This is a genomic window from Rathayibacter agropyri (assembly GCF_013249015.1).
Lineage (GTDB): Bacteria > Actinomycetota > Actinomycetes > Actinomycetales > Microbacteriaceae > Rathayibacter > Rathayibacter agropyri.
In genome coordinates this window covers 569049-656029 of record NZ_JABRPL010000002.1, presented here as the reverse complement: position 1 = coordinate 656029, position 86981 = coordinate 569049, and the positions used below count along the sequence as shown (strand labels likewise).

Below are 86981 nucleotides of genomic sequence, written 5' to 3'. Positions count from 1 at the left end.
GGAACTTCTATTCTCTCAAACGGGAAGCCGATGCCTCTGAGCGACACACCCGAATCAGACCTTATGAATAACGCTCTAAGGCACAAGAATGACTAGGGCGAGCCACAGCAACTTTTCCGATCGAGCACTTCGGGATCGGATTATAAGTACAATCGCTATTGTCGTCAAAGCGGTGTAGGCTGCATACCAGCCTGCGCTAGCGATGAGGAGTCCTGCGCCTGGTTCTATCTCGTCAGTAACGTCCGGCTTTTTTCCTCCTAAGATGAAGTCGCGTATCCGTGGTCTCTGCCGACGTTCAGCGCAACCCAAGCGTTCCAGCTACCCCATGGCGCGGAAACGTCGCTTTGGCCGCGGAGTACCGCCGGACCGCTAGTGCCCTCAGATAATTTTTTCACAGTGAAAGTGGGGCTGGTGCACTGGACGCCCCCGCATCTCTGCCAGGTCATGCCTGTTCCGATGATCTGGTCGTAACCGCCTTAAATAAGTGAGTAGCTTGCTACGAAGCCGAGCTGGACGACTCCTCCGCTCCAGGAGGCGGTGATGGAGCAGGAGTTGAAGTTGGAGTAACCAGATCCGGTCTGGACCCGACATCCGCCGCTTCCGCCATCGGAGTTATCTCGCCAGCGGGAAGATCGAGGACAGTGGCGGCATCTCCGCTACTGTATTCGCCGAACCATCTGGGAATGTCGAAACAGTTACTTCTTCCCCGTCTGATGCAAGCGGCCCATCTCCGATCTGCGTGAATGTGTAAGTCGAGACCGGTGCGCCGCCGAGGAAAGCGTCTACGGGCTGCCCGCTGTTCAGCTTCTCTACCAGGGCGTCGACCGTTCCTTCGGGGGTGCCGAGAGATGCATACCCCGCTCTCATCTCATCCCATTGCTCTTCCGCCGAAGCTGCTGCGGAAGTTGGCGCAATTGCGCCAACGCACAAAAGAAGCCCCCCGAAACAAGCTGCAATTTTGGACATCCTCATCCATACCCCCAGGGTGACGGCTTCGCGGAGCGAAGCACTGATCGTGTCCTTTCGAACCTACGACGGAACTGGAAATATGACAAAGGTTGTCCCTCCAACTGGGTTCCATCGGTGGTCGGGATACGGTGACCCCGCGGAGCCCGCGGTGCAGTGGGCAGCGACGGGCTCGCCGCGGCCGAGGGCATCGAGTTCAGTGCTTAAGCTCGCCGAGCGATGGGTGAGTACGTCGAACGCCACGGCGCTTGACGGCCCGAAGGGCGTGCCCTCCGCCGCGGTGACACGGCTTCAGTCGAGCTCACGCGTCTGAGCGAGGGGAGCGCCAACGTCACGGAAGTCTCCTCCGAGTGGCGATCGAGCCCCCGCTGGCCGCCGGCCCAGTACAGCGCCACAAGGTGACGCTGCTAGGCGTCGGTCGCTCGGTCGCTCGCCGCTACGGCTCCCGGTCTTCCGAATCGGCGGCAAGCGTTTGCACGGTGTCGAGGACGGCCGCGAGGGCTGCGTCGTTGATGGAGAAGTAGCGCTTGCGGACGTCGGTCTCCGAGCGCGGCGGGTGGACGTCGACGATCCCCAGTTGCTCGAGCGCGAGGAGATTCCGGCGAACGAGCGCGCGATTCAGGCGGAGCTGCTCGGCGAGCCGGATCGGCGTTGACGGACCGTGCTTGCGGAGCTCGAGCAGGATGGCGACGCGGACCTTCGTATTCAGCACGTCCATAGCGCGATCGAACTCGTCTGGAAAGCCAAAAGGGTCAGCACGTTCGCCCATGTCCCCCAGTGTCGGGGCTATGAAGAACGGCAGGCATTGGGGAGACGGGAGGTCTCCCAAAACATGCCACGACCCCAAGGAGTGCCCATGCTGCTGACGATGATGACCGGTCGGGTGGTCGGAGCTCCCGAGCCGTTGGATGTGAGCACGGATGCCGGCCGTGTGGTGTTCTCCTGCCTGATCGAGCAGCCCGACGTCGCGGATGCCGTCGTTTACGCGATGTGCGGCGGCAGCGTGGTGATGACGACACTCGCGACCGTGCGGGTCGGGGATCTGGTGAGCATCTTCGGGACCGCGCGACTCCTCCCTGCGCCGGGGAGCGAAGATGAGCCGTGTGTGACGGTCGACATCGAGGTGGCCGAGACGACCGTCCTCGCCTCGCGGCCCGCTGCCGCGTAGCTCTACTCGCAGAGACGCACCCGGGAGACGTTGACGGTGAATGAGACGTGAGACACTCCCGGCTTTGTCGCTCAGCGAGTTTCCCGTGACGTCGATGCCCTCGTCCAGCCCACGGGCGCTATGCGCCGGATCGCGGCCGACATGAGTGCGGCGCACGGGCTGGAGCCGGATTGGTTGAATGACGCGGTCAAGTTGAATGACGCGATTACTCGAGCTAGGCAGAAGGAAGAACGGCCGCGCGAGGCGGACCAGCCGGTCGAGCACGCGTTCGCGGTCGCCCTCGGCGAGGCCCGGGCCGTCGTCGTCCATAGTGATCGAGACGGAGCCGGCCCTGGCCTCGACGGACACGTCGATCCGGGAGCGGGCGAAGCGGGCGCCGTTCTCGAGCAGGTCCCCCAGCACCTGGCCGAGCCGATCGGCATCGCGGCCTCCGGGACGACCGCCGGATCCAGCGGCTGAGACTCCAGGGCCAGGCCCGCCCCTCGACTCAGGGAACCCCGTCGAGGGAGCCATCACCAACGGGCTCCCTGGACGGGGTTCCCCGGGTCGGGACCCGTCAGCGCACGAGCCCCGCCGCGGCCGAGCCCCAGGAGGCGAGCGCCGCCTGCACGCGGCCGTCGCGCGCCAGGCCCAGCGCCTCGGCGTAGCCGTCCTCTAGCACGTCGTCCAGCTGAACCCGCGCGCCCGTCTCGGAGGAGCGGACCGCCGCCTCCACCATCGCGAGGCTCCGCACGTTCGAGTGCACCTCGCCCGAGGGCACCGCCCCCGTGCCCAGCACCCGCACGAACTCGGCGAGCGAACCGGCGATCTCCTCCGGCGTCGGCTCGAGCGACGCGACCTGCACCGACTCCGACTCGCGCGACTGCCACTCCGGGGCCGCGTCCCCGTCCCAGTGCGCGGTGCCGCCTGCGCCGTTCACGTGCCAGTCGCCGTTCCACGACGTCTCGAGTCCGTCGGCGCACCAACTGCCCGTGTAGCTGAAGCGCACCCCGCCGGCGAACTCGAACACCGCGGTCGCCGCGGCTCCGTCGGCGTACCAGCTCCAGCCTGGGTTGTACTCCTCGCAGTAGACCGCGACGGGGTCGCTGTCGAGCAGGTACCGCGCCGCGTCGAAGGCGTGGATCGCCATGTCGACCAGCAGCACGTGGTCCATCTCGTCCCGGAAGCCGCCGAAGCGCGGCGCCTTCGCGAAATGCACGGACGCGGTCCCCAGCTGTCCGAGTCCGGCGATCTGCTCGCGGAAGGCGGCGATCGCCGCGTAGTAGCGCCGCGACTGGCTGGTCATCAGCAGCTGGCCGGATGCTTCGGCCGTCGCCGCGAGCACGAGCGCCTCGGCGATGGTCGGCGCGATCGGCTTCTCCGAGAGCACGGGCAGCCCGGCGAACAGCGCCTCCGTGCTCACCGGCAGGTGCGCGCGCGGCACGGTCACGTTGACCACGGCCTCGGCTCCGGAGCGAGCGGCGACCTCGGCGACGGAGGTGCCGACCGCGACCGGCGCGACCCCCTCCTCCTCCGCGGCGCGCGCAGCGAGATCGACGTCGAGATCGACGAGCCCGACCAGCTCGACATCGGGGGAGTCACGGAGGGTGCGGATCCACGCGCGCCCCATCGCGCCGGCCCCGACCTGGACGATGCGCAGCGTCATCGGACCAGCGTCCCCTCGTAGTCCTCGCCGTTGTGGAAGTCCTCGGTGCGGTAGCGCTGGAGCACCGGTAGGCGGCGCTCGGGACGCGAGGACCTGGCCCACTCGACACCGTTCGCGATCACGCGGCGCACCTCCTCCTGGTGGTAGACGGGGTAGTCCTGGTCGCCGGGCGAGAAGAAGAAGATGCGTCCGTGGCCGCGCTTCCACGTCATCCCGGAGCGGAATACCTCGCCGCCCGAGAAGGTCGAGAGGAAGACCAGCTCGTCGGGGGCTGGCACATCGAAGAATTCGCCGTACATCTCCTGCTGCGGGATGACGAATGGGTGCGGCACGCCCTGCGCGATCGGATGCGTCGGATCGACGGTCCAGACCAGCTCGCGGTCCTGCTCCGAGCGCCAGCGCAGCGTGCAGGTGGTGCCCATCAGCTTGCCGAAAATCTTCGACCAGTGGCCGGAGTGCAGCACCACGAGGCCCATGCCCGAGAGGACGTGGCGCTGGACGCGCTCGACGATCTCGTCGGCGACGTCGCCGTGCGCCATGTGGCCCCACCAGACGAGCACGTCGGTGGCGTCGAGGACCTCCTCGGTGAGTCCGTGCTCGGGCTCGTCGAGCGTGGTGGTCAAAACTCTGGCGTTCTCGCCGAGGTTTGCGCGGATGCCCTCGGCGATGGTCGCGTGCATGCCGTCGGGGTAGATCACGCGGACCTTCTCCTCGATCTGCTCGTGGCGGTTCTCGCCCCAGACGAGGACGCGGACGGGGGAGGAGGGTGTGGTCACGGGGAGTCCTTCTTCGGCGGTGGAGAGGGGGGCGGCAGTGGAGAGATCGAAGCGTGGTTAACCGCTTTACCATTCGCGTCTCCTAGGATGCGGGAGACGTCCGCCCCGCGTCAACCGCGGGCTGGCACCCGATCCGGAGGAGGCCGCGTGGCCACGATGAGGGACGTCGCGCGCCTCGCGGGCGTGTCGATCGCCACGGTCTCGTTCGTCGTGAACGACTCCAAGCCCGTCTCGCCCGAGACCCGCGAGCGGGTGCAGGCGGCCATGCGCGAGCTCGGCTTCCGCCCGCACGCCCTGGCCCGCGCCCTTGCGCGTCGCCGCTCCGGGATCATCGCGGTCGTCTATCCGCTCGTGTCGAGCCGGCCGCTGAACACCGCGACCTCTTTCCTCCTCGGGGCCGCGGAGGCTGCCGCGGAGCAGGGTCACTCGATCGTCCTGTGGCCGACGGTCGGCGGATCCGAGCGGCTTGCCGACCTGCGCGCCGATGGGCTGATCGACGGCGTCGTGCTGATGCAGGTGACCAGCGAGGACGAGCGTGTGCCGGTCCTGCGTGACTCCGGAACTCCCTTCGCCCTGATCGGACGCACCCGCGATCCGTCGGCGCTCGACTGGGTCGACATTGACTTCGAGGGGATGGTCGAGGAGGCGCTCGGACGCCTTGCCGGGTTGGGGCATGAGCGGGTGGCGCTGGTGCTCGGCCCCGAGAGGGAGGGAGCGGCCGACTTCGGGCCGTACGCGCGCACGCAGGAGACGTTCGAGCGCGTGTGCGCGGTTCGCGGTGTCTCGGGCGTGCTGCTGCGCTGCGAGGAGTCACCCGCCGGTGGCCGCGGGCTGGCCCGTTCGCTCGAGACCGACTCCGTCACGGCGGTCGTCATCATCAACGGAGGCGCCGCCGTCGGCTTCGCGCACGAGCTGCGGCACCGTGGGCTGCGCGTCCCCGACGACCTCTCGATCGTGCTCCTCGCCTCCGACCCGGATGTCGCCGACCTGGCCGACCCGACTCTGGAGCTGCTGGTGGCGCCGGGCCGCGAGCTGGGCCGCCGCGGGGTGGAGGCACTGCTCGCGCGCCTCGCCGACCCGGCCGCGCCGCTCCTCCAGGAGCGTCTCGCCGGCCCGTGGCGCTCGGGCGGCTCCCTCGGCCCGCCGCGGTAGCGCGCCTTCGGCTGAGGGAACCCCGGCGGCGGGGGTCACCCCGAGTGGTGCCGGCCGATCGGCAGCACCAGCGGTGTCCGAGACACCGGGTCCTCGATCACGCGCGACTCCATCCCGAACACGGCGCGCACGGTGTCCGCGGTGACTACCTCGGCAGGGGTCCCGGAGGCGTACAGCGCGCCCGAGCGGACGGCGAATAGGTGGTCGGCGTAGCGAGCCGCCAGGTTCAGGTCGTGCAGGACGATCACGATCGTGGTGCCTCGCGAGCGGTTCAGGTCGGTGAGCAGATCCAGCACTTCTACCTGGTGCGACACATCGAGGTAGGTCGTCGGCTCATCCAGCAGGAGCACGTCGGTGCGCTGCGCCAGCGCCATCGCGATCCACACCCGCTGCCGCTGCCCACCCGAAAGCTCATCCACGGCACGATCGGCGAGCTCGAGCGTGCCCGTGTCGCGCAGGGCATCCTCGACGATCGCGTCGTCATCGCCTCCCGAGCCGCGCCCGAACAGCCCCCGGTGCGGGTAGCGCCCGCGTGCGACGAGGTCCGAGACGGCGATTCCCTCCGGCGCGATCGGCGTCTGCGGCAACAGCCCCACTTGCTGCGCGACCTGCCGCGTGGGAAGCCGGTGGATCGCCTGCCCATCGAGCAGCACGCTGCCGGAACGCGGAGTGATGAGCCTGGCCATCGCCCGCAGGAGCGTCGACTTTCCGCAGGCGTTCGCGCCGACGATGACGCTGATCGCGCTGGTCGGCACGGTGAGCGAGAGCCCGTCAATGACCACGCGCTCGTCGTACGCGAGGGTCACCGCGTCGGCGCTGAGGGTGTGCGGTGCGGTCACAGGGAGCCTCCGGTGCGGGTGCGGCGGGCGAGGAGCCAGAGCAGGAATGGGGCGCCGAGCACGCCGGTGACGACTCCGACCGGGAAGCGGGCGCCCGAGAACAGCGCGCCCACCACGTGCTGCGCGAGCAGGTCGGCGGCAAGCACGACGACCACGCCGACGAGGGCGGAGGGGAGGAGGAGTGTGCGCGCGCTCGGCAGCAGGCGCCGCGCGATCGGCCCGGAGACGAAGGCTACGAAAGCGATCGGACCCGTGGCGGCCGTCGCGACGGCGACGAGCCCCACGCCGACCGCGAGCAACGCCAGGCGGCTGCGGCGCACGTCGAGTCCGAGTGCCGTCGCCGACTCATCGCCCAGTTGCAGCACCGACAGCCGGCCCGCGAGCAGCAGCGCGAGCGGCACCAGCACGAGCATCGCGAGCGCGAGCGGAGGCACGGCCGGCCACGCGGTGGAATTGAGACTGCCGGTGAGCCAGCGCAGCGACTCCTGCACGTCCTCAACCTCGGCGCGCGTCTGCACGTAGGCGATGACGCTCTGGAACATCGCCGCGACGCCGATGCCGATCAGGATGAGCCGTGCCCCCATCACTCCAGAGCCCTCGGCGAGAGCCGCGATGAGCAGCGCGGTAGCGAGCCCGGCGGCGACGGCAATCGCCGAGACCGCGCCTCCCGAGAGCCCGAAGAAGGCGATGGCGACGACGGCCGCTGCGCTCGCCCCCGACGTGACGCCGATGATGTCGGGGCTGGCGAGAGCGTTGCGCAGCATCGTCTGGAAGATCACGCCGCCCATCCCGAATCCTGCGCCGACCAGCACGGCGGTGATCGTGCGCGGCAACCGCAGTGTGCCGACCGTGAACGAGGCGCCGGGTACCGTCTCGCCGAGGATCACGCGGACGACCTGCGGCACCGAATACACCGTGCTACCGACTGTGAGCGACACGACGACGAGTGCGAGCGCCAGGGCGGCGAGCACACCGCAGCCGATCAGCGTGCGGCGTTGGCGGCGACGGCGTCCCGTCACGGTGCCTGCGCTGACGACTCCGACTGCGACTCCCGCGCTCACAGCGCTCGCACCTTCGAGCGCCGCACGATTGCGATCAAGACGGGCGCGCCGATCAGCGCCGTGACGATCCCGACCTCCACGTCGCTCGGCCGGGCGACGACGCGCCCGACCACGTCGGCGACGAGCAGCAGCAGCGCGCCGAGTAGAGCGGAGGAGGGGAGCAGCCAGGCGTGCGCGGGCCCGGTGACGCGGCGAGCGAGGTGCGGCACCACCAGCCCAATGAAGCCGATCGGCCCGGCGATCGCGGTCGCGGCTCCACAGAGCAGCACCGCGGCGACGCCCGCGACCAGGCGGATGCGCCCGACGCGACGGCCGAGACCCGTCGCCAGGTCATCGCCCAGGGCCAGGGCGTCCAGTCCGCGGGCGCTCGAGAACGCGAGTACCGCGCCGACCGCGAAGAAGGGCAGGACCTGCACGATGCTCGCCGTCTCGGCCCCGCCCACTCCGCCGACCTGCCAGAACCGGAAGCGATTGAGCGTCGTCTCCTGAGTGAGGAGGACGGCGCTGATGAGCGAGGTGAGCGCCGCGGCGGTGGCGGCTCCGGCGAGGGCGAGGGTGAGTGGAGTCGCGCCCTCGCGCCCGAGCGAGGCCACGGCATAGACGAAGGCTCCCGCGGCTGCCGCGCCGAGGAATGCGAGCCAAATGAACTGCGGCAGGCTCGTCGCGCCGACGCCCGCGATGCCGAGCACCACGGCGAGCGAGGCTCCGGAGTTGAGGCCCAGGATGCCCGGGTCGGCCAGCGGATTGCGGGTCAGCCCCTGCATCACCGCGCCCGCGAGCCCGAGTGCGGCGCCGACGAGAATGGCGAGGATCGTCCGCGGCACCCGGCCCTGCACTGCCGCGTCGACAATCGAGGCGGAATCTGGGGCGGTCAGCGCCGGCCATATCTCGGCGAGCGGGATCTCGCGGGAGCCATACACGAGGGAAAGCACGGACGCGACGGCGAGGAGCGCCGCGGCCAGCGCGAGCATCCGGAGCCGGGCACGCCCGGAAGCGCCCCGGCCGCGAGAACTGTCGCGTCCGGGGCGCCCGAGGGAAGCGGCGGATCCGGTGCTCACGACACCTTGTCGGCGGCCGCGGCGAGGCCCGCGGTGTACTCGTCGAGCACCCACGGGATGCTCAGCAGGTTGGGTGACGAGGTCGCCATCGCGGCGGAGGAGCCGTCCTTCAGCACGTAGACCGAGCCGCGCGCGACGGCTGGGATCTTGGAGAGCAGCGGATCGGCCTGCAGGGCGGCGAGGGTCGTGTCGTCGCCGTACACAATGAGCACCGCGGCGTCGAGCTGGTCGGCGTTCTCGGCGCTGACGGTGCCGCTGAAGGCCTCGGAGTCGCCCGAGAGCTTGGTGATGCTGGGAGCGACGTCGAGGCCGAGGTCCTCGACGAACTTCACCCGCGCGTCGTTCGGCGTGTAGTACGTGAAGGTGCTCGCGTCGGTCGGGTTGTACCAGCCGTACATGAAGGTCGTGCCCGCGAGCTGCGGGTGGGAGGCGAGGGTCTGGGTGATCGTGCTCTCGACCTCGCCGACTTTGGCGACGGCCTCCTTCTCGCGCCCGAGCGCGGCTCCGTCGAGCTTCGCCGAGTCCTGCCAGGTGGTGGCCCAGGGCAGGCCCGGGTACGCGACGGTGGGCGCGATCTGGCTGAGCGTGTCGTAGTCCTGCCGGGTGATGCCGGAGTAGGCCGAGAGGATCACGTCGGGGGCGAGGTCCGAGATCGACTCGAAGGGCACGCCGTCGGTCTCGTCGAAAAGGCTCGGAGTCGTGGCTCTAGCGGCATCGAGGGCCTCCTTGGTCCAGGCCAGCAGACCATCGCCGTCCTCGTCGCCGTAGGACGCGCGGGTGAAGCCGACGGGAGTGACGCCCAGCGCGAGCGCGACGTCCTGGTTCGTCCAGCTTGTCGCGACGACACGGTCCGCCGACTGGACCGTGGTGCTGCCGAAGGCGTGGTCGACGGTCACGGGGAAACCCTCGCTCGCGGAGGCGGCGGTGCTCTCGGAGGTACCGTCGGCGCCGGCGTCGGCCGAGCAGGCGGTGAGCAGCATCGCGGCGAGGCCGAGCGAGGCGACGGCGGTCAGGCGGAGGGGAGTGCGGGTGGCGGGCACGGCGATCCTTCACAGGGCTGTCGGGTGGGGGTACAGGGCTGTCGGGTGGGGGTACAGGGCAGTCGGGTGGGGGTACAGGGTTCTCAGGACTAACGAAGGTTACCCTAACCTAACTGCCCGCGCGGGGCCACCGCAGATGCCCGCCGATACCCCTCCTCTCCCTCCCCTCCCGCTGAGGTGCCCGAAAATGCAGCGAATTCGCTCGAATCGCAGCACTCTCGGGCACCTCAGCGCGCAACTCAGGAGGTGCGAGCGCGCGTGACGAGGCGGCGCAGGTGCTCGCGGGGCGCGAGGGCGCAGTGCACGGAGGTCCCGAGCACGAGGGTCTCGCGGGCGCTGCCGTACTCGGGCCAGTCGCCGCCGGGGTCGCCGGTTGCGGCGAAGGCCGCCCAGCGCGCGCCGATCTCGTCGCTCAGACTCCACGGCGCAGCGGGTCCCAGCGTGGCGCGAGCGGCGGCGGAGTCGTCCAGGTGGCGAAAGAGGAACGGTAGTTCGAGCGAGTGCGTGGCGCCGCGGGAATCGTCCAGCCGCCACGTGAAGAGCGCCGCGCGGGTCGACCCGGGAGCCGAGGCTCGCGCGTCGAGTAGCCGCTGGCTCGGCTGCCGGTAAATCTCGTCGGTAACGCAGGCCTCCAGCGCCTCCGCATCGGTGGCCTCCCGGCCGAGTTCCGCCGCCAGCGCCTCCCGGTACGCAGACTCCCGCGACCCGGCCCACTCCGGCAGGAGCACGTCGAGGTGCCGCTCCAGCATCGCCCGCAGCGCCGGGCTGTCGGGCGCCGTCAGATCCACTGCGCCCGACGTTTCGTTCACATTCGTCGTCACGATCAGATCGACGGTGCCAGAGGCTCCGGCCGCAAGCGCCGAGACCGGGTCGCGAATCAGCAGCCGCCCGTCGAGGTTCGGCCGGAAAACGGCCTCCGTGTTCGGCCCCGCGGCGGACCGGCGGGCGAGCAGCCTGTGCTGTGCCTCGATAAGGCGCTGCCAGGGCAGATCCAGGAGTTGTTCGGGCGCCGCGTCCAGCAACTCCAGCAGCTCGCTCGTCACCGCCTCGCCGTTCTCGCGTGAGCCGATCCGCTCGGGGTTTGCACTTTGCAGCACCGCCCGCCCGAACAGCCCCTCCGCCGCCGGCGCCGCCAGGAGCATCGCCACCGCCGTCGCACCCGCCGACTGCCCGGCGACCGTCACCCGGTCAGGGTCGCCTCCGAACGCCGCAATCTCCTCCCGCACCCAGGCGAGGGCGGCGATCACGTCGTGCAGCCCGAGGTTTGCGGAGTCGCGGACGTCATCGCCGAGGACGTGGTCGAGGGTGAGGAAGCCGAGGGCGCCGAGCCGGTAGTTCACCGCGACGATGACGGTGCCGGTGCGAGCGGCGAGACGCGCGCCGTCACAGAACCGTTCGGCGTTGGATCCGGCGACGTGCAGCCCGCCGTGGACCCAGACCAGGACGGGACGTCCCTCCGCCCCAGCCGGAGCCCACACATTCACGGTGAGGCAACCCTGCTCGCTACCGCCGGCCGTCTGCGGAGCGCTCGGCCCGGACTCACCCGCGTCGCGCACCCCAGCCCAGCACTCGACGGGGAGCGCCGTGTGGAACCGCGGCGCCTCCCCCGCATACGGCACGCCCAGGAAAGCGAGCGCGTCACCGTCTGGCGTGCTCACCCACCGGCCGCGCAACCGCCCGGCGACGGTCGCGACCTCAGGCACTGCGCTCACCCGCCCCGCCGCCGTCTCCTCGACCCGCGGGACCCGCGAACTCTGCCGCCACCTCAACCACCGTGCCCTTCGCCTCTGCCCACCGCCCAGGAGAGTACCCGCTCCCGCTCCCGCTCACCCCACCCGTCCTCCTCCGCGAGATGCCTCTTGAGTACGCTCCCTTCGGCGTGTCGCGTACCCCCAGCTGGCATCTCGCGGCGGGGGAGGGGTTGCCGCAAGGCGGGTGGAGGGATTGGCTGGCATGAGGAAAGAGAGGTGTCATCTATGACGCAGACCTTCCCCGCGTGGTTGCGGGATCAGCAGAAGAGGGACGACGAGGTTGGCGTGTTCGCGCAGACCTACGGTGGCCGTGATGATCTGCCGGAGCATGGCGGCCGGGCGATCTACGACGGCTACTTCGCCAGCGAGCCGGAGGCGGCGCAGGCCGATCTGGAGCGGGCGTGGATGGAGTTCGAGGCGCACCCCGAGCCGTCCGCCACATCCGACGAGCCGGAGGGGCTGCGATGACTGACCAGACCCCGAGTCCCGTCGAGGACCCAGACGACCAGGCCGACAAGCCGTCGCAGGCCGAGGGCGAGGATGAGCGCGAGACTCCGCACGAGGTCCTGCCCGCCGAGGGCAAGCCGTCGCAGGCGGAGGGCTGAGCGCGAGTTCGTGAGAGGAAGGGGCGGCGCCGCCCTGGCCCGCCCCTCCTCTCCTCGCGTGAAGCGCGCACTCGACAGCACACCGTCAGCCGGTCACTAGAGTTCCGCCCACATCGGCCGAGACCGTGTAGATATCGGAGAAGAGAACGGCCCATCCGCAGTCGACAGCAGCGTCGTCTTTATCTTCTTTCGATCGGACGGAAGTGGTGAGAGGTGAAAGCGGGCCGCGCGAGGAACAGTGAGGCTCCGAGCTGCATCACGGAGGACCAGAGTGGATTGTCGGAGATATAGTCGTGCCCGCCGAGAAGCGGACCCCATCCGGCGAACGTCGAAACGACGCCGAGGGTTTGCAACAGTGCGAGGAAGACGAGTGCGAGGCGTGCCCCCACAGGAAGAGCGGGCAGGGCGATCACGGAGAAGGCTGCGACCCACGCGATGGCCGGAGCCGCGAAGAATGTGACCAGGAAGAGCAGTCCCAGATCCCCGATCGGGTATGCGTTCGGCTGCGGCCTCGACACCGCGAAGACGAATTGGGTCGCGCCGGCGAGGAGAAGGGCAGTCCGCCGGAAAGCCAGCGCAGTGCGCGCGCGAATCCCGAAGGCCAAGACCCCGTAGGCCATGAGTGCGAGTGTGGCGGCGGCGAGGAACTCCGGAAGGAAGGGCCGAGAGAACTCGTTGATGGAGTGAAGACGCCGGAGCGCCGGCGCGGCGAGGAGGAAGGCGATGTTCGCGATCCCAGCCAGGAGGAAAAGCCAGAACGCACTTCTCAGTACGCGAGAACCGAGCACAGGAGCGGCGGAAACTTCCCCAAAAGTGGAGACCACGTCCTCGACCTCCCCCTTCGCCATGACTGATTCTCAGTGGCAGCGAGAGTACCTTCAACTCGACCACCACGGCACAGCAGTGGCGCATCCTGCGCCATAGTCAGGCAAAGAACTGAGGCGACGTCGGAGCGGGGCCGTGACTCGAGTTGATGAGGGACTGACGTTCCGCGCCCCTCCTCTCCAGAACGCCTCAGCGGCTCGCCGCCTCCAGTAGCTCCTGCGCCTCGGCGCTGCACGGATACCGCGAGAGCACCCGCTCGAGGTCGCGGCGGGCCGGCGCGCACCGTCCTTCGGCCAGATGGGTGCTCGCCCGCTCCAGAAGCGCCTCCGCCCGCAGTTCGAGCGGACGCGTGCTGGTGACGGCGGGGCGCACCACCCGGCCGAACGCGTCGAGCGCGCCGTCGATCAGTCCCAGTTCCCGCAGTGCGATCCCCCGGCGGATGAGTACGGCGGCGGAGGCAGCGTCGAGGTTCTCGACCGGAGCCGAAAACCGCGCAACATCGTGCCAGCGGCGCCGAGCACAGTAGAGCGCGGCCAGCGTCGACGCGGCGAGTGTTGACGGCTCGAGCGTCTCGACCGCGGCGATCGCGCCGCCCGGGTCCAGCGTCGAGGCGAGTTCGGCGAAGACCAGCCGTAGCGCTGTGCCGTCGAGGGGTACCTCGACGTCGAGCCCCCCGCTCAGGGGCAACCGCACGGTGAGCACTATCCCGTACCGGCGAAGGAACGAATCGGTGCTCGGGTCGTAGCGGAGGCGGACGAGCCAGCAGGCGAGCCGCATCGCACGGTCGTCCTCGGGGGAGCGGAGGGCGTCGCGAACCAGCTCGACGGCGACCGCCACTCGCGAACCCTCGGGAAAGGAGGCGGTCGCCTCATGCAGGTCAGCGGCGGGTGCGCCAGCCCGGATCAGCCGGATCAGCGGCGCTTCCCACGGCGGCGCGAGGGCCGAGGGGCGCACGAGACCTGGGCCGCTGGGCATCGTCAGGGTGCCCGACAGGCGGCATCGGTTGTCGCCACGGGTCAGCGGATCGCCCGCCGGCTCCAGGCGCGGACGCGTCAATATTCGGAGTTCCCCACTCCGTCGGAACCCGACCCCCACGGCCATCTCCTCCGCTCGCGACGGTCGCTCACAGCCGTCGACCCGCCGAGTGTACGGGGTCTAGAAAGTCCGGCCCCTCAAACGGGGCGGCTCGCACGAGCGACAACCGCCGCAAATCCGGTCGTGCGCTCCCCGGTTATCCCCCACTCGGGAGGTACGGCGCCGCGCACAACGACGTGCGCCGGCATCCCGCCAGCACGCCCCGCCCCGCCGCCAGGGAAACCCTCGACGGTTCGCGGTTCCCTGAGCTGGATCCCGTACGTGCGGATGAATCTGAACTCAGGAGATTTTGTCGAATCTCACGCACTTCGCCGTTAAGACTGACAGGTATTCACAACTCACGGGAGTATGCAGACATGACTCAACAGCGAAATCGCGCGGCCGCATCGTGGTCGCCGTGGGGCTTCCTCGCGGTCGCATTCGTTGGGACGATGGCCGGCAACGGCGTCTCGGCCGTGCTCGGGGCAGTTGATCCGTGGAAGCCGGTGATCATCGCGATCACCCAGGCGGTCGTCCTGCTGATCGGGTGGGCAGTGCTGAACCACTTCCACCGTCGGCGCTCCTCCAACCAATCAGGCACAGGGTGAGATCCCTCCACCGGGGAACCCCGTCGAGACCGCCCGTCATAACGGCCTCCCTCGACGGTCCGGGGTTCCCTCAGCCGGCGAGGGAGGCCGCGACGCGCAGCGGCATCACGTCGGGCTTCTCGGCGGTGCTGGCGATCGGGATGACCGCCTTCTCGGAGTTCGAGCGGAGCACGGCATCCATGATCTCGAGCACGTGCAGCGCGACGCGGCCGGAGGCGCGGTGCGGGCGATCCTCCGCGATTGCCTCCGCGAGGTCAGCCAGTCCCACTCCGCGCCCGGTGCCGATCACGCCGGCGGAGTCGGGCACGACCTGCCAGTCCTCGTCGCGGACGGCGACCTCGACCGGGTCCGAGAACATGTTCGGGTCGGGCACTGAGATGGTCCCCTCGGTACCGTAGACCTCGAACTTCGGCGCCCGGCTGCGCCAGATCTCGAAGCTCACGGTGACCGTCGTCGCGACTCCATTCGCGTGCTCAAGCAGCGCGGTGATGTGCGTGTCGATCGACACAGGGATCGGCGTGCCCGCCTTCGGCCCCGTCTCGATCGTGCGCGGCCGGTCGGAGCGTGTCGCCAGCCCGGTCACCCGCACGACAGGCCCGAAAAAGTGCACGAGCGCCGTCAGGTAATACGGACCCATGTCGAGCAGCGGCCCTCCGCCGGGCTGGTAGTAGAACTCGGGCGCCGGGTGCCAGCGCTCGTGCCCGGGCGCGGCCCAGTGCACCTGCGCGGCGATCGGCGTGCCGATCACTCCGGAGTCGAGCGTGCGGCGAGCGGTCTGAACCCCCGTCCCGAGCACCGTGTCGGGAGCGCTCGCGAAGCGCAGACCCAGCTCGTCGGCGAGGTCGAGCATCGGCGCGGCCTCGGCCGGAGTGAGCCCGAGCGGCTTCTCGGCGAAGACGTGCTTGCCCGCCTTCAGCGCGCGGGTGCCGATCTCGACGTGCGCTGCCGGGATGGTGAGGTTGAGCACCGCGTCGATCTCGGGGTCCTCGATCAGCGCATCGACGGTGAGGGCGCGGACGCCCTGCTCGTCGGCGATCTGCTGCGCGCGCTCCTGATTCAGATCGGCGACCGCGACCAGGCGGAGGCTGGGGAAGGTCGGGAAGTTGGCGAGGTACTGCTCGCTGATCTTCCCGACTCCGATGATGCCAACGCTCAGCGGGACGCCCACAGCATTCCCCTCTCGATGATCGTGCGGACGTTCTCGTCCTGGAGGATCTCGACGCGGTGGCCCGGCGTCGAGACGAAGATGCGGCCCTCGCCCCACAGGCGGGTCCAGATCGCGGGGGAGGTGATCGGACGCTTCCACGGATCCCACGGGCGGACCGCCTGCGTCGTGGTGGCGAGCACGTCGTTGTAGTCGTCGTGCAGCACCCAGTACTGCTCGGTGACCAGCTCGAAGTCCGAGATGCCCTGCGTGATCGGGTGGTCCACCGCGAGGGCGGTCATCTCGATCGTGTGCGGCACGTAGTTGTCTGACTGCTCGCCGGTGCGCTCGTCGGGGTGTTTGCCCGGGTGCGAGGCGAACTGCCCGCCGATCAGCTGGAGGTAGTCGGAGTTGTCGCGGTAGGAGTCGGCGATCCCGCCGTGCCAGCCGGCGAGGCCCGTGCCGCGTTCGACGGCTGCGCGCAGGCCCAGGAACTCCTCCCACTGGATCGACGTCATCGTGTTCGACTGCACGATCAGGTCGACCGTGGTCATGAAGGTCTCGTCGGCGTACACGGCCGTCGACTCCTCGACGCGCACGTCGTAGCCGTTCTCGCGCAGGAAGGGCAGGAACAGCTCGGTCGCTTCGACCGGTTGGTGGCCGTCCCAGCCCCCTCGGACGACGAGCGCCGTCTTGCCGGAAGTGGTCGGGGGGAGGTCAGTCATCGTCGTCCTCAGGGGCCGGGCGGAGTACTCCGCGGTTCGTCGTTGAACAGGACTTGCGCAACTTCCGCGCCGCTGTCCCGGGCGTCGGCCCATTCTGCACCGCTCCGCACCGGGGAGCAACCCGAGCGAGCGGGGCGGTCGAGCGGTTCTACTTGCGAAAGTCTCGGTGGGCTACGGTGGGGTCATGCGCGATCCCGCCGACGATGAGGCCGCCACCGGAACGGCCCGCCGCCCCACAATGGCCGGCATCGCCGAGCGCGCCAGGACGAGCGTCCCGACCGTCTCAAAGGTGCTCAACGGTGGCACCGACGTGTCCGAGGCGACCCGCCTGCGGGTGATGGAGGCGGCGCACGAGCTCGGTTACCGCCGCCGTCCGCGCCTGCGGCCGCCGGTCGAGGACCCGCACGTCGCGCAGATCGTCGATGTCGTCGTCGGCCACATCAGCGGCACGTGGATCGGCCCAGTGCTCGCGGGCATCGAGGCGGAGGCATCGGCCGCGAACGTAGATCTGGTGCTCACACGCGCTCGCGACGACGGCGCCTGGATCAGTCGCCTCCTTCGCCGACCCTCGCTCGGCGCGATCGTGGTGCTGGTGAACGTCTCGGCCGCGCAACTGCACCTGCTCACCACCGCCGAGTTGCCCGTCGTCGTCGTGGACCCGAGCACCCGTCCGCCCGCCGATGTCTCGAGCGTCGGAGCGACGAACTGGGACGGCGGGCGCATGGCCGCCGAGCACCTCCTCGGCCTCGGCCACACCCGGCTCGGAGTCGTCGGCGGAACCCGCGACCAGCTCTACAGCAGCGCGCGGATCGACGGCTTCTCCTCGGCGCTGCGGGCAGCGGGAGTCGATCCGCCCCGCATCGCCTACTGCGACTGGGACCGCGAGCTCGCCCGGGAGGCCGTCGGCGCGATCTTCGCCGAGCCCGAACCTCCGACCGCCTTCTTCGCCTGTTCGGACGTGATGGCCCTCGGCATCTACGAGGCGGCTGACGACGCCGGTCTGCGCATCCCGCGCGACCTCAGCGTGGTCGGCTTCGACGATGTCGAGGAGTCGGCGTGGGCGACCCCGCCGATGACCACGATTCAGCAGCCCATCGGTGAGATGGGTGCTGTCGCCTTCCGGATGCTGCACCAGGCGCACCGGTCGGCGACTCCGCTCGCCTCGGGCACCCGCATGGAACTCGAGACGCGCCTGATCCGCCGTGCGTCGGTCGCGGGAGTGCGAGAGTAGATCGCCTCCTCCCTCACCCGGCCTCGACTGGACGCAGACCTCAGCGCCGCTCAGCCGCGCCGTACAGCCGTCGGATGAGCAGCGGACCGCCGATTCCGTGCAGGAGCAGGCTGCCGCCGACGACGAAGCCCGTCGCGGCCAGCACATCGAAGCCGTCCTCCGAGGGGAGCGCGTTGAAAGCGATCAGGCCGAACACGATCGAGGCCGCTCCCCGCGGGCCGAGCAGGGCGATGACGAGTCGGTCCTTCCTGGTCGTCTTCGTGCCGAGCAGGGCCAGGAGGACGGGGCCGATGCGGCCGACCGTCAGGGCGAAGAGCGCGAGGAACAGGGCCGGCCACCAGTCCACCGACCCGGTGATCAGAATGATCCCGATCAGGCCGAAAGCGAACCAGAGCAGAAGCGTCAAGAAGGAGGTCACGTCCTCGACCAGGGGCGTCTCCAAGCGGTCGTCCCAGCCGCGACCGCGGGCGAGACGGAACGCGATCCCGCAGACGAACGCCGCGACGAAGCCGTTGCCACTCACCGAGACGGCCACGGCGAAGGTGAGTACGGGTAGGGCGAGAAGACCGATCCGGATGCTTTGGCCGTCCGCCCAGCCTGCGGCGCGGGCCCACCGGAACAGGCGTCCTGCGCCCACACCGAGGGCTGCGCCGACGACGAGAGCGATGAGACCCGCCGGTGCTGCCGCGAGGAACGTGGTCAGGGCGTTCTGCTCCGGTCGCGCCGACTCGGCGGCGAGAGCGAGGGCGCCGAGGAGCACCGGTGTGACGAGACCGTCGTTGTAGCCGCTCTCGATGCTCAGCCAGCGCCGCACGCGTGCGGGAATCCGGGCGTCGCGAATGATCGACGTTTCGGGGGAGAAGTCGACCGGCGTCGCGATGCACGTCACGGCGATGATGACCGGGAGCGAGAGGCCGAGCGGCAGGGCGAGCCCGACCGCGAGGATGCACGCTGCCGAGAGAGGGAGGGCGATGAGCAGGAGCCGCAGCGGGACGGCGCTGAGGGCCGCGCCGGGCGGACCCTTCACATCGATCGCGTCCACGAAGAGCAGCAGCGCGAGAACCACCTCCGCGACCAGCAGCGCTGCCTTGGAGTCGAAGAACAGCGTGCTCTCGTCCGCCACGAACCAGCCGGCGATGGCCCCCAGTACGGCCATGAGGAGGGGCCCGCTGACCGCGATTGCCCGGAGTTTGCGGTGCGTGAGCGCCCAGATGACGGTGGCTCCGGTCACGAGCAGCAGGGCGGTCACCTCGTGACGGTAGCTGGTCGTCGTCGCCGCGGTGGCCGGGAGGCGCACTCGTGACGCGTTCGCCGTCGGGCGGGCGAGATCATCGACCGAGCGCTCCGGCGACATCGCCCGGTAGGGACACCCCGCGTTCGCTCCGCATCGTGAGGATGTCAGGTGGTGTGGTTGTGGCCGGCCGACGCGATCCCGGCTTGCACGATCTCTCTGACGGCCCTGGCCCGCCGAGTTGAGATGCAGGCAATCCGTGCCCTCTCGGAGGCGGTGACCCACGCCGCGCGCACATTCGCGGCGGCTGGCTGAAGCAATGATCCTCCGGAGCCAGCGCGTGCCGAGTTTCCTCCTGAGCACGGAAAAACGAAAAATATGCTCGAGATTACGAAGTCATCTCCTTGTGAGCCGCCAGTCCCGCGGCCTGTCGCGCAGGATCGAGCCGTACGAAAGAACAACTAGGAGGAACAAATTGACTCAGCAATTCGAATCGACGCGAAAGATTCATGTGGGCGGCGAGTGGGTCATTCCCGCTGATGGCGGCTTTGATCGGCGCACACTGGTAGAGGGCGCGGCGTGGAGCATTCCCGTCGTCGCGGTCGCGCTTGCCACACCGGCCGCGGCAGCGTCCACAGCATTCGTCTGCCCTAGTGTTCCGGCCTCCTCTGGATGGACGGGTGCGCAGGGCATCACGGGGGATTCGAGCGGACCGGGTAAATACTACTGGAATCAAGAGCAGTGGGACAACGGAAAGGACGCGACCCAATCGGGCTCCCTAGAGTACTACATTGAATTCTCATTCAAGGGTGTCGCCGGCCACACCTACAACTTTAGCTGGTCCGCTTACGCGAACGGCGCTGATGCTGCTGCTTCCTACGTCGCTTATGATACCGTGATCGACGGGAAGACTGTATACACAGCCTCCAGTGATTCCACCTACGGGGGAGGGGCTGGGTTCCTCGACCCGAACACCTCGGCGCCGGTCGCGGCGTCTGCGACGTTCACTCCGACGGTTGACGGCACCTACACGTTCCGGTATAAAATCCGACTCTCCCAATTGAAGACGAGTCAGCATTCAAACCACAACATCCTGATCAAGATGCCAGCGCTAACCTGCTCCTGATCGACAGAAGGGTGTGTCTCGGTGCTTGCACCGAGACACACCCTTCTAACAGTCCCGCAGCCTAGATTGACATCTCGCCGCTCCTATGCAAGAGTGCGGCCTCGCTTCGGTCTGAAACGCGTTGGACGAAATGTGGCGAAAGTGTAGCACTGGTTGAGTAATCAACAGAATACGACGAATCGCAAATACCCACCGGTGTCCTTACCGCGTTCCGTCCTATACAGATGGTCGTGGGGTTGCGAGGAAGTTGAGGCTGGAGAAGATGCTGCGTGCTGATAGGACGGCATGGTCGAAAGGTGTTTCGCTCTCGGGCGAACCGGCTGCGGCGTGGCTAGAGACACTAAGCCGGTCTCCCGATCACCGAGATGACCTCCGACTCTTCGCCGACATCTATCGAGCGCAGGACATCGGTCTGGCAAGGATGTGGACGAGCGCTGGCGTGCTCACCAATGCCGACTCACGTGCTCCTGGAATCTCCATTACCGTACTTACCGAAGGTGAGATGCTGTTACGCGCTGGTGGTGAGGACCACTTGCTCGAGAAGGGAGATGCTGTTCTGTATAGGGCGGCGAGCCTGATCTCGACCGCGAGCGAGCTTCCCGTTGCGGTCCTCGAAATCGAATTGGGAACGGGATCGGGCGAGCGCTTGAACTCAGGGCTCATCAATGATTCCTATTTCGTCCCGCGGACTGTTCGAGCCGTGCGCCTGCTGTCCGTCCTCATCAACGAGATTCTCGCGAGTTCTGATGAGACGGACCAGCGCATCAGTCGGCGCTGCCTTATCGCCGTCGAAGCGATCGCCGCCGATCTCGTAGAGGAGACGGATTACGACCTGCCGAGCGGACTCAGCCCGTCGGATCGGCGCCTCGTCTCCGAGGCTCGCCGGATCATCAGATCGCAGCTTGACGACCATGCACTCTCGATCGCTACGCTCGCGAGCGAGATGTCTGTCACGGAGAGGCGCGTGCAGATGGCCTTCGCCGCTCTCGGTACCACTCCCACGAGGGAGATCCGAATGCGCAGGGCCGATGCCGCGGAGGCCCTTCTCCTGACGTACTCTCGCGTGTCGAGCATCGAACTGGAGCGAGTGGCGCACCAGGTCGGCCTCAGGAGCGCCCGGGCGGTCCGTGACCTGCTGGTGGCGTTCGATCGGACGATTCCTGCAGGCTGAGCGGGCCGAGAGTCTCCTCGCGCGGTTCTGTCGCACGGCGGGAAAGCCGGTCAGCCCCAGCTGGCGTCTGGCAGTAGCGTCGGGCATTCGCCGCCCGGTGTCGTGGCGAGTTCGAAGTGCCAGATCTCGTTCGCGTAGATCTGGCAGAGCCCGTAGTCGGCGCCGTGCCGCTTGAGCCAGTTGTCCGCGTCGGTGTGGCCGATGTCGATGGCGTCGCCCGAGACATGCCGGGACGTGGTGACGGGTGCGACCAGACGGCTCGCCGCCTCCTCGCTGCCGTAGGTGCGGACGGCGTCGTCAAACAGTGCCTGCTGGTAGCGCTCGCTGCGCCAGCCGTTCGTGACGACGAAGGAGACGTCATCGGCTTGCGCGTCGGTCGCGGCGGCCTGCATCGCGGTGCGGAGAGCCGGGCGGAGCCGCGCTATCGCAGGCAGGTCGTCGTCGAACGGGGAGATCGGTGCGGCGTCGTCGATGAATCCGTCCGTCTCTCCCGGCTGATCGGCAGGGATCAGCGCGGCCAGCGCCGGGTCGAGCCGCTGCGTCGTCGCGGCGACCCATCCGGCTCCGACCATGGCAACGAGGAGCACGACCGCCAGCACGAGTGCGGCAGCGAGAGTGCGGCGACGTCGGGCGGGGGACGCGGTGGTGGTGGACGTCGAGTACATGCTTCGAGCACACCAGGGCGGCTGTTGCAGGAGCGTCGGCCGATTTCGCGACGCTCACCATATCTCCGCCGATCAGGGCCGGGCCCTGCGAGCGTCAGCCGCGCGGCCCGCGGGCCAGGAGCGCGTGCAGCAGCGGCAGTACCGAGACACCCATCAGCAGCGCGCCGAGCACACCGTCGTCCGGGCGCACGACGGATCCAGCGATCAACAGGCCCGCGAACAGCACCGCCGAGACGACGCGACGGATCGTGCTCTCGATTCGGGTCAGGCGGCGCTCGATCGTCGGCACCGTGACCGCGAGCGTGCCGTCCTCGAGCCGGTCGGTCAGCTCATCGAGCTTGCGCGGCAGGCGCCAGAGCAGGCCGAGCGTGTCGACCGCCTGCCGACCGACGTCCGTGGCGACGGAACCGCGCTCCTCCCGAATGAGCTGTTGCGCGTAGGGCTCGACCGAGTCCCAGAGGTTGAAGGCCGGGTCGAGCGCGCTGCACACGCCCGAGGTCAGCGACATTGCGCGGATCATGAGGAGGAAGTTCTCGGGCAACTGGAACGGGAGTGAGCGCACGACGTCGCCGAACTGCACGGCGAAGTCGCGGAATTCGCGCGGATCCACCTCCCGCAGTTCCGCGAAGCCCATCCCGCCGAACCGCGCGAACAGCTGCGTCATCGCCCGTTCCAGTTCGCGGGAGTCGGCGGAGGGGAGGAGGACGCCGACCGCGCGCGCCGCATCGACGAGCCCCTTGCCGTCGCGGGAGGCAGCGGCGATCAGCAGCCGACGCAGGCCAGCCCTGGTGCTCGGCGGCACCTCGCCCATCATCCCGAAGTCGATGAAGGTGAGCCGCCACGGCAGTTCGGCACCGGGGGTCGGAGTGACGAACACGTTGCCGGGGTGCGGATCGGCATGGAAGTAGCCGTTCGTGAACAGTTGGTCGAACATCACCGCCGCGAAGACCGGAGCGACGTCGCGCGGGTCGATGCCGGCCGCTCGCAGCGCGTCGTGGTCGGTGATCTTGATCGCCGTGACGTCCTGGAGAGTCAGCACCTTGCGGGTCGAGCGCTCCCAGACCACGGCGGGAACCGCGACCCGGGCGTCGCCTGCGAAGTCGGTGGCGAAGCGCACGGAGTTGGCCGCCTCCTGGAGGTAGTCGATTTCCTCCAGGCTGGTCACCGCGAACTCCTCGACCAGCGCGGGCGCATCGACGCGGTCGGAGACGAGACGCACGTGGCTGAGCCAACCGCCGACCCGGCGCAGTGCGGCGAGATCGACCTCGACGACCGCGTCGATCCCGGGCCGTTGAACCTTGATGATCGCGGTCGCGTGCCCGGTATCGGCGGCGTCGGAGGGGGAGAGGAGCGCGCGGTGCGCCTGGCCGAGCGAGGCGGCGGCGACCGGTAACTCCTCGACGCCGGCGTAGGCGCGCTCGAGCGGCATTCCGAGCTCGGTTTCGGCCAGCGCGCGGATGCGCGGGAACGGGACGGGCGGCACCTCGTCCTGGAGGCCCTCGAGTTCGCGAGTGATCTCGGGCGGAAGGACGTCGAGGCGCGACGACATGAACTGGCCAACTTTAATCATCAGACCGCCCAGCTCGACCGCCAGCACGTGGAAGCTGCGGGCGAACCGTGTCATCCGGCCGGGGCGGGTGCGCACGGCGACGCGGGACAGGCCGAGGCGCGGCAGGAGCAGGTCGAAGAGCCAGGTCACCGCGAGATGCCATGCGGCGAAGCGGAGGATCCGGCGGTAGCGCCGCCGGTCCTCGCGTGCCCGGCCGCCCGCAGCGTTCGGGCTGACCGAGGTCACCCGGCTCAGTCCTGCGCGAGGATCGCGTACAGGCGGCGACGCACATCCTCGAGTTCGGCCACGGCCTTGCGGATCTGCTCGGGGGAGCCCGAGCGTCCAACCTGCGCCGCGGCCTGGGCGAGTTCGATGCCTGCCTTGGGCAGCGCCCCGAAGTCGACGTGGTCCGAGTCGTTCCAGGGCGTCGAGGTGCCGGAGTCGGCGACCTGTGCGCGGCCGGCGTCGGTCAACGAGTAGGTCTTGCGGCCGTTCTGCTCGTCGGCCGCGATCAGGCCCTCGTCGGCGAGCAGTTGCAGCGTCGGGTAGACGGAGCCGGGACTCGGCTTCCAGTCGCCTCCGCTGCGCTGCTCGATCTCGTGGATGATCTGGTAGCCGTGCATCGGCTGCTCGGCGAGGAGCGCGAGCACCGCCGCGCGCACGTCGCCGCGGCCGACGCGGGAGCCGACGCGCTTCTCCAGGCGAGAGCGGGCCTGCTCCATTGCGCGCCAGATGCTCTCGATGGGGGTGCCGGCGCCGAACGCACCGGTGGACGAACCGTTCATGATGACCTCCTATTTCTCCCGAACGATACTCAGCGATATGGGCGCCGACTGTGAACGACTGCTCTTCCTCGATGGCGGACAGATGAACGGTCGCCCGCTGCTGATAGAGGACCCAGGTGCGACGGACACACCGTCGATCATCCCTCGTGCGCCACTTTTTGGACGGACTCCGCCAAGAGCAGAGCCCTGTCAGGTGACCGAGTACTGTGACGACCCGCACTCACCTTGAGGAGTTTTTATGAGTAGTGGTTCGCAACCTGTTGTCGGCACAGCCAACCCGAGAGATACACGGATGGTCCCTCGAGACCGGTGGCGACTTACCGTCCTCATGGGCGTGACGTTCATGCTTGCGGTCGACTTCTCGGTACTGAACGTCGCACTTCCTGACATCGGCGTTGATCTTCGGATCCCACTGAACGACCTTCAGTGGGTCGTTACTGCATTTACCCTGCCCGCCGCCGGCCTCGGCCTGTTCTTCGGGCGTCTCGGTGATCTCGCCGGACGCAGAGGCGTGCTCCTCGCGGCGATGCTGCTCCTTGCTGCCGGTTCTGTCGTCGGAGCGGTTGCGACAGACGCGTGGATCCTCATTCTCGCTCGCGTCCTGCAGGGACTCGCAACGGCTGCCGCGGCTCCGACTGCCCTCGCTCTTCTCACCACGACTTTCAAGGAAGGCCCCGTGCGCGACCGCGCTCTGGGTCTCAACGGCGCACTCCTCTCTGCTGGTTTCGCTACCGGGGCGCTACTCGGTGGTGCGCTCACCTCGTCCCTCTCGTGGAGGGCCGCGTTCTGGATCAATGTGCCGGTCGCTGTTTTCGTCCTCGTGTTCGCTCCGTTCCTTTTTCCAGAATCGCGTCCGGCCGTCACGACAAGGCTCGACTTTGCAGGAGCGCTCTCGATTACTCTCAGCCTGTCCTGTTTCGTGCTCGGGGTGTCCAGTGCTGCGATCGGCGGGTTCGGTGATCCAGGTGCTCTGACGTTATTCGCTGCCGCGCTCATTCTCGTCGTCCTGTTTGCGCTCATTGAACTGCGCGGCTCTCACCCCCTTGTCCCTCTTGCTGTTCTCAAGCGCAAGAATGTGCGGTGGGGGAACCTCGCTGGGCTGACAACGTTCGGGATGATGTCGTCGTTCACCTATCTGACGACGCTGTTCCTGCAGCTCGTTCTCGGCCTCGATCCCGTGACGACGGGTGCTGTCATCGCCATCATTGGCATCGTCGCCGTCGTCGGTGCGCTCTTCGTACCGAGATTGATCGGCGCCGTCGGGCAGGTTCGGGTCTTGGTCGGAGCTCTCGTCCTTCAGGGCGTGGGAACGGCCATCGTTGCCTTCGCAGGCGATCATCCAGGTTCGATCCTCATTATTTGCCTCGGTCTGGCTGTCGCGACGCTGGGCCACATCGCGAGCATCATCGCTTACACCGTCACGGCCACCTCGGGTCTTCCGGATGGCGAGCAGGGCCTCGCGACCGGATTGACGTCGACCAGCCAGCAGGTCGCGATCGCGCTGGGGACACCCGTGCTCGCGGCGGTGGTCACCGTCATCGCCTCGGCAGAGGGACTAGGCTCGGCGGCGACCTCGGGGACCGCTCTCAGCGGCGCGATGCTTCTCAACGCGGCCGTCTGCATCGCGATCGCTGTCCTCGTGCTCATCGGCTTCCTTCGGACCGGGAAGTCGCAGGCGTGACGACCGGAGGTCTTCGCCATCGCCGTCGCACTCACTGGGTGTCCGCGGCGCACTCCTTGTCGACCCGAGGAGTGAGGGCCATCTGGCGTGAAATGGGATTCGTCGCCGTCTGGGGCAGGTCCGGCGCAGACGCTGAATCGCGCTCGACGGCCTTAGCCCTGGCAGGGCTTTTGCCCGTTGCCACAAGCGGTCGGCTCTCCCTCGCGCGGCTGGCCACGGGAGCACCGGTGGTCAGGGGCACGAGCGCCCTCACTATCAGCTTCAGTCGCGCCCCGGGCATGTGGGCCTTCGCAATTGGACGTCAGCCAATCGGCGTGGACATCGAACGAGAGCGACAACGACCGATGGAGTCAGCGACTCACGGTGGAGTTTTCTGTAGCAGAGAGGAAATTGCCGCCGTCGAGACTTTGCGTCCGCACATGCGCGGTACCGCACTTCTCAGTATCTGGGCGCTGAAAGAAGCGGCTGCAAAGGCCCGCGGACACGGACTATCTTCTGAATTCCCGACGTGGACGGCATGGCCCACAGAACAGGCCACCATCCCTCGAATCGACCGCTCATGTGTGCGGGACCTCACGCCATCCGCCGTCATCGCCGTCGCTGTCGGCACAGACGAGTAGCTATTCAAGATGAAAGGACGACATGTCATGTCACACATCGATCACAACGACATCTCTCGCCGCCGCATAGGGTTGGGCTGCATGGGCCTGAGCTGGGCGTATGAGGACAGAACTCTTCAGCGTTCTCAGAAAATAAATTTCTTGCGCGAAGCTGTTGACCTCGGCGTCTCATTCTTCGATACGTCGGACCAATACGGCCCATTCACGAACGAGACCTTGATTGGAGATGCGTTGAGCCCATACCGAGACCAGGTGCGAATCGCGACAAAGGGTGGTCTCGTCGTCACTGAGAAGGGCGAGACGCGACGGAACGGTACGCCGAAGCATCTTGTCGATGCGTTCCATTCCAGCCTCACTCGACTTCGCACGTCGTACATCGACCTGTATCAACTTCACAGAGTCGACCCGGACGTTTCACTCGAACACAGTTGGGAAGCGCTTGCTGGGCTAGCGGCGGACGGGCAGGCCCTCTCGCTGGGCCTCTCCGAAGTAGGCGTCGATGAGATCGAGCGGGCCGCACGTATTCATCCAGTCTCCTCGGTTCAGTCCGAACTGTCCCTGTGGAGTCGCGGAGCCCTGGATGAAGTAGTTCCCTACTGCAAGGAGAAGGGGATCGAGTTCATCGCCTTCTCCCCGCTCGGACGAGGTTATTTGACCGGTGCAGTCGTGTCGCCGGACGACTTGGCGACCCACGATTGGAGAAGGAACCACCCCCGATTCCAAAAAAGCTCAATGGATTCTAACGCCGGCATCGTCGAGACCATTCGCGCCTGCGCAGAATCTCTCGGATACACCGCAGCACAGGTCGCTCTGGCGTGGGTACTCGCTCAAGGAGACCACATAACCATCATCCCCGGAAGCCAGCGCAAAGCGCATTTAGAGGAAAATCTTCTTGCAGAAGAGGTCGATCTCGGGGACCAGTGGAGCGGCGTACTCGATGCTCTTCCTCCGGCATCGGGAGCACGGAATTGACTCTGGCACAGGAGACGACACTGTCCGGGACAGATCCCTCCGATCGTAGCGTCTCCGCACAGTTCGCCCATCGACACACCATCGGTGAGATATTCCTCGTGGGCCAGGTCATCAAGCAGGGTGATCTCTTTCTCTCAACCGGTCAGGTTCCTCGAAGCAATCTCTATTTCAATGACCATCTGGGCCGCGAATCAGGTGCCGATCCGCTGGTGTTGATCGAGATGGTTCGCCAGACCGCGTCCTGCATCGCTCATGAATACCTCAGCGTGCCGCTCGATTACAAATTTGTGCTCAATCGGCTCGATTTTGACATCGATGAAATGAGTGCCGATCAGCTGGGAGAGAGACGTACCGTCACCTTGGTGTCGCGCCCATCTATCGAACGTCATCGGCGTGGCATCCCCCTCGCCGTGAGCACGGATGTCGATCTCGTCCACAACGGGATAACCATTGGTCGAGTTTCTCACAATACCACCTTCCTCCCACCTTCTGTGTATTCCGCCCTAAGAAGGAGTTCTGTGACCCGCGGCGGCGCTAACGAGCCCGCTGTGGAACTTACTGAAGTGAATCAGATCCTTGCGCGGTCGGTCGGACGCCTCAACCCCGTGAACATCGTCATCAGTGACCCGGTGATCACCGGTGCAGACACCCTCGAGTGTGTGGTCGAGCCGCACTTCTCCAACCCGAGCATGTTCGAGCACGGACAGGACCACGTGCCGGGAATGGTCGTTCTCGAGGCTGCGCGCCAGGCTGCGGCGCTCCAGGTAGGAGTATCGCCGCGTCTGCTGTCGGGGACCCTCGTCTTCCACCGGTTCATCGAGACAGACGTGGTTGCCAGGCTGCGTTCGCTGCTCTCTCACAAGGACGAAGACCGTCGTTCCTTTCACGGAGATGTTCGCGACTCTGACGGGGAGATTCTCACGGAATACAGGATCGCGGTGCGAGAAGAAGGGGAGGTCAGCCAGTGGCGACCACAGTCCCTCCGATGACTATTGCGGCGCTGGCCATGTATCTACCCACGTCGGTAGAACTCGCCAAAGATGCAGAGGCGAGGGGAGCGCTTTCGAGCAAGAATCGGAGCGCCTGTGGCGTCTCTCAAGTACCGGTTGAGCACGACCTGAGTGCGCCGGACATGGCTATTTGGGCGTGCAGTGATGCCCTCACTGGCGCGAGAGTCCGTGCGGAAGATGTCTCGGCCATCTTCTACGCGTCAACCTTCTTCCAGGGGGCGAGCTTCTGGTCGCCGGCCCACTACATCGCACAGAGTATTGGCGCGACGAATGCAATACCGATCGGTATTTCCGCGATGTGTAATGGTAGTGGCACCGCTCTTGATCTTGCGCAGCGATATCTTGCAACATCAGCTCCAGATGCAATGGTCATGGTCTGCACTGCTGACCGCTTTCCTGATGCGTCCTTCGATCGATGGGGCGGGGACTACGGCGTCGTATATGGGGATGGCGCGACAGCTGGCCTTTTCGGTGGTCCGGCACGCCGACCTCCGTTCATGCGGGTTCTGGCGTCGCAGACAATCGCACTGTCAGAGTTGGAAAGCATGCATCGACCTGCGGATGGGTTGTACGGCTCGGCGAGTGATGAGCCGGTGCCACATCTCGTTCGGCCACATAAGCGGGCGTTCCTTGCTCGTCACGGAAAGGAATCACTCACACAGCATTTCGCTTCCGCTCTTCGATCGCTTATTCCGAAGATTCACGCCCAGATCGGCCTGCCCGTCGGCGACCCGGCGGTCTCGCACGTTTATGTACCGCGGGTTGGGGTCGACACAATAGATAGTGCTTATCGTCCGGTGCTAGAGGAAGAGTTCGGTCTCGCCATACGTCATCTGGCCGCTCAGACCGGCCATCTAGGAGCGGGGGACACGATCGCCAACCTTTCGGAATCCGAAAAGGAGGAGGACAACGATTCGGTGAGGCTCTTTTTAAGTGTCGGCGCCGGGTTTACTCTGACGCTTATCGCAGCCGAGTCTGTCCAGTGAGGGCGGCGCGAAGGCAAGTGGTCGTCGTCGGGGCTGGTCCGGTGGGTTTGGCGATATCGATTGATCTCGCTTTGCGCGGTGTGGAGGTCACGTTGCTCGACCGACGAGAAGGCGGTGGTGTGCAGAGCAAAGCTACCACGATCTGGCCGAGGCAGCTCGAATTGCTTGATCGACTAGGCGTCGCGGGCGCGATCCTGGAAGCAGGCCATCGATTGTCGCGAATCACTCTCAACACCTCCCGCCGCTCTTTTGCGATGTTCGATTTCGGTCGGATCGATACAACGTCATATCCCTTCGGGATCGGTCTTGCTCAACCCATTACTGAGCGGATTCTGCAGAGTCGAGCCATCGAGGTCGGTGTGCAGGTTCTCAGGCAGGTTGAGGTCGTCGATGTCAGTCAGGACGTACACGGTGTCTCGCTCCGATGTCTTCACAAGGGTCACGTCGTAAGAGAGATGACTGCCGACTGGCTCGTGGCCGCTGATGGCGCTCATAGTCATCTGCGGGATCGCAGTGGCATCCGCCTGATGAACTCCGGCGGTGCGATCCGGTTCGCAATCACGGATGTCCCCATAGACGCTAGCCTGAACGAAGCTGATGTTGCCTACTACTACGGGCGCGACGGCGCCCTCGCTCTCGTCCCTTTCGGCGCCTCGCGGTTCAGAATTGCTGTGGGCGTTCCTCCCGAGACTCGGATCGCGCCGGGAAGAGAGGACTTCGTTCGTCTCCTCCGGGCGAGGGCAGGCGTCCGGACCGATCTGCGCGATTTTGCTCACTCTTCGGTATTCGACGTGCGTTTTGGGCATGCCGAGCACTTCCGGAAGCGACGCGTGTTTCTCGCCGGTGATGCGGCCCACACGCTGAGTCCCGCTGGCGGACAAGGAATGAACACGGGCTTGCAGGATGCCGCGAATCTCGCCTGGAAGCTCGCTGAAGTGATCTCCGGATCGGCGCCGGACGGCTTACTGGACAGTTACGAACGAGAGCGAATGCACGATTATCGGGAAAGTGCGCGGCGAAGCGCCTACTTGACGCAACTCGGGCTTGTCGACCGGCGCGTCCGGCGAATGTCGCTCCGAGTCTTATACTCGGTCGGCTCTCGACTACCGTGCGTCGCCGACCGCATCGCCGCTGGATTCGGGCAACTGGATACATCCTATCCGACATCTGCGCGCGGCTCGCTTTCTGGTCGGAGGTTTCCTACGCGGTTCCCCCTGGCCGATGACGGTTCGCCGACGACATACGTCGTGGATCCGCTACGAGGTGGGGTCGTTGATTGGCGAGGTCGGTTCAGCCGGTCTGTGAACCCGCTGCAGGAGGACGGAAGTGTCCTGTACGGAGCTGATGCATCACTCGGAGTTCGTCGCCGTCTCGGCGTGCTTCCCCGATTTTTGACGGTTCGCCCCGACGGTCACGTCGAGCGTATTACCACTCGGAGGAAGAGAAATAATTCATGTATGCACTCCTGACCGGAATCGGACAAGCGCTTCCTGAGAATATTGTGACTAACGATGATCTAGCGCGGACGTTTGATACGTCTGATGAGTGGATTGTCCAGCGTACTGGTATTTCTCAACGTCGCCACAGTAGGTCGGAGTCAACAAGCGACCTGGCCGTGCGAGCTGGGCGGGCGGCGCTTCACAAGGCTGATCGCGATCGTGTCGATGTGGTCATTCTCGCGACGACGACTCCAGACTATCCGTGCCCAGGTACGGCTCCTGCTGTAGCGACAGGGCTAGGAATGACGAACGTCCCCGCGTTCGACATCTCGGCGGTCTGTAGCGGTTTTGTGTATGCCCTTTCCGTCGGCTCCTCGCTCATCGAGTCAGGGAGGTTTGCGTCTGTTCTCGTCATCGGAGCGGAAATTTTCAGTACGATTCTTGATCCCACGGATCGCACGACAGCTGCAATCTTTGGAGACGGAGCGGGGGCGGTAGTCCTCGAGCGGACTCATGAGTTGCAACCGGGGGTCGTCGGGAAGAGCATACTGGGAAGCGACGGCAGCAAGGCGGACCTGATTCGGATTCCGGGCGGCGGTTCGGCAGCAGCACTATCGGGCGTGCCAGCGAGTCCGTTCTTTCAGATGCAAGGAACGGCCGTCTTCTTGGATGCCGTCACTCGGATGGAAGAGGCGGTGCGCGCCGTGGTGTCCGCGCAAGGGTGGGCTTTGGGAGATCTTGACGCGCTCGTTCCGCACCAGGCGAATGCTCGAATTATTGCGGCGCTGGCCAAGAAACTTGGGCTCGACTCAGCGGTTGCGGTGACGAATATTGCTGAGGTCGGAAATACGTCGGCTGCCTCTATACCTCTCGCCCTGGCGCAGGCTGAGCGCGAGGAGCGATTGCGAGCGGGGGACCGTATGGTTCTCGCTGCATACGGTGGAGGAACTACCTGGGGTGCCGTCGCGCTGACCTGGCCACAATTGTCCACAGAAGAACCAGAAAGTACAAATAATGACTGATGTGCTGCTCGCCCTCAAGAAAATCATTTCAACCTATTCCGATCTGCCTAGTGAACGAGTGGGCGAAGACTCGACATTGGCGGAGTTGGAAGTGGATTCCATCTTCGCCGTGGAGCTCATTCTCGAGATTGAGCAACTCTTCGGCGTGCGTCTCTCGCTGGATGAGATAGTCGCCGACGAAACGCTGGGGATGCTGGCCGATCGAATCATCAATCGCTCATGAGTGCAGTTCGAGCAGATTGGTCGCATCGTCAGGCGGCGTTCTTTGACGTCGATGAGACAGTCGTTTCTGTGAAAAGCATGCGTGAATTTCTCAATTACTTTCATGACACGCATGGCGACGTTCCTCTGTGGGATGAGTTCGTTGGTTCCTTGCCATTGAATGCGCCGAGAGAGTTGGTTAATGCGTCGTATTACTCTCTGTGGAAGGGTCTGTCTCGTCGGGAGGTGCGAGTCGCGGGACAGGAGTGGTTCGCGACAGCCTCGCGGGGTGAGGGATTCTACATCGAGCCCGTTGTGGCGGAGATCGACGAACTTCGTGCCAAAGGATTCGAGATCGTGCTGGTTTCGGGTTCGTTCGATGTGGTGCTTGATCCCTTAGCGAAGGAACTCCACGCTGACCGTGTTCTGTGTTCCGTCATGACATTCGTCGGTGATACGTACTCGGGTACCGTAGCGCGAACGATGATTGGTCCGGCGAAGTCGGATGCCGTCCTCGCGTACTGTGCTGAACGCCGAATAGATCCGGCCGAGTGCATTGCCTTCGGCGATCATCCGACCGATCTGGCGATGCTCGAGAGTGTGGGGACAGGCGTGTGGGTGCGTGAAGGCGGGCGCACAGAGTTTCATCGAAGTTCGTCGAGGATTGTGTGAGCACCGAATTCTTGTCACAGAGTTTCGGAGCGGGGTTCGACACGAACGCATACGTGCTCTTCGCGTCGGAGAGTCGCGACGCGGTGATCGTGGATCCAGGCAAAGGTAGCCGAGAGTGGTGTATGGCGATGAGCCGCGGCCTGGGGCTGACTGTGCATGCCGTGGTGCTGACACACGGTCACATGGATCATTCGTGGGATGCGCAACCGATCGCCGACCTGATGGAGGTGCCGGTGTTCGTCGGCGACAAGGACCAGCAGATGCTGGTAGAGCCGGAGGCTGGTCTTCCTGTCGATTTCCCGCCAAGCGTGCTTCGCGGATACCCCCGGGTGATGCCGAGCGTTGTGCGCGACGCGATGAGTTCGCGCGTGACAGCAGGCGAGCTTCGCGTGGAGTCCGTTGCTGCGCCTGGTCACACTGCTGGCTCGCAGGTGTTCTTATTCGGCGAGAGAAGCGAACTGATGTGCACGGGCGACGCGTATCTCGGGTCGGCGCCTGCGCGGGCTATTCAGCCGACAGGAGACTCCCGCGTTCTGGCGCGGTCGATCCGGCTCGTGCGCCGCTTGGTCGACCACGCGGACGTCGTGCTTCCTGGTCACGGGCCGGCGACGTGGCTCCGTGGAACACCTCAGCCAGAAGACCCGCTCCTGACGGGGTGACGGCCGAGCGTCGGGTGCTGTTTCTCGACGGCGTGCGGGTCAGAGTGCCGCGAGCAGGCTTTCGCACGCCTGCTCGCAGCGGCGGCAGGCCACAGCGCAGATCCGGCAGTGCTCGTGCATGCTCGCGTGCTGCTCGCACTGTCGGGCACAGGCGCGGCACGCGAGCAGGCACGCCTCGACCAGCGCGCGAACGGCGGCCGATCCGGGGGCGCCGCGGCGCGAGAGCACTGCCCCGGTGACTCCGCAGACATCTGCACAGTCGAGGTCGGAGCGGATGCATGCCACCAGGTGAGCCACCGATTCTTCGCTGAGGCAGGCGTCGGCGCACGCCGTGCAGACCTGCGCGCACTCGAAACACGCGTCGATGCAGGCGGTGAGGATGTCCGGATCGACGCCGGTCCGCTCCTCGGGGTGTGTCCTGATTATGTCGCTGGTGCTGGTCATCGCCCGTTCCTCTCGTCGTGGTGTCCAGTGGTCGATCCGGGTGTCCAGTGGTCGATCCGGCCAGGGCGACGCTACTGAGCCTCCGCTACCGCCGGGAGGCCTGGCGACGAGGGCGGTCGAGTGGTACTCCGCGGCATCTTGGAGGTCAGCCGACCGGGTGGAGCAGCACCCACGTGCCCGTCGTCTGGCCGACCTCGATTCGCGAGAGAACTGCGGCCGCCTCTGCGAGGGGCGCCGTGCCCTCGATGGAGCAGAGTGGAGCGCAGGACTCTGTTATTCGCCGTGGCGCAACCTCACGCTTTCGTGCGCAGATGATCGATCGCGCGCTGGAGTAACTGCCGCAGTTGCGCCTGTTCGGACGGCGTGAACTGGCCTGCGAGTTCCTCCTCGACGGCCTTCGCTGCCGCATCCGCCTCGGTCACGAGACTCGTTCCCGCTGCCGTGATCCGAGTGACGAGCACGCGGCGGTGCAGGGGTGACGGTTCGCGGCGAATGAGTTGCTTCGACTCGAGATTGCCGATGATCGTCGCCATCGTCTGCGGAGCGACCATCGCCGACCGAGCAAGCTGGGCGGCGGACTGATCCGGCGTGATATGCACGGCGAGCAGTGTGGCGTACTGCGGCACCGTCAATCCGAAAGGGCGCAGGGCGCGACTCTTCGCGGCTATGAGGACCTGTTCCGCGGCCTTGACGGAGGAGCCGAGCCGATTGGAGACGGACTGTGCGCTCGTCGCCTGAGGGGGAGGTGGCATGGAGGCTCCTTGGGTGAGTGACCGACTCCCGCACTGTACTGCCGTGATCTGTACTGGTGTCATCAGAACTGGTGTCATCAGAAGTGGCGGCATCAGAACTGGTGCCACCAGAAGTGCGGTGATCTGTACTGCCGTCATCCAGCGACGGGCGCCGCGCAGCGTGCCTGCGACGCCCACCCCGAGAGAGGGACGCCTGGCCCTTCTCGTCGCGGGCGTTCGGCGCGGACGCTACGGTCGTCGCAGTGACGCGCCAGGACGGGCGTTGCGACGGGGTGAAGGAGACGCGGGGATGGCCGTTGCCGCTACGCCGCGGTGGGGGGAGAATCCGCCCGCCAGCCCCGCCCTCCCGACCTCTCCGAGAAGGACGCCGCATGACGATCACGACCGAGACGATCGAGCCGGGCATCGCCGTTCTGAACGGCGGGGATCGTCTTACCGCCTCCTCCGCGCCGGAGCTGCGTGCCGCCGTCTGCCGCGCGATCGACGCGGGTAATCTGCGCATCGTCGTCGAGCTCAGCAAGGTGAAGGTCATGGATTCGTCGGGCCTCGGTGCCCTGGTCTGTGCACTAAAGATTGCGCGCCAGGCCGGCGGGGACCTGCGGCTCGCGTCGCCCAGTGAGCAGGTCGCGATGGTTCTCGAGCTCTCGAACCTCAACCGAATGCTCGCCAGCTTCGACTCCGCTGCGGCTGCGTACCGCGAGTGAGCGCACCCTGGCGGCGGTGTCGTCACCTGATCCGCAGTCAGTGGATCGTGTGCGCGACGATGACCGCCGCCGCCCGCGCTAAATCCTCGGCGACGACGCCCAGGCTCGGCGACGCCTCCAGAACCTGGGCACTGACCTCGTTGTAGCGCTCGTCGACCCGTGCGAGCAGGAGCGTGCCGGAGTGGGTGAGGCGCAGGAGCACGCTGCGGCGGTCCTGCGGATTGGCGACACGGTCGACGTATCCGGCGGTCGCGAGACGATCGAGCAGGGCGGTGACGGCTCCCGTGGAGAGCGAGAGCTCGACTCCGAGCCACTTTGGCGTGAGGTCGGAGGACTCGCCGAGGACCTCGAGCGCGGTGAGTTCTGAGATGCCCACGCCGACGCTGGCCGCCATGCTCGTGCGCAGGTGCCGCTGGGCGTTCTCGAGCAGGCGGAGGGCGTGCCGCACCTGCACGGCGGGCGCGTCATCGTCGCTGTCGTGCCGGGTGGGGTTTTCGGAGATCATCGGGCCTTCTCGGAGTAGCGGTTCCGTCATCGTACGGGCCGCCGACGTCTCCTCGGAGCGCCCGCCAGAATTGCGATTCGCATGTAGCTTTGCCATCAAGTAACTTGTCCATCAATCGAGTTTCTGCCCACCCGGAGTGCGCAGCAGTTCACCCTTACATCCCCATCAGGAGCCCCATCATGTCGAACCACGTCGCACCGAAGCGCAAGCGCGTTCGCTTCGCTGTCCTCCCTCTTGCCACGAGCATCTCCGCTGCCGCTCTTCTCGCCGTCTCGATGTCCGGCACCCTGTCCGGTTTTGTCGCGGGTCTCTCCAATGTCGGCAATGCCGCGGCGTCCGGTTCGCTCGTGATGGAGGAGAAGACGACGGGCTCCAAGCCGGTCACCTGCGTCAGCACCGACGGCGGCTCGATCAGCAGCAACACCGCCTCCTGCTCCACGATTAACGAGTTCGGCGGATCGACCACGATGGTCCCCGGGCAGACGGTCTCTACCGCTGTCACCCTCACCAACGTCGGCACCGCCGCCGCCCGCACCTTCACTCTGGCCCCCGGCGCGACCTGCGAGCAGAGCGCCAACGCTGCAGCCGTGGGATCGGGAACGGCGACCGACTTCTGCTCCAAGCTGAAGGTGGTCATCTCGTCTGGTTCGTCCACCGTCTTCACTGGCACCGCCGCGAACCTCGCCGGTTCGGCCGTCAAGACACTCAATACGGCTCCGATCACCCCCGGCACGAGCACACCCTTCACGATCGCCGTGACCCTCGATCAGTCGGCGAGCAACGCCTACCAGGGTCTGTCCGCCTCGGTCCCGCTCACCTGGACCTTCACGAGCTGACCCTCTTCTCCGCCCGTCACGGCCCTACTCGCAGCGCGCGAGAGGAGTTGGAGAGAATGACCCTCGTCACCGTTGCGCCCCGGCTGGAAGAGTTGCCGGCCGAGACGCGCAGCCGCCACCGCGTCGTCCTGAGCACGGTCCTCCGCTGGGGGGCGACTGCTTTGGTGATCGGGCTGGCAACCGCGGCGCTGCTCTTCCATCTTTCCGGCGGCCGCTGGTTCGTCGTCGAGACACCCTCGATGGGAGTCGCCGCCCCCGTGGGGACACTGGTCCTCACCGAGCCGACCGCGATCGAGGACGTCCACGTCGGCGACATCGTCAGCTTCCACCCCGCCACGGTGCCGGATGAGACCTACACGCACCGGGTCGTCGCCGTACATGACGATGGCACGCTCAGCACGCAGGGGGACGTGAACCGATCGCCTGACCCGTGGGCCACCGGTCCCGATCAGCTCGTCGGAGTCGTCACTGGGATTCTCCCGGTCGTCGGTTGGCTTCTGCGGGCCTTGCCGATGCTGCTCGTCGGCTCGCTCGTCGTGTGGTTACCCACCCGTGGTCTCACCCCTTCGACCCAGCGCGTCGCGATGCGGATCCTCGGACTCTCACTTGTCGTCTCCTTCACCGTCTTCGTGCTGCGACCGTTGGTGGGGATCGTCGTCCTCGAGGCGGCGGTGGACGACATGACGACGACCGCGACGCTCGTCTCGACGGGGGTCCTCCCGATTCGGGTCAGCGCCGAGGGTGCCGACCCTGTCGACCTGATCTCAGGAGAGGTCGGACGGATGCAGATCCCGGTGCAGACCGGCGGGGGTGACGCCGCCGCATACGCCCTCTCCTCCGGCCTGCACCTGCCGTTCTGGGGGTGGGTCGTCTTCATGTTCGTCTGCGCGCTGCCGGTGCTGTACACGCTGGTCGTGGGGTTGCCCGCGGAGGCGGAGTGCACCGGGGTGCACCGGTGGAGCGGAGCGGCGGACGAGACGTCGGGCGCGTCGCCCGGTGATGGTTTGCTCGTGGTGGTGCGCGACAACGGGTCGGCCGGTGAGGGGTCGGCCGGTGAGTCGCCCGGGACCGAGGGGGAGAGGTGAGGCCCCGGCGTCCCTCCCCCCTCGCCGCTCCGGTGCGCGCGCTGCGCGCCCGGCCTCGCTCGGTCGGCGCGACGCTCGCCGTCGCCGTGCTGGCTAGCGTTCTGGTCACCGTTCCGGCCACCTCCGGCGCCTTCATCGCCACCGTGCGGAACCCGAGCAATACGGCGGGCAGTGCTTCCTTCTTCACGTGCGGATCCGCCTCCGCCGAGGACGACGCGGGTGCGCTCTTCTCGTACACGCTTGCGCAGCCCAGCGGAGCGACGGTCGCTCCAGACACCGCCTCGGGCGCTGAGCCCGGCACCTACCGGTCGACCGGCGAGGCGCAGTCCCTGATGGTCAGCTCGGACACGACGCCGCACGCCTGCCCGCGAGACGGCGGCGGCGCCTGGAGCCTTGACGGCACGGACCAGTACCTGAGTTCGCCGCTGTCGCTGGTGGGGCCGACGACGTTCAGTACAGAGATCTGGTTCGCGACCACGGTGGCCGGTGGCAAGCTCTTCAGCTTCAGCACCGGAGCGACAGCGCCAGGAGGTCAGTACGACCGGCACACGTATATCGGCGCCGACGGACACCTGGTGTTCGGCGTGTATGACGGCGAGGCCGTGACGATCACGAGCCCGCAGGCCGTCGATGACGGGGCCTGGCATCACGTTGTCTCGACGCTGTCGCCGACCTCGGGTCTCGCGCTCTGGCTCGACGGGAAGCAGGTCGCGGCGAGCGCCGACTACCGCGCGCCCGAGGCCTTCACCGGCACTTGGAAGATCGGCTATGACGCCCTCGGTGGCGTCTGGCCGAACGTCGGCCCGGCGTACTTCTCCGGCAGCCTCCGCTTCGCGACGGTCTACTCGACACTCCTGACGCCGACGCAGATCTGGAGTCACTACGTGGCGGGCCGCTGACGCTCGGACGCATTCGCGCTCACAACCAAGGTTCAGAGCCCCGATCCCGCGGCGTGCGGCGCGATTCGGCACTCCCAACCTTGGTTACGTAGGCGTCGCCGACCCTCCGAGCACGTGGTCCTGGGCCGCCGAGGGCGTGCAGAGAGGTCCCCGCGCGAGACGCCGCTGCGCGACCACTCGACCGTGCTGATCGAGCAGCCGCGCAGCGGCGTCTCGGGATTCGTCGGCGGTCAGAAGGCGGCAGAGCGGCCGGCTGACCTCGACGGCCCCGACGAGCGCGTCGGCGCCTCAGCCGATGAGCTCGGCGGTGGCGTAGCCGAAGACGATGCCACCCGCATCGGCCTCCTCGACACCGGCGTAAGCGAATCCGAATGGGTTGTTGCCGCCCACGATCGCGTTGTAGACGCCGACGAACTGGAAGCGGCCGGTCGCCTGAATGACAGTCGCGTAGCGGCCCGCGTCGCAGCGGAGGTCGACGCGTCCCGGGCTGGGTTCCGAGAAGGTGATGAACACCCTGGTGGGTAGGGGCCCGCCAGAGACCGTGACGTAACCGGTCAGGGGAGTGAACTTGACGCGGTTGTTGGCTCGCGTGCCGCGGTACTGATTGGGGTCGAAGACGATGGTTCCGCTGGCCGTCGCCGATGTCGATGCGGCGGCGGCCGGAGTGGCGAGCGCGACGCCGACAGCCGGGACGCTCCACCCAGCACCGGCGAGGACGGTTCGGCGGCGCAGGGTGCGCACGGATTCGGTCGATGTGGAGTCGGTCTGCGTGGGCGGTGCGGTCTTGTCGTTCATAGGAGATCCTCTTGTCGTGCGGGATGGATCGGTCGATCCGCTGGATTGATCCGGGCTCTTCCAGTTTGCGAGACGCGACCCACAAAGGAGGCGCACGAAGCCGCCTCGTCCTCCCCCGTCGGGGGGCTCCGCCCCGTTGTGCACGAATCCCCACGGGCGATGGACGGCCCCACCCGCACGAGGATCGGCGGCGCGGTGCCTCAGGGACGGGAAAGTCTCGAGGCCGGAGGCCGAGCGCTTACGCCGACTCCCGCTGCACGAGGGTAGTTGCGAGGATCGGCTGGCGATCGACCGGGCGCCCCTGCACGACCGCGACGACCGTCTCGGCGGCGACGCGGCCCATGTCCTCCAGTGGCTGGCGGATGGTCGTGAGCGTCGGATCCGAGGTGGTCGCGACGACCACGTCGTCGAAGCCGATGACCGACACGTCGGAGGGGACGCGGCGGCCGGACGCGTGCAGGACGCGGATCGCTCCGTTGGCCATCAGGTCCGACGAGGCGAAGACGCCGTCAAGGTCGGGATGGCGCTGCAGGAGACGCGCCATTGCGGCCGATCCGCTCTCGAGGGTGAAGGCGCCGTGCACAATCGGGCTGTGGTCGAGGCCGAGTTCTGTCAGTTCGTCGCGCCAGCCGCGGATGCGGTCGCGGGCCGGCTCCATGTCGTGCGGCCCGGCAATGATGCCCAGTCGGCGGCGGCCGGCGGCGGCGAGGGCGCGGGCGGCGAGACGGCCGCCTCCGTAGTTGTCGGAGTCGATGACGATCGCGTCCTCGGCCAGGGCCACGCGGGGGCGGCCGACCCAGGCAATCGGCACGGGGGAGTCGGCGAGGGACTGCGCGAGGTGGGTGATCTCGTGCTGGAGGATCACGATCGCGCCGTCGACGGCCCGCGAGCGCAGGAAGCGCGGGATCCGGTCGCTGTCGTCGTGGTCGGCGGGCAGCAGTACCGGCTGCACCTCGCCGGCGTAGAGCCCCTTCGCGGCGCCCTTGAGCACCGAGGTGAAGAACGTGCCGGTCAGGCTGTCGAGTTCGTTGAAGGCGACGATCAGGGCGATGGCACCGGCGCGGCCCCCGCGGAGCATCCGCGCGGCGCTATTCGCCTCGTAGCCGAGGGACTTGGCGGCACGCTCGACGGCAGCCGCCATTCGCACGTCGACGGTGGTGCCGCCGGCAAGCACTCGGGCGGCCGTGGCGCGCGAGACGCCCGCGGCCTGCGCGACGTCCACCAGCGTAGGTCGAGTCATGCTGCTTCCTTCTGAGAGAAAAGTTGGCCTCCCGCTGTGCCGGTGGAGCAGGCTCGCGGGGGTGCGATCTCCAGAGTTGCACGCGGTGCACGTGCCGCGCCTCTCAGCCGTTCATTTTGCGAAAGTTCCCTTGAATACTAGGCGGAGATCGTTATCTGGCGGAGACCGATTGTCGCTTGCATCGGGCTCGCCTCCGGGTTACGGTGGCGGCCAAGAGATCGTTCTCTGAGGCTCGCCCTCACCCGACACCCGCGAATCCCCAACGAAGAGGAATTGTCGTGAAAAGAAGCCTGACGGCCGTAGCCGCAGCAGCAGTAGTCGCACTTACCCTGACCGGGTGCTCATCCGGAGGGGGAGGAGGCGCCTCGGACGACCCGAACGCTGAAGCCACCTTCTGGTCCTTCACCGGCATCAAAGCGAAGGACAGCGTCGATGAGTACCTCGCGAAGGTGCCTGATGCGAAGATCAAGCTCTCGGAGGTCGGCAGCACGACCGAGACCGCCACGGCCCTCACCGCCGCCCTCGCCGGCGGCAAGGTGCCGGACCTGGTCATGATCCAGAACGACGACCTGCCCCAGTTCGTCGCCAACAGCTCCAACTTCCTTGACCTGCGCACCCTCGGTGGCGACGACGTCGCGTCCGCGTACCTTCCGTGGGCCGCCTCCGCGGCAACCGCCGACGACGGCTCCGTCGTGGGCATCCCGACCGATGTCGGCGGATTGGGCTTTGCGTACCGCGCCGACCTCTTCGAGCAGGCTGGCCTGCCGACCGACCCGGCCGAGGTTGCGAACCTCTGGAAGGACTGGCCGTCCTTCATCGAGACCGGCAAGAAGTACACCGCTGCGACTGGCAAGCCCTTCGTGGACAACATCGAAACCAGCGTCTTCTTCTCGACCGTCAACCAGGTCTCCGAGAAGTACTACTCGCCCGACGGCGAACTGGTGTACGACACCAACCCGCAGGTGAAGGACGCGTTCCAGATCGCCGTGGACACGAAGGACGCCGGGATTAGCGCCGGCATCGCCGCGTGGTCCTCGGGCTGGGCTCCGGGTCGTGCCAACGGTGCCTTCGCTGTCACCATCGCTCCCTCATGGATCCTTTCGGGCATCAAGACCGACGCCCCCGGGACTGCGGGCAACTGGCGCGTGACCAGCGTTCCCGGCATCGGCGGCAACTGGGGCGGCAGCGTCATCGCCATTCCCGCCCGCGCGGAGCACCCCGAGGCCGCCTGGCAGTACATCAAGACGATGATGTCGGCCGAGGGTCAGACCGACCACTTCAAGGTTTCGGGCACCCTGCCCGCCGCGACCGAGGCGGTCGCGAGCGACGAGGTCCAGTCGTACACCGACCCGTTCTTCGGCGACTCGAAGATCGGTGAGGTCATGGCGACCTCCGTCGAGCAGTTCCCGTCCTTCTATAACGGGCCAGACACGACTCCGATCAACGGCGCTCTCCTGAACACTCTCGTTGAACTGGAGGCGGGCAACGTCACCTCCGATGCGGCGTGGTCGACCGCCCTCGACACGGCCAAGCAGGCCATCGGCGGCTGATCGTCGCACCCACCCGAGCGGCCCGGCGCCCTGCGCGCCGGGCCCTCTCCCCTTCGACGGAGGTACTCCCCGTGTCAACGGCGACAGCCGCACTACCCCCCAGGCAGCGCAAGCAGCCCAGCGCGCCGGTTCGGAAGGCCGCGCGGATCCGCAATTCCCTCTCGGAGCGGATCGCCCCCTACGCGTACGTCGCGCCCTTCTTCATCATCTTCATCGTGTTCGGGCTCTTCCCGCTCCTGTTCACGTTCTACGTCTCTCTCTTCGACTGGAACCCGATCGGCGAGCAGACCTTCGTCGGCATCGCGAACTTCCAGCAGCTTTTCGCCGACTCCCGGTTCTGGAATGCCCTGGTCAACACCTTTGGCATCTTCATCATCTCGACGGTGCCGCAGCTCCTCTTCGCTCTCTTTCTGGCGCACATGCTGAATCACGCGCGGCTGCGCTGGGCGAACTTCTTCCGGATGGCGCTCCTGGTGCCGTACATCACCTCCGTCGCCGCGACCGCGATCGTCTTCGCGCAGATCTTCGACAAGAACTTCGGTCTGATCAACTGGTTCCTCGGCATCTTCGGGCTGCCGTCGATCAACTTCCTCGCCACGAACTACGGCTCGTGGATCGTCATCTCGACGATGGTCTTTTGGCGCTGGTTCGGCTACAACACGCTGCTCTATTTGGCGGGCCTGCAATCGCTGCCCCGCGAGATGTTCGAGGCCGCGTCGGTCGACGGAGCGTCGAGCTGGCAGCAGTTCCGCCATCTCACCATTCCGGCGCTGCGCCCGATCATCGTCTTCACCGTGATTATGTCCACGATCGGCGGTCTCCAGATCTTCACGGAGGCGCTCCTGGTGGCTCCCGAATCGGGTCTCACCTGCGGCGCCGGTCGGCAGTGCCAGACACTGGCGCTCTTCCTCTACGAGCAGGGCTTCGGCCAGTTCAAGTTCGGCTACGGCTCCGCCATCGGTGTCGTGCTGTTCGTGATCGTGGTCCTCGTTTCCCTCCTCAACTTCTATCTGTCCACTCGCACGAGAAAGGCGGCCGTCTGATGTCGGATGTGATCGATCAGGCCCTCCCGCAGGCCCGCGCGGTGGCGACAGGAGACACGCCCCAGACGCTGCCGAAGCGCCGCGGCAAGGGCGGCGGAGTCGGCTGGCCGACCTACGTGTTCCTTGCGATCGCGGTGCTCGTCTCAGTGTTCCCGCTCTACTACATGTTCGTGGTCGCGTCGGTGGGAGCGACGGCGGTCACGTCGATCCCGCCGCGCCTGTACCCGGGCACGAATTTCATGGCGATCGCCGAGAAGGTGTTCGACACGGTCCCGTTCATCGCCTCGATGCTGAACAGCCTGATCGTCTCGTTGAGCATCTCCGTCCTCTCGGCGATCCTCTGCGCGATGGCCGGGTTCGCCTTCGCCAAGCTGCAGTTCCCTGGCCGCAATGTGCTGTTCCTGATCGTGCTGCTGACGATGACGGTGCCGGCTCAGCTGAGCATTATCCCGCAGTACCTGATCGTCTCGGCGCTCGACTGGGTCGACACCCTCCAGGCGATCATTGTTCCGGGTCTGGCCAGCGCCTTTGGCATCTTCTGGATGCGCCAGCACATGTCCACGACGGTCAGTGACGAGCTGATACAGGCCGCCCGCATTGACGGTACGAACTCGTGGCAGCTGTTCTGGCGGATCGCGTTCCCCGTGGTCCGGCCGGCGGCGTTCGTGCTCGGGCTGATCACCTTCACCGGGGTCTGGAATGACTTCATGTGGCCCTTTATCGTGCTGAAGTCGCCGGAGTTGTTCACGGTGCAGATTGCGCTGAAGCAGTTGCAGGCTAACCGCTCGGTCGATGTCGCCCTGGCGATGGGCGGATCGTTCATGGCCACCCTCCCGCTGCTGATCGCGTTCTTCTTCGTCGGCCGCCGGATGGTGTCGGGAATTATGGACGGGGCGTTCAAGGGCTGATGCACGACGCTTCTCCAGCACTGCCCGGGACGGACTTGGATCGTCCTCCCGGGCAGGACTGGCGGGACCGCGCTCTGCCCCCGGCCGAGCGCGCCCGCCTCCTGACCATGGAACTGACCCTCGAAGAGAAGGCGGCGCAGCTGGGCTCGGTCTGGCTCACCGACTCCGCCGCCGACTTCGCTCCCAAGCTCGACGGCGGACCCGCGGCAGCCGATGACCCGTTCACCGGCGGCCTCGGCCAGCTGACCCGCGTGTTCGGCACCGAGCCGGTGACCGTCGCCGAGGGGGTGCGCCGCCTCCGCGAGGTGCAGGAGCGCGTCGTCGCCGGGAGCCGCCTCGGCATTCCGGCCCTCGCCCACGAGGAGTGCCTGACCGGCCTCGCCGCGTACGGTGCGACCGCGTTCCCCACTCCGCTCGCCTGGGCGGCCACCTTCCACGAGGAGCTCGTGGGTGAGATGGCGGAGGCGATCGGCTCGGACATGCGTGCCCTCGGCATCCACCAGGGGCTCGCGCCCGTCGTCGACGTGGTGAAGGACTACCGCTGGGGCCGCGTCGAGGAGACCCTCGGCGAGGATCCGTACCTCGTGTCTCAGCTCGGCACCGCGTATGTGGCGGGGCTGGAGGGAGCCGGCATCATCGCCACCCTGAAGCACTTCGCGGGGTATGCCGCCTCCCGCGGCGCGCGCAACCACGCGCCCGTGAGCATGGGGCCGCGCGAACTCGCCGACACGGTGCTGCCTCCGTTCGAGGCCGCGCTGCGCCACGGGGGAGCGCGCAGTGTGATGACCTCGTACACCGACATCGACGGCGTGCCGAGCAGTGCCAACCGGCACCTGCTGACAACGCTTTTGCGTGAGCGCTGGGGCTTCGAGGGGACGGTCGTCGCCGACTACTGGGCCGTGCCGTTCCTCCAGGCGATGCACCACGTCGCCGTGGACGCGGCCGACGCGGGGCGTCTGGCGCTGCACGCGGGCGTGGACGTCGAGCTGCCGCAGACCGCGTCCTACGGCTCGTTGCCGCGGTTGATCCGCGAAGGGGTGGTCGACGAGCGTGACCTCGACCGCTCCGTTGAGCGGCACCTGCGTCAGAAGTTCGAGGCGGGACTGCTCGACGGCGATCCGCCCGTGCCAGAGGGGGCCGAGTCGGTCGACCTCGACAGCGCGCGCAACCGCGCGATCTCGCTGCGGATCGCGGAGGAGTCGGTCGTGTTGTTGCGCGACGAGGACGTGCGCGGGTTGCTTGCTGAGGGGACTCTGGCGGTAGTCGGACCCGCGGCGGACCAGTTCCGCAGCCTCGTCGGCTGCTACGCCTTCCCGAACCATGTGCTCGCCAAGCACCCTGGGCACGACCTCGGGCTGTCGATCCCGACGGTGCTGACGGCGCTGCGCGACGAGTTCGGCGCATCGCGGGTGCGCTTCGCGACGGGCGGCTCGATCACCTCGGCCTCCCTCGACGGCGTGCAGGAGGCGGTGACTGTGGTCCGCGGCTCCGACGCGGCGGTCGTCGTCGTCGGCGACATCGCCGGGCTCTTCGGCGACGGCACCTCGGGGGAGGGCTGCGACGCGGCCGACCTCCGCCTCCCCGGAGCGCAGGAGGAGCTGGTGACGGCGGTGCTCGCGACCGGCGTGCCCACGGTGCTGGTCGTCCTCTCGGGCCGGCCCTACGCGCTCGGGGCTTTCGGAGCGGCGCGAGGAGTAGTCCAGGCGTTCTTCCCCGGAGCGGACGGGGCGGCCGCGGTCGCCGGCGTGCTCTCGGGTCGCGTGTCGCCGACCGGGCGCTTGCCTGTGCAGGTGCCGCGGTATCCGGCGGCCTCGACGACCTACGTGCAGCCGTCGCTCGGGCTTGCGAATCCCGGGATCACGGCGCTCGACAACACTCCGCTGTATCCCTTCGGCTTCGGACTGACTCGCGGCGCTGTGACGTACACCGGGCTCGACGCAGCTTCCGTGCTGCCCGTCGGCGGGTCATTGGACGCCGCGGTGTCGCTCCGGAATGACGGCGCCGACTCGGTGGAGGTGGTGCAGCTCTACGCCGCCTACCCTACCTCGGCGGTCGTGCGGCCGGCGGTGCAGTTGATCGGCTACGCGCGCGTGCCGATCGCGGCGGGGGAGGCGCTGACCGTGCACTTTGACGTCGAGGCGGCCCGGCTCGCGGTGACGGGGGAGGACGGGGCGCTGGCCGTGGATCCGGGGCCGCTGCGGCTGATTGCTGGTGCCTCGGCGGCGGACGCGGCCGTGACGGCGAGTGTTGCTGTCGTGGGCGAGCGCCGGGTGCTCTCGGAGCGTGCGCTGCGCACCCCGTGGTCGCTCACGCGCCCGTGAGCGGGGGCGCTGCGCGCGCCGCCGCGAGAGTCTAAAAGTTGTCGCACTCGGCGCCGAGTGCGACAACTTTTAGACTCTCGACGCTCGGGCGGGGCGCGGCGGGGGCGGGGCGGCCGTGAGACGACCCGCAGCAGGCAGGCGGGCGCCGGGCGCCCTCAGCGCGCGGCGATCATGCGAGCTCCAGCGTCACGGTTGCGAAGGAGTGCGGCGGGAGCGTCACGCGCAGGCCGGTCGCGGTGGTCTCGAGGCCGTCTAGGGCCACCGGGCTCACCTCGTCGCTGGCGCCCGGGCGGTTGTGAGCGTCGGGCCGGTCGGCGGTGAGGAGGCGGCCGGTCGCTCCGGTCACGGTGCCGCCGCGGATGTCGAGCGCGATGTCGAGCGGTTCGTCGAGGTCGACGTTGGTCAGCGAGACGAGCACGCGCCCGTCCTTGGCGGAGGCGGAGGCGGAGGAGACGGGGACGTCGCGGCCGTCGACCGCGTGGGTCGGCCCGGCGACGGTGGTCGGCAGCACGGTCGCGTCGTGGTGCCCCTTGTTCATCTCGAAGACGTGGTAGGTCGGGGTGCGGACCATCTCGCCGCCGTCCGGGTCGGTGAGGAGCATCGCCTGCAACACGTTCACCGTCTGCGCGATGTTCGCCATCGTCAACCGGTCGGCGAAGCCGTGGAAGACGTCGAAGTGCCAGGCCGCGACCATCGCGTCGCGGATCGTGTTCTGCTGGAACAGGAACCCCGGGTGCGTGCCCGGCTCCACATCCCACCAGGTGCCCCACTCGTCCAGCACCATCCCGTACTTCTTCTCGGGGTCGTGCACGTCCATCACCGCGGCGTGCGAGCGGAGCAGCTCCTCGATGCCCTGCGCGGCGACGATCGTGCTCCAGTAAGTGTCCGCGTCGAAGTCCGTGGCGCTGCCCTTCGCATGCCAGGAGCCGCCAATCGTGTAGTAGTGCACCGAGACCGACTCCCACGGCACGGAGGAGAACGGGTGCCCCTCGATCTCGGGGATCACCTCCATCAGCGTCTGCGTCCAGTGCGTGTCGGCACCGTCTGCTCCGGCCGCCACGCGGTAGAGCGGAGTGTCGTTGCCGCTCTGCACGAAGGTCCCGAATTGGCGGGCGAGGTCGGCGTAGGCGCCGGAACGCATGTTGCCACCGCAGCCCCAGGTCTCATTGCCGAGCCCCCAGAAGCGAACGGTCCACGGCTCCTCGCGGCCGTGCGATCGACGCAGGTCCGCCATCGGCGACCTCCCGGCTCCGGTCAGGTACTCGGCCCAGTCGGCCATCTCCTGCACCGTGCCCGAGCCGATGTTGCCCGAGATGTAGGCGTCGGCACCCAGCAGCTCGCAGAGGGCCATGAACTCGTGGGTGCCGAAGGAGTTGTCCTCCGCCACTCCGCCCCACTGCGTGTTAATCAGGCCGGGGCGCTGATCGCGCGGGCCGATGCCGTTGGTCCAGTGGTAGCGGTCGGCGAAGCAGCCGCCCGGCCAGCGGAGGTTGGGGATGTTGAGGGCGCGCAGGGCCTGGACGACGTCGAGACGAATCCCGCCCTCGTTGGGGACGGGCGAGTCCTCGCCGACCCAGAAGCCGTCGTAGATGCACCGGCCGAGGTGCTCGGCGAAGTGGCCGTAGAGGTGGCGGCTGATGGTGGCGCCGGGGCGGTCGACGTCAACGGTGATGGTGCTGTGCACGGAGGACTCCAGTGTTCTCGGGGAGGGATTGTGGATTCTCGGGGAGGGATCGGGAAATTCGGGGGATCAGGAGACGCGGACGAGCCGCAGGACGACGACGCGGTCCGGGTGGAACGCGAGCAGGTCGAGACCCGCCTCGCGCAGCAGGCTGCCGGAGTAGGAGGGCGCCGCGTCGTCGCTGTCGAGCGGGACGGTCGACTCCAGCCAGCGCGGACTCAGCCACCACGGTCCGAGCGACTCGGGCCGTGCCGCCTCGACGCGGTAGCGCGCATCGGAGAGCAAGCCCGGGAGGCGGACGCGGCTCCGGGTGTCGGCCGAGAGCACGGGCGTCATCAGCGTGTACAGGGCCTCGGAGCCGTCGAGAGCGACGACGCCGCGGAGGGTCGGCGCGTCCGGGTCGACGTCCCCACTCCCGACGACGCGGCCGGTCGCGATCAGGTCGCGGTGCTCGCGGTAGGCGGCGATCCAGCGACCGAGGACGGCCGTGTCGGTCTCGTCGAGTTCGCGCAGGTCCCACTCCACGCCGAAGTGGCCGAGGAACGCGACCGCGCAGCGCGTGTGCAGATCGCTCGTGCGGCCGGTCACCGATGAGACGTCGGAGGCGACGTGCGAGCCGAGCATCTCTGGCGGCACCAGCAGGCCGGTCCAGCGCAGTATCCGGGTGCGATCGAGCGGGTCGTGGTTGTCGGAGGTGTGCACGCGGTCGGTGCGCTCCAGCACCCCCAGGTCGACCCGGCCGCCGCCGGACGCGCAGCTCTCGATCTCGAGTTCCGAGTGGCGCGCGCGTAGCTCGTCCATCAGACGGTAGACGGCGAGGGTCTGCTCGTGCACCGCCGGGGCGCCCGTGGCGGGGTGGCCCGCGTCCACGAGATCGCGGTTGTGGTCCCACTTCAGGTAGGCCACATCGAGGTCGCGGATCAGCGTGTCGAGCGCCTCGAGGATGTGCGCGAACGCGTCGGGGTTGGTGAGGTCGAGCACCTGCTGGAAGCGCCAGCGGGCGGGCAGCGACGAGTCGCGGGTGCGCAGAATCCAGTCGGGGTGCGCGCGGGCGAGGTCCGAGTCCTCGTTGATCATCTCCGGCTCGACCCAGAGGCCGAACTCCATGCCCAGGCCGCGCACGTGGTCGGCGAGCGGAGCGAGGCCCTGCGGCCATGCCGCCGGATCGACGGTCCAGTCGCCGAGCCCTGCGCGGTCGTCGGAGCGGCCGAGGAACCAGCCGTCATCGAGCACGTAGCGCTCCATGCCGAGGGCGGCGGCGCGGTCGGCGAGCTCGCTCAGGGTGGCGAGATCCTGGTCGAAGTAGACGGCCTCCCACACGTTGAGGGTCACGGGGCGCGGGCGCCGGGAGGCGCGCGAGCGCTCGCGGAGGAAGGCGTGGTAGCGGGCAGCCGCGTCATCGAGGCCAACGCCGAAGCTGCCGTAGATCCAGGGCGACGCGTAGCTTTCTCCGCTCGCCAGGCGCACTTCGCCCGGCAGCAGCAGTTCGCCGCCGCGGAAGGCCAGGTGGGAGTCGCCGCGCTCGACGGCGTGCTCGTGGTTGCCGCCGATGCCGACGTGGCAGAGCCAGACGCGTCCGGAGCCGCCGTCGAAGCCGGGGGTGCCGACGGCGATGACGGTGGTCGCGTCGAGTCCGGTACGCCCGCGGCGCGACGAGCGGGAGTGGGTGCCCACGACGACGGGGTGGCGCTGCGGAATCTTCTCGGTGCCCCAGCGGCCCGCGAAGTCCAGGATCTCGCGGGCCTCAGCCGGGATGCGCAGAGAGGGGTCGACTCCGATGATCTCGAGAGTTCCTACGTCGTGCGAGTTGCGCACCGTCGCGCGAGTGCGGAGGAGTCCCGCGGCGGAGAGATCGATCTCCAGAACCACCGCGATTCCGGCCTCCGCATCGCTTGCTTCGACGGTGACGAGGGCGCTTCCGGTCTGCACGACCGCCCCCTCCGGGACCGTCTCGCCATCGAGCGACACCCCGGTGACGACGAGCAGCGGAGACCAGCCCGCACCTCCGCGGTGCACCCGCAGACCGGGCAAGCCGGCCCACCCGAAGCTGTGCTCGGGAAGCATCGACGGCTCGTAGGGCACGTCGGATTCCCCGTCAATCCCTGTGCGCACGGGGGTTGTGGCGTAGACGCTCAAATCGTCGTCGCTCGCATCGAGCCGCGGACCCCAGTGGGCCAGGACCGGCAGGAAGTCTCCCGTCTGGGTGAGAAGGACGGAGACGTCGGCGGCGACGACATGGATCACCCGGGGCGGATTCATAGCTCTATTCCTATCGTCTCTCTCGACCTGAGTACAGTGAGAGATCGATCTCGATCAACGACGAGGAGCTCCCGAATGCCGACCCCTCCCACCCTCCAGGGCACCCGCCTCGAACGCGGACTGTTCGACTCCCGCCGACGCCTGAACCGCGCCTATCTCGTCTCACTCGAGGACGATGCGCTACTGCAAAACTTCCTGCTGGAGGCGGGCATCGTGGAGCAGGACTGGCACCTCAAGCCCTCCCAGGGCACGCCCGAGGCTCGCGGCCTGACCAGGCACTGGGGCTGGGAGACGCCGGGCGGCGCGCTGCGCGGCCACTTCCTCGGCCACTGGCTCTCGGGCGCGGCCCGCGAGAGCGCCGTGACGGGCGATGCCCTCCTCCGCGTCAAGATCGACGCGGTGCTCGATGGCCTCGAGCGCTGCCAGGAGGAGAACGGCGACGGCTGGATCTGGGCGATCCCGCCGCGCTTTCTCCGCCGCCTCGCCGAGGGCCAGCCGATCTGGGCGCCGCAGTACGCGATGCACAAGCTCCTGATGGGGCTCGTCGACGTGCACCGCGACCTCGGCGACGAGCGGGCACTGCGGCTCGCGCGGAACGCGACCGTGCCGCTCCTGGAGTGGGTGCGCGGCTTCAGCGATGAGGACTTCCAGCGGATCATGGAGGTCGAGGTCGGCGGCATGCTCGAGGTCTGGGCCGACCTGCTCGCGAGCACCGGCGATCCCGTCTACTCGGAGTTGCTGGAGCGCTACTACCGCCGCTCGCTCTTCGACGGGCTGCTCGAGGGGCGCGACGTTCTGACGAACAAGCACGCGAACACCACGATCCCGGAGGTGCTTGGCGCCGCGCGGGCCTACGAGGTCACCGGCGACGAGCGCTGGCGCCGCATCGTGGAGGAGTACTGGCGGCAGGCAGTCACCGCGCGCGGCACCTTCTGCACCGGCGGCCAAACCTCGGGCGAGATCTGGACGCCGCCGTTCGAGTTCGCGGCCCGCCGCGGCGAGAAGACGCAGGAGCACTGCACCGTCTACAACATGATCCGGCTGGCCGACGTGCTGCTGCGCTGGACCGGCGATCTCGCTTACGCCGACTACATCGAGCGCACCCTGCTCAACGGGATCCTCGCCCAGCAGCACCCGCGCACCGGCATGGTCGCCTACTTCCTCCCGCTGGAGGGCGGAGCGAGGAAAGACTGGGGCACGCCGACCGAGGATTTCTGGTGCTGCCACGGCACCCTTGTGCAGGCGCACACCCGCCACTCCGATCTGGTCTTCTACCCCGGCAGCGACGGCCTCACGATCGCGCAGCACATCGACGCGAGCACGCGGGTGCTGGTCGACGGCGCCGAGACGGCCGTGCGGGTCGAGGTGCTCGACAACGCCGGCTACGTCGGACCCGATGCGAACGCCGGGGAGGCGGGCGACATCCGCCGGCCGACCGCGTCACGCCTGCGGGTCGTGCTCTCGGGCGCGCCGCTGCGGGTGCGGGTGCGCGTGCCCGAGTGGATCGCCGACGAGCCGCAGGTGGCCGGTGACTCCGAGCGGGTGAGCCGCGGCGAGGACGTCCTCGTGATCGAGCACCCGGGCGGGGAGACGAGCGTCGACCTCGCGTTCCCGTTCGAGGTGCGCACGGTGCCGATTCCGGACGAGCCCGGCACGGTGGCCTTCGTCGAGGGGGCTGTCGTGCTGGCCGGGCTGGTCGACCGTGAGGTCGCGCTGCACGGAACGCTTGAGGACGCCGCCTCCCTCCTCGCCCCCGACAACGAGCGCCAGTGGACCCAGTGGCTGCGCGGCTACCGCACGGTCGGGCAGCCCGCCGCGATCCGCTTCCGACCCGTGCACGAGATCGCCGACGAAGCGTTCTCGCTCTACTTCCCGATCCACTCGGCCAGGACCCGATGACCCGCTGTGCTGGCCGGGATCCGAGGAACAGGACCCCCATGACGATGTCCGACCGGCTCGCGTGAGCGCCGCCGTCGCCGTGCGTGCCGTGCCCTCGGCGCGGATCCTCCTCCCGATCTTCGCGATGCTGGTCGGCTTCGGCCCGCTGACCATCGACCTCGTCCTGCCCTTTCTCCCCTCGCTCGGCGCCGACCTCGACATCTCGGCCGCCTCGGCCCAGCTCGTCGTCACCGGCGCGACCTTCGGCTTCGCGGCCGGCCAGCTCTTCTCCGGACCGCTCAGCGACGCGGTCGGGCGGCGCTGGCCGCTCGGGATCTCGGCGGGGCTGCACATCGCAGCGAGCCTGGTCGCGGCGAGCACGGCCGAGACCGCGGTGCTGATGCCCGCCCGCTTCATTCAGGGCGCGGCGTGCACGGCGGCCGGAGTCGTGGTCGTGGCCATCGTGCGCGATCTGTACAGCGGCAAGCGGCTCGTCACGATGCTCGCGAACCTCGCGGTGATCACGAGTGTGTTCCCGATCCTGGTGCCCTCGGTCGGCGCGCAGCTGACGAAGGTGGTCGACTGGCGCGGCTCGTTCCTCGTCGTCGCAGTGTGGGGGACGGTGGCCACGGTGATCGCGCTGCTGGTGCTCCCCGAGACGCTGCCGCGCGAGAAGCGGCACCAGGGCGGGCTGATGCCCTCGCTCCGCAATTCGTTCGGGCTGCTGCGCCGGCCGCGGATCCTGGCGCTCGCCGCGGCCTCGGCGGCCGGCTGGTCGGTGGGATTCGGCTACCTGGCGACGGCGCCGTACCTCTACACGAACGTGTTCCGGGTGAACGCGGACGGCTACGGCCTGCTCTTTCTGGCGACCTCGCTGATCACGATTGCGGTCGGGCAGACGACGGGCCGCGTGCTCATTCCGCGCTTCGGCGCCCGGTGGGCGATGACGGCGTCAGCTCTGGCGACGGCGGTGGGCTCCGTGGTGCTGTTCGTGATCGCGATCCTGGGCGACCAGCCGCTGCTCGTGGTCGTGGGGGCGCTGACCTTCGCACTCGCCGGACGCTCGCTGGGTGCGCCGGCCGTGCAGTTCCTCTCGCTGCAGGGGCCGTCACGGGAGGCGGCGAGCGTCACGGCGATCCTCGGCACGGTGAGCTTCACGGCGGCCGGGCTGGTGATGCCGGTGATGGGCGGCTTCGCGGAGGTGTCGCTCGTGCCGTTCGCGATCCTGATCCTGGTGGCGGCGGTCATCGAGGGCGTGGTGGCGGTGCTGTTCCGGCACCGGCGCTTCGCGGCTGGCGGGGAGGCGGACGGGCGCGACGCGGGGTAGACGGTGCGCGGTCACGGCGCGCACGCACGCTCGAGTCGGCACTGCAGCGTGCGCGGGTGCGCCGGGCGTGCGACCCGATCAGGCTGGCCACTCCAGTACCAGCCGCAGCGGCTCCGTCCCGAACCGCACGCGCCCTGCCGCCACCTCGTCCACGTGCCCTGCCGCCGCCGCCGCGCGGACCACGGCCGCCCGCCCGCCCACGACCAGCGTCCCCTCCGCGGGCGCCAGCCACTCCGCCCCCGCGATCCGGCGCACCGTCAGGCGCGCCCGCCCCGGCTCCCACTCCAGCCGGTCCACGACCAGCCCGCCGCGGGCCCGCAGCCCGGTCACGGAGCCGCGCGGCCAGGCCGCGGGCAGCGCCGGCAGCACGGTCAGCGAGTCGGCCGTCGATCCGAGCAGCATCGCCGCGACCAGGCCCGGCAGCCCGCCGCTCGCGTCGAGATTGAAGATGCGTCCGGCGTCGTGCTGTGTCGTCAGCGTCGGTGACCAGTGCTCCACCGCCAGCCACTCCGCGCACACTAGCGCCGCCTCCGCCTCGCCGAGCACCGCCGCCGCGATCCCGATCTGCACCAGACCGAACGCCATCTCCATCCGCCCGGGCGGTGCCGTCGGAGCCTTGGCCCGCCAGGCGATCTTCGCCTCGACCGTCGCCACGGCCGCGGCCCGCAACCGTTCGTCGCGCACGAACGCCGCGTCGAGCTCGTACCAGAGCGGATACAGCTGCGAGGCGTGGCGGTGCGCAATCTGTTCGCCCCAGCGCGGATCGATCCACTCGGAGAGCGTGCCGTCCTCGGCCACGCGATACCCCGGCAGATCGGCCAGGACACGGGTCCAGCGGGCGTCGAGGGAGTCGTCGCCGCGGGCGCGTCCGAGCAGCGCGGTCGCACGCGCGGCGTCGCGGAGAATCGCCACGTCCATCGTCGCGTCGACCGCCGTCGGCACCCCCTGCCCACCGGGCGTGTTCTCGGGGGAGTAGGAGGGGACGATCCGCCGCACCCGGTCGACCAGCACGGTCGCGGTCTCGGCGAAGCGCAGCACTCCCTCCGCCAGTTCCCACAGCTGATCGTCGACGATCGAGCGGTCGCCGGAAGTGGCGACCACATCCGCCGCGAGGCGTAGCACCCAGCCGCCGCAGCCGGTCCAGAACAGGTGCGGATACCCGTCGACGAAGTGGTCGGCGCGGCCGTGCGTCGACATTCGCGAGGGCAGGAGCATCCCCTCGGCGCCGTAGACCAGCCGCGCGTTGTCACGGTAATCCTCGAGATGCGGGAGAACGAGTTCGAGCAGCGAGAGTGCGAGCTCGGGCGTCCCGGTCGCGATCATCCCCGCCATCGCGCCGTTCTGCACGTTGCCGTTCAGCGTGTAGTCGGCCGACCACGCCGGACGCCAGGTGCCCTGCCAGACGCCCTGCAGCGTCGGCGGCAGCTCCCCGGTCGAGGCGACGATGTTCGCCCGCCCGCTCAGCCAGGCCAGCTCGACCACGCGGCGGCGTGCGCCCGCGTCCCCGGAGCGGGCGGCGGCCCACAGGTCCTCGGTCAGTTCGGCGGTGGAGACGCCGTCGAGGTCGAGCATCGAGGTGCCGACCAACCGGCCGTGGCCTTCGCGCTGGCGATCGCGCAGTGTCCCCCACGAGAGGGCAGCGGAGGCGTCGGGCGCGGCCCCGAGGCCGACGTCCAGCCGCAGCACCTGCGGCGTCCCCGCGAGCTCGACGACCGAGACGGCGGCGCCCTCGACCACGCGCCACGTCGCTCCGCTCGTCGCGCGAGTGACGGCACGCGCGGTCCCTCCCTCGCCCGCGTCGGCCGTGAGCACGCCGCTCGCACCGCCCTCGACCCGCGCCGACACCACGGCGGAGGCGTCGGGCACCCCGGTGTCGAACGAGGTCGCCTCGCCCGCGCCGAGCGCCAGCTCGATGGTGACGGCCGTCGGCTCGGAGGACTCCAGGGCCACCCGCACGCCCTCGCCGCCGTGCGGGGCGAGCAGGCGCACCGCGTGCAGCCCGCCGTCGAGGTCGGTCCACTCCACGGCTGCCTCGCCACCGAGCGGATCGATGAGTCGGGTCATCGCGGCGACCCCGCCGGGCGTACGGATTGTGACGGTCGCGCAGAGGCCGAGCGGATCCGTCCAGATCAGGCCGCCGTCGTAGCCGCTGTCGCGGGCGGCCTGGTTCAGCAACTCGCTCGCGGTGTCGGAGTCGCCGCCGAGCAGGGCGCGGCGGAGCTCGTCCCGCACATTCGCAAGGTCGGGGGCGTCCGGCCGTGGATTCACGGGGAGGAACCAGCGCTCGTGCGCGAGCGAAACGGTGAGGGAGTCGGCGGGCCCGTGGGCGACCGCGCCGACACGGCCGCTGCCGACGATCAGGCCGTCCTCCCAGGTCGGGGCGGCGGTGGCGGTGCGCATCCCTGCGCGATCGATCGATCGGATGATCGTTCCTTCCGTCAGGGTGCTCCTGATATGTTGCATTGAACTTCAAATTAGCCGTCCGGGTATCCCCAGGGCTAACCCGCGGCGCCGACCCGAGTGAGGACACGCAATGACGCGACCGATCACCCTGTTCACCGGCCAGTGGGCTGACCTGCCGTTCGAGGAGGTGGCACGCCTCGCGGGGGAGTGGGGCTACGACGGCCTCGAGATCGCTTGCTGGGGCGACCACATCGACGTGGCGCGCTGGGACGACGCAGAGTACGTGCAGAGCCGGAAGGACATCCTGACTGCGAACGGCCTCCAGGTCTTCGCGATCTCGAACCACCTCACCGGCCAGGCGGTCTGTGACGACCCGATCGACGCGCGCCACCGCGACATCCTCAGCGACCGCGTCTGGGGCGACGGCAACCCCGAGGGCGTTCGTCAGCGCGCCGCCCAAGACCTCAAGGACACCGCCCGGTTTGCCGCCGCGCTCGGCGTGACGCAGGTCAACGGCTTCTCGGGCTCCTCCATCTGGAAGGGCGTGGCCATGTTCCCGCCCGCCTCCGACGAGTGGGTCGCCGCCGGCTACCAGGACTTCGCTGACCGCTGGAATCCGATCCTCGACGTCTTCGACGAGGTGGGCGTGCGCTTCGCCCTCGAGGTGCACCCGAGCGAGATCGCCTACGACTACTGGACTGCAAAGCGCACCCTTGAGGCGATCGGCCACCGCGCGTCGTTCGGCTTCAACTTCGACCCGTCGCACTTCGTCTGGCAGCAGCTCGACAGCGTCGCCTTCGTGCTCGACTTCGCCGACCACATCTTCCACGTGCATGTGAAGGAGTCGGTCACGAATCTCGACGGCCGCAACGGCGTCCTCGGTTCGCACCTGCCCTGGGCGAACCCGCGCCGCGGCTGGACCTTCGTCTCCACCGGCCACGGCGCCGTACCGTGGGAGCCGGTCTTCCGCGCCCTCAACGCGATCGGCTACACCGGCCCGACCAGCGTCGAGTGGGAGGACGCGGGCATGGACCGCCTCGACGGCGCGCCCGAGGCGCTGGCGTTCGTGCGGAAGCTCAACGCGATCACGCCGCCGTCCGACGCCTTCGACGCGGCGTTCTCGACGGCGCGCGACTGACTCCGCGGCGGCTCCGCGGTCGCCCGCCTGCACAACGAAGGCTGAGAGCCCGAATCCCGGCCCACGGACGCCTTTCGGGGCTCCCAGCCTTCGTTGTGCAGGCCTGCGCACCGGGCGTGGCACACTATGGCGTCTACGACACAGGAAAGCGCGGTGATCGGCACACTCCTTCTAGCTGCTCGCACGAGTCGGGGGCTGACTCAGAAGCAGCTCGCGGCTCGACCAGGCCGGAGTCTCCCGTGCTGAGGGCGGCCGGGACGCCGCCTACAGCACCGTCGAGAGGCTGCTGGCGGGTGCCGGGCATCGGCTCTACTCCGCGCCGACACACCGTGACGATGCGGCCGAAGCCGCTGTCGGCATCCGCAACAACCTCGCCGCCCCCTTTCCAGTTGAGGAGGTGGGTGGCGCAGCTGGCTCAGGGCAAGCGCTGGATCTGTAGGTCTTACTCAGCCCCGTTGCTGTTTCGCCGTGCGCCTAAGCGCGGAAAGTCAATCGATCGAACTGTCTCTTGCCGGGCCGTTGGTCGGCTCGTCATGTGCGCATCTAGGCGACGGCCGGACGGCCGACCCGCCCCGGGAACGGCGGACGGCCGGCCTCCGCAGGGAGCCTGCCGACAGCCCTTACAGCCCCTGCGACAGCCGGTAGTACGCCGCGTTCGAGCGGATGTCGGCCTCGAAGCCGCGCAGGGTGGTCGACTCGTCGATCACCAGCAGCTCGACGCCGGCGATGCGGGCGAAGTCCTCCCACGCCTCCATGCCGATCTGCGTGGTCATCACCGTGTGGTGCGCGGCACCTGCAGTGATCCACGCCGCGGCGCTCGTGCCGAAGTCCGGCGCGGGCTGCCACACGGCGCGACCGACCGGCAGGTGCGGCAGTGTCTGCGGCGGCTCCACGGTCTGCACCTTGTTCGCGACGAGGCGGAAACGCTCGCGCACATCGCTCAAAGCAACGACCACCGCGGGGCCAGCGTCGGCGGTGAAGACGAGGCGCACCGGGTCCTCGCGGCCACCGATACCCAGAGGGTGGATCTCGAGCGAGGCGCGCTGTGACGAGAGCGACGGCGAGACCTCGAGCATGTGCGCGCCGAGGATGAGTTCCTCGCCTGGCGTCATGTCGTAGGTGTAGTCCTCCATCAGGCTGGTGCCGCCGGGGAGGCCGGCGCCCATGACCGCGGCGATGCGGATGAGAACGGCAGTCTTCCAGTCGCCCTCGCCGCCGAAGCCGTAGCCGTCGGCCATCAGGCGCTGCACGGCGAGGCCGGGAAGCTGACGCAGCCCGCCGAGGTCCTCGAAGCTGTCGGTGAACGCCTCGAAGCCGCCCTCCTCCAGGAACGAGCGCAGGCCGATCTCGACCGCGGCGCCGTAGCGGAGCGACTCGTGGCGCTCGCCGCCGGGAAGCAGCTCCGGCACGACGTCGTAGCTTTCGACGTACTCGGCGACGAGCGCGTCGATCTCCGCCGCCGTGGCCGCGTCGACGCGCTCGACGAGTTCGTTCACGCCCCAGGTGTTGACGCTGACGCCGAGGCGGATCTCGGCCTCTGTCTTGTCGCCCTCGGTCACGGCGACGTTGCGCATGTTGTCGCCGAAGCGGGCGACCTTCATGCTCTGCGAGGCCGACCAGCCGGCCGCTGCGCGCGACCACATGCCGATCGAATCCGTGACGCGGGTGTCGCTCGCGTGGCCCACAACCGTCTTCCGGGGCACGCTCATCCGGCTGAGGATGTAGCCGTGCTCGCGGTCGCCGTGCGCGGCCTGGTTGAGGTTCATGAAGTCGAAGTCGATGTCCTGCCACGGCAGAGCGATGTTCGCCTGGGTGTGGAAGTGCAGCAGCGGCTTGGCGAGCGCGTCGAAGCCGTGGATCCACATCTTCGAGGGGCTGAACGTGTGCATCCAGGTGATGACGCCCACCACGGAGTCGTCGGAGTTCGCTTCGATCATCGTGCGGCGGATGGCGTCGGAGCTCTTCAGCACCGGCTTCCACTCGATGGTCACCGGGATCGAACTCGACTCGTTCAGCTGCGCGACGACGGCTTGCGACTGCTCGGCGACCTGGCGGAGGGTGTCCTCGCCGTAGAGGTCCTGGCTGCCGGTGAGGAACCAGACGGTGCGGGTGGCAAGGTTCGGGATGATGCTCTTGTAGCGCGGGCTGCTGGTCATGCGATGGCTCCGGTCGGGTTCTGTCCATAGACGTTCTGGTAACGGTCGAACAGGGCGTCGATCGACTCCTGCGGGATGGGGACGAGCTCGCCGCCCTGGCGCGCGAGGTGCACGGTGCGCGCGACGTCCTCGGCCATGACGGCCGCCTTCACAGCGTCCTTCGCGTCCTTGCCGATGGTGAAGACTCCGTGATTCTGCATCAGGACCGCGCGCGAGCGGTGCCCGCTCAGGGTCGCGACGATGCCGCGGCCGATGGAGTCGTCGCCGATGATCGCGAACGGGCCGATCGGGATCTCGCCGCCGAACTCGTCCGCCATCGCCGTGATGACGCAGGGGATCGATTCGGCGCGGGCCGCCCAGGCGGTCGCGTAGGTGGAGTGCGTGTGCACGACTCCGGCGACCTCGGGCATCTCGCGGTACACATAGGCGTGCGCCGCGGTGTCGCTGGAGGGGCTGCGGTCGCTGCCGGGGGTGCCAGGGACGACGGTCCCGTCGAGATCGCAGAGGATCATGTTCGAGGGAGCGAGGTCGTCGTACGAGACGCCGCTGGGCTTGATCACGAACAGGTCGGCGCCGGGCACGCGGCCCGAGATGTTGCCGCCGGTCCAGATCACCAACCCGTAGCGGACGAGTTCGGAGTGCAGGCGCGCCACGTCCTCGCGGACGCGGGCGATCGCCTCCTCGGTGGCGGCGTCGAAGCCGACGGTCTCGGCGGTCATACGGATGCTCCCTGGGTGTCGGTGAGGGTGTCGACGGCGGTCTGCTCGACGGCGAGACCGGCGCGGTAGCGCTCGAGGTAGGCGGAGAAGCCCGCGACATCGTCGGGATCGGGGGCGACGGTCTCGAAGGCGGAATCAACGAAGACCTGACCGGTCAGGTACTCGTCCAGCGCGACTGCGCTCTGCAGGCGGTAGGCGGCCAGCACGGCCATGCCCCACGGGCCGCCCTCGGAGGCGGTCGCGGCGACGGACACGGGGGCGTCGAGCGCTCCGGCGAGGAAACGCTGCGCGACTCCGGCCGTGCGGAACATGCCGCCGTGCGCGAACATCTCGTCGATCCGGACGCCCTCGCCGGCGAGGACGCGCATGCCCAGAGTGAGCGTGCCAAACACGCCGTACAGCTGGGCGCGCATGAAGTTGGCGAGGGTGAGGCGGGAGTCGGGGGTGCGCACGACCAGCGGGCGGCCCTCGACCAGCCCGGCGATCGGCTCGCCCGCGAGATGGTTGTAGGCGAGTAGTCCGCCCGCGTCCGACTCGCCTTCGAGCGCCTCGGCGAAGAGCGTGCCGTAGACGGCGTCACTCTCGGCGGGGACGCCCGAGGCCGCGGCGAACCGCGAGAACAGGCCGACCCAGCCGGCGAGCTCGCTGGCTCCGTTGTTGCAGTGGACCATCGCAACGAGGTCGCCGGCTGGAGTTGCGACCAGGTCGAGCTCGTGGTGCACGCTCGTGAGCGGTCCCTCGAGGACGACCATCGCGAAGATGCTGGTGCCCGCGCTGACGTTGCCGGTGCGTGGCGCGACGGAGTTGGTGGCGACCATCCCGGTGCCGGCGTCGCCCTCGGGCGGGCAGACCGGGGCGCCGGGCTGGAGGGAGCCGGTCGGGTCGAGCAGCAGCGCGCCCTCGGCGGTGAGCGAGCCGGCGTCGGCGCCCGCGGGCAGCACGGTCGGGAGCAGCTCGCGCAGCGGCTTCACGGCGCCCGCCGCGCGCGCGTCGTAGCGGTCGATCACGCTCTGGTCGTAGTCGCGCGTCGCCGGATCGGTGGGGACCATGCCGGAGGCGTCGCCGACTCCGAGGACCTTCTCGCCGGTGAGGCGCCAGTGCACGTAGCCGGCGAGGGTGGTGAGGAAGTCGATCCGCTCGATGTGTGGCTCGGAGTCGAGGACCGCCTGGTGCAGGTGCGCGAGCGACCAGCGCAGCGGGATGTTGGCGCCGAACAGCTCAGTGAGCTCGGCCGACGCAGGGCCGGTGCTGGTGTTGCGCCAGGTTCGGAAGGGGACGAGCGGTGACCCGTCCGCGTCGAAGGGGAGGTAGCCGTGCATCATCGCGGAGACGCCGAGGGCTCCGACGGAGGTGAGGCGCGCGCCGTGACGGGTCTCGGCGTCAGCGACGAGGTCGGCGTAGGCGGCCTGGAGGCCCGCGTGCACCGCGTCGAGGGAGTAGGTCCAGCGGCGGTCGACGAACTGGTTCTCCCACTCGTGGCTGCCGACGGCCAGCACGACGGAGGGATCGGCCGCGTCGACCAGGCACGCCTTGATCCGGGTGGAGCCGAGTTCGATGCCGAGAGCGGTGGCGCCGCTCGTGATCGCGTCGGCGGGGGTGGGCCTGCGCTGGTCCATGATGCTCCTCAATCGGCAATGTGACCGCTCACAAAGCCTCACCCAGCGTAGGCGAAACGCCCTACTGACGGCAACCGCACCGCCCTGCAGAACTCCGCCCGCCCCCTACCCGCGACCCACCCCGCGACAGGTGATCGATCCGTCACGGACGCCCCGTTCCACTCGGGCCGTTCGCGACGGATCGACGTCGTCACCTGCGCGGTGTCCGCGTGGACGCGCGCTCCAGCAGCACCGGGGGAACGGGGCGGTCGACCGCGGCCGTCTCGCCGCGCAGCTCCGCCAGCACCACGCCGATCGTGCGGCGGCCAACCTCGGCGAAGTCCTGCCGGATCGTCGTGAGTGGCGGCTGGTAGTGCGCCGCCTCCGGCACATCGTCGAAGCCGACGACGCTCAAGTCCTCGGGCACACTCACTCCGCGGTCGGCGCACGCGTGCAGGAGCCCGAGCGCCATCTGGTCGTTCCCGGCGAAGACCGCGGTCAGGTCGGGGACCTCATCCAGGAGCCGCAGGCCCTCTCGGTAGCCGGACTCGGCGCTCCAGTCGCCCTCGACCACGGCCGCCGACGCGAGGCCCGCCGCGCTCATCCCCGTCTCGAAGCCATCGAGCCGGGCCTGCGCCTCCACCCAGTGCTGCGGTCCGGCGAGGTGCGCGATGCGGGTGTGGCCGAGGCCCACGAGGTGCTCGGTCGCGAGCCGCCCGCCCGCGGCCTGGTCGACGAGGAGCAGGGAGTCCGCTCCGCGCCCTGTCGCCCCGAGAGTCACAAAAGGGACGCCGATCGCGAGACTCTCGATCGCCTCCAACGCGCGCTCCTGCGGGGCGAGGATCACGATCGCCTCGACCGACTCCCGTTGCAGGTGCGCGAGGCCGCCGGCGAGCGACTCCGCATCGGGTGCCGCGTTGACCACGGGAACGCGGTAGCCGGCGTCGCGTGCCGCCTGCTCGATGGCGGCCATCGCAGTAGCGGTGCCATAGAAGCTGTGGCTCTCGGCAGCGAGGATCCCGATCAGCCCGGAGCGGCTGGTCGCCAGTGCGCGGGCGGCGGCGCTGGGACGGAAGCCGAGCTCCTCGATCGCAGCGAGCACCCGCTCCCGCGTGTGGGGTCGCAACTGCGGGCTGTCGTTCAGCACCCGCGAGACCGTCTGATACGACACTCCGGCCCGCTCCGCAACGTCACGGATCGTCGGGGCGCGGTCGGGCATGTGGTCACCGTAGCGGCACCCCGGCCCGGTCCCCTCCCGGGCGTCGTCACAAACGACCAGTGAAACTACTCCTCACCAGCTAGCACGACTTTGACGAGGCCCCGGGGGTGGACGGAGTCCTGGTTACTCCGAGGAGGACGGGCCGCCATCACACTCTCGGGAGCGGCGGAGTCCCTGGCCGCTCCAGTGCATCCGGTAAAAGAAACCTTTGCGGAGGCCGATCGCTGTGCCTAGTGTTCACTAACGAAGTCCGATAACGGAAACCCGATGGGACGTGGAGGGGTAATCACCGGTGGGCACCTACGAGACCACTCACCGCATCTTCATCTCGCGCAAATGTTCCTCCACGAGAGAAAGTCGAAGTGAAACCTGATGTTCGGAAACGCAAACCTCCTCCTTACGGTAGTCATTCTCGTCGTTGTTTTTGTGGTCATCGTCGGCGCCGCGTGCTACGTCGCAAAACTGCTGATAAATCGCCGCCTGTCGAAGAAGACCCGAAACAATCTGAGTAGATAATCGGTTGTGGCGTCGCCAAGGTTTGTGTCAGCGTAATCCTTAGAAGGTGCTTATGCAAAATTCAGGTTGAGCGCCGCAAATGCGGAGGTCGGTGGAATCTTCGTTGAGCATGCAAGGGTATTCTGCATAGGCCTCCGTTTCATTCCGTTCGCGATCGGGTTCTTCGAAACCCTAGGTCCTTCGCGTTCTATGCCAACGGTGTTCTACTTCGCGCCTTAGTGACGGCGTCGTGGCGGAACTCGTCCCGAGGTGGCTCGGGCACTATGACGGTTGCCCCACCTGGTAAAGAAATTTTGTCTCGGAAAAATACTCAGTTTGCAGGTATTCGCCTGGAGACTGGACGGCAATACATTGACGAGATGCTCAACAAGTACCGCCGGACACTCCGATAAGGGTGGCGGCCTGCTAGACGGAGATCTAATCCTTGAAGTACCTGTGCAAAATAAAGGGATTTCTAAGGACCTGGTAAAGTACGCCGCCTCGAAGGAGTCTCTGGTTATTATTCGTGATGTGCAGGGAAAAATATTACGAATATGTGGTAATATAGGACCATGCCTGAATGCATTTACTGCGATAAAGTGGGCGCGGGACCCCCTCATCCCAAGAAGCGATGGGGCCTTTTTTCGACAGAGATTACCAAAGCTGAGGCGCGTGCACGATATGAGTTGAACGCCGCAGACCGCGATAGGTGGTTCGGTATTGTACGGCTCGATGGGGCTGGACAACCCGTGAGCTATTTGCAGATATACCCTCAGGCGAACGGCGCTGTGCTCCATAAAATCAACCAGCATCGCACTATTGATGTTGGCTACATTTGGAGCGGCTATTACCATCCAAAAGACGAATCAGTCCCGTGCATGGGCAGCGATGAATCTGTTTTTCTCGGCCAAATCACGTGGTATTTATGCCCAATCGAGGACAAACATATTCGGCGTAACCAGTCAACCGGCCACCTCACAATGCAGTTTCGTGAGGACGGGTATGCGAAAGAGGAGATCGTGACAAGTGATGGCTTTGGAAAGCCTGACGACGTGGAACTTCGAGAATTTCAAGGAGTAGATGTTTCTGCAAACTGGTTCGAAATACCGGAGTTTGGCGACTGGAATTGTTTTTTCGATCCCGAAAGCGCCCTTGAGAGATTCCGCTGAGCTGACGAGTCGGTATCGCTAAAGAATTTGGCCTCCAGGTCTTGATAAAGGGGATATCGCCGACCCGGCGGGTGTTCGGCTGGGGCGCGTGGAAGTCTCGCCCCATGAGGTCGGGCACCGGCTGATGGTCATCGCCTGGCCGCGTGGTGGCACGCCAAGCGCGCGGGTGCCGGCCGGCGGGTGATCGCGGTCGACGGGAAAACCGTTCGCTGTGCCCGGAAGAGGAAGTCGGAGCATCCCGCCCCGCATTTGGTCGCCGCCCTCGATCACGACACCGGGACCATGTTCGGGCAGGTGCAGATCGCCGCGAAGACCAACGAGATCCGGGCGCTACGCGAACTCATCGACGGCTTCCCCTTGGAGGGGACGCCGGGGGCTTCCGCCATCGGCGCGCGTGGAGGTGGCGTGGGAGACACTCGGGGTATGAGCACCAGCATCGACAATCCCGTTCCGAAGCAGGACCTTTCCGGCATCGTCGGGTATCGCCTTATTTACACCTACGCCAACGGCTGGCAGTACGAGATGTACGTCAAGAACGCCACGACCATCGACTACCGCATCCACTCCGGCCTGGTCGGTGGTCGCTGGGTCAAGGACCAGAAGGTCGACCTCGTCGCCCTCACCGCGGGCGTCTACAAGCTGTCCTGGAACGAACCCACCGGCACCAGCGTCGTCGTCACCGTCGTCCCCTCCGAGCGCGTCCTGCACGGCACGATCTTCTTCCCGCACTGGGTCGAGCTCGACGGCTCAAAGACGGTGCTCTTCCAAAACGACCACCTCGACCGGATGCGCGAGTACCGCGATGCCGGGCCGACCTATCCCATCTACGTCGTGCCGGAGTTCGCGCGGATCACTCTGTTCGAGCACGTCGGCGCGGACGACGAGACCGTCGTCGACACCGCCCCCGGCGATCTGCCCGCCGGCTTCGCCGATCGGAACAACTGACGACGTCTGCCCCCCCAGGTCCTTGACCCTGGTCTCCCGGTAGCGCTCGTCCCCCGGGAGGTGGAGAAACGCAGGACGGCTCACCGACGGTATCCGCGGATACCGACGGCTCCGGCCGCGTCTTTCCGGAGTTCTTCACCGGTCGGGAGTCGAGGCGACGAGTCAGGGGCCGCCGAGACAGTGGTCGATGCGGCGGTGGTCGCGGGTGGAGCCGTGCCCACGCTGAGATGCCGCCGCCCGTCAGAATTCGATCCAGGACGTTCCCACTCTGTCGAACGACAACCAGGTCTTCTCGGGCACGGTCCGATTCCTGCGGCCCTGCAGGATAAGGCTGTCGGAGTTGATGAGATCGACCTGCTGGCCCCACCCCACGACGAGCCGAAGGTGCTGACCGGCAAAGGCATCGAGGAAGTCCTCGTAGACACCGGACATCAGGGTGCCAGCGCTGCGTCCGAAGACGGATGGTGGGCTTCCCTGTGATCCGGTCAGCTGTGTGGCGATGTCGACGAAGATCGAATCGACTTCGAGCCGGTCGTTCAGATGCTTCTCGGCCGAGTTCTCATACCGCATCGGTGTGGGCGCCTGGCCGTAGACCGGCCGGTAGCCGGTAAACATGTTGCGTCGTGTGCGGTCGCCGCCTGCGAGGGTGAGCAGCGCGCCGGGCACGCGCTGCCCGTCCGCCGCAGGAGGCGGAGAGAAGACGATCGGTCTCGAGACGCTGGCACTGCTGCCCCGGAAGCGGAAGAGATCGTTGCGCAGGCCCTCTGCCGCAGTGATGGTGGACGCGCGGCCGTTGCCGAACTTGTCGTCGATGGAGGACGTGAGCGCGAAGCGGCCTCCCTCGATGATCACGTTGTCGCCCATGTCAATCGAGGGAGCCTCGTCGCCGACATTCGCGCATCCGGAGAAGTCGCAGGCGGTGAACGACGAGTTGGCGCCGCGGAACCACCGCGCTCCAGCGCCGTTGGGAGTGGTGAAGTGGCAGCCGGTGAACGACACCGCCGTGTGCGTGCGCCAGGCGGAGTCCGATGCGAAGACGTTCCTCTGCGGTGACGAGTCCTCTCCGTAGTAGGAGCGTTCCTCGACGGAGACGAAGGGAGGCTGCTGAGTCTTAAAGACGTGAGGGTTGGGATTGGACTTGTTGTTGTAGTAGGAGCCGACGAACATGCTCCCGTGGAAGCCGATCTCGAGGACGGATCCTCTCCCGCCGGTTCCGTCGACACCACCGAGGACGACCGGGGACGTGCGGGACGGCGCCGACTGCTCGAACTTGCAGGCAAAGAAGTCGACGTGACGGGCCTCGCTGTCGATAAGCAGGAGCAGCGGGCAGAACTCGATGTGGATGCCGGTCAGACGCAGAGCATTGGGATTGTCGGCACGCGCTGATTCGGCCGAGCCGGTGATGGTGAGCCCGTACCTCTTCGCCGAGGTGTCCTCGCTGTCACGTCCGCACCACAGGATCTGCACGTTCGAGAATGCGCAATCCATCGTCCCGACGAGGGACATCCCGCCGAGGGTGAGCAGGCTGATCCACACACGATCCATCACGAACTGCTGGCAGTGCTCAATGAGGATCCCCAGACGCTGAATCGAATTGAGATTCGCGCTGGGGCTGATGCCCGCCTGGATGCGCAGACCGATGATGGTGACCTTCTTCAGCAGGTTCTGCGCCCGCCCGCCCTCTCGAGAACCCACCCGGATGACCGGTTCAGGAACAGGGGCCGGTCCGGAGACGGACTGGTAGGTCTCACCTGCCGACTTCTTCGCAACGAAGACGACACCCTCGGCTTGGATGGTGACGTTCACGAACCACGATTCGGAACCAGAACGCTGCGCCTCGGGCTCTGAGGCGCTTCCGATATCGCTCCAGACGACGGAGAGGTCCCAGTGGTCGATGAGGTAGACGCCCGGCGGGACTCGCACGGTCTGGCCGCCGCGGCTCTCCTCGCGCTGTCGGCGCAGAACCTCCTGCCACGTTTCGGCGAAGGCTTTGTTGTTCGTGGCAAAGTTGGCGTCGGCGTCGCCGCGAGCACCGAGAACATGGATCACGTTGGCGTCGGTCGGATCTTCGCGCCACGACCCTCCTCCGCTCGTCTCTGCTGAGGCCGAGGGGGCGGCTGCGAAGACCGCCGCGGCACCGAGACCGCCGGCCGCGAGCACATTTCTCCGACTGCTGATGTGAGGTTCGAGGGGAAACATTGCGTCAGGGTAGGGATGCCCGATACTTTCCGTGCGCTCGATCTCATCTTCAGATGGGGAATGGCGCGCGCTGAGGAGATGGTGTCGTCCAGGGACCAGCGCGGATGCTCTGCCGTGGGGGGCCTGGGGGCGCCACAAGTCCCGCCGAGTTCCTCATCGTGGTCGAGACTCCTGCTACCGTTTGCTGGCTCCCGCGCAAGAACGGGCGCTCCTCGATACTCTCCACGAAAGCCGTTATGTCGCTGCGTCGCACCCGCTCCCTCATCCTCCCCGCTACCGTCGCCGTCGCGCTCCTGCTCAGCGGCTGCACGGCCGAGTCGCCCGGCGCCTCGAGCACCCCGGTCGACGGGGGCACCCTCACCTACGCATCCGGTGACGCCGAGCCCACCTGCCTCGACCCGCACGTCGGCGGCAACTACCCGCAGGCGCTGCTCGCCACGCAGGTGCTGGAGTCGCTGGTCTCGCGCGATTCCCAGGGCGCCATCACGCCGTGGCTGGCCACGTCGTGGACTCTGTCGGACGACGCCCTCACCTACGACTTCACCCTGCGCGAGGGCCTGACCTTCACCGATGGCACGCCGTTGAACGCCGAGGCGGTCGCGGCGAACATCGCGCACCTCCAGGACCCGGCGACCAAGTCGTCCACCGGCTACCTCGCCGTCGCGAAGGTCGCCTCCGTGACTGCCGTCTCGCCCACGGTCGCCCGCTTCACCCTCCGTGCTCCCGACAGCGCGCTGCTCGAGTCGCTCGCCCAGCCGTGGACGGCAATCGAGTCGCCCGCCGGCATCGCCCGCGGGGAGGCGGCGAACTGCGAGGCACCGGTGGGCACGGGGCCTTTCACGGTGTCGGAGTGGGTCAAGCAGGACCACGTCACCCTCACCCGCAACGACGCCTACGACGCGTCGACCGGACCCACCGGTGAGGGCCACGCGGGCCCCGCCCATCTCGCGAGCATCACCTGGCGCTTCATCCCTGACTCCGCCACCCGATACTCCGCGCTGCAGGCGGGCGAGGTCGACGTGATCGACAACGCGCAGCCCGACACGTTGGAGGCCGCTGCTGGCGCGTCCGACCTGGTCGAGCTCAACGCGCCGCGCCCTGGCTCGTCCAACCGCCTCGAACTCAACTCCAGCCAGGCGCCGTTCGACGATCAGTCGGTCCGGGAGGCGTTCGTGCGCGGAGTCGGCGTGAACGACGCGATCGACTCGCTGTTCTTCGGTACCGCCGCGCGGTCCTACTCTCCGCTGTCGAGCCGCGAGGCAACCGCCTACTCCGACGCCGCCCGCTTCAAGAACGCCGGTTCGGACTCCGAGGTCACCGCCGCCGAGGCCCTGCTCGACGCGGCCGGCTGGACCGACTCCAACGGCGACGGCATCCGCGAGAAGGACGGGAAGCCCCTGACCCTGCGCTTCCCGGTCAGCACGAACCAGTCGATCCCCGCCGAGCAGTCGCTGTTCGAGCAGGTCCAGGCTTCGGCGAAGGTGCTCGGCTTCGACGTGCAGATCAGCCTCCTCGACCTCTCGAGCTGGTACACCGCGCTCGGCTCGAATGAGTACGAGCTGGTGAGCGCTCCGTACACGAAGGTCGGGCCTGACGTGCTGCGCATCCTGTACTCGTCCTCGGGGATCACGCCGGCTCCGAGTGGCTATTTCGCGAACCATGCGCAGGTCAACGATCCGGCCCTCGACTCCCTGCTCGAGAAGGCGAGCGCGACGACCGACGAGGCGGCCCGCGCTGAGCTCTACCAGCAGGCCCAGCGGATCGTCCTCGAGGGCTACTGGATTCTGCCGCTCTACGACCAGCAGAACCACTACCTGCACCGCTCGTCCGTGCGGGGCCTCGTGGCGCTCGATACGGTATCGACGCCCTGGTTCGCGAACGCCTGGGCCTGACCCCGCGCCGGACCTCGGCACGCCCGCTGAGCGCGCTCCTCGATCAGCATGGCCCCTCACGCTGATCGGGACAGCCGCTTCGGGCGGCGTTTCGAGGCACCACACCAGAGAGGACACTCGCAGGTGATCCGTCGCATGCTCCTCCGCCTCGGCGGCGCGCTGGTGGTGCTCTGGGCCGTCGCCACCGCCGTCTTCTTCCTCATCCGACTCGTCCCGGGCGATCCCGCGCAGGCGATCCTCGGCGGTCCCGGCTCGCAGGCGTCCCCGGAGGCGCTCGCCGCGGTCCGGGAGCAGTACGGCCTCGACCGGCCGCTCTTCGTCCAGTACCTCGTGCAGCTCGGTCGGCTCGCCCGCGGCGATCTCGGCACGTCCTATTCCCTCCGCACCCCCGTTGCCCAGGTGCTCGGCGAGCAACTGCCCGGCACCCTCCTCCTCGCCGCCCTCGCCCTGAGCGTCGCCTGGCTCCTCACGCTTGCCACCGCCCTCTGGTCGACGCGGGGTGGCCGCCTCGCCGCCGCGATCGGGTCCGGCCTCGAGCTCACGGCCGCCGCTCTACCGCACTTCTGGCTCGCGACCGTGCTGATTGCCGTGTTCGCGACGGCGCTGCGCTGGCTGCCCCCGGTCAGCACCGGCGCCCCCGTCGGGCTGGTGCTGCCGACGCTCACCCTCGCGATCCCGCTGGCGGGGTTCCTCGGGCAGGTGATGCGTCGCTCCCTCCTCGACGCCCTGGAATCGCCGTTCGTGCTCGCCGCCCGGGCGCGGGGCGAGGGCGAACTCGGGATCCGCCTGCGGCATGCCCTGCGCCACGCCGTGCTGCCTGGCGTTTCGCTCTCGGGCTGGGCCTTCGGCTACCTGATCGGCGGGGCGGTCGTCGTCGAGACGATCTTCGCTCGACCGGGACTTGGCCGCACCCTGCTCGCGGCGGTGACCGTGCGCGATGTGCCCGTGGTGACCGGAGTGGTCCTGGTCACGGCGCTTGCGTACATCGTCGTCACCCTCGCCACCGACATCCTGACCCGCGTGATCGACCCGCGCCTGGCCCTGCGGGAGGCGGTCGCGTGAGCGAGCTCGAGCTGCGCGCCGCCCGACCGCTCCGCCGGGGGGCCGCGCGAGTCCGCGCCGCCGAGGTGCTGGCGCTGGTCTTCCTCGCCCTCCTCCTGCTCGCCGCCGTTGCGCCCGGACTGCTGGCCCCCGCCGATCCGCTCGCCGTCGCCCCGCGCGACGCCTTTTCACCGCCGTCCGCCGCCCACCTCCTCGGCACCGACGAGTCCGGCCGCGATGTGCTGAGTCGGCTGATCTCGGGTGCCGGTGCTTCCCTCCTCATCGGCGTGAGCGCCACGGCGATTGGGCTCGTGCTGGGCGGTCTGCTCGGCGTGATCGCGGCGTTCGGCGGTCGCCTCGTCGATGGAGTGATCGGCCGCGTCCTCGAAGTGCTGTTCGCCTTCCCCGCCCTGCTGCTCGCGCTGCTCGTCATCGTCGTCACGGGTCCCGGAGTCGTCCCCGCGACGATCGCGGTCGGCCTTTCGACCGCGCCGGGGTACGCCCGGATCCTGCGCACGCAGCTTCTGGGCATCCGCGACTCCGGTTACGTCGAGGCGGCGCGCGTGCTCGGGCACCCGCCGGTCCGCATCCTGCTGCGCCACGTGCTGCCGAACACCTTCGGGCCGCTCGCCGTGCTGGCCACGCTCGGCGTCGGCCAGGCGATCGTGTGGGCGTCGGCGCTCAGCTATCTCGGCCTCGGTGCCGAGCCGCCTGCTCCGGAGTGGGGCGCGATGCTCTCGGCGGGCCGCACCTATCTCGCGAGCGCCTGGTGGCTGACGGTGTTCCCGGGCCTCGCGATCGTGCTGACCACCCTCGCCACGACTGTGCTCGGCGGACGGCTGCGGGGTGCCAAGTGAGCGCCGCCGTTGTCGAGGGGCTGCGGATCGCGTTCGACGGGGTCGAGGTCGTGCACGGAGTTTCGTTCCGCATCGAGCCGGGGGAGTGCGTCGCGATCGTCGGCGAGTCGGGGTCCGGCAAGAGTGTCACCGCCCGGGCCCTGCTGGGGCTGAGCGGAGGAGCGGTGACCGGCAGCGCGCAAGTGGGCGGCACCGAGGTGGTCGGCGCCGGCGAGCGTGCCCTGCGCCGCCTGCGCGGCGGCGACGTCGGCTTCGTTCCCCAGGACGCCCTGCTCTCACTCGACCCTCTTCGGCCCATCGGCCGCGAGATCGGCGACGTCTTTCGCCTGCACGGTCGGCTACCCGCTGGCGAACGCGCCCGGCGCACGGCGGACGCGCTCGCGAGTGTCGGCATGCCCGACCCGGTCGAGCGGATGCGCGAGCGTTCCGGCGATCTGTCAGGCGGACTCCGCCAGCGCGCTCTGCTCGCCGCGGCCGTCGCCCTCGATCCGCCGCTGCTGGTCGCCGACGAGCCAACCACCGCGCTCGACGTGACCGTGCAGGCGCGCGTGCTCGAGCTGTTCGCCGAACAGAAGGCCCGGGGCCGCGCCCTGCTGCTGGTCTCGCACGACCTCGCCGTGGTCGCGGGGCTCGTCGACCGCATCCTCGTGCTGGCCGACGGCCGCGTGGTGGAGGAGGGACCGACCGCCGCGGTGCTGCGCGCGCCCCGCAGCGCCGAGGCGCGCGCGCTGGTCGCCGCCGTCCCCGCCGGTCGGCCGCGCGGATCACGGCTGACCGATCCCTCCGCCCCGGCGCCCCCGCCCGAGGCCCCCGGCGAGGTGGTCGTTGCCGCCCGCGGCCTCGTCGCCCGCTTCCGGTTGCCCGGTGGAGGCGTCCGGACCGCGGTGGACGGCGTCGACCTCGACCTGCGGCGCGGTGAAACCGTCGGCCTCGTCGGTGAGTCCGGATCGGGCAAGAGCACAGTGGCCCGGCTTCTTCTGGCGCTGCGGCGACCCGATGCCGGCACCGTCGAGCTGTTCGGCGAGCAGTGGTCGTCGGCGATGGAGCGCGCGCGCCGCCCCCGTCGCCCCCGCATCGGAGCCGTCTACCAGGACAGCCTCTCGTCGTTCGACCCGCGCTGGAGTGTCGGCCGCCTCCTCCGCGATGCGGGCGCCGACTCCGTCCCGTCGCTGCTCGAGGGCGTGGGACTGTCGCCGACGCTGGCGGGGCGCTCGCCGAGGACTCTGTCGGGCGGTCAGCGCCAGCGCGTCTCGATCGCCCGGGCGCTCGCCACACGTCCCGATGTGCTGATCTGCGACGAGCCGGTGTCGGCCCTCGATGTGTCGGTGCAGGCGCAGATCCTCGATCTGCTCGATGAACTACAGCGTCGCCACGGCCTCGCGCTGCTGCTGATCTCGCACGATCTCGGAGTGATCGCGCACATGAGCGACCGCATTGCGGTGATGCGGGAGGGCCGCGTGGTCGAGTCGGGGCCTGCCGCCTCCGTCCTGGGTGCGCCCCGCGAGGAGTACACGCGGCGTCTGCTGGCGGCGGCGCCCCGGCTCGACCGGCGCTGATCGGGCGGTATCGTTCCTCCCCAGGCGCTCTTGCCGGTACCTTCGCCACATGCCGCACCCGCGGCGTACCGTTGTCGGGGTGATGCGCCCCACGATTCAGACACTCGGCCAGCTCCGCGCCTCCGGGCACGAGCAGAAGAACCTCCGCACCGAGATCCGCGACAACCTGCTCGACGCCCTGCGCGAGGGCCGCGACCCCTGGCCGGGCCTGCATGGCTTCGCCGAGACCGTGATCCCGCAGGTCGAGCGCGCGGTGCTCGCCGGCCACGACATCGTGCTGCTGGGCGAACGTGGCCAGGGCAAGACCCGCCTCCTGCGCACCCTCGTCGGCCTGCTTGACGAGTGGACTCCCGTCATCGATGGCTCCGAGCTGGGCGAGCACCCCTACGAGCCGATCACCACCGTCAGTCGGCGCCGCGCGACCGCACTCGGCGACGACCTGCCCGTCTCGTGGAAGGCCCGCGAGGAGCGCTACGTCGAGAAGCTGGCGACCCCCGACACCAGCGTCGCCGACCTCATCGGCGACGTCGACCCGATGAAGGTGGCCGAGGGCCGCCGCCTCGGCGACCCCGAGACCATCCACTTCGGCCTCATCCCGCGCAGCCACCGCGGCATCGTCGCCATCAACGAACTTCCCGACCTCGCCGAGCGCATCCAGGTGGCGATGCTGAACGTGATGGAAGAGCGCGACATCCAGATCCGCGGCTACGTCCTCCGTCTCCCGCTCGACGTCCTCGTCGTCGCGAGCGCCAACCCCGAGGACTACACCAACCGCGGCCGGATCATCACCCCGCTCAAGGACCGCTTCGGCGCCGAGATCCGCACCCACTACCCGACCGCGCTGGTCGATGAGATCGCCGTCATCCGTCAGGAGGCGGACCTCGTCGCGACCGTGCCCGACGCGCTCATCGAGATCCTCGCCCGCTTCACCCGGGCACTGCGCGAGTCGAGCTCCGTCGACCAGCGCAGCGGAGTGAGCGCCCGCTTCGCCATCGCCGGCGCCGAGACCATCGCGGCCGCCGCTCTGCACCGGGCCACCCGCCGCGGCGAAAAGGAGGCGGTCGCCCGCCCCATCGACCTCGAAACCGCGGTCGATGTGCTCGGCGGCAAGATCGAGTTCGAGTCGGGTGAGGAGGGGCGCGAGGACGAGATCCTCGATCACCTCCTCCGCCAGGCCACCGCCGAGACCGTGCGCGCGCACCTGCGCGGCGTCGACCTCGGCCCGCTGGTCGAGGCCGTCGAGAACGGAGCGATGGTCACCACCGGCGAGCAGGTGACGGCGCGCGAATTCCTGGCCGGTCTGCCGCTTCTGGGCGAAGCGCGCGTCTACGACGAGGTTGCTCAGCGCCTCGACGCCGTGGGAGAGGGGCGCCGAGCCGGAGCGGTCGAGCTCGCCCTCGAGGGTCTCTACCTCTCGCGCAAGCTGAGCAAGGAGACGGGCGGGGGCGAGGCTGTCTATGGCTGACGCTCCCCGGGGCAACCGGCGGCTGAAGCGGGACGCCCGCTACGCGAAGTACGACGGCGGGCCTGATCCGCTCGCTCCTCCGGTTGACCTCGCCCAGGCCCTCAACGCCATCGGCGACGACGTCATGGCCGGGACGTCGCCCGAGCGCGCCCTCCGCGAATTCCTCCGCCGCGGCAGCCGCGACCGCCAGGGGCTTGACGACCTGGCCGCCCGAGTAGCGCAGCGCCGCCGCGAGCTGACACAGAAGAACAACCTCGACGGCACTCTCCGTGAGGTTCGCGAGTTGCTCGATCGGGCCGTCCTCGCCGAGCGTAAGCAGCTCGCCCGCGACACGCAGATGGACGACGGCGACCGCGCGCTCGCCGAGATCCAGCTCGACAGCCTCCCGCCGTCGCCCGCCGCAGCCGTCTCGGAGTTGCGCGACTACCGCTGGCAGAGCCCCGAAGCGCGCGCCGACTTCGAGCGGATTCGCGAGCTCCTCGGCCGTGAACTCCTCGACCAGCGCTTCGAGGGGATGAAGCGGGCGCTCGAGAATGCGCGCGACGAAGACCGCGCCGCGATCGACGCGATGCTCCGCGACCTGAACGGCCTGCTCGAGGCGCACGCCCGAGGCGAGGACACCCCCGAGCAGTTCGACGTCTTCATGGCGCAGCACGGCCACTACTTCCCCGAGAATCCGGAGTCGGTTGATGAGCTGATCGACGCCCTCGCCGCCCGTGCGGCCGCGGCCCAGCGGATGCGCAACTCGATGACCGCCGAGCAGCGCGCCGAACTCGACGCCCTCGCCCAGCAGGCCTTCGGCACCCCCGAGCTGATGCAGTCCCTCGGCCGTCTGGACGAGACCCTGCGGGCACTCCGTCCCGGCGAGGACTGGGGTGGCTCCGAGCGGATGGACGGCGAGCAGGGGCTCGGACTCGGCGACGGGACGGGCGTGTTCCAGGAGCTGGCCGACCTCGACGCGCTCGCCGACCAGCTCGCGCAGTCCGAACGCTCCTCCCTCGACGACCTCGATCTCGACCTGCTTGCGAAGCGCCTCGGCGAGGACGCCTCCGTTGACGCGCAGACGCTGAAGCGCCTCGAGCGCGCGCTGCGCGACTCCGGAACCCTGCGCCGCGGCTCCGACGGACGTCTTGCGCTCAGCCCCAAGGCGATGCGGCAGCTCGGCAAGGCTCTGCTGCGCGACATCGCCGAGACCGTCTCTGGCCGCCAGGGCGCCCGCGACGTCCGGCGCGCGGGGGCGGCGGGCGAGCGCTCCGGAGCGACGCGGGCGTGGGAGTTCGGCGACACCGAGACCTGGGACGTTACCCGTACCGTCACCAACGCCCTCACCCGCACGGCGGGCGAAGGCCGCCCGGTCGGCTCCGGCGTGCGCATCGAGATCGGCGACGTCGAGGTGCAGGAGACGGAGGCGCGCACGCAAGCCTGCGTCGCGCTGCTTGTGGACACCTCCTTTTCGATGGCGATGGACGGCCGCTGGGTTCCGATGAAGCGCACGGCCCTCGCCCTGCACACCCTGATCAGCAGCAGGTTCCGCGGAGACGCGTTGCAACTCGTCGCGTTCGGCCGGCGCGCCGAGGTGATGGATGTCGAGCAGCTGGTAGGGCTCGACGCGGAGTGGGACAAGGGCACGAATCTGCACCACGCGCTGCTGCTGGCGAACCGGCACTTCCGCAAGCACCCGAACGCTCAGCCCGTGCTTTTGATCGTCACTGACGGCGAGCCGACCGCGCACCTCGAGCCCGACGGAGGCGTCTTCTTCGACTACCCGCCCGACCCGGTGACCATCGCCGTCTCAGTTCGTGAGCTCGACGCCTCCACCCGCCTCGGTGCGCACACGACGTTCTTCCGACTAGGGGAGGACCCGGGACTCGCCCGTTTCATCGACTCGCTCGCCAGCCGGGTCGGCGGCTCCGTGGTGAACCCGGAGGCGGACGACCTGGGCGCGGCCGTGGTGTCGTCGTACCTCGGCGCGCGCGGGGCGGGGGCTGTCGGCGACGAGCTGTTCGGGCGCGGCTGGAGCTTCTGAGGGGTCGGCGTGTTCATAACGAAGGAAGAATTCGTTCTACGGCGCTGAAATCCGCATGTCTGCGTCGCGTCGAAGGCGTTCATCCTGAGTTGTGAACACCAGCCCGCTCAGAACAGTGGCCACGGCACCGCCGGCATGACGCCGTGCGGGCCCGGGAACCGCCCGAACGAGCCGAGCCGCTCGCAGCGCTCCGCAAACGCGGCGACCTCCTCCTCGGTCAGCAGTTCCGAGAGGGTGGCGCCGAGCGGTCCGTCGACCTGCCGCCGCAGCAACGCCAGCGCCGTCAGCTCCTCCTCGAGCAGCGGCTCGCCGATCCAGCCCCACAGCACCGTTCGCAGCTTGTGCTCGGCGTGAAACGTCAGCCCGTGGTCGACTCCGTAGCGGTGACCGTTTGGCATGGCCAGCACGTGCCCACCTTTGCGGTCGGCATTGTTCGCGACCACGTCGAAGACGGCCATCCGCCGCAGCGCCATCGAGTCCTCGTGCACGAGCGAGATCTCGCGGTCCTCCTCATCGCTGCCGTCGAAGACATGGCGCCACCCCTCAGGCACCGCGCCGACGGGCACCACGTCGACCGCACCCTGCTCCGGATCGATGTCCTGCCAGAGCTGCACCATCCCCGGCCCAAGAGGTCCGTCGCGGAGCCAGGTGGGCGGCACGACGTTCCAGCCCAGCGCTTCCGACACGAGGTACGCCGCGACCTCGCGCCCGGCGAGGACGCCGTCGGGGAAGTCCCAGAGCGGCTTCTCGCCCGACATCGGCTTGTACACGACGGACGCGCCGCCGAGCCGCGCGAGGAACGTCGCGTTGGAGGCGATGGTGATCCTCCCGGCCAGCTCCAGCTCGCCGTCGAGCCCCCCGGCGGTGCTCATACGAGGGGGCAGGCGTGCCCGTCGGAGTCCACCGGCTCACCGCAGCGCGGGCACAGCGGACGTCCGGCCCCGACGACCTCGAGCGTGCGCTTCGCGAAGGCGCGTGCCGTGCCGACGGGGATCTTGACCTGCAGCATCTCGGCGGGTTCCAGTTCCTCGATGGCGTCCTCGTCCGCCTCGGTCAGCGGATACGCCTCGATCACGATCTGAGCGGTCGACGGATCCCAGCCGAGGCTGAGCCCGCCGACTCGGAACTCCGGCTCCACCGGCTGATCGAGCGGATCGTTGTCGACGAGTTCGGGAGGAGTGCCCGCGGGCACGCTCACCGGGTTGCCCTGGGCAGTCATCAGCTGGTCGAGGATCTCGTCAACCTTCTCGGCGAGCAGGGCCGATTGCTGCTTCTCGAGCCCAACGCTGACCACGCGGGGGCCCGTCTTGGCCTGGAGGTAGAAGGAACGCGAGCCGGGAGCGCCGATGGTTCCGACGACGATGCGGTCGGGCCAGTCGAATTCATGGACTATCGGGGGCATGTTTCGAGTCTACGAGCGGTCGTGGATCGGTGGCGTGGCATGGCGATGCTTGTGTGCGTGGATCCTCAGGGCATCCGTCGCTGTCGTCCAGGCACGGTCGGCCGGGATCGGCGCTGCTCTTACGCCGGTGCTAGTCCGTACTCGTAACCCAGGTCCTGAAAGATGACGTCCATCGGCAGATAGCCCATGATGCCCGCGATTCGATCACGCCCACCCACCAGGATGATGCCGTAGAGCCTGCCGCCCATGCTCGCGACCGGTCCGCCCGAGTCTCCGTCGACGGTGTTGTAGCCGTTGTGGGTCCGGGCGGCCATCTCATCCGGCCGCCACGTGCCAAAGGGCGGCGGTATCTCCTCCTCGAGTTCGAAGGAGCAGATGACGAAGCTCACAGCGCCACTGGTGCAGAAGCGTTCGCCGAGAGCGGGAACACCAATGCCCCGAACCGGGACGGCCTCCGGAAGGGGGCCGCTGCCGAGGATGATCCTGCCGACCGCTTTTGGGGTCGGATTGGAGATGGTGCAGTGGTGGAGCTGGGATGCTCCGCTGCAGATGGGTCGGGAGATCATCGACGGGGGGATCTTTACGATCTCGACATCGTGGTTCGTCGACTTCCACGTCACCGTCCCGACGACCTGCCCACCGACTGTGATCTCGTCGCCGAGGCCGGCGCAGTGCCCGGCGAGGACGACGTAGCGGGTCGCGCGGGCGACAGGAGCGACAAGGGACATCCAGGTCCTGGACTGGAGTACGGGCCCCGCAGTGCACCAATGGGCTCCCGGAAGTCCCACGGCGGTGCCGGCAACAATCGGAATTCGGTCGCGGAGCGATTGCGCAGTCGCGGCGGGCGCCGCCTGGCCAAGAAGCGCGAGAAGTGCGAGGGCGCAGATCCCGGCAAGGAGCGCGACGGTGCGTTGCGCTGAACTGCGATGCGTCGAATGGAGAGCAATCATGGTGTCTTTCGGAAGGTGGTCGTCCGCGGCGAGGCTCGCTGAGGGGGAAGGGATAAGTCACCCTAATGTCATCACCGTGGAGGGGATATGCCGGTGGCGTGAGTATCGGCTCAGTGATGCGCAGCGGGCAGATATCGCTCGCCGCCTGCGTGATTCCTCAGGGGTATCCATTGCCCGCGCCGGACGCACCCGGCGCTTCTACTACGCCGGAGCGAGCGCATAGTCATAGCCAAGATCGCGGAAGATGATGTCCATTGGCAGATATCCGATGATGTCCCGTTCGTCGTCTTCTCCCCGAGAGATAATGATGCCGTAAAGTCTGCCGCTGACATTCGCCACAGGCCCGCCCGAGTCCCCGGGTTGGAGGGAAATGCCGTTGGTCGTGCGCGCGGCGAGTTCACCCGGAGGCAGCCCGGCGGTTGCCGTATCGGCGACTTCAAAGGCGCAGTTGACGAAGCTGACGGCGCCGCTGGTGCAGAAGCGTTCGCCGACGGCGGCAATTCCGACACCGGGGATCGGAACGGCCTGTTGGGTCCAGCCGCGGTTGAGGACGATCCTGCCGACTGCTCGCGGAGTCGTGGGCGGGATGGTGCAGTGGTGCAGTTGGGATGCTCCGCTGCAGATCGGCCGCTGCACCCTGGACGGCGGGATCATCACTATCGCGAGATCGTAGTGCGAGGAGACCCAGGTCACCGTGCCGACGACCTCACCACCGACCTTGATGGTGTTGCCCAAATCGGCGCAGTGCTCCGGGATCGCGAGATAGCGGGTCGTGCTTCCGATGGGCGAGGCTCGCGAGAACCAATTCACGGATCGGAGCACGGCCCCCGCAGTGCAGAGCCGACCGCCCTGCACTTCGAGGGCGGTGCCCGCCACGACGGGAATCTGGTCGCGGAGGGACTGCGCGGTCGCCGCAGGGACCGCCGGAGTGAGGGTGATGAGGGTCGCGAGTCCGCAGATGCCGAGGAGAAGAGCGGTTGTGCGGCGCGCGGAGGAGGTGAGTGTCATTTTGGTCCTTTTCGTGCTCGATGTGACAGGGAATCGGCACTGTCGCTATGCCGGTGCGAGTTCGTAGCTGTAGCCGAGGTCCTGAAGGATGGTCGGCATCGGCAAATAGCCCATGATTCCCGTGTACTCATTGATTCCCCAGAGGAGGATGATCCCGTAGAGCCTGCCGTTCAGGCCTGCCACGGGGCCTCCCGAGTCTCCGGCTGTGATGTTGTTGCCGGTCACGGTGCGGGCCGCCACTTCACCCGGAGCGAACCCGATAGCCGGAACATCGATGGATTCGAACGCGCAGTTGACGAAGGTGACAGCGCCGCTCGTGCAGAAACGTTCTCCGGCGGCCGGGATTCCTATTCCGGGGATGGGAGTGGCCCCCTCCGCTGAGTCGTCCAGGATGATCCTGCCGACTGCTCTCGGCGTGGCGTCGGTGATCGTGCAGTGGTGCAGTTGGGATGCTCCGCTACACATCGGCCTCTGCACCGTCGACGGGGGAATCTTCGCTATCTCAAAGTCGTAGTTCGGCGAGACCCAGCTCACCGTGCCGACGACGGCGCCGTCCACGGTGATCTCGTCGCCCAGGTTGGCGCAGTGCTTCGCGAGGACGACATAGCGCGTCGCTCGACCGATCGGTGTCGCTCGTGCAATCCAACTTCTGGACCTCAGGATGGCGCCGGCGGTACATCGGGGCATTCCTTGCACTCCGAGGGAGGTGCCGGACACGATCGGAATCTGGTCGCGAAGCGATTGGGCAGTGGCCGCAGGAGGACCCGAACAGAGTGTTGCAAGTATCGCGAAGCCGCAGATTCCGGCGCAGAGAGAGACGGTGCGGAGCGCGGAGGAGGTGACTGTCATGCGGGTCTTTCTTGGGCGTGAGAGGGAAGGAAATCGGCGCTGTTGTCACGCTGGCGCGAGGCCGTAGCTGTAGCCGAGGTCCTGAAGGATGGTCGGCATCGGGAGATAGCCCATGATGCCTCGGTATGTGCGGAGTCCCCAGCGGAGGATGATGCCGTACAGCCGGCCAGTGGTACTTGCCACGGGGCCTCCCGAGTCTCCCGAGGTGATGTTGTTGCCGTTATACGTGAGGGCGGTCGCGTCACCGGGAGCGAACCCGATGGCAGGGACAGCGACGGGCCCGAAGGCGCAGTTGACGAAGGTCACGGATCCGCTGGTGCACAAGCGTTCGCCGGTGGTCGGGATTCCGAAGCCACGGACAGGAACAGCCTCCTGGCTCAGTCCGTTGTTGAGGATGATTCTGCCGACTGCTCTCGGAGTGGCGTCGGGAACGGTGCAGTGATGCAGTTGGGATGCTCCGCTGCACACTGGCCGCTGCACGACGGACGGGGGAATATTGACGAGCTCGAGGTCGTAATTCGGCGAGACCCAACTCACGGTGCCGACGACGGTGCCGTCGACGGTGAGTTCGTCGCCCAGGTTGGCGCAGTGCTTCGCGAGGACGACATAGCGGGTCGCTCGTCGGACCGGCGTGGTTCTCGAGATCCAGCTTCTGGATCGGAGTACGGGGCCCGCTGTGCACCGGTGAGCGCCTTGCAGACCGAGGGCGGTACCGGCGACGACCGGGATCTGGTCGCGGAGTGACTGCGCAGTGGCCGCAGGAGGACTCGGGCAGAGTATCGCGAGAAGGGCGAAGCCGCAGATCCCGGCACAGAGAGCGACGGGACGACGGACTGAGTGGGTGGCCATCATGAAAACCTCTTTCTCAGAGCTCAGCGGTAGCGGGCATGCCGACTACGCGGGGGCGAGCTCGTAGAGATACCCGAGGTCTTGCATGACGACGAACATCGGTACATAGCCCATGATGTCCCTGTTGTTATCGCTCCCCCGCTTGGAAATAATTCCGTAGAGCCTGCCGTTGACGCCCGCCACGGGTCCTCCTGAATCTCCGGGCTGGAGGGTCACGCCGTTCATCGTGCGGGCGAAATCCTGACCCGATTCAGATTGGCCGGGCGGAATGTCGGTGATCTCGAATGCGCAGTTGATATCGGTCCTGGAGCCGCTGGTGCAGAAGCGTTCGCCGACGGCAGGGACCCCGAAGCCGACGATCGGAACAGCGATTCCAGGCGGGATGCTGTTAAGGATGATCCTGCCGAGTGCCCGCGGAGTGGCGGGTGGAATGGTGCAGTGGTGCAGTTGGGATGCTCCGCTGCACACTGGCCGCTGCACGACGGACGGGGGTATCGTCACTAACTCAATATCGTGAGTGGGCGACCGCCAGCTCACCCGTCCGACGACCTGGCCATCGACGGAGATGGGATCGGCGTAGTCGGCGCAGTGCTTGGCAAGGACCACATAGCGGGTCGCTCGTCCGATGGGTGTTGCGAGCGAAACCCAGCTTCTCGATTGGAGCACGACGCCCGCCGTGCACCGGTAGTAGCCGTACACCCTGAGGGCTGTGCCCGCCACGATGGGAATCTGGTCGCGAACGGATTGGGCATTCGCCGCGGGGGCCGCAGGACAGAGAGACGTCAGTAGTGCGGCGCCGCAGATGCCGGCGAGGAGTGCGCGGCGCAGTGAACGGGAGATGATCATGGATGCCTTTCTGCTCATCGCTCGTCCGTTACCAATTCTGGCAACTCTCGGTGACATACATTACGGACGGTGCATAGTGATTATCGAACTCGTCAGTGAAGAAGATGTGCCCATCGCATGAGTATTGGCACAGCGGAGAGATCGAGACGTGGTGCAGTCCGATTTCGGAACGGCCACCGAACTCTTTTGTCGGTCTCGTCTGCTCGCAGTGCTGCCGTTAGGCCGGTGCGAGTTCGTAGGTATAGCCGAGGTCCTGAAAGACGACAAACATCGGCACATATGCCAACATCTCCAGGAACCCGAACTCTAGCGTTCCTCGTGAGATGATGATACCGTAGAGCCTTCCGCCGACGCTCGCCACCGGCCCTCCGGAGTCTCCTAGGATGACATTGCGGCCGTTGAAGGTACGGGCTGCTGCTGCACCGGGATCCCATCCTCTACTAGGAACATCGACAGATCGGAAGCTGCAGTTCACTAAGCTCACCGCGCCGCTGGTGCAGAAGCGTTCGCCGACGGCCGGGACTCCGGTACCGGGGATCGCGACGTCACGTTGCGTCGATCCGTCATGGAGGATGATCCTGCCGACTGCTTTCGGAGTGGCAGCCGGAATGGTGCAGTGGTGCAATTGCGATGCTCCGGAGCAGATGGGTCGCTGCACCGTTGACGGCGGGATCGTCGCCAGTGCGAGGTCGTAATTCGACGATGCCCAGGACACAGAGCCGACGACCTCGCCGCCGACCTTAATCGGGTTCCCGAGGTCTGTGCAGTGCTTGACGAGGACGACGTATCGGGTCGCTCGTCTGAAGGGCGTTGTGAGCGAGATCCAGCTTCTGGAGCGCAGCACAGCGCCCGCCGTACAGCGACGAGTGCCCGGCACGTCGAGGGCGGTTCCGGCCATGATCGGAATCTGGCTCCGAATGGATTGGGCATTCGCGGCAGGAATGGCGGGGCCAAGCAGTCCGAAAATGGGGCTCAGTAGTGCGACAACGCAGGTCCCGGCAAACAACGCCGCTCTGCCTCGCGTGAGTAAGGCGATGCGCATGGGGCTCTTTCTGGTCGGGAGCGACGGCTTCGCGTCGCTGGAGCAACTCCTCGTCGTCGGGTCAGCACGATTCTCCCGCGAGAATGAGTCGCCGTAATGCGGTAGCAATCAGGCCGCCTGCTGGACCTATGAAGGTCGATTCAGTGACCGAGTCGTCATTCTCTCTCGCGCATCCGCCATCAGCGTCACCGCTAGGCCGGCGCGAGACCGTAGATGTAGCCCAGTTCCTGGAGGACGAGCGGGAGGGGCAGATACGCCAGGGTGCCCGTGTACTCGTTGATTGCTCCCGAGAGGATAATTCCGTAGAGCCTGCCGCCGTAGCTCACGACGGGTCCGCCGGAGTCGCCAGGAACGGGCATGAGGCCGTCGTAGGTGCCGGCCGCTACCGCGCCAACTGGCCACCACATCGGCGGAATGGGAACGGAGGCGAATCCGCAGAGGACAAAACTCACGGCGCCGCTGGTACAAAAGAACTCGCCGGCGGCCGGGACGCCAAAACCGAGAACGGGAACGGCGGCCGGAAGCGGCCCGCTATGCAGGACTATCCTGCCGACTGCTCTCGGAGTGGCGGCGGGAATGGTGCAGTGGTGCAGTTGGGATGCTCCGCTACAGACCGGTCGTTGTACCTGGGACGGCGGGATCGTCGCTATCGCGAGGTCGTAGGTGGACGATACCCAGGTCACCGAGCCGACAACCTGACCGCCGACCGTGACGGCACTCCCGATGCCCGCGCAGTGCTTGGCCAGGACGACATAGCGGGTCGCGCGTCCGACCGGAGTCGCTCTCGACATCCAGGTTTTGGCCTCGAGCACGGCTCCCGCGGTACACAAGCGGGAACCGGGCAGTTGGAGCGCGGTTCCGGCGACAACGGGAATTTGATCCCGAAGGGACTGGGCAGTCGCCGGAGGGACAGCTGGAGACAAGGTTGCCAGAGTGGTTATGCCGAAGATACCGGCGAGAATCGTCACGATGCGGCGCCGTGACCGGATGAGTAGCATGACTGCCTTTCGACTCGTTCCCCTCAGCCGGAACGGTGCTCGATGAACCGCATCCAGACGAGAGGGAACTGAATCGGCAGTTCCCGGCTTTTCGCAGGTGCTCGCCCCGGCTTCTGTCACGGAGAGTGACGAGAAAAGATGAAGCCTGTGCTCCGAGGAAAACGTGGCCGTCACGTGAGTATCGACTCAGAGGGTGGCTCGCAGCCCGATATCCACCCCGCGCGGCTCCTTGCACCGCCTCTTTCGGGGGGTGAACGGGTCGTCCTCTGCTGGTCGCGACGTCGCGTGACCTCGTCCCGCCCGGCGCCGGTGCCCGCAAGGGCGCCCACCGACTCTGCCGCTAGGCCGGTGCGAGGTCGTAGCTGTAGCCGAGGTCCTGGAAGATGAGATCAATCGGCAGATATGCCATCAAGCCTGCTTGCCGACCGTAACCTTCGAGGAGAATGATGCCGTAGATTGTGCCGATGGTACTCGCCACCGGACCTCCCGAGTCCCCGCCGACGATGCCGAACTCGCTGTAACTCCGGGCGGCCGCTGGGATTAAGTCTCGCTGGTGGGGTGGGACGTAGACGGTGTAGAAGGAGCAGTTCACGAAGCTGGCGGCGCCGGTGGTGCAAAAGCGCTCACCGTTTGCCGGGATTCCTTTACCGCGGACCGGAATGGCTCGCGGGCGTCCGCCGCCGCCAAGAATGATCCGGCCGACTGCTCTCGGGGTGGCGGGCGGAATAGTGCAGTGATGGAGCTGAGACGCTCCCACGCAGACGGGCCTCTGCACCGTCGACGGCGGGACTGTCACTATCTCGAGGTCGTATGTCGAGGACACCCAGGTGACGGTGCCGACGACAGCGCCGTCGACCTTGATGTCACTCCCCAGGGGGGCGCAGTGTCTGGCCAGTGCGACATAGCGAGTCGCGCGCCAGGCGGGTGATGCTAATGCCACCCAGCTCCGTGATTCGAGCACAACGCCCGCGGTGCACCAGCGGGCTCCTGGCACTTCAAGGGCGGTGCCGCCGACAATCGGAATCTGGTCGCGGAGCGATTGTGCCTTCGCGGCCGGTACAGCGGGACCGAGGGTGACGAGAGCGACGATGCCGCAGACGCCCGCGAGGAGTGCCACGATGCGGCGCAGTGAGCGGGAGATATTCATGAACGTATCTTTCTCATCATCGGTCGTTACTCATTATCGGTCGTGAGCTCTCGGGTACTCGAGGAGGCGGCTGTGACGCTCAAGGCTTCGCGCGGCTTCGCCTGGGAATGGCCGCGTCAGCGGCCCACACGCGCGGCGCCTTTGCGGACCGCCGACTCCATCACTATGCCGCCGCGATCTCGTAAGCGTAGCCAAGGTCTTCGAAGAGTCGCTGTATCGGCAGGTAGTTCATCAGACCGTCGTTCAGGTCAAGCCCTTTAGCCATGATGATGCCGTAGAGCGTGCCGTTTTTACTGACGACCGGACCTCCCGAATCTCCCGGAACGAGGCCGCGTCTGCTTCCACCGCGGGCGGTGGCTTGGCCGACTACCCCCCGCCTGGGTGGATAGTCGATTCGGTGGAAGCTGCAGTCCGTGAAGCTGAAGGCGCCGCTGGTGCAGAACTGTTCGTTCCCTGTCGGAAGTCCGATGCGGGTCACGGGGATAGCTTGTGGGCCCCCGCCGAGGTCGAGGATGGTCCGGCCGACTGCTTTCGGGGTCGCGGGGGGAATGGTGCAGTGGTGCAGCTGAGAGGCGCCGCTGCAGAGAGGTCGTTGCACCGTTGACGGGGGTATTGTCGCGATCTCGACGTCGTAGGTCGTTGATGTCCATGTCACTGTGCCGACCGCCGCATTGCCGACTCTGATCTCCTCTCCCAGGGCGGCGCAGTGCTTGGCCAGGACGACGTAGCGGGTAGCGCGCGCGATCGGTGCGACGAGCGATATCCAACTGCGCGATTCAAGCACTGCGCCCGCGGTGCACAATCGTGCTCCCGGCAGTCTTAGGGCGGTGCCGCCGACAATCGGAATCTGGTCGCGGAGGGATTGTGCCTTCGCGGCCGGTACAGCGGGGCCGAGGCTGACGAGAGCGACGATGCCGCAGACGCCCGCCAGGAGTGCCACGATGCGACGCAGCGAACGGAGGGACTGCATGGGACGCCTTTCTTGTGAGTGCGCATCAGTCGTCGCATGGATGAGAGGATCCCTAAGCGGGTGCGAGTTGGTACTCGTACCCGAGGTCTCGGAAGATGGTCTCTATCGGCAGGTAGCCCATCATGTCTCGATACCCGGGAAACCCGCCCATGGCGATTATTCCGTACAGAGTCCCGCCGACGCTCATGACGGGCCCTCCCGAGTCTCCCATAATGACGTTCCGACCGTTAGTGGTTCGTGCGGCCAGTTCACCGGTGCTCCATCCTTCTGGGGGGACTCCGGCGGGTACGAAGCCGCAGTTAACGAAGCTGACCGAACCGCTGGTGCAGAAGTGCTCGTCGGGGGAGGGGCTTCCGATGCC

The 86981-nt window shown here is 67.7% G+C and carries 79 protein-coding genes and 2 pseudogenes (1 of these 81 only partly in view); 38 read left to right on the top strand and 43 right to left on the bottom strand.

Annotation, left to right across the window (positions count from 1 at the left end):
- Nucleotides 1-75: 75 nt before the first annotated feature.
- On the bottom strand, nucleotides 76-168 hold the full coding sequence (locus HRF29_RS15570) for a PLDc N-terminal domain-containing protein (protein ID WP_484573224.1): 93 nt from the start codon (nucleotides 166-168) through the stop codon (nucleotides 76-78).
- 1234 nt (nucleotides 169-1402) lie between these two features.
- Complete coding sequence (locus tag HRF29_RS08710) at nucleotides 1403-1735, bottom strand: ArsR/SmtB family transcription factor (protein ID WP_173247619.1); 333 nt, start codon at nucleotides 1733-1735, stop codon at nucleotides 1403-1405.
- An 87-nt stretch (nucleotides 1736-1822) separates the two neighbouring features.
- Between HRF29_RS08710 and HRF29_RS08705 the strand changes: the two genes are divergently transcribed.
- Complete coding sequence (locus HRF29_RS08705) at nucleotides 1823-2134, top strand: hypothetical protein (RefSeq protein WP_173247616.1); 312 nt, start codon at nucleotides 1823-1825, stop codon at nucleotides 2132-2134.
- Between the two features lie 303 nt (nucleotides 2135-2437).
- Here HRF29_RS08705 and HRF29_RS15335 read toward each other — a convergent pair.
- From HRF29_RS15335 to HRF29_RS08690, 3 genes and pseudogenes are all read right to left on the bottom strand, one after another.
- A pseudogene (locus tag HRF29_RS15335) lies at nucleotides 2438-2647 on the bottom strand (hypothetical protein); the annotation flags it as partial.
- Nucleotides 2648-2690: 43 nt separating this feature from the next.
- Nucleotides 2691-3779, bottom strand: coding sequence for a Gfo/Idh/MocA family protein (locus tag HRF29_RS08695; RefSeq protein WP_173247610.1), 1089 nt, complete (start codon nucleotides 3777-3779; stop codon nucleotides 2691-2693).
- Nucleotides 3776-4555, bottom strand: coding sequence for a ThuA domain-containing protein (locus tag HRF29_RS08690; RefSeq protein ID WP_173247607.1), 780 nt, complete (start codon nucleotides 4553-4555; stop codon nucleotides 3776-3778). The genes HRF29_RS08695 and HRF29_RS08690 overlap by 4 nt, the downstream gene beginning before the upstream one ends.
- A 156-nt stretch (nucleotides 4556-4711) precedes the next feature.
- Between HRF29_RS08690 and HRF29_RS08685 the strand changes: the two genes are divergently transcribed.
- Nucleotides 4712-5707, top strand: coding sequence for a LacI family DNA-binding transcriptional regulator (locus HRF29_RS08685; RefSeq protein WP_246226908.1), 996 nt, complete (start codon nucleotides 4712-4714; stop codon nucleotides 5705-5707).
- Between the two features lie 35 nt (nucleotides 5708-5742).
- On the opposite strand, the gene HRF29_RS08680 is transcribed toward HRF29_RS08685, so the two are convergent.
- The 5 genes from HRF29_RS08680 to HRF29_RS08660 form a co-directional block, all read right to left on the bottom strand.
- Nucleotides 5743-6546, bottom strand: coding sequence for an ATP-binding cassette domain-containing protein (locus HRF29_RS08680; protein ID WP_173247600.1), 804 nt, complete (start codon nucleotides 6544-6546; stop codon nucleotides 5743-5745).
- Nucleotides 6543-7607, bottom strand: coding sequence for an iron chelate uptake ABC transporter family permease subunit (locus HRF29_RS08675; RefSeq protein WP_173247596.1), 1065 nt, complete (start codon nucleotides 7605-7607; stop codon nucleotides 6543-6545). Before HRF29_RS08675 ends, HRF29_RS08680 begins: the two co-directional genes overlap by 4 nt.
- Nucleotides 7604-8578: a FecCD family ABC transporter permease gene (locus tag HRF29_RS08670; protein WP_173247802.1), complete on the bottom strand. Its 975-nt coding sequence runs from the start codon at nucleotides 8576-8578 to the stop codon at nucleotides 7604-7606. Before HRF29_RS08670 ends, HRF29_RS08675 begins: the two co-directional genes overlap by 4 nt.
- An 83-nt stretch (nucleotides 8579-8661) precedes the next feature.
- Nucleotides 8662-9705 carry an iron-siderophore ABC transporter substrate-binding protein gene (locus HRF29_RS08665; protein ID WP_343043698.1) on the bottom strand — a complete coding sequence of 348 codons (1044 nt, stop codon included), beginning with the start codon at nucleotides 9703-9705 and terminating at the stop codon, nucleotides 8662-8664.
- Nucleotides 9706-9944: 239 nt separating this feature from the next.
- Nucleotides 9945-11417 (bottom strand): carboxylesterase family protein, encoded by a 1473-nt coding sequence (locus HRF29_RS08660; protein ID WP_173247593.1) that lies wholly within the window; start codon nucleotides 11415-11417, stop codon nucleotides 9945-9947.
- Nucleotides 11418-11681: 264 nt separating this feature from the next.
- On the opposite strand from HRF29_RS08660, the gene HRF29_RS08655 reads away from it, so the two are divergent.
- On the top strand, nucleotides 11682-11924 hold the full coding sequence (locus HRF29_RS08655; protein WP_173247590.1) for a hypothetical protein: 243 nt from the start codon (nucleotides 11682-11684) through the stop codon (nucleotides 11922-11924).
- Entirely contained in the window at nucleotides 11921-12061 is a 141-nt protein-coding gene (locus HRF29_RS08650) for a hypothetical protein (protein WP_173247587.1), read from the top strand. The genes HRF29_RS08655 and HRF29_RS08650 overlap by 4 nt, the downstream gene beginning before the upstream one ends.
- 179 nt (nucleotides 12062-12240) lie before the next feature.
- Here HRF29_RS08650 and HRF29_RS08645 read toward each other — a convergent pair whose 3' ends face one another.
- A complete protein-coding gene (locus HRF29_RS08645; protein WP_173247584.1) occupies nucleotides 12241-12909 on the bottom strand; it encodes a hypothetical protein in 669 nt (222 codons plus the stop codon).
- Nucleotides 12910-13075: 166 nt separating this feature from the next.
- Nucleotides 13076-13861, bottom strand: coding sequence for a tetratricopeptide repeat protein (locus HRF29_RS08640; RefSeq protein WP_173247580.1), 786 nt, complete (start codon nucleotides 13859-13861; stop codon nucleotides 13076-13078).
- Between the two features lie 476 nt (nucleotides 13862-14337).
- On the opposite strand from HRF29_RS08640, the gene HRF29_RS08635 reads away from it, so the two are divergent.
- On the top strand, nucleotides 14338-14568 hold the full coding sequence (locus tag HRF29_RS08635; protein ID WP_173247577.1) for a hypothetical protein: 231 nt from the start codon (nucleotides 14338-14340) through the stop codon (nucleotides 14566-14568).
- A 70-nt stretch (nucleotides 14569-14638) separates the two neighbouring features.
- Here HRF29_RS08635 and HRF29_RS08630 read toward each other — a convergent pair whose 3' ends face one another.
- Both HRF29_RS08630 and HRF29_RS08625 read right to left on the bottom strand, forming a co-directional pair.
- Nucleotides 14639-15736: a Gfo/Idh/MocA family protein gene (locus HRF29_RS08630; protein WP_173247574.1), complete on the bottom strand. Its 1098-nt coding sequence runs from the start codon at nucleotides 15734-15736 to the stop codon at nucleotides 14639-14641.
- The gene (locus HRF29_RS08625; RefSeq protein ID WP_173247572.1) at nucleotides 15721-16437 is read right to left on the bottom strand and encodes a ThuA domain-containing protein; all 717 of its coding nucleotides are present in this window, start codon (nucleotides 16435-16437) and stop codon (nucleotides 15721-15723) included. The genes HRF29_RS08630 and HRF29_RS08625 overlap by 16 nt, the downstream gene beginning before the upstream one ends.
- Before the next feature lie 184 nt (nucleotides 16438-16621).
- On the opposite strand from HRF29_RS08625, the gene HRF29_RS08620 reads away from it, so the two are divergent.
- Nucleotides 16622-17668 carry a LacI family DNA-binding transcriptional regulator gene (locus HRF29_RS08620; protein ID WP_173247569.1) on the top strand — a complete coding sequence of 349 codons (1047 nt, stop codon included), beginning with the start codon at nucleotides 16622-16624 and terminating at the stop codon, nucleotides 17666-17668.
- A 40-nt stretch (nucleotides 17669-17708) separates the two neighbouring features.
- Here the strand turns inward: HRF29_RS08620 and HRF29_RS08615 are convergent, their stop codons facing one another.
- Nucleotides 17709-19022 carry a cation:proton antiporter domain-containing protein gene (locus HRF29_RS08615; protein ID WP_187698307.1) on the bottom strand — a complete coding sequence of 438 codons (1314 nt, stop codon included), beginning with the start codon at nucleotides 19020-19022 and terminating at the stop codon, nucleotides 17709-17711.
- A gap of 352 nt (nucleotides 19023-19374) precedes the next feature.
- Between HRF29_RS08615 and HRF29_RS08610 the strand changes: the two genes are divergently transcribed.
- Nucleotides 19375-20025 carry a hypothetical protein gene (locus HRF29_RS08610; RefSeq protein ID WP_173247566.1) on the top strand — a complete coding sequence of 217 codons (651 nt, stop codon included), beginning with the start codon at nucleotides 19375-19377 and terminating at the stop codon, nucleotides 20023-20025.
- A 502-nt stretch (nucleotides 20026-20527) separates the two neighbouring features.
- Complete coding sequence (locus HRF29_RS08605) at nucleotides 20528-21196, top strand: helix-turn-helix transcriptional regulator (RefSeq protein ID WP_173247563.1); 669 nt, start codon at nucleotides 20528-20530, stop codon at nucleotides 21194-21196.
- A gap of 50 nt (nucleotides 21197-21246) precedes the next feature.
- On the opposite strand, the gene HRF29_RS08600 is transcribed toward HRF29_RS08605, so the two are convergent.
- From HRF29_RS08600 to HRF29_RS08590, 3 genes are all read right to left on the bottom strand, one after another.
- A complete protein-coding gene (locus HRF29_RS08600; protein ID WP_246226832.1) occupies nucleotides 21247-21861 on the bottom strand; it encodes a M15 family metallopeptidase in 615 nt (204 codons plus the stop codon).
- A 94-nt stretch (nucleotides 21862-21955) separates the two neighbouring features.
- Nucleotides 21956-23656, bottom strand: coding sequence for an AarF/UbiB family protein (locus HRF29_RS08595; RefSeq protein WP_173247560.1), 1701 nt, complete (start codon nucleotides 23654-23656; stop codon nucleotides 21956-21958).
- Between the two features lie 5 nt (nucleotides 23657-23661).
- Nucleotides 23662-24195 carry a PadR family transcriptional regulator gene (locus tag HRF29_RS08590; protein WP_173247557.1) on the bottom strand — a complete coding sequence of 178 codons (534 nt, stop codon included), beginning with the start codon at nucleotides 24193-24195 and terminating at the stop codon, nucleotides 23662-23664.
- A gap of 334 nt (nucleotides 24196-24529) precedes the next feature.
- Here HRF29_RS08590 and HRF29_RS08585 point away from each other — a divergent pair, with 334 nt between their 5' ends.
- The 10 genes from HRF29_RS08585 to HRF29_RS08540 all read left to right on the top strand — a co-directional run bounded on the left by HRF29_RS08585 (nucleotide 24530) and on the right by HRF29_RS08540 (nucleotide 33457).
- Entirely contained in the window at nucleotides 24530-25876 is a 1347-nt protein-coding gene (locus HRF29_RS08585; RefSeq protein WP_173247554.1) for an MFS transporter, read from the top strand.
- Between the two features lie 92 nt (nucleotides 25877-25968).
- Nucleotides 25969-26496 carry a 4'-phosphopantetheinyl transferase family protein gene (locus HRF29_RS15515; protein ID WP_425503114.1) on the top strand — a complete coding sequence of 176 codons (528 nt, stop codon included), beginning with the start codon at nucleotides 25969-25971 and terminating at the stop codon, nucleotides 26494-26496.
- A gap of 27 nt (nucleotides 26497-26523) precedes the next feature.
- The gene (locus tag HRF29_RS08575; protein ID WP_173247548.1) at nucleotides 26524-27468 is read left to right on the top strand and encodes an aldo/keto reductase; all 945 of its coding nucleotides are present in this window, start codon (nucleotides 26524-26526) and stop codon (nucleotides 27466-27468) included.
- Nucleotides 27417-28457, top strand: a complete 1041-nt coding sequence (locus HRF29_RS08570) for an AfsA-related hotdog domain-containing protein (protein ID WP_343043697.1) — start codon at nucleotides 27417-27419, stop codon at nucleotides 28455-28457. Before HRF29_RS08575 ends, HRF29_RS08570 begins: the two co-directional genes overlap by 52 nt.
- Nucleotides 28454-29464 carry a ketoacyl-ACP synthase III family protein gene (locus tag HRF29_RS08565; RefSeq protein WP_173247542.1) on the top strand — a complete coding sequence of 337 codons (1011 nt, stop codon included), beginning with the start codon at nucleotides 28454-28456 and terminating at the stop codon, nucleotides 29462-29464. Before HRF29_RS08570 ends, HRF29_RS08565 begins: the two co-directional genes overlap by 4 nt.
- Nucleotides 29461-30933: an FAD-dependent oxidoreductase gene (locus HRF29_RS15510; RefSeq protein ID WP_425503113.1), complete on the top strand. Its 1473-nt coding sequence runs from the start codon at nucleotides 29461-29463 to the stop codon at nucleotides 30931-30933. Before HRF29_RS08565 ends, HRF29_RS15510 begins: the two co-directional genes overlap by 4 nt.
- Complete coding sequence (locus tag HRF29_RS08555) at nucleotides 30918-31925, top strand: beta-ketoacyl-ACP synthase III (protein WP_173247536.1); 1008 nt, start codon at nucleotides 30918-30920, stop codon at nucleotides 31923-31925. The genes HRF29_RS15510 and HRF29_RS08555 overlap by 16 nt, the downstream gene beginning before the upstream one ends.
- Entirely contained in the window at nucleotides 31918-32148 is a 231-nt protein-coding gene (locus HRF29_RS08550) for an acyl carrier protein (protein ID WP_173247532.1), read from the top strand. The genes HRF29_RS08555 and HRF29_RS08550 overlap by 8 nt, the downstream gene beginning before the upstream one ends.
- Nucleotides 32145-32798, top strand: a complete 654-nt coding sequence (locus HRF29_RS08545) for an HAD family hydrolase (RefSeq protein ID WP_173247529.1) — start codon at nucleotides 32145-32147, stop codon at nucleotides 32796-32798. Before HRF29_RS08550 ends, HRF29_RS08545 begins: the two co-directional genes overlap by 4 nt.
- The gene (locus HRF29_RS08540) at nucleotides 32795-33457 is read left to right on the top strand and encodes an MBL fold metallo-hydrolase (protein ID WP_222929621.1); all 663 of its coding nucleotides are present in this window, start codon (nucleotides 32795-32797) and stop codon (nucleotides 33455-33457) included. Before HRF29_RS08545 ends, HRF29_RS08540 begins: the two co-directional genes overlap by 4 nt.
- 39 nt (nucleotides 33458-33496) lie before the next feature.
- Here HRF29_RS08540 and HRF29_RS08535 read toward each other — a convergent pair whose 3' ends face one another.
- Nucleotides 33497-33901 (bottom strand): four-helix bundle copper-binding protein, encoded by a 405-nt coding sequence (locus tag HRF29_RS08535; protein ID WP_173247522.1) that lies wholly within the window; start codon nucleotides 33899-33901, stop codon nucleotides 33497-33499.
- Nucleotides 33902-34194: 293 nt separating this feature from the next.
- The gene (locus tag HRF29_RS08530) at nucleotides 34195-34653 is read right to left on the bottom strand and encodes a MarR family winged helix-turn-helix transcriptional regulator (protein ID WP_173247519.1); all 459 of its coding nucleotides are present in this window, start codon (nucleotides 34651-34653) and stop codon (nucleotides 34195-34197) included.
- 371 nt (nucleotides 34654-35024) lie between these two features.
- On the opposite strand from HRF29_RS08530, the gene HRF29_RS08525 reads away from it, so the two are divergent.
- A complete protein-coding gene (locus HRF29_RS08525; protein WP_173247516.1) occupies nucleotides 35025-35357 on the top strand; it encodes an STAS domain-containing protein in 333 nt (110 codons plus the stop codon).
- A 37-nt stretch (nucleotides 35358-35394) separates the two neighbouring features.
- Here the strand turns inward: HRF29_RS08525 and HRF29_RS08520 are convergent, their stop codons facing one another.
- The gene (locus tag HRF29_RS08520; protein WP_173247513.1) at nucleotides 35395-35862 is read right to left on the bottom strand and encodes a MarR family winged helix-turn-helix transcriptional regulator; all 468 of its coding nucleotides are present in this window, start codon (nucleotides 35860-35862) and stop codon (nucleotides 35395-35397) included.
- Nucleotides 35863-36041: 179 nt separating this feature from the next.
- Between HRF29_RS08520 and HRF29_RS08515 the strand changes: the two genes are divergently transcribed.
- The 3 genes from HRF29_RS08515 to HRF29_RS08505 are packed head-to-tail and all read left to right on the top strand — an operon-like array spanning nucleotide 36042 to nucleotide 38682.
- Nucleotides 36042-36698 carry a hypothetical protein gene (locus HRF29_RS08515; RefSeq protein ID WP_173247510.1) on the top strand — a complete coding sequence of 219 codons (657 nt, stop codon included), beginning with the start codon at nucleotides 36042-36044 and terminating at the stop codon, nucleotides 36696-36698.
- Nucleotides 36699-36754: 56 nt separating this feature from the next.
- The gene (locus HRF29_RS08510; protein WP_187698306.1) at nucleotides 36755-37783 is read left to right on the top strand and encodes a S26 family signal peptidase; all 1029 of its coding nucleotides are present in this window, start codon (nucleotides 36755-36757) and stop codon (nucleotides 37781-37783) included.
- A complete protein-coding gene (locus HRF29_RS08505) occupies nucleotides 37780-38682 on the top strand; it encodes a LamG domain-containing protein (RefSeq protein WP_343043696.1) in 903 nt (300 codons plus the stop codon). Before HRF29_RS08510 ends, HRF29_RS08505 begins: the two co-directional genes overlap by 4 nt.
- A gap of 288 nt (nucleotides 38683-38970) precedes the next feature.
- On the opposite strand, the gene HRF29_RS08500 is transcribed toward HRF29_RS08505, so the two are convergent.
- Both HRF29_RS08500 and HRF29_RS08495 read right to left on the bottom strand, forming a co-directional pair.
- Nucleotides 38971-39477 (bottom strand): hypothetical protein, encoded by a 507-nt coding sequence (locus tag HRF29_RS08500; protein WP_173247507.1) that lies wholly within the window; start codon nucleotides 39475-39477, stop codon nucleotides 38971-38973.
- 238 nt (nucleotides 39478-39715) lie between these two features.
- Nucleotides 39716-40717 carry a LacI family DNA-binding transcriptional regulator gene (locus HRF29_RS08495; RefSeq protein ID WP_173247504.1) on the bottom strand — a complete coding sequence of 334 codons (1002 nt, stop codon included), beginning with the start codon at nucleotides 40715-40717 and terminating at the stop codon, nucleotides 39716-39718.
- A gap of 278 nt (nucleotides 40718-40995) precedes the next feature.
- On the opposite strand from HRF29_RS08495, the gene HRF29_RS08490 reads away from it, so the two are divergent.
- From HRF29_RS08490 to HRF29_RS08475, 4 genes are all read left to right on the top strand, one after another.
- On the top strand, nucleotides 40996-42267 hold the full coding sequence (locus HRF29_RS08490; protein ID WP_173247501.1) for an extracellular solute-binding protein: 1272 nt from the start codon (nucleotides 40996-40998) through the stop codon (nucleotides 42265-42267).
- A gap of 71 nt (nucleotides 42268-42338) precedes the next feature.
- Complete coding sequence (locus tag HRF29_RS14925; RefSeq protein ID WP_173247498.1) at nucleotides 42339-43310, top strand: ABC transporter permease subunit; 972 nt, start codon at nucleotides 42339-42341, stop codon at nucleotides 43308-43310.
- Complete coding sequence (locus HRF29_RS08480) at nucleotides 43310-44218, top strand: carbohydrate ABC transporter permease (protein ID WP_173247495.1); 909 nt, start codon at nucleotides 43310-43312, stop codon at nucleotides 44216-44218. Before HRF29_RS14925 ends, HRF29_RS08480 begins: the two co-directional genes overlap by 1 nt.
- A gap of 107 nt (nucleotides 44219-44325) precedes the next feature.
- Nucleotides 44326-46539, top strand: a complete 2214-nt coding sequence (locus HRF29_RS08475) for a beta-glucosidase (RefSeq protein ID WP_222929620.1) — start codon at nucleotides 44326-44328, stop codon at nucleotides 46537-46539.
- A 169-nt stretch (nucleotides 46540-46708) separates the two neighbouring features.
- Here the strand turns inward: HRF29_RS08475 and HRF29_RS08470 are convergent, their stop codons facing one another.
- Complete coding sequence (locus HRF29_RS08470) at nucleotides 46709-48223, bottom strand: alpha-N-arabinofuranosidase (protein WP_343043695.1); 1515 nt, start codon at nucleotides 48221-48223, stop codon at nucleotides 46709-46711.
- A 66-nt stretch (nucleotides 48224-48289) separates the two neighbouring features.
- Nucleotides 48290-50479 (bottom strand): alpha-galactosidase, encoded by a 2190-nt coding sequence (locus HRF29_RS08465; RefSeq protein WP_173247489.1) that lies wholly within the window; start codon nucleotides 50477-50479, stop codon nucleotides 48290-48292.
- A 75-nt stretch (nucleotides 50480-50554) separates the two neighbouring features.
- On the opposite strand from HRF29_RS08465, the gene HRF29_RS08460 reads away from it, so the two are divergent.
- Together HRF29_RS08460 and HRF29_RS08455 are read left to right on the top strand one after the other, a co-directional pair.
- On the top strand, nucleotides 50555-52378 hold the full coding sequence (locus HRF29_RS08460; protein WP_173247485.1) for a beta-L-arabinofuranosidase domain-containing protein: 1824 nt from the start codon (nucleotides 50555-50557) through the stop codon (nucleotides 52376-52378).
- A 61-nt stretch (nucleotides 52379-52439) separates the two neighbouring features.
- Complete coding sequence (locus HRF29_RS08455) at nucleotides 52440-53684, top strand: MFS transporter (protein WP_173247483.1); 1245 nt, start codon at nucleotides 52440-52442, stop codon at nucleotides 53682-53684.
- Nucleotides 53685-53762: 78 nt separating this feature from the next.
- Here the strand turns inward: HRF29_RS08455 and HRF29_RS08450 are convergent, their stop codons facing one another.
- Nucleotides 53763-56084 carry a glycosyl hydrolase family 95 catalytic domain-containing protein gene (locus HRF29_RS08450; protein ID WP_173247480.1) on the bottom strand — a complete coding sequence of 774 codons (2322 nt, stop codon included), beginning with the start codon at nucleotides 56082-56084 and terminating at the stop codon, nucleotides 53763-53765.
- A gap of 133 nt (nucleotides 56085-56217) precedes the next feature.
- On the opposite strand from HRF29_RS08450, the gene HRF29_RS08445 reads away from it, so the two are divergent.
- Complete coding sequence (locus HRF29_RS08445) at nucleotides 56218-57225, top strand: sugar phosphate isomerase/epimerase family protein (RefSeq protein ID WP_173247477.1); 1008 nt, start codon at nucleotides 56218-56220, stop codon at nucleotides 57223-57225.
- Nucleotides 57226-57845: 620 nt separating this feature from the next.
- Here the strand turns inward: HRF29_RS08445 and araA are convergent.
- The 4 genes from araA to HRF29_RS08425 all read right to left on the bottom strand — a co-directional run bounded on the left by araA (nucleotide 57846) and on the right by HRF29_RS08425 (nucleotide 62914).
- Entirely contained in the window at nucleotides 57846-59381 is a 1536-nt protein-coding gene (gene araA / locus HRF29_RS08440) for an L-arabinose isomerase (RefSeq protein ID WP_173247474.1), read from the bottom strand.
- Nucleotides 59378-60100, bottom strand: a complete 723-nt coding sequence (locus HRF29_RS08435) for an L-ribulose-5-phosphate 4-epimerase (protein WP_173247471.1) — start codon at nucleotides 60098-60100, stop codon at nucleotides 59378-59380. The genes araA and HRF29_RS08435 overlap by 4 nt, the downstream gene beginning before the upstream one ends.
- Nucleotides 60097-61716 (bottom strand): xylulokinase, encoded by a 1620-nt coding sequence (locus tag HRF29_RS08430; protein ID WP_173247468.1) that lies wholly within the window; start codon nucleotides 61714-61716, stop codon nucleotides 60097-60099. The genes HRF29_RS08435 and HRF29_RS08430 overlap by 4 nt, the downstream gene beginning before the upstream one ends.
- A 190-nt stretch (nucleotides 61717-61906) precedes the next feature.
- Entirely contained in the window at nucleotides 61907-62914 is a 1008-nt protein-coding gene (locus HRF29_RS08425) for a LacI family DNA-binding transcriptional regulator (RefSeq protein ID WP_173247465.1), read from the bottom strand.
- Nucleotides 62915-63981: 1067 nt separating this feature from the next.
- Between HRF29_RS08425 and HRF29_RS08420 the strand changes: the two genes are divergently transcribed.
- The 3 genes and pseudogenes from HRF29_RS08420 to HRF29_RS08415 all read left to right on the top strand — a co-directional run bounded on the left by HRF29_RS08420 (nucleotide 63982) and on the right by HRF29_RS08415 (nucleotide 65523).
- Nucleotides 63982-64578 carry a hypothetical protein gene (locus tag HRF29_RS08420; RefSeq protein WP_173247463.1) on the top strand — a complete coding sequence of 199 codons (597 nt, stop codon included), beginning with the start codon at nucleotides 63982-63984 and terminating at the stop codon, nucleotides 64576-64578.
- Between the two features lie 180 nt (nucleotides 64579-64758).
- Nucleotides 64759-64926: pseudogene (locus tag HRF29_RS15505) on the top strand (ISAs1 family transposase); the annotation flags it as partial.
- 75 nt (nucleotides 64927-65001) lie between these two features.
- On the top strand, nucleotides 65002-65523 hold the full coding sequence (locus HRF29_RS08415; protein WP_246226825.1) for a phenolic acid decarboxylase: 522 nt from the start codon (nucleotides 65002-65004) through the stop codon (nucleotides 65521-65523).
- 240 nt (nucleotides 65524-65763) lie between these two features.
- Here the strand turns inward: HRF29_RS08415 and HRF29_RS08410 are convergent, their stop codons facing one another.
- Nucleotides 65764-67722 carry a hypothetical protein gene (locus tag HRF29_RS08410; protein ID WP_173247457.1) on the bottom strand — a complete coding sequence of 653 codons (1959 nt, stop codon included), beginning with the start codon at nucleotides 67720-67722 and terminating at the stop codon, nucleotides 65764-65766.
- 236 nt (nucleotides 67723-67958) lie between these two features.
- On the opposite strand from HRF29_RS08410, the gene HRF29_RS08405 reads away from it, so the two are divergent.
- The 6 genes from HRF29_RS08405 (at nucleotide 67959) to HRF29_RS08380 (ending at nucleotide 76559) form a co-directional block, all read left to right on the top strand.
- Complete coding sequence (locus HRF29_RS08405; protein ID WP_173247454.1) at nucleotides 67959-69614, top strand: ABC transporter substrate-binding protein; 1656 nt, start codon at nucleotides 67959-67961, stop codon at nucleotides 69612-69614.
- A gap of 135 nt (nucleotides 69615-69749) precedes the next feature.
- Entirely contained in the window at nucleotides 69750-70676 is a 927-nt protein-coding gene (locus HRF29_RS08400) for an ABC transporter permease (RefSeq protein WP_246226902.1), read from the top strand.
- Entirely contained in the window at nucleotides 70673-71512 is an 840-nt protein-coding gene (locus HRF29_RS08395) for an ABC transporter permease (protein ID WP_173247448.1), read from the top strand. The genes HRF29_RS08400 and HRF29_RS08395 overlap by 4 nt, the downstream gene beginning before the upstream one ends.
- A complete protein-coding gene (locus HRF29_RS08390) occupies nucleotides 71509-73068 on the top strand; it encodes an ATP-binding cassette domain-containing protein (protein ID WP_173247445.1) in 1560 nt (519 codons plus the stop codon). The genes HRF29_RS08395 and HRF29_RS08390 overlap by 4 nt, the downstream gene beginning before the upstream one ends.
- A gap of 82 nt (nucleotides 73069-73150) precedes the next feature.
- Nucleotides 73151-74533 carry a magnesium chelatase ATPase subunit I gene (locus HRF29_RS08385; RefSeq protein ID WP_173247784.1) on the top strand — a complete coding sequence of 461 codons (1383 nt, stop codon included), beginning with the start codon at nucleotides 73151-73153 and terminating at the stop codon, nucleotides 74531-74533.
- A complete protein-coding gene (locus HRF29_RS08380; RefSeq protein ID WP_173247442.1) occupies nucleotides 74526-76559 on the top strand; it encodes a vWA domain-containing protein in 2034 nt (677 codons plus the stop codon). Before HRF29_RS08385 ends, HRF29_RS08380 begins: the two co-directional genes overlap by 8 nt.
- A 107-nt stretch (nucleotides 76560-76666) precedes the next feature.
- Here the strand turns inward: HRF29_RS08380 and HRF29_RS08375 are convergent, their stop codons facing one another.
- From HRF29_RS08375 to HRF29_RS08320, 12 genes are all read right to left on the bottom strand, one after another.
- Complete coding sequence (locus HRF29_RS08375; RefSeq protein WP_173247439.1) at nucleotides 76667-77431, bottom strand: SCO1664 family protein; 765 nt, start codon at nucleotides 77429-77431, stop codon at nucleotides 76667-76669.
- Nucleotides 77428-77961 carry a DUF3090 domain-containing protein gene (locus tag HRF29_RS08370; protein ID WP_173247436.1) on the bottom strand — a complete coding sequence of 178 codons (534 nt, stop codon included), beginning with the start codon at nucleotides 77959-77961 and terminating at the stop codon, nucleotides 77428-77430. The genes HRF29_RS08375 and HRF29_RS08370 overlap by 4 nt, the downstream gene beginning before the upstream one ends.
- A 119-nt stretch (nucleotides 77962-78080) precedes the next feature.
- Nucleotides 78081-78689, bottom strand: coding sequence for a trypsin-like serine protease (locus HRF29_RS08365; RefSeq protein WP_173247432.1), 609 nt, complete (start codon nucleotides 78687-78689; stop codon nucleotides 78081-78083).
- Nucleotides 78690-79112: 423 nt separating this feature from the next.
- Nucleotides 79113-79919, bottom strand: a complete 807-nt coding sequence (locus HRF29_RS08360) for a chymotrypsin family serine protease (RefSeq protein ID WP_173247429.1) — start codon at nucleotides 79917-79919, stop codon at nucleotides 79113-79115.
- Between the two features lie 45 nt (nucleotides 79920-79964).
- Complete coding sequence (locus HRF29_RS08355) at nucleotides 79965-80606, bottom strand: chymotrypsin family serine protease (RefSeq protein ID WP_173247426.1); 642 nt, start codon at nucleotides 80604-80606, stop codon at nucleotides 79965-79967.
- 207 nt (nucleotides 80607-80813) lie between these two features.
- Nucleotides 80814-81617, bottom strand: coding sequence for a chymotrypsin family serine protease (locus tag HRF29_RS08350; RefSeq protein ID WP_173247423.1), 804 nt, complete (start codon nucleotides 81615-81617; stop codon nucleotides 80814-80816).
- A gap of 45 nt (nucleotides 81618-81662) precedes the next feature.
- Nucleotides 81663-82463 carry a chymotrypsin family serine protease gene (locus HRF29_RS08345; protein ID WP_173247419.1) on the bottom strand — a complete coding sequence of 267 codons (801 nt, stop codon included), beginning with the start codon at nucleotides 82461-82463 and terminating at the stop codon, nucleotides 81663-81665.
- Between the two features lie 217 nt (nucleotides 82464-82680).
- On the bottom strand, nucleotides 82681-83505 hold the full coding sequence (locus tag HRF29_RS08340) for a S1 family peptidase (RefSeq protein WP_222929619.1): 825 nt from the start codon (nucleotides 83503-83505) through the stop codon (nucleotides 82681-82683).
- Nucleotides 83506-83696: 191 nt separating this feature from the next.
- Nucleotides 83697-84296 carry a chymotrypsin family serine protease gene (locus HRF29_RS08335; RefSeq protein WP_173247413.1) on the bottom strand — a complete coding sequence of 200 codons (600 nt, stop codon included), beginning with the start codon at nucleotides 84294-84296 and terminating at the stop codon, nucleotides 83697-83699.
- A gap of 547 nt (nucleotides 84297-84843) precedes the next feature.
- Nucleotides 84844-85650: a chymotrypsin family serine protease gene (locus HRF29_RS08330; protein ID WP_173247410.1), complete on the bottom strand. Its 807-nt coding sequence runs from the start codon at nucleotides 85648-85650 to the stop codon at nucleotides 84844-84846.
- Nucleotides 85651-85813: 163 nt separating this feature from the next.
- Nucleotides 85814-86620, bottom strand: coding sequence for a chymotrypsin family serine protease (locus HRF29_RS08325; protein WP_173247408.1), 807 nt, complete (start codon nucleotides 86618-86620; stop codon nucleotides 85814-85816).
- Nucleotides 86621-86672: 52 nt separating this feature from the next.
- Nucleotides 86673-86981, bottom strand: partial view of a trypsin-like serine protease gene (locus tag HRF29_RS08320; protein ID WP_173247405.1) — the end only. It continues 498 nt past the right edge of the window; the window shows 309 of its 807 coding nt (coding positions 499-807); its start codon lies off the right edge, out of view; the stop codon is at nucleotides 86673-86675.

Coding starts and splice junctions, on each gene's coding strand:
- HRF29_RS08710 (WP_173247619.1), bottom strand. CDS start 1,735: ATGGGCGAACGTGCTGACCCTTTTGGCTTTCCAGACGAGTTCGATCGC.
- HRF29_RS08705 (WP_173247616.1), top strand. CDS start 1,823: ATGCTGCTGACGATGATGACCGGTCGGGTGGTCGGAGCTCCCGAGCCG.
- HRF29_RS08695 (WP_173247610.1), bottom strand. CDS start 3,779: ATGACGCTGCGCATCGTCCAGGTCGGGGCCGGCGCGATGGGGCGCGCG.
- HRF29_RS08685 (WP_246226908.1), top strand. CDS start 4,712: ATGAGGGACGTCGCGCGCCTCGCGGGCGTGTCGATCGCCACGGTCTCG.
- HRF29_RS08670 (WP_173247802.1), bottom strand. CDS start 8,578: ATGCTCGCGCTGGCCGCGGCGCTCCTCGCCGTCGCGTCCGTGCTTTCC.
- HRF29_RS08655 (WP_173247590.1), top strand. CDS start 11,682: ATGACGCAGACCTTCCCCGCGTGGTTGCGGGATCAGCAGAAGAGGGAC.
- HRF29_RS08650 (WP_173247587.1), top strand. CDS start 11,921: ATGACTGACCAGACCCCGAGTCCCGTCGAGGACCCAGACGACCAGGCC.
- HRF29_RS08645 (WP_173247584.1), bottom strand. CDS start 12,909: ATGGCGAAGGGGGAGGTCGAGGACGTGGTCTCCACTTTTGGGGAAGTT.
- HRF29_RS08640 (WP_173247580.1), bottom strand. CDS start 13,861: ATGCCCAGCGGCCCAGGTCTCGTGCGCCCCTCGGCCCTCGCGCCGCCG.
- HRF29_RS08635 (WP_173247577.1), top strand. CDS start 14,338: ATGACTCAACAGCGAAATCGCGCGGCCGCATCGTGGTCGCCGTGGGGC.
- HRF29_RS08625 (WP_173247572.1), bottom strand. CDS start 16,437: ATGACTGACCTCCCCCCGACCACTTCCGGCAAGACGGCGCTCGTCGTC.
- HRF29_RS08620 (WP_173247569.1), top strand. CDS start 16,622: ATGCGCGATCCCGCCGACGATGAGGCCGCCACCGGAACGGCCCGCCGC.
- HRF29_RS08615 (WP_187698307.1), bottom strand. CDS start 19,022: ATGTCGCCGGAGCGCTCGGTCGATGATCTCGCCCGCCCGACGGCGAAC.
- HRF29_RS08605 (WP_173247563.1), top strand. CDS start 20,528: ATGCTGTTACGCGCTGGTGGTGAGGACCACTTGCTCGAGAAGGGAGAT.
- HRF29_RS08600 (WP_246226832.1), bottom strand. CDS start 21,861: ATGTACTCGACGTCCACCACCACCGCGTCCCCCGCCCGACGTCGCCGC.
- HRF29_RS08590 (WP_173247557.1), bottom strand. CDS start 24,195: ATGAACGGTTCGTCCACCGGTGCGTTCGGCGCCGGCACCCCCATCGAG.
- HRF29_RS15515 (WP_425503114.1), top strand. CDS start 25,969: ATGGGATTCGTCGCCGTCTGGGGCAGGTCCGGCGCAGACGCTGAATCG.
- HRF29_RS08575 (WP_173247548.1), top strand. CDS start 26,524: ATGTCACACATCGATCACAACGACATCTCTCGCCGCCGCATAGGGTTG.
- HRF29_RS08565 (WP_173247542.1), top strand. CDS start 28,454: ATGACTATTGCGGCGCTGGCCATGTATCTACCCACGTCGGTAGAACTC.
- HRF29_RS08555 (WP_173247536.1), top strand. CDS start 30,918: ATGTATGCACTCCTGACCGGAATCGGACAAGCGCTTCCTGAGAATATT.
- HRF29_RS08550 (WP_173247532.1), top strand. CDS start 31,918: ATGACTGATGTGCTGCTCGCCCTCAAGAAAATCATTTCAACCTATTCC.
- HRF29_RS08545 (WP_173247529.1), top strand. CDS start 32,145: ATGAGTGCAGTTCGAGCAGATTGGTCGCATCGTCAGGCGGCGTTCTTT.
- HRF29_RS08535 (WP_173247522.1), bottom strand. CDS start 33,901: ATGACCAGCACCAGCGACATAATCAGGACACACCCCGAGGAGCGGACC.
- HRF29_RS08530 (WP_173247519.1), bottom strand. CDS start 34,653: ATGCCACCTCCCCCTCAGGCGACGAGCGCACAGTCCGTCTCCAATCGG.
- HRF29_RS08525 (WP_173247516.1), top strand. CDS start 35,025: ATGACGATCACGACCGAGACGATCGAGCCGGGCATCGCCGTTCTGAAC.
- HRF29_RS08520 (WP_173247513.1), bottom strand. CDS start 35,862: ATGATCTCCGAAAACCCCACCCGGCACGACAGCGACGATGACGCGCCC.
- HRF29_RS08515 (WP_173247510.1), top strand. CDS start 36,042: ATGTCGAACCACGTCGCACCGAAGCGCAAGCGCGTTCGCTTCGCTGTC.
- HRF29_RS08510 (WP_187698306.1), top strand. CDS start 36,755: ATGACCCTCGTCACCGTTGCGCCCCGGCTGGAAGAGTTGCCGGCCGAG.
- HRF29_RS08500 (WP_173247507.1), bottom strand. CDS start 39,477: ATGAACGACAAGACCGCACCGCCCACGCAGACCGACTCCACATCGACC.
- HRF29_RS08495 (WP_173247504.1), bottom strand. CDS start 40,717: ATGACTCGACCTACGCTGGTGGACGTCGCGCAGGCCGCGGGCGTCTCG.
- HRF29_RS08480 (WP_173247495.1), top strand. CDS start 43,310: ATGTCGGATGTGATCGATCAGGCCCTCCCGCAGGCCCGCGCGGTGGCG.
- HRF29_RS08475 (WP_222929620.1), top strand. CDS start 44,326: ATGGAACTGACCCTCGAAGAGAAGGCGGCGCAGCTGGGCTCGGTCTGG.
- HRF29_RS08465 (WP_173247489.1), bottom strand. CDS start 50,479: ATGAATCCGCCCCGGGTGATCCATGTCGTCGCCGCCGACGTCTCCGTC.
- HRF29_RS08460 (WP_173247485.1), top strand. CDS start 50,555: ATGCCGACCCCTCCCACCCTCCAGGGCACCCGCCTCGAACGCGGACTG.
- HRF29_RS08450 (WP_173247480.1), bottom strand. CDS start 56,084: ATGCGCACCGCCACCGCCGCCCCGACCTGGGAGGACGGCCTGATCGTC.
- HRF29_RS08445 (WP_173247477.1), top strand. CDS start 56,218: ATGACGCGACCGATCACCCTGTTCACCGGCCAGTGGGCTGACCTGCCG.
- araA (WP_173247474.1), bottom strand. CDS start 59,381: ATGACCAGCAGCCCGCGCTACAAGAGCATCATCCCGAACCTTGCCACC.
- HRF29_RS08435 (WP_173247471.1), bottom strand. CDS start 60,100: ATGACCGCCGAGACCGTCGGCTTCGACGCCGCCACCGAGGAGGCGATC.
- HRF29_RS08430 (WP_173247468.1), bottom strand. CDS start 61,716: ATGGACCAGCGCAGGCCCACCCCCGCCGACGCGATCACGAGCGGCGCC.
- HRF29_RS08425 (WP_173247465.1), bottom strand. CDS start 62,914: ATGCCCGACCGCGCCCCGACGATCCGTGACGTTGCGGAGCGGGCCGGA.
- HRF29_RS08420 (WP_173247463.1), top strand. CDS start 63,982: ATGCCTGAATGCATTTACTGCGATAAAGTGGGCGCGGGACCCCCTCAT.
- HRF29_RS08415 (WP_246226825.1), top strand. CDS start 65,002: ATGAGCACCAGCATCGACAATCCCGTTCCGAAGCAGGACCTTTCCGGC.
- HRF29_RS08410 (WP_173247457.1), bottom strand. CDS start 67,722: ATGTTTCCCCTCGAACCTCACATCAGCAGTCGGAGAAATGTGCTCGCG.
- HRF29_RS08405 (WP_173247454.1), top strand. CDS start 67,959: ATGTCGCTGCGTCGCACCCGCTCCCTCATCCTCCCCGCTACCGTCGCC.
- HRF29_RS08400 (WP_246226902.1), top strand. CDS start 69,750: ATGCTCCTCCGCCTCGGCGGCGCGCTGGTGGTGCTCTGGGCCGTCGCC.
- HRF29_RS08385 (WP_173247784.1), top strand. CDS start 73,151: ATGCGCCCCACGATTCAGACACTCGGCCAGCTCCGCGCCTCCGGGCAC.
- HRF29_RS08380 (WP_173247442.1), top strand. CDS start 74,526: ATGGCTGACGCTCCCCGGGGCAACCGGCGGCTGAAGCGGGACGCCCGC.
- HRF29_RS08375 (WP_173247439.1), bottom strand. CDS start 77,431: ATGAGCACCGCCGGGGGGCTCGACGGCGAGCTGGAGCTGGCCGGGAGG.
- HRF29_RS08370 (WP_173247436.1), bottom strand. CDS start 77,961: ATGCCCCCGATAGTCCATGAATTCGACTGGCCCGACCGCATCGTCGTC.
- HRF29_RS08365 (WP_173247432.1), bottom strand. CDS start 78,689: ATGTCCCTTGTCGCTCCTGTCGCCCGCGCGACCCGCTACGTCGTCCTC.
- HRF29_RS08360 (WP_173247429.1), bottom strand. CDS start 79,919: ATGACACTCACCTCCTCCGCGCGCCGCACAACCGCTCTTCTCCTCGGC.
- HRF29_RS08355 (WP_173247426.1), bottom strand. CDS start 80,606: ATGCCCCGATGTACCGCCGGCGCCATCCTGAGGTCCAGAAGTTGGATT.
- HRF29_RS08350 (WP_173247423.1), bottom strand. CDS start 81,617: ATGGCCACCCACTCAGTCCGTCGTCCCGTCGCTCTCTGTGCCGGGATC.
- HRF29_RS08345 (WP_173247419.1), bottom strand. CDS start 82,463: ATGATCATCTCCCGTTCACTGCGCCGCGCACTCCTCGCCGGCATCTGC.
- HRF29_RS08340 (WP_222929619.1), bottom strand. CDS start 83,505: ATGCGCATCGCCTTACTCACGCGAGGCAGAGCGGCGTTGTTTGCCGGG.
- HRF29_RS08335 (WP_173247413.1), bottom strand. CDS start 84,296: ATGTCGAGAGCGACTCCGGTCGGACGCGCGACCCGCTATGTCGTCCTG.
- HRF29_RS08330 (WP_173247410.1), bottom strand. CDS start 85,650: ATGAATATCTCCCGCTCACTGCGCCGCATCGTGGCACTCCTCGCGGGC.
- HRF29_RS08325 (WP_173247408.1), bottom strand. CDS start 86,620: ATGCAGTCCCTCCGTTCGCTGCGTCGCATCGTGGCACTCCTGGCGGGC.